This is a genomic window from Paenibacillus sp. FSL W8-0919, from assembly GCF_038003785.1.
Classification (GTDB): Bacteria; Bacillota; Bacilli; order Paenibacillales; family Paenibacillaceae; genus Paenibacillus_AQ; species Paenibacillus_AQ lactis.
Genome location: NZ_JBBOPV010000001.1, coordinates 3,660,191 through 3,775,533, shown reverse-complemented (window position 1 = coordinate 3,775,533; position 115,343 = coordinate 3,660,191). Strand labels below are relative to the sequence as shown.

The window sequence follows — 115,343 nt, the reverse complement described above, 5'->3', positions numbered from 1 at the left end:
CCATTGTCATTCGGGCGGCTTTATCCAGGGAATCAAGCTTATCTAACTGAGCGCAGCGTTGCAGAAACGGGCCCAACCGGCGCCAATCTGGTGTTAAGTGAAATATAAACTCGTCGATATACATGTCGTAGAAATGCCCGTCTTCCAAACCCATACAATGCGTAATCCGATCCAACTGCTGCATAGACATTGGGCGATGACCATTAAGAATACTGCTTAGTGTTCCGCTATTCACTCCTGAAAGCCTTGCAAATTGATTAATAGTTAAACGATGATGATGTAGAAATTTATCGATTTCTCCGCGAATCGTGGCTGTCGTTTTCAAGCAACAACACCCCCAGAGCTTAACCAAATAGAAGTAAGACTATATCTATATTTCAAAATATATTTGGTTTTTAGTGCTCTTGCTAAAAAGGCTACTCCGCATATCAATTGTCTTGATATACGAAGTAGCCTAAATTATTTAATTGAGCATATAATTTTAGGTTTCAGTGCCTTCTCCATGTCTTAAAATATTAATTAGTTCGATACCACTATCGTTAAGAAAATCATTAATCATTGACGATGATACTAACAAGATCATACTACAAATAACCAATAGAACTGCCAATTTTCTTTTCATTTATTTTGTACACCTCACTTACCAATATTTTGTAATGTTCTGTTGCATTAAGTGATGCATTCTGTCGAAACATCTCAAATAACCCCATACATCTTACGATCCCCTTTGTACTATTAATCTTAATACAATTTTCCATACTATCCAATATAAAATCTAATCCCCTTTTGAAGTCTTTCTTATTTAAATAATAGATCCCTAATTCTGTTAGCAAACGTGTATACCGATCAACAGTTACTTGCTCACTAATTTTACCAATCATATTTTTTTGCTCTTTATAGACTAAGTATTCATTAAATCGTTCTAAAATGTGATCCACTTCCAACTTAAAGTGATTTGCAGCTATCATTATTTCACATATGGCAGGGAAGATTTCATCTTTCATATTCGCAATGTAGTCCACATACTCATTTAAAACTTCGACATGACCTGACATTAATCTATACAAGTAACGGTTTGCAATAGACCATTGTCTAAACTGAGAGATGATTTTATTTTCATCTTCCTGTGGTTCCTTAATCCATTCTGTCTCTGAATATAAAGAAACAAATGATAGAGCCCTCTCATAATCCCCACATTCACTACAGACTTTAGCACGAATAAGGTATGAATAGAGGATATAGAAGATCAATGGTTGATTGGAGTTTAACTGATTTCTATATAAGCCGTCCTTCTGTTTATATTGAATTTCGGCTTTTTCGCCCATCTTTTCTGCGAGTTCACCCATCTTTTTCCACCTTTGAAGAAATAAGTTCACATTTATTAACTTCACATAAGCATCCAGCTGATAACCTTCATCCAACCGATCAATATACGGCTCAAAAGACACGGCCGCTTGCAGATTCGCCTCCTGGTCCTCCGACAAGCTGAGCATAAAAAGCCGGTACTGGCAAAGAGCCAGCCGTTCGGAATGCTGGAACTTCTCGCTCTCGGCAACGCATTGATATAAAATGGCGGCTGCCTCATTCTTCCCTTCTTGAAACAATGTCTCCGCCATGTCGAACAGCATCGGGGCATACGCGACGTTATCCATCGTCATCCGGATCGCACGGTCCAGACAATCCAGCTTGTCCAGCTCGGCACAGCGAAGAAGGAAGGGGCCCAGCCGCCGCCAATCGGGCGTGGCATGAAAAATACATTCATCTATGTACAGATCGTAGAAATAACCATCGGGAAGTCCCATCCCGGACGTGATCCGGTCCAGCTGCTGCATCGAAATTGGTCGGTTCCCGTTCAGGATGTTGCTGAGCGTGCCGCTGTTCACCCCCGATAAATCTGCAAACCGGTTTATTGTCATCCCATGCTTGCGCAAATGCTCTTCTAACTGTTCGCGAATCGTGGTTAATTTCTCCAAGCTAACACCACCTCCGGGGTTGCAACCAAATATTAGGATATTGCTGTATATAGCTATCATATTGATTAATATTACACCGGTCAATACTTATTTACGTCATTATTTGACATTTGGTTTCGAAAATAAGAGAAAATATTTAAAGATTCAAGTATTTCCTGGAGGTTCCCCTATCAAAAAAGAGAACAGGCGTTTCCCGGCATGACCGAAAAACGCCTGTATTCTATATTGAAATATCCGGGGACAAGCCCGAACTCTGTAAAACTTGCTTACAATTAACCCAGCACAAGCCGGTCATCCGCCAGCTTGTGGCCGCTGATCTGCTCGAATTCGCCGAGCAGCTGCTCAACGGTCAGCGATTGCTTGCGCTGCTCGTCCACATCGAGAATAATTCGGCCCTTATCCATCATAATGAGGCGATTACCGAGGCGGATCGCTTGCTCCATATTATGCGTCACCATGAGTGTCGTCAGGTTCATATCCCGAACGATTTCGTCGGTAATGCGCGTGATCAGCTCCGCGCGGGCCGGATCCAGCGCCGCCGTATGCTCGTCAAGCAGCAGAATTTGCGGCTCCGTGAACGTCGCCATCAGAAGGCTGAGCGCTTGGCGTTCACCGCCCGAGAGCATGCCTACCTTCGCGCGAAGTCGATTTTCCAGGCCGATGCCCAGCCGCTCCAAATACTGACGGAACGCCGTACGCTTCGATGCAGATACCCCGATGCCAAGTCCGCGGGATTTCCCGCGCTTTAATGCCATCGCCAGGTTCTCTTCAATCGTCATATGCGGTGCCGTGCCTGCCATCGGATCCTGGAACACCCGGCCGATCCAGCGGCTGCGGCGGAACTCGGGCAGGTGGCCGATGTCGTTGCCGTCAATTCGGACCTCCCCCGCGTCCGGCCTCAGCACACCGGAAATGATGTTCATTAATGTGGATTTGCCTGCACCGTTGCTTCCAATGACCGTAACGAAATCGCCGGGCTTTAGATGAAGGTTCACATCCATGAGAGCGACCTTCTCATCCACCGTTCCGGGGTTAAAAAGCTTGGATACATGATTCATCTGCAGCATTAGAAGGCACCTCCTTCCGACTTGCCTTGAGCGGTCAGCAGCTCGGTCGAACGCTTCTTCGCCTGCGTGCGCTGCCTCATCGACCGCTGCACGGTCGGCAGCACAAGCGCGACAATTACGATAACCGCGGTAATCAGCTTCAGGTCAGAAGCTTCAAGCCAAGGGATTTCGTAGGCAGCCGCAACGACGATCCGGTAAATAATCGAACCGCATACCACCGCAAGTGTCGTACGGAATACGGAGCCCTTCCCGAGGATCGCTTCACCAATAATTACTGATGCCAGACCGATTACAATCATCCCGATCCCCGAGCTGATATCCGCAAAGCTGGACTGCTGGGCAACGACGGCCCCCGAAAAGGCAACCAGGCCGTTGGAAATGCTGAGCCCAAGAATCGTGGTTGTATCGGTGTTCGCGCCGAAGCTGCGGATCATGCGTTTGTTGTCCCCCGTTGCCCGCAGGGCAAGACCGAGATCCGTGCGGAAGAACGCATCCAGCAATAGCTTCACGATAATCACAATAACAAGCATGACATAAATCGGATCGATGGAGCCGAACACGATATCCTCCTGGCTGAGGGAGATGTTCGGCTTACCCATAATCCGCATATTAATGGAATAAAGAGCAATCATCATAATAATCCCGGACAGCAATCCGTTAATCTTGCCCTTCGTATGAAGGAGCCCTGTACATACCCCCGCGGCCATCCCGCCGGCAATCGCAACCAACGTTGCGAGCCAAGGGTTGGTGCCGTTTGTAATCAGTACGGCTGCGATCGCGCCCCCCATGGTAAAGCTTCCATCCACCGTAAGATCCGGAAAATCCAAAATGCGGAACGTAATATAAACGCCAAGTGCCATCAGCGCATACAACAGACCTAATTCAATCGGACCATCCAGTCTCATCAGGAATTCCAACATGTCTTGACCTCCTTTATGATTAAGGAAGGCGCGGGCTCAAGACTCCGCGCCTTACAATTACTCAATGATGTTGTTGTCAGGGTCTTTGACTTCCTGCTTCATGGCGTCCGTAACCTCGATGCCGTAGTCCGCCGCAGCCTTCACATTCAGAATCAGATCCAGCTTGTCGGGCTTCGTGATTTCCATGTCAGCCGGCTTCTTGCCGTTCTTCAAAATCTCTACCGCCATCTGACCAACCTGATATCCATGGTCATAATACTTGAAGCCAACGGTAGCAAAAGCCCCCTTCTCCACCGTGTCGCGGTCACTGGAGAAGAACGGAATTTTATTCTGTTGGGCGGTTTGGATAATCGTGTCCACACCGCTTACAACCCGGTTATCGAGCGTAATATAGAATGCATCCACCTTACCGACGAGAGATTCGGCAGCCTGCTTCACTTCCGATGTATTGGTGACGGAAGCCTTCACCAATTCGATTCCATGTTCGGCAAGCACCTCTTCCGCTGTTTTCGCCATTACAACGGCATTCGCTTCCCCTTCATCGATGATCAAACCAATCTTCTTCACATTAGGGAAATGCGTGCTAACAAAATTCATCAGCTGCTTTGTCGCCTCAGGATTCGTGTCCGAAGCTCCGGTAATGTTGCCTCCCGGCTTCTGCAGGTCGCTGACCAGCTTCGCATCCAGCGGGTCGGTAACCGCTGCAAACAGGACCGGCTTCTCCTTCACTTCGTTTGCCACGGCTTGCGCGGATGGCGTAGCAATCGCCACAACCAAATCCGCTTTCGAATCCTTCAGCTTCTGAGCGATGGTATGGTTGTTCGTTGAATCGTTCTGAGCATTGTTATAGTCAAGCTTCAGCGTCTTATCCTCTTCCGAAATTCCGGCATCCTTAAGCGCTGCCAGAATTCCTTCCCGAGTTGCGTCTAAGGACGGATGCTCCACATATTGCGAGATCGCGATGCTGTAAGATTTCTTCTCGGCATCGCCGCCGCTTCCTGTCGCCGTACTTCCGCCTTCCTGCTTGTCCCCGCAGCCGACTGCCGTCACGAGCAGCGCCGACAATGCAAGTGATACCCACATTTTTCTCTTCATCTAATGAATCCCCTCTCTCATGAATGACCCGTTCGTTTTCGTCATCTAAGCTTCGACACAAAGCGACAACGCATCGCCGCTTTTATTGGCAAAAGCATTAAAGTAAAAAAATAGGACGCACCAATTGAACAACGGTCTATTATGAACCATTGTAAAGGTATCCAAACACATTCGTCAATCAGGATTTTCTTTACTCTCGGGGCATCTGCTGTCGAAAGAATGAAACGTCCCCGGAGCGCTATTCTCCGGGGACGTTGTATCATAAACAATGCCTTTATATTCGAAGTGGGTAAACAGCCTTATAACATCGAACGTCCCTGAATCGCAGCGAGCCAGGACTGAGCAATCAGCGCATGACCTGCAGGAGTTGGATGCACGCCGTCTTCGGCCCAATAGGTCATCTCGATTGTGGAGCTTGCTGCAGCGAAAATACCGTCTAACGGCACATACAGCGTCTCAAACTCACGCGACAGCTCACGCACCGCCGCAATCTTCGGATCCAGATCCTCGCGCCACTCCTTCTTATCCTCCGTGACGGGCAGCAGAAACGGTTCCATAAGAATCAATCTGGCGCCGGTATGCTCGCGGGTCTGAAACAGCAGCTCCCTATAGCCTTCATAATAAGCTTCGAGCGAAGTAGGCTCTCCCTGCCTGTATCTCCTGCCCGTCTCGTTGATGCCGACAAGAATCGAAACCCAAGTCGGATCGAGCCGTATACAATCTTCCTCCCATCGTCCCCGAAGATCAACAACCCGGTTTCCGCTGATGCCGCGATTTACAAACCGCAATCGCTTCTGAGGCTGCTCCATGCTCAACCGGGCCGCAGCCATCAGTGCATATCCTTGCCCCAAACTGCTAGGCTCCTCATAATTCCGACCACAATCGGTAATACTGTCGCCTTGAAACAACACGAGCGCATTTTGTTCGATATGTACCATGCTGTTCACGCCTCCAATTAATGAAAGTGTTCGCATTCCTGCCCCTTCATCATAACCGCTTTGCAGCATTCTTGAAACCCTAAAATTCACAATTCATGGCAAACTTTCTATACATTTAAGTTGACTAAGTGGTCTGAATTCAACTACAATTCAATAAGTATGCTTTTGGCTTAAACTATCAACAGAACAGGTGATGAAAATATGTCCGATTCACAGCAATATCAAATTTTGCTTTATTATAAATTCGTGCCGATCCCGGACCCGGAAGCCTTCAAGGATGAGCATCTGCAGTACTGCAAAGAGCTGGGCCTCAAGGGCCGTATCCTGGTAGCAGCCGAAGGCATCAACGGTACCGTGTCCGGTACGATTGAACAGACCGAGCAATATATGCGTGATATGCACGCCAACCCGCTGTTCGCCGATATGGTGTTTAAGGTCGACCCTTCCGAAGGGCACGCGTTCAAAAAAATGTTCGTTCGTCATCGTAAGGAACTCGTGACCTTCCGTGTCGAGGATGAGCTGGATCCGAACGTCATCAGCGGCAAGCGCCTGTCGCCGAAGGAATTCTTCGAGTACCTTCAACGGGAGGATGTCATCGTCATCGACGGCCGCAATGATTACGAGTATGATATCGGTCACTTCCGCAACGCCATTCGTCCGGATGTGCAGTCCTTCCGGGAGTTTCCGGAGTGGATTCGGGAGAATCTGTCCGAGCATAAGGATAAAACCATCCTGACGTACTGCACTGGCGGCATCCGCTGTGAGAAGCTGACAGGCTTCATGCTGAAGGAAGGATTCCAAGACGTTGCCCAGCTGGACGGCGGAATCGTAACGTATGGGAAGGATCCTGAAGTTCAAGGCCGGCTGTTCGACGGAAAATGCTACGTCTTTGATGAGCGCATTTCAGTTCCGATCAACCGCACCGATGAAGATATCGTCGTCGGGAAATGCCATCACTGCGGCAAGCCTGAGGACCGTTACATCAACTGCGACAACGATGCATGCCATTTGCAGCATATTTGCTGCGAGGAGTGCGAAGAGCTCCATAATAGCTGCTGCTCCGCAGAATGCGAAGAGATTGTTGCTGCAAGCCATCACGCTTCCTAAAGTTCCCGCATTTATAAGAAAAGGGCATGTCGCTTGGAATGAGCGACATGCCCTTTTTGAATATATCATATAACGAAGCATCGCTTAGGATGCTTTAAATCTCATTGTAGATGGCCAACTCAGCTTCGATGGCTGCCTTAATCTTCTCGATGCACTCCTCCGTCGTGGCTGCAAATACACGCTTGCCATTGACCAGCGCGTAAGGGCGCAGCTTGCATAGCCCGCACAGATTCATGCAATCTGCACGCAGCACGGCGATCTCGGGATACAGCTCCTCCAGGTGCTCGAGCTCCAAAGCGCTCATCAAGTTGCTGTCGCACACTTCCACGATGACGATTCCCATCGATATCACCACTATTCTATTTGACAATATATCTATTTATTATGCGACAATTGGGGCCATATTGTCAAATTCGTCCGTGGTTCCATCGAGGAAGCTCAATCCTCAACAATTGTTGATGCCGTGTCGAAATGTCAGACATTCATCCCACAAACTTTATGCTCACTCTCCATCCAAAGGACACAGAAGCTCAATCACCAATGCCCTGCTTAAGAAAAGTTGGTCAGTCAATCAGTGGATCAGAGACTCGGCTCCATCAATATAAATTTCGGTTCCGGTAATATGCGAGGCGTCGTCGGATGCCAGAAATGCGACCAGACGTGCGACCTGCTCCGGCTGGCCGGGGCCGTTCGCCAAAGGCTGATCCCCTTCCGGGTATTCGATCGGAATGGTCACTTCCTCAAGCTCCGGCTTGGCAATGGTGCTGGAATCGATATTGGTTGCAATGGCTCCCGGACAAATCGCGTTCACGCGAATTTTATAACGGGCCAGCTCCAGCGCTGCCATCTTCATGAAGGCTACCTGCCCGGCCTTGGTCGTGCTATAAGCGGAAAATCCGAAGCCTGTGAAGACCCGGTTGCCGTTAATCGAGCTCGTAATGATGATGCTTCCGCCCTTCTCCTTCAAATAAGGAATCGAGTATTTCACCGTCGCAAACGTTCCCCTCAGGTTCGTATTGATCGTTGTATCCCACTCGTCCAGCTCCATGGTCTCAATCGGAGCTTTCGTACCGTTAATGCCCGCATTGGCAAAAACGATATCGATGCCGCCCCATTTCTCCGCCGCTTGCTGGAAGCAGTCCTTAAGCGTCTCCGCTTTTGAAATATCGCAATTGCCGGTTATCGCCTCTCCCCCGGCAGTCTCAATCTGCTTACGAACCTTCTCCACCCGTTCATGATCAATATCGATCAGCAGCACGTTCGCTCCCTGCTCCGCCATCAGAAGGGCTGCAGCACGGCCGATTCCAGAGCCTGCACCTGTAACGATTGCCGTTTTCCCTTTTAATTTTTGATTCGTAGACATTGCCACACCCTCCTTAATTACGTGTTCATGTTATTACATAACCAATCGGGGCGAGCTCTGAATCCCGTCAAACGACAACCGAGGAGCCGGTTAAGGTCAGCGTAGCGTTTTGCCTGTACGAAAAAAGCGCCCCTGCAAAGACAACGAACCTTTAAGGTCCTTGCCCTGCAAGAGCGCTTATCTAACAAAATCCCAGGTATTATCCCCCAAGTATTTGAGGTGCAATTCGATCAATTTCTGCTGTTATCGGTTAAAGACCGCCGGTTTCACGCAGACCGGCTTGGATTGGGAAACGGTATAACCGGTGAAGGAAAGCTTCCCGTCCTCCGGATCTACCGTAAAGAGCACGAGGTTATTGCCGTCCCGGTTGGCCGCCACCAGATGCTTACCGCCCGGCAGCAGGCTGAAATGCCGCGGATGGCCGCCCTCGGTAGAAATATACTGAACCGGACTCAGGAGCCCGCTGTCCTGGTGAACGGAGAACACCACGATACTGTCATGCCCGCGGTTCGATCCATACACCGTCCGGCCATCGCTAGACACTGCAATTTCGGCGCAGAAGCTTTCACCTTCGAAATCGGATGGCAGCGTCGAGATCGTCTCAAGCGGCGTCAGACGGCCATCTTCACTCGAATAACGGAGTGTCGTCACGCTGGAGTTCAATTCATTAATGACATATGCGTAGCCACCGCCCGGATGGAAGGCCAAATGGCGCGGCCCGACACCGTCCTCAAGCTGGGTTTCGCCATGGAAACGAAGCTCGCCGTGCTCACTGTCTAAAGTGTAAGACATAATCTTGTCCAATCCTAAATCCTGCACGAATATGTATCGACCGTCCGGACTGTAGAATGCCGAATGCGCTCTCGGCTGCTGATCCTCCCGGACTTGGACGAGCTCGGCGTGCTTTTTCTCATCCAGCAGCTCCCCGGCCGTGCCATCCTCGTTAATCCGATGAACGCCGACCAGCCCCCCGTGATAGCTGGATACGATCAGATACGAACTCCCTTCATCCCGTTGAATATGGCAAGTGGAGCTGCTGACACTCCGAACGCGGCTCAATTCTTTCAGCTTGCCGGTATCGGGTTGAATCTCGAATGTAACGATCTCGGCTGCTTTCTTTCCTTGGTCCGATATTTCTCCGATCGCATACAGCCGCTTGGCTGCCGGATCAACATTTAGAAATGTCGGGTTCTTAATCCCGGAGACTTCATCAAGCAGCCGAAGCTCTCCGGAAGTTTCGTCAACGGCATATACGCATATACCGGTCTGATCGGCTTCGGCATAAGCGCCTGTAAAAAGTAATGTATGCTGTGGTTGTTGTTGCATAGAAGACATCTCCTCTCGATATCGGTTAGTCATGCGATTCGTCTCTGTAACATGTTAACGTCAAGGATGCGGAAAATCAAATCCCTCCGCCAGCGGCTCTTCCCTGTTTGTCTTTTGCCATACAGGGTATGTAATACTATATTCGTTTAAAGGAGGTATTCCCATGAAATCATCAACCGGCGACGAAGTGCGCAATCACCAGCACACGGAGAACGATTCCAAGGAGCAGCGAGACAAGGTGAAGAAGCATCAGGATATCGAGCCTCAGGCTGAGAACTGGAATCCTCGCGACACCACGGACTCCAACGGTCAAGATCAGAAGGATGGTTCCTCATCTTAGAGGACATATCTGCACATCGATCCGCATTACGATTAGCATCATCTGTTTTTAAGGACAATGCCTAACGTGTTGAAAGGCACCGCCATCTATAGGAGTGCAATGGTCATCTGCTGAAGAACAAACCACCGGATAAGCGTAAAATAGGGCCGCATGGACTTTCCCATGCGGCCCTTTATTTCTCAATGATGTCGCTGTCTTGGCATTAACCTTCCAACAGCAGAGATTCCGGATCTTCCAACAGCTCTTTTACGGTTACCAAGAAGCGAACCGCTTCTGCGCCGTCGACAATTCGATGGTCATACGACAATGCGATGTACATCATCGGACGATTCTCCATACGCTCTTCATCGATGGCAACCGGGCGGATCTGGATCTTATGCATGCCCAGGATGCCGACCTGCGGTGTATTCAGGATTGGCGTGGACAGCAGCGATCCGAAGACGCCTCCGTTCGTAATCGTAAAGGTTCCGCCTTGCAGCTCGGACAGCGACAAGGTGTTGCTGCGGGCCTTGTTCGCAAGGTTCACGATTTCCTTCTCGATCTCGGCGAAGCCGAGACGGTCAGCGTCGCGAACGACCGGAACGACAAGTCCTTCCTTCGCGGAAACGGCAATCCCGATATCATAGAACTTCTTCACAACGATATCGTCACCGTCAATTTCAGCATTGAGCAGCGGGAACTTCTTCAATGCGCCGACAACTGCCTTCGTGAAGAAGGACATAAAGCCCAGACCGACGTCATGCTTTTCCTTGAAGGCATCCTTGCGGCGCTTACGAACATCCAGGATGGCCGTCATATCGACTTCATTGAAGGTGGTCAGCATCGCTGCCGTGTGCTGCGCTTCGACCAGACGATTGGCGATCGTCTGACGGCGGCGAGACATCCGGGTACGTTCAACAGGCTTGCCGTATTCCGCAGCCGGCGCTTGCACAGCTGGTGCCGCTGGCGCGGACGGCTTGCTTGCAGGAGCAGCAGGCTTGCTGCCTTCCGTATGGTTCTTCACATCATCGTGATAAATGCGACCGATCGGGTCGCGGCCCTGTACCTGTTCCAGGTCAATCCCGCGCTCACGAGCCAGCTTGCGTGCGGACGGCGATGCAGTCAAATTCGAGCCTTCTCCACCGGCTTCCGGTGCAGGCGCTGGTGCCTTAGGTGCCTCTTGCGCAGGCTGTGCCGCTGCCGGAGCGGCAGCCGGAGCTTCCGCTTGCGGCGCAGGCGCGCTTGGCTTAACGCCTTCCTGTGGAGAGATTTGGCCGATGACTTCACCGATCGTAACATTTTCTCCTTCTTGGCGAAGGATTTTTTCCACAACGCCTTCAGACTCCGCGCTAATTTCCAGATTAACCTTATCCGTTTCTAACTCGAGCAGAACGTCACCGATGTTGACGCGGTCCCCTTCTTTCACGTGCCATTTAAAGATGGTTCCTTCGGTGATGGATTCGCCCATAGCTGGTACAGTAATTTCGCTCACAGCCGCTACCTCCCCAATGAGATCTGTTGATTTATAGTTTTACGATTAAGGGCAAACGTAATGATCGTCTGTTGTTCGTATGCGTGTACATCCTGATATCCGGTGGCCGGGCTGGACCGTTCAGGGCGTCCGTTGTAACGAACCTCTACGCCGCTTGGCGCGATTTCGCGGATTCTTGGTTCCATAAAGCTCCAGGAGCCCATGTTCTGCGGCTCTTCCTGAACCCACAGAATTTCCTTGAGATTAGGGAACTTTTGCATAATGCGCGAAATTTCTTCTTTCGGGAACGGATACAGCTGTTCCACCCGCGCGATATGAATCCAAGAGTGATCTTCGCCCTTCTGCTTGTCAAGTGCTTCGTCCAGATCGATCGCCACTTTCCCCGAGCACAGCACGAGGCGTTCGACCTTCTTCGGCGATTGTCCGAGACCTGGCTGCTCCAGCACCTTCTGGAAGCCGCCTTCGCTAAATGCGCTAACCGGCGATGCAACGCGCGGATTGCGGATCAAGCTCTTCGGAGCCATCAGCACGAGCGGACGGGCATCGTCCGTTTCCGTCAGTGACGCTTGCCTGCGCAGCAGGTGGAAGTATTGCGCTGCCGATGTCAGGTTAGCAACCGTCCAGTTATCTTCCCCGCTCAGCTGCAAGAAGCGCTCAAGTCTTGCGCTGGAATGCTCTGGACCATTTCCTTCATATCCATGCGGCAACAGCATGACAAGGCTGGATTTTTGTCTCCACTTCGAACGGCCGGCCGAGATAAACTGGTCAATGATAACCTGGGCGCAGTTCGTGAAGTCCCCATATTGCGCTTCCCAGATCACCATCGTCTCCGGCGAATACACGTTATACCCGTATTCGAAGCCGACAACCGCTGCTTCAGTAAGCGGGCTGTTGTGGATCGCAAACGATGCTTTTGCCTGCGGCAAACGGTGCAGCGGGCAGAACGTATCTCCGTTCGCGGCATCATGCAGAACCAGGTTCCGGTGCGCAAACGTTGCGCGCTCGGCATCCTGTCCGGTAATCCGGATCGGCTTGCCGTCCGACAGAATCGTCGCGAAGGCCAGCGTCTCTGCATGACCCCAGTCTACCTTCCCGCCTTCGTCAAGCGCGCTGCTGCGGCGCTCCAAAATGCGCTGAAGCTTCGGATATACCGTGAAGCCTTCCGGCCATTGAAGAAGCTCGCGGTTGATCGCACGGAGCTGTTCAGCGGATACATTGGTAGCCGTTGTCTTCTTGGAATTCTCATCGGCCGGGTTGATGCCGAGCAGAACCGAATCGACCGAATCCTTCGATTTTACGGTTTCATAAGCAGCCTTAAGCACCTCGACCACTGCGTTCTTCAGTTCGTCAGCCTGCGATTGGGACAGCACCTGACTTTCAACCAGTTTCTTCATATATAATGTGCTGACCGTAGGGTGATTCTTCACCTTCTGGTAGATCAGCGGCTGAGTCGTTTCAGGATCGTCGGTCTCGTTATGGCCGTACTTGCGGTAGCCGACCAGATCGATCAGAATGCTCTTCTTGAACTTGTTGCGGTATTCGCTCGCGAGACGGGCAGCAGCGATACATGCTTCCGGATCATCGGCATTAACGTGAATGATCGGGATTTCATAGCCTTTCGCCAGATCGCTGGCGTAATGCGTGGATCTCGAATCCTTCCCTTCGGTCGTAAAGCCGATCCGGTTATTGACGATAATATGAATCGTTCCACCGGTACGGAAGCCCGGCAGCTTGTTGAAGTTAAGCGTCTCCGGCACGATTCCCTCGCCTGGGAACGCAGAGTCGCCGTGGATCTGAATGCTGACCGCCTTGTTGACGTCCTGCTTCGGATAGCCGGCTTCGCTGCGGGTTTCTTGAGCCGCGCGCGTGTACCCTTCAACGACCGGATTAACGTATTCCAGGTGGCTCGGGTTGTTGGCCAACGTAATACGAACCTCGCGTGCCTCGTTCTTCTTCATGTAACGGTCTGCGCCCAGGTGATATTTCACGTCGCCCGTCCAGCCGTAATTCATGCCCATGGAGCCTTCGGAAGGCACCAGATGCTTATTCGGCGAATGCATAAACTCGGAGAAGATCTTGGTGTAGTCCTTCCCGAGAATATGCGCAAGCACGTTCAGACGTCCGCGGTGCGCCATGCCGACAAGGATCGAGTTGACATCCACTTCCGCTAATTGCTGGACGATTTCGTCAAGCAGCGGCACCAGCGCTTCGTTCCCTTCGACCGAGAAGCGCTTTGCTCCAACGAAGGTACGGTGCAGGAATTCCTCGAATTGCTCGGCCTCCAGCAGCTTCTTCAGCAGCTCCTTCCGTTCTTCTACGCTCAAGTTAAGCGGGAATCGTCCGGACTCTGCTTGTTGATTGAGCCATTTCCGTTCTTCTTCATCATGAATGTGGCTAAATTCATATGCAATGGTTCCAGTATATAGTTTCAGCAGCCGCTGGATGGCATCCCAACCATTCTTGACATCGCCAGGAGCCTCCTCCCAGACGATCTCGGCAGGCAAGGCCGCCAAATCCGCTTGGCTTAACTGATAGCTTTCAGGCTGAAGCAGTCGTGTATCCGTTTCTCCACCGATGCCGATCGGATCGATATCGGCGGCCAAATGGCCATAGGTTCTAATATTCCATACCAGCTTACCTGCGGCTACGCTCTTCTTAAGTAATTGCGGGTCAAGTCCTACGCCTTGTCCCTGCGAATCCGCTTTCTTTTCATTGTTTTCCAAAGCAGGGGGCGGTCCCCAGCTGGCGAACAGTTCACGGTATCCTGGTTCCACAGACTGCGGGTCTTGCAAAAACTTCTCGTACTGATCTTGAATGTACCCCAGGTTCGGACCGTGATATTTTTGCCATGGTCCCACTGCCTTACTGTCAAGGGTCTTCATCGCTGACTCCCTCCGTCAGATTATTTTGATAGTTCATGGACGGAATTTCACTTTTTACATTCGCAAAACACTTTGTTACGATTTCATTATAATACACTTGACCTCAGAACCGAAAATACCCTTTATATATAATAATGATCTCATAAACAGATGGATTTGCGTCAATTTTATGACGATTTCGGACAGCCGCTTCCAGTTCCCTGTTTCGTTTACATTTAAAGTCATTTATCTGTAAAAATATCCTCTGCCAGCCAATCCATCTGTCTGATCGGCTCCGGTCCGCTGTCCATTCCAAACATGCGAAGGAGCTGCTTCGCATTATCGGATGCATCGCCTCCCGAGTTGTTATTGAAGATAATCCAGCATTGGCTCGTCTCCTCAAGCAGCTTCAGCACGGATTCCCTCCACTGCGCAAGCTCATCTTCATTGTACCTGTACAAATAACGGACTTCCCGCCAATTCGGCTGCCCGCCCGTATGCCACCCTTTCTCGTTGCGGCCATGCATCCGAATCATGACGGCATCCTCGCGGGTTGCGGCAAGAACGGCCGGTACCGATCCGATTCCCGCCTGGGGCTCATCGGCAATGCTGTGAATCCACCCCTCGCTTCGCATGAAATCCAGCGTCTTCTCCCGGAATTCAGGTGCGAACCAGGTCTGGTGGCGAAACTCCAAGGCGACCGGCAGATCCTCCATCCACTCCCGCGTCCGTTTCAAAATGTCCACATGCTTCCGCTCGCAGCCAAACCACGGCGGGTATTGAAACAGCACCGCTCTCAGCTTGCCGGCTGCTTGAAGGACCCGGACCGAAGCCCGAAACTCGTCGAACATGCTTCTCGTGCTGGAATATTTCGATAAGGTGCCGCCCCTGGCATGGCCGGTCATGCCTTGATAGGCTTTGACAATGAACCCGAAATGGCCGGGCACCGTCTGGGCCCATTTGTCCATCTGGTCCGGGGAGGGAATCGCGTAGAACGAGTTGTCCATCTCCACGATCGGAAAATGCCGTGCGTACATGCCCAGCCGATCGGAAGCCTTCGCTCCATCATCGTACAGCTTCTCGTGGTCTCCCCAGCCGGACAGGCCGATCTGGATTCTTCGCTCGATTTGTTCTTCCTTTACCATAGCCATCCTCTCACTTGCATCATCTGCATCCACCAAGGACTCATATTTATTAACCCGATACGTCCGGAATTAAAAGCCTGCAACCGAATCACTCACCATCAGTATATGACTGAATCTTCTTTATGTACGGTCATAGAACACATGTCCCGCATCCAAGCGGCCTTCGGCAACCCGAATGATGCCGTGCGAATATTGAGGCTGTCTTCGCTTATCCGTCGGAGAGCCGGGATTGAAGAGCAACGTGCCCCGAACCGACTCCATATACGGAATATGGGAGTGACCGAATACGATCATATCCACGTTGCTTCCCTCAAATGCCTTCAGCGCGCGTCCTGGCGTCGTCCCGCCTTTTCCGTGTCCATGCACAATTCCGATCCGATGACCAAGAACCTCAACGATCTTCTGGTATCCCAGCTTCGAAATAACTTCCTCCGGATCTGTATTGCCGGCTACGCCTTCGACCGGAGCATAGCGGCTGAGCTGTTCATAGACATTCCAGCTCGACCAATCGCCCGCATGCAAAATAAGCTGCGCTTCCTTCAAGTCCTCCAACAACCGAGAGGGCAGCTGCTTGCTTCGCATGGGTATATGGGTATCCGATACCACGACGATTTTGTAAGGCCTGCTCATGATTTCCCTCCTCTTCACTGCCGGTTCGATCCCTTTACGGTATCGAAGGCATCGCTACCTACTATCCTAGCAAAAACCGCTGCTGAATCAAAATAATCGGCAAAAGTTAAAACGGCCCCCACGTTTTCAGGTCAGCCGTTTGATTCGTTTTTTTCAAATGAATGTTCTTAGATGGGCATTCCCGTGAATAGAATGGTACGAGCCATCTTCTGTACAAGCCATATGAAAATTCAGGTACCGTAATAGGGGAGGAAATCGTTGTCATGAGCATGATATTCAGCTATATCCTATTGGGACTCTCGCTCTCTGCGCCGCTTGGTCCTATTAATGCAGCCCAGCTCGACCAAGGGATCAAAAAAGGGTTCTGGCATGCCTGGATGTTTGGAATCGGTGCCGTGCTGGCGGATATCCTGTACATGATTCTCGTCTATTTGGGCGTCGTTCATTTCCTGAGCACCCCCTTCATGCAGACATTCCTGTGGCTGTTCGGTGCATTCGTGCTCATCTATACAGGCGTAGAAAGCATCATCAATGCAAGGAAGGTAACAATCAGTTCAACGAGCGGCGGAGAATCGGTTATGAAAACGCTGGTCTCCGGCTTCCTGATGTCCGTCTCCAATCCGATGACCATTCTGTTCTGGCTCGGGATCTACGGCTCCATTCTGGCAAAGACGGCGGCCGATAATGGTACAGGCCAGCTGTTCGTCTACAGTATTGCCGTCATTTCAGGAGTCGTCTTGTGGGATTTCTTCATGGCCATGGTGAGCAGCATGTTCCGAAAATATTTAAGCCAAAGAGCAATATCGGTAATTTCCGTGCTCTCTGGCCTCTCATTGGTTGTATTCGGTTTGTATTTCGGGATTCGTGCGGTGTCGCTGCTGTATCCCGTGCTGTTCTAACGGGCAGGCTTCGGACGCAGCTTGGGCTTGCCCGCCTTCTTGGATTCTTGGGCGGATTTCTTCCAAACCCTCTGCATGAACAATACGACGATGCCGATCATGACAATAAAGCCGAAGCTGATCCACAGCCCCGGGCGGCTCGTCGGATGAAATGCGGTGCCGCTTACCCCTGCGGCGATCATCAGCATGCCGGCGAAGCGTTTGATATGCCCCCATACGGTAAGCCGGATGATTTTCCCGGCCGTAACCAGAATGAAGAACCAGTTGTACAGCAGCATTAAGCCGGCGGCAGTCGTAAGATATTCATATATTTTGCCCGGTATCAGGAGCGACAGTATGATCGACACGGCAAGCCCGGCTGCGGTTAGCGCCAGCGCGAACACAGGTGTTTTTCGCCTGGTTTTCTTTTTGGCAAATACCTTCGGAGCGTCTTGGTCCTCCGATAACGTGACCAACATGGTGGTTACGGCATAGAGCGATGCCACCATCGTCGAAAATCCTGCAATAATCAGGACCGCATTAAAGACATGCGGGACGAAAGGAAGATTATACGACCCTAATGCTACAACAAACGGGCTTTTGGCCGGAGAGAAACGGTTCCATGCCACCATCATGACGGCTAGCCCTATCGATATAATATAAACGATGGACAGCAGCAAAATCATGATCTTTCCTGACTTCGGCGCCTCCTTCGGGTTCTTTAACCGTACGGCCATCACCCCCATCACTTCGATTCCCCCAAATGCGTAAAAAGCAAAGATCAGGGATGCCCACAGCCCCCTTCCCCCTGCTGCGAAAAAATCTCCCCAGCTCGCCGGAAGCTGCGGCCTTGCCCCTCCGCGAAGCCATCCGAAGCATGCCGCAGCGGCAATTGCCAGGAACATGACAATCGCCGCAATTTTCAGAACGGCCAGCACATTCTCCAGCCTGTCAAAGCCCTTGTTGCCGATCCATATGACAAACAACCCGAGTACTGCATAGCCGCAAGCGAATATCCACATCGGGATGTCCGGAAACCAGAAGCGCGAGAAGATGGATAGCGCCGTCATCTGACTCCCCATAATCAGCACCTCCGCGCACCAGTACATCCATCCGGTCGAGAATCCCGCCCATCTGCCGTAAGCCTGCTTTGCGTATGTTCTGAAGGAGCCCGGCTGCGGGTCATCCGCCGTCATTCGTGCCAGCATATCGAATACGAGATACGTGGCGCAGGCGGCTATCACGATCGAGATGAGAAACGCCGGCCCGCCAACCCGGATACCAAGCGCCGATCCAAGGAAATAACCTGTCCCGATAGTCGATGCTACGCCTAAGAGGGATAGCTGCCACCATTTCAACGTGCCTTTTCTGTTTCTTGACTTCCTTCCTCTGCTCACACAAGCATCCCCCAATCTTGTAGTCCTACAAAAGCTTACCTTATTATGCAGGGTTGCGAATGGCTTTATGTACCGGGCGCTCGCCCTATTTATGGCTTCCAAGAGGGTCAGCCTATTGACGTTTTTCCCCCTCCATGATTGGATGAGATCGCATATTTTGGGTATTTCCCGAGAACTCTAAGCCGTATAAAAGCCGGTAAGGAGGATGAGCATGTCAGGGGGAAGCGGAATTCCAACGAATCAGGCATTTATGATGATGATGCTAACAGCCGGCTTGACGAACCACGTCATGATCATTCCGGTGCTCATTGAAACATCGGGGCGGGACGCCTGGATCACGATTCTTGTTTCCGCCGTTTTGTTTCTTCCATGGGTGCTTCTGATTTACGGCATTATCCGTAAGCTTGGAGACCGCACCATCCGGCAGGCGATCGATGAGAGCAGCGGCAAGGGTGCACGAATGGTTATCATGGGCATGTCGGCTTTGTACTTCATCTCGTTTGCCTTTTACACGCTCAAGGAAGTGATCGACTGGACGAAATCCACCTATTTGCTGCAGACTCCCGTCATCGCCACGTCCCTGATTCTGGTCTTGCTATGTCTGGTAACCGCGCGACAAGGATTACGGACAGTCGGCATCTCTGCGGGAATTCTGCTGCCCATCGTCGTACTTCTTGGCATATTTGTATCCGTTGCAAATTTTAAAGTGAAGAACTACCACTATCTGATGCCGGTACTTGAGCATGGCTTCACCCCGGTCCTCAAGGGTCTGCCGGTCATGTTCGGGGGGCTGTCGCAGTTTATATTGATCCTGTTTCTTCGGCCGTATCTTCAGAAAAAGCCTCGTTTCCTGACGGTGCTTGCGATTCACGCCGTACTAGTGTTCTTGACATTCGGTCCCACGATAGGCGGCATTGCGGAATTCGGACCTGAAGAGATGAAACTGCAGCGTTATCCGGCCTATGAGCAGTGGCGCCTCGTAAAGCTCGGCAAATTCGTTGAGCATGTCGACTTTCTGTCCATCTTCCAGTGGCTGAGCGGAGCCTATATTTCCATCTCGCTATCGATTTATTTGCTGTGCGAGACGCTGCTGCCGCCTTCGAAGCGAAGCGTCGGTATACTGGCAGTCTCCTTGCTAATGATCATTCTCTGCGCATCGCCCATCAGTAATCTGAAGATGTACTATGTCATGGCCGACTATTTCTTGCCGATCTCCAGCATCTACCTCACCGTACTGAGCGTACTCATGTTCCTCCTGATTCGAAGACAACCGCATCACAGCTCAGCGAAAGGAGAGAATTCTTCATGATAACCTTGGAAAGTCTACAAGAACGATTTGCCGATTGCGACGATATCCTTATTTCAACGTTCCCTGGTATCGACGATGCCAAGCAGCCTTGGGCCATATTGATCTATAACGTCTATATGAGCGACACGGCGTTGATCTCCAAAATCATTCTGCCCGTCATCAACGATAAATGGAAAGCTTGCAGCGATCAGAACAAAGCCTTCGATCCCTCCGAGCTGAAAATGCAGCTTAGCCTGGAACAAGTAACGGATGAGGATGCACTTGTAGATCATATTTTTTCAGGGGATGTAGCGCTGTATTTCCCGAGCAGCGATAAGCTGTATTCATTTAGCGCGGCGAATAATATTTCAAGATCCCCGGAGGAAAGCTCCTCCGAAACCTCGATCAAAGGCCCAAAGGACGGATTCGTCGAGGAATTGGACACCAATGTAGCCCTCATACGCAAGCGCATGAAAACGACAGATCTCGTCTTTACCGCGTTTGAGCTGGGTGACCGGAGTAAAACCTCTATTGGAATCATGTATCTCAAAGATAAAGTCATCCCTGAGACGGTGGATGAAGTTACCAAGAAGCTTCAATCGTTCAATGGGGAATCGCCTACCGGCATCGCAGAGCTGGCTGAGCATATATCTCCGTACCGGTACAGCGTGCTGCCGATGTTCGATTATACCGGCCGGCCGGATCGGGCCTATGATTCCTTGACGCGCGGCAGGTTGATCATCATCATGCAGGGAAGTCCGGTCGTTCTGGTCGCGCCGGCCAGCCTCATGCAGCTTCTATTCGCGACCGAGGATCCCCAAATGCCATACTACTACGTCTTTCCATGGAGACTGCTACGGCTGCTGGGTTTTCTGATTTCCATCATGCTGCCGGGATTCTATATCACGGTTGTGTCCTTTCATCAAGACCAGATCCCGTTCCCGCTCCTAGCTACGATCGCCAATACCCGGCTCGGCCTTCCGATTCCAACCGGATTCGAAATGCTGATCATTCTGTTTCTGCTGACGCTGCTTCGGGAAGCCGGCATACGGATGCCTTCTCCGATCGCTTCAACGATTACGGTCGTTTCCGGCATCATTATCGGGGACGCAGCGATACGGGGCGGATTCTTCTCCCCGACCATGACGGTGATCGGTGCGCTGTCCTTTGTGGCCGGCTCAACCCATACCAACGAGGATTTCGTCGTCACACAGACGATTATGCGGTACTTCATCCTTGGTTTATCTGCCATTCTCGGCCTATTCGGCTTCTTCGTATCGGTATTCTTTATCGTCCAATATATGGCTCACCATCGCCCGTTCGGACAGCCTTTTCTGGCTCCCTTCTCCCCGTTCTCTTTGTCCAAGGTCGTGCGAAACCTGATGAGACTCCCTGATAAACGGAAGAAAGGCGGGGCGATATGAAGAAGCTTCTCTGCCTCTTCATCATCATGTCCGTGCTGCTTGCCGGCTGCTGGGACAACAAAGAGGTCCAGGACATCAATTATATTACCGCGCTCGGAATCGATTACAAGGAAGATCAGTATATCATCTATGTTCAGATGCTTGATTTTGCGACGATTGCCAGACAGGAAGGAACAAAACAGACCGAAACGGCACCGATTTGGGTCGGCAGGGGAACCGGAAGCACGCTCTCGGATGCGCTGATCGATCTTTACACGGCAAACCAGCAGCGGATTTCTTGGGGGCATGTGACGGCGTTGGTGCTTGGCGAGTCTGTACTGGTGCCCGAACGGTTGTCCCAAGTATTCGATATGACGAACCGGTCGCAAGAGATCCGCTATACCAAATGGATCTACGGAACCAAGGACTCGATGGAGGATCTGTTTACCGTGTCGCCTTTTTTCCAATTGTCTCCGCTGCATTCGCTGCTCCATGAGCCGCAGGAGAGCTATCGGCAATTCTCGTTCATCCGCCCGATCCAATTCGTGAACTTTATCCGTCTCTATCGTGAAGATGCGGCTACCGTCGTTCTTCCTTCCCTCCAGATTACCACGGCAAACTGGACGGAAAATTTAAAGCAGCATCCGCTGCTTGAAGTTAACGGCGCATTTTTGATACAGCATCAGACCCTGAAGGGATGGATGCAACGTTCCGATCTCGCCGGTATCCGCTGGCTCTCCACGCCCGAGACACGCGCTTCCCTGGTCGTATTTTCCGGAATCAAAGCGGCTGGCAGCATCTACCTGGAGAATCCGAAATCCGCCATTGAGATCATACGCGAAGGAGAGGAGGTCTATTACCGGATCAAATTGAACGTTGATGGAATGGTCCAAAATATTTATCAGAAGACTCGCATTGGCGAAATGAAGAAGCTAACTGAGGCTTCGCTCCGCGAGGAGATTCGGAATACCTTCCTGAAAACCGCAGCCATTCATGCCGACCCCTATCAATTAGGCCTTCAGCTTCGCCGAGCCGATCCCAAGCTATGGGACGAGCTGAGGAAAGAGAAGCGGGAAATGCATCAGGCATCGCTGCGTGAGATTGACGTTCAAGTAAGCCTTCGCTATTGGGGTCAGCGCAAAAATATAAACCGGTAAAACGGATATATATTATAGAAGCAAAAATTTAAATCTTGTAGCTTTTAACCGCTATAGAAACCCTGCACTTTTTACAAGCACAGGGTTTCTCGCATTTCATATCGGCTCTTCGCTTGAATTTCTCGCGCTTTCCCTCGCTTTCGGGATCAGCCTCAGCTTCTTACCCCAAGACTGTAGAGTGCATCAACACGCGGATTATGCATAAACTGGTGGCTGCAATGGAAATGATATCTATTAATCGTTTTGACGGGGGGAGTGATCTCGGTATGGAACTTAAAGAAAGCCTGGCTGCCTATTTTAAAGAAAACGCCGATTATTTCCATGTTGAAATTCGATTGCTGCAATATGAAGTTCAGATCATCGGTCTGGATTCTTTGGTTGATCTGCCCCAGAGCATCGCGTCCCTTCAAACCCAAACCTCAAACCTGGTCCATGCTTCACTCCAGCCCGCTGCTCTTCTGAAAATATTGGGCAAGCTTATTGAGCCTAAGCTGGAAGCGATTGTACCTGAAATCATAAAGGGCAATCTGATCCTATTCGAACCCAAGTCCGGGACTTGCAGCGCCGTCCTTCCGATATCCAAAAATGTCACCCGTTCCGTTACTTCACCCGAGACCGAAAATACGCTTTACGGAGCAAGCAGCGCTTTTCAGGAGGATATCAATACGAACATCGGCATTTTGCGAAAGCATTGCTCCGGAGGCTCCATGCAAGTGGAGACCTATAAAGTCGGGAAGAATTGCCCTAAGTCATTATTGTTAATTTATCATGAGAATCGGGTCGCCCCCGGTTACTGCATTCCGTTCAAGCGAAAATCAAGGCGGGACGGGACCAGGAGGTTGATCATATTCAGCAGCTCGGGAACATTCTGGGCGTGAACCCATGGTCGTTCGTCCCCAACTTCAACATGACGGAAATGCCGCAAAATGCGGCCCATTCCCTTCAACAGGGCAAAATCGTACTCATGATAGACCGTTATCCTTTCGCGATTATTTTGCCTAGTCTCATTATGGATATGTTCTGTTTGAAGGATGATTATAATTACGCCCTCCCCTTCATGTACCTGATCCGGTTCTTAAGAATCGTTGGCGCCTTGATCGCTACGATCATTCCCGGATTATATGTTGCCCTGGTATCCGTCAATCCCGAGGTTCTAAGACTTCAGCTGGCCTTATCGATTGCAAACAGCAGACAGGATGTCCCTTATCCTGCCTTTGTCGAGACACTCTTGCTTCTCATTGTTCTCGAGCTCATTCTGGAAGCGAGTGTGCGTCTTCCCAAAAGCGTCGGCCCCACCATTACGATGGTTGGCGGTATTATCTTGGGCCAGGCCGCCGTATCCGCCAAACTTGTCAGCAATCTGCTGATTATCGTTCTGGCAGGCACAACCATTGCTTCTTCTACGGTTGTCGGATTTCAGAACTCGGTGACTTTACGCGTGTTCAAATATGTGCTGATTATCCTATCCGCCATCTACGGCATGCTGGGTCTTCTCGCCGGGATCGTTGTCGTATGTGCTTACTTAGGTCAACAAACAAGCATGGGCATTCCTTACTTATCGTTCCCTGCATTCAATAAGAAGGATGAGCGAAATGGATAAGAGCGGTTATCAGGCAACCATATTATACGTCATTTGTCATATGGGACTTATCTTTTTTCTCTATCCGTCCGATCTGTTCACAGCCATGGACATGGGGCACTGGATCGGAATAGGGATAAGCTATGCGCTCCATACCGCTGCACTTTACGTTTATCTGAAGGGGCTCACCTGGACTGCCCAGAAGAACGTCGTGGATATGTTCCGCAGCATCGGAACCTTTTTCGCTTGGCTGTTGTTGATTCCCGTCTTCTTTTATTTTGGCATAGCGATCATCATAACGCTGAGAGCGTATTCGGAGATGCTGACCTTGGTCTTTTTATCGAGCACGCCGTTATGGGCGATCCAGCTGCTATTGATCGGCATTGCTTTTCTTATGGCCTGGCAAGGAATGGCCAGCATGGCACGCACCGGGGTCCTCTTGGTTATCCTGTTTTCGTTCCCCATTTTGTTTGTTCTCTGCCTCAGCTTTCAAAATGTGGACTGGTATTATTTGCTGCCGATCATAGATCGCGAGCAGACCTTCCATTTCTTAATCAAGCCCGATTTTCTGGTCAGTTTATTTGTGTATGCAGGCGGCTTCTTTTTTCTGGGGCTGTTACCTCCGTCCATACATATCAGTCTAAAAAAAATGATGCTGGGCTGCCTCCTCCTGCTTCCCATGTTCCTGTTATCGGTATATTTGCCGCTCCTGACCTTTGGGCAAACAACCGCCGAATTGTACGAGTTCCCCATGCTCATGACCATCGACACCGTGAATATTACATGGCTCTTGTTCGATCGGATCACGATTTTTTTCCTGTTGAGCCTGATGGCGTTTGCCCTGCTGTACTTGGGAGTCACGCTATGGATTCTCTTGACGCTTACGAAGCGTGCAATTCCGGTTATCCCGAATCTCTACCTGTTGATTGTACTGACTGCCGGATTGTTTGCCATCTCCATGGCTATTCCCAACTGGGATTTCCTGAAGAAGCTGCAAGGGTGGATCATACCTCTCAGGATGTATATTTTTCTGATCGTTCCACTGATCACGTTCATCATCGGATGGCGGCACAAGCATAAAGCAAGCCGCACAACGGAGGTTACTTAATATGAATAAGTCGGATATAAACAACCCGCATATGGACAACCCGGCTAAGCCCCGCACGGCGATCAAGCTCATTCTATTACTGGTAGGAGCGGTTCCCCTGCTTGCCGGCTGCTGGGATACCAAGGACATCAACCATCGGTCGCTTCCGGTCATCATGGGCATTTCGTTAACTGAAGAGAATCAATATAAGGTGTTCCTGGACATTCCTGCAACGAATGAAACGAGCTCGGTCAACATCGTTTCGGAAACCGGCGACACGATCAATGACATCATCGATGATATAAGCATGAATATGGAGACCCAGGTGGATCTTCTGCATTTGAAGATCGTTATTGCAGATAAAAACGTTGCCCGCAGAGGGATGGAGGATATTATATCCGCCTTTAACCGCTCCCGGGATATCTCCTCCAAAACGCTGTTAGCCATCAGCGATCAACCCCTGGATCAATTCTTCTCAGATATGGAAGCGAAATCGGAGCAAAACGGCAGTATCATCTATGATTATTTCGAGAAAAATGCCGGCTGGAACCCCCAATTGGCAGACACGCGCGTATGGCAAATGTTTCGAAGCATTCATTCCTATACGCATGATGTGATCGTCCCGATCATTCGTTCCGGCCAATCCACAAGCATCGAATGCCTGGGCGCTGCCATCATCAAAAATGGACGGATGACAGGCCAAATCGGAACCGATGAAACGCTTGTGGCCAACGCCTTTTATGGAAAAAGCGCATTCGGCAAAATCGAGGTCATGGATAGCGCCACCGTTCAAATCACCAGCAACCGGCTATCCCATCATAGCTGGCTTCAGGATGGCAAGCCTTACCTTCGAAGCCATCTCAGGCTGAAGGTTACCATTCTGGACTCCAGGGGACATCCGACAGAAACGCAGATCAAAGAAAAACTCGAAGAGCTCCTCACCCTCAGGCTGAATAAGATGTTTCGGAAAACGCAAAAAGAACAAGCCGATATATTGGCCTTGGGACAATACTTCAGAAAGCACTTGACTCGGGAACAGCTTCAGGATTGGAGATCAGGATACTATCCCAACCTGGATTTCAAGCTGCGCATAACGACCGTGGTCGAAAATCGGGGCAATCTTAAGCATTTGTGAGTTTTAACATCGATGGGGTTAGCACATCCGAGATGAGCTTTTGGAGGACAAGCGGGAAATGAATCGGGCATCCCTGCATAAGATTGATGTTTACGTAAGATTGATGTTAATGAAAGTCTTCGCTCTTGGTGGGAGCGCAGAGAAGTGAATACCGTGGAGCTTTGAATATATAAAAAGAAGCGGGTTAACTCCCCCCGCTTCTTTGGTGCTTCATTCATCAAGTTACTTCCCTGTCATGTTTTTGATCTCATCCTTCAGTTGTTCCGATTTCGGTCCGAACACAACCTGAACCGCACCTTGGCCGAGTCGCATGACTCCGGCTGCGCCGAGCGTTTTCAAAGCGGAGTCGTTCACGGCCTTGTCGTCTTTAACCACAAGACGAAGCCGGGTGATGCAAGCATCGACGCTAACGATATTGTCCTCGCCGCCGATGTTAGCCAGCACCTTGGCAGCCTGGCTGTCATTACCGGCAACCGCACCTCCTGCGCCTTCAGCGCTTTCGGTCTCCTCGCCGTCATCCTCGCGTCCAGGCGTTTTCAAGTTCAGCTTGACGATCAGGATTCTGAACAGCAGATAGTATACCACGCCGAAAGCCAAGCCTACCGGCAGGAGCAGCCATGCGTTGGTAGACAGCTTCAGATTCACCAGGTAGTCGATCAAGCCCGCCGAGAATGAGAAGCCCAGATGGACATCAAGGACGTACATGATCAATCCGGAAAGACCTGTCAAAATCGCATGCACCACATATAATACCGGAGCAACGAACATGAACGCAAATTCAAGCGGTTCGGTGATCCCCGTCAGGAACGATGCTACTGCCGAACCGATAAAGATCGAGCCGACGAGCTTGCGTTTGGACGGCTTGGCTGTATGAATAAAGGCCAGTGCCGCAGCAGGCATCGCAAACATCATGATCGGGAAGAAACCGGACATGAACATCCCGGCCGTCGGATCTCCCGCAAAGAAACGCCACAGGTCGCCGTGAACGACTTCGCCCGCGGCATTGGTGTAATCCCCAATCTGGAACCAGGCGATGGAGTTTAATACGTGGTGCAGACCCAGAGGGATCAGCAAGCGGTTGGCTGTACCGAAAATGAACGATCCAATGCCTTCAAGACCGACAACCCAGTTGCCGAAGGCGGAAATGGCATCCTGGATTGGGCTCCAAATCATGCCGATCAGCACCGCAAGCACCATCGTGGAGGCTGCCGTGATAATCGGAACAAAGCGTTTACCTGCAAAGAAGCCTAGCCAGTCCGGCATTTTAATCTTGTGGAATTTGCCATACAGGTAGGCAGACCACAGACCGACAAAGAATCCGCCAAGCACGCCCATATTCAGCTTCACGTCATCCGGTATAAACGGCATTTGCAGCGGAACTTTTTCCAGCACTCTCGTTAGCACCATGTACCCGATAAGGGCGGAAAGAGCCGCAACAGCGTCCCCGGCGAATCCGATCGCAACCCCGATCGCAAAGATAATCGGCAGATTATCCAAAATCGCAAGGGCCCCGGAAGTCATGAAAGGAGTTACATATTGATTCAGAAAAGCTCCGAGAGCTCCCAAAGGTATATCCTTTTGATAGTCGATCAATCCAAGCCCCTGCAAAATCCCTGCTGCAGGCAATGTGGCCACCGGCAGCATAAGAGACTTACCCAGCTTTTGCAATTTAGCCAGCATGTCAATCATCCTTTCAACTTCAATAATTTAGCATTGTTCTGAAAACGTTTACATAATGCGTCGAATGAACAATTATTTTTCCCCTTCCATCCTGGAAAGAAAAAACTTCGGGTAAATCCTCCTCCTCGCAAGCCTCATGTATTCATCATTTTAAGGCGGTTGTTAGATTCGAATCTGAGCATATTCTCATAAAGTTCACCAACAATGGTGACCTTTTTTAGGAACGTCTTGATTGCGTAATTGAACACCCCTGGGCCACTCTGACCAAGCAGATTCTTTAGCAACAAAAAAAGCCAAGAATAATGACGACTATACAATATAGTCCACATCTTCTTGGCTCATGCCCATGTCTATGGTAACACGCCTTAAAACGTATTCATTTGATGTTGTTATCTTAATTCAGGCTTCCCATATTGTCAATAACAAAAATATTCTTTTTAGGAATTAAGGGTGATGCTGAGTACGGGATCCGTGCCTGCAGTCACATTTCCGGTATGTCCTTCCACGGAAGCTGACAATTCATCAGCGTTCGTAACAATGATTGGAGTCACAGTCGGATAACCCGCCGCTTTGATGGCTTCCATATCGAATTCAATCAGCGTTTGGCCGGCTTTCACCGAATCCCCGACATTCACATGGCTGGTATAGCCCTCACCCTTCAAACCGACGGTGTTAATGCCGATATGAAAGAGATACTGCAAGCCGGTTGCTGAATCTTCCAGCATAACAGCATGCTTCGTTTTAATGACATGCGCCACCGTTCCGTCAAATGGAGCGATCAAACGCCCCTCCGATGGCTCGATTGCAATGCCCTTACCCATATGTCCAGCTGCAAACGCCTCATCCGGCACCTCCGACAACGGAACGGCCTTTCCGGATAATGGAGCTTTCACCTGTATAGCAGTAGCGGTCTTCTTCTTCTTCCAACCAAACATTATGATTCCTCCTTGAGTTGATTCTTCTGCTGCAATCGGCCCGTAAACAGGCGATAAAGATGCATGGCCAAAAAGCAGACCTCCGCTTCCGGCACTTCCTTGCCAAGCTCCCGCTCCATCATGGCAGCAAGCTCTTTGGCCAATTCATATTCATCCGCAAATTTTGCGCGGATCTGCTCCGCAAACGGGTTATCGACATTTACATCCTGATTCAATATACGGTCGACCGAGAAGCGAAGGTGCATAAGCAGCCGCACGTAATCCATGCTTCCCCGGTCGAATCGGATCCGTCGCTTTGTCTCGATTTGCTTCACAAGTGCACCCACCACATTGGAAGCCTTCACGAGATGGCCTACAGGCACATGGCTGACCGCCGAATAAACGTGATAGGTCAAGAAACCAATCTCATCCTCCGGTACGGTGATATGAAAGGCCTGTCCGATAAGCTCTGCCGCTTTGACAGCAATTTCGTATTCCTTAGGGAAGCTGATTCGGGTCTCTTCGAGGAAAGGGTTGATGATATCCATCCCTTTTCGGATCCGATAGACGGTAAATTGGATATGGCTTGGCAAAGCCAAGTAGACCTTGTCGTTTAAAGTACCCGGGAATTCCTGCACAATCATATTCAGAATCTGATCGGTAATGTCCATCACCAACGGATCAAATTCCTCGAGCAAATGATGGGCCTGGCTCCATTGCTCGCGGTCTTCCAGCTTAAAAAGCTTCTCGATCCGGGAATCGCTTGCAGAAATTTCCGCTCCAGCTTTGATCCCGAAACCGATTCCTTTGCCAAGGATCACATATTCGGATTCTTTCTTGCCGCCGGTTGCCATGACGACATTGTTACCGATGACGCGAATAACCGTAAACGATTCGAGCCCGCTCATAGACTTCCCCCTTTCCTTAAAGTTTAACAAAAGAGCCTCGAAAGGATGCATGGGCAGCATATTAAATAAGCCAAGAAAAGACGTCCCCGAAGGATGTCTCTTCTTGGCTCATGCCCTGTTAAGGTAACACGCCGTCTACCGTCTAGTTATGACTCCATCATAAATCAAGCGCAATGCATTCGTCAACATGCGACAAGAACGCACATGTTTTCTGAAGGCCCCGGACACGATTAGAGCCCGGCGCCTTCAGGCTCCTTGGTCCCCGGTTAATTCTTTGATTGCGGCAACGACCTTCTCCATACGTACCGGCTTCATAATATAACCGTTCGCCCCGTATCCCAGATACTGATCCCGGTCCATCGCCCTTGCGGTCATAATAATGATCGGCAGGTCCGCCCAATCGGGATTGCTTCGAATTCGTTTCAATGCCTCCACTCCGTCCATCTCCGGCATGACGATATCGAGCAGAACGAAATCGATCTCCGGATGCTTTTCCAGAAGCTCCAGACATTCATATCCGTTCTGAGCCGTGTATACGGTCATGTGAAGATTCTCAAGCGCATTGGTCAATCCGTACACATTGCGGATATCGTCATCCACGATCAGCACGGTTTTGTGCTCTAGTTCCTTTAGACATTCCGGCTCCTTAACTCCGGTCGTCTGATAGTCCTGCAGAATCTCCTCACTCCGGGCTGCAGCAGCCTCAGGCATAATAAAGAGGCTTTCGACCGTCTCGGAATCCGTTACGAGCGGAAGGTATAAAATAAATGTGCTCCCCTTGCCCTCCTCGCTCTCGACGGTGATATAACCGCCCAGCAGCTTGGCCAGGTGAAGGGAAATCGAGAGTCCGAGACCCGTCCCTCCGAATTTGCGCGCCGTCATCTCTTCCCCTTGGTGAAACGCCTCAAAGATCGAATGAAGCTGATTCGAGGCAATACCGATTCCCGTATCCTCCACCGAGAAGGCAATCGCTTCTCCGGTGATCATGAAATCGGAAGTCACGATGGAGTTCATCTTCGACACGTGCAGTCGTACACGGCCGCTCTCGGTAAACTTGATTGCATTGGACAACAGATTACGAAGAATTTGATGCAGTCTCAGCCCGTCGCTGTAGATGATATCCGGTAAGTCGTCGTCCATTTCGATCACGAAGTCCAAATTTTTCGACTCCGCGCTTTTGGCGAAATATCCCCTCATTTGCTCTGGAAGCTCCGTGAGATTGACCAAATCCATATCAATCTGCATCTTGCCTGCCTCAACCTTAGATAGATCGAGGATATCATTGATCAAGTTCAATAATTCACTGCCTGAGTTATGAATGACTGAAGCATAGTGCTGCTCTTCTTCCGTTAAGTTTCCGTTTTTGTTCTCGGATAAAATCTGCGAGAGGATGAGCATGCTGTTCAGCGGTGTTCGAAGCTCATGCGACATATTCGCCAAAAATTGCGATTTATATTTCGAGCTCTGCTCGAGCTCCTTGGCGTAATTCTCCAGCTCTTGCGCGGCAATGAGCGCCGCTTCCTTCTGGGTTGCGAGCTTCTCGTTTAGCAGCTGCATTTCAACCGTATGGGTTTGCAGTTCTTCCGTTTGGGTCTGCAGCTCTTCGGTCTGGCTCTGCAGCTCCTCATTCAATGTCTGCGATTCATGGTACAGCTGCTGGATTTCCATTTTGCTGCGAATCGAGTTCAGCGAGATGCCCAGCTGATGGGTTAACTGCTCCAGCAGCTGCATCTCCAGCGCATCAAGCGGCCGGAACATGGCCAGCTCAATCACGCCGAGCACCTTATCCTCGAAGAGAACGGGAGCCAGGAGCAGCGTGGAGGGCTCCGCATCGCCAAGCCCGGATTCGATCCGCACATAGTTTGGAGGAATATCATCGAGGATGATCATCCGCTTCTCCAGCATGCACTGCCCTACCAAGCCTTCGCCAGGGAGGAAGCGGTCTCGCACCTTATCCCACGGTTCACCGTCAGGATCAGCGAATGCGGCTGCCTTGACCAGCTCCGGACCTTTGCGAACGATAAATACCGCACCATACGGCAGATTTAGAATAGAAGCCAGCTTATGAATATAAAAACGGGAGGCCGTCTCCACCTTATCCGCAGATTGCAGCAGTGTGGACATGACGTTGACATGGTCCTTCGCCCAATTTTGCCTGCTGACCAACGCCAGCAGCTCATTGGTCGTATCCGCCAGCTTGCGAACCTCATCATGGGAATGAACTTGAACTCGCTGCGCGAGACTGCCTCCCTTGACGATATCCGAAATCATATGCGTCACCTGCAAAATTGGCCTTACAATGCTCTTGGAGACGAACCAGGCGGCCCCGATCGTAATGAAAGCAGCCCCTGCCCATAATGCATACATCGTATACAGCAGATTGGTATTGCTATGTCTCATGTCATCGATGCGGGCGGCGGTCAGCTCACGCTCCGTTTTACGGAAGGATAAGAACATGTCATGGATCGAATCCATCGCTTGCTGTCCGGGATCATTGATGAAGAAGTGGAGGGCTTCCTCATCGTGCCCAAGCTGCTTCAATTGAACGGCCGGTTGGCCTGCTACTTGTATCCATTCCTTGATGTTTTCCTTGATATTCTCGAGATGATTCGCCTGCTCGGCATTGTCGCTAATTAGCTGGTACAGCTTATTGTAGTTGATCTGCCATGCGGTTAACGCATTATTGAACGGTTCGAGATAATCCTCGTCCCCTGTAATGACATACCCCCGCTGGCCGGTTTCCATCTCCAGCATATTCTTCTCGATCTCATGCGTTAGATTGTGGACCTCGATGTCATGCTGCTCGATAAAATCCGCTTCTTGCTGCAAGGAGGAGATGCGATCCGAGACGATCCATAAAAAGGCTCCCAGACACAGTAAGATCAGCAAGTATCCTAAAACGATCTTGATGCGTATGTTGATTTTCAGGTTGTTCGACAAACAGCCAATCTCCCCCATCTTCATCAGAATAAGTCTGTCCCTATCATCATAGTAATTGTTATGAAAATGGTTTACAAGGCAAAACCTGCTTGGAAAACGGCAATGTTACTTTAGTCGTAGGCAGTCAGATTTAGATCGTTCGCAGCCACTGTAAACCATGCTGGCCGTGTTCCAGCCGCTCTTTCGGCTGTTGCGCATAAGGAGGCTTATTCGTGTGACCAACCATCATTCGCCTGAAAGCGACATGATTCCAACCAGGCATGTTTACCATCCGAGACGTATTGCCGAAAGCCCTTCGGGAAGGGGGCGTGCGGACGTATCTTCGGCGCAGCTTCCGCTGCTGCGGGGAATGGCCATGTCCGAAATTCATCTGGATCGCGGCGGCGGCCTTCCTCCCCACTGGCATCCGGATACCGATGAGCTATGCTACGTGATTCAAGGAGAAATCAGCTACCATCTCCACGATCCGGACAGAATGCAGGAGCGTTCATATTTGTTGACGTCCGGACAAGTGGCTCACGCTCCGATCGGATGGCTTCACTGGATTACGGGCTTTGCTTCAGGTACCATTCTTCTGCTTGTTTACCGGACGAGCAACCCGCATCAGGTGGAAGCGGCAAGGATATGGAGCTTGTCTTCACACGACGGGTTGTCCGCCGAGAAGCATCCCGTCAAGGAACACCCGCTGCCATCACCGGTCCCGCTTATGAGCCCGCCTGAAGTCCGGGAGTCGCAAGCCTCATCAGCGCCGGCGCCCCCCGCACTCTTCATCCCGAGATCCAACAAGAAGAACCACAAATAGCCGTTCATCGGCTGTTTGTGGTTCTTTTCATGAAAAGTATTCGTATTATGTAAGGAAAATCTAGACCATGGGCGTCACAGCAGGATCAAGCTGATGCTGACCGCCGGGGGTGGCCCTTAGTCAATATAAAAGCGTTGCTCCGGCCGGATTTGCTTCTTCAGGATGCGTAAGTCCGCCTCCAGTCTGGCCACCGTCTCTTCCAGTTCCACAGGATCCAGCAAGGGCCGCTCGGGCTCGGGCTTTACTCCCGCCTTCAAATCCCTAATAATAATTTGCTGCTCCTGCCATTTATCCATAAGATCCGAGATCGTAGCATAAAAACGTTCGTAATCCTTGATCACTTCGTCCAGGAAGGTATCCACCTCCTGCTGGTCGTATCCACGCAGCTTGGTTGAGAATTCTTTCTCATGGATAGACAAAGCGTCCAGTTGAATGCCAAGCTGCCGGAATAACTTTTTCTGTTTATCCAATCGGCGTTTCATGTGTTCATCCATTGTGATTTACCTCCAAATATTGGTACGGCTACTTAAGCAATCGGTATCTCCCTATCTTTTTTTATATCATATTCGCCGTCGTGATTAAAACTGTCCGGGGCTTTTTTGGAGAAAGTTCCAAAAACGAATGGACATGCCGTGAATCATCCCAAATGATTGTTCAGGCCCGATTTCGGGTATTGTCATACAAGAAGCATTTCATCAGATCGAGAGGAGCGACTATCATGAATGCCAAGACGAAACAACAATATGAGCAATTGAAGCAGCGCATGCTTCAGGACAAAGCGCGTCTGGAGCAACAGCTCTCCGATCCGGATTCCGTATCCGGGGAATCCCTTCGGGATTCTACCGGCGAGCTCAGTGCCGCCGACAATCACCCGGCCGACACCGGAACCGAAGTGTTCGAACGCGGACGCGATCTGGCCATCGAGGAATCGCAGCACATGGAGCTGGAACAAATCAATGCAGCCTTGGCTCGTATGGAACGCGGCGAGTATGGGCATTGCACCGTATGCGGCCAAGAGATCCCGCTTCAACGGCTGGAAGCAGTGCCTTACACGGCCTACTGCATCGACCATGCACCGAATCGGGCATTATCGGATGACCGCCCGGTTGAAGAGGATGTCATGACAGCTCCGCCATCAGGCGCAGGCATCAACCGGCAGCGTATGAGCGGCAGGTTTGATGACGCCGATGCTTGGGACGCCGTGAACGATTACGGCACGTCCACTTCGCCGGCCATGTCCGTAAAACCCGGACAAGACGATTACAAGAACTAGGTTATGCCGATCTTTCCCGCATTAGAAGACAAAGCTGACACCTGCACGGTACAGGTGCCAGCTTTTGTGCTGTGGTATATTACTCAATGGAACGGATATTCGTGGCAAAAAACTCGTATTCTTGATCCGCTTCGCTGCGTTTATTTTTATAAGGCTCCAGCAGCTTATCCAGCTCCTTGAACAGATTTCTGGCCTCATCTTCGGTCATATACAGCGTCGTATTCGTCAGCATCGAAGTTGACTCTTCATCGTTGTTGAGGTATTTAAAGAACCGGTCCCTGTTCTGATTGAACAGCTCCGACAGCAGCTTATTGGTCTCGGAGCGGATCAGCTCCTTGATGACCGGCTCTTCCGTATCGTTGCCGCGCTTGATCCGGATCGCACCAGCAAATGGCTCGTAGTATTTTGCAATGATACCATTAATCTCTTTGGTCGAGACAATCTTGACCAGCTCGATTTTCTCCAGCTTTTTCATATGATAATGAACTTTGGCGGGCACATCCCCCATCCGGTCCGCTACTTCCTTAACGGTGGCCGGACGGCCCATTTTGTTAAGTACGTTCAAAATTTGGAGTCGATATGGATCCGAATATATTTTTATTTCTTCCAGTGTCGTCAAATCCTTGCTCTCCACACCGCACACCTCAGCTTTGCAAATTTCGTTCCTCTCATTATAGGCCTAGAAGCTCGAAATTACAAAGCGTGTCACTCATTTAGATCGTCACCTAGATCCCACGGAAGCTCTTCTTGCGGAGCAGAAACATGACGGGCAGCATCATGACGATCCCCATAATCATAAACAAGATTGGGGGCGGTTGGTGCTCCGCTATGACCCCTGTGATAAAGCTGCCGACAGGAATGGCTGCCGTACACAGTACCGACATCAGCGCACCGACTCTCCCAAGGAGGGCTTTCGGCGTTACTTCCATGATGTAAGTCGAGATGGGAGTATTTAGGATGGTTACGGCAACGCCCGCCAGGAACATACATCCAGCAGCCGCTTCGATCCGAAATGCCGGCAGATTGCCCGGGATGCCTAATGCGAAGTAGCTAATGCCAAGCAGAATGGAGCCTGCTATGATCAATGTGCTCTTTTTGAAAGACTTGCCGTAGCGTCCCATCCAGATGCCGCAGCAGACCATCCCGATCAGAAGAGAACTCCCCAATACGCTCATTCCCCCTGCGCCTACCCCCAGCGTTTCTTTGACGTACACGGGCTGCAGCACGTTCAAGGGTGCAAGACAGAAATTGTTGATCATTGCAAGCACCGTTGTGATGAGAAGCAAAGCGTGCTGTTTGACGAAGGCAAGCGCTTCCCGGATATCACCGATCACTGACCTCTTCGCCGGTTCAGTAACCGCAGGACTTCCGCTTTTCTCTGCTGCTGCCTCAGCGGCTTCCGGATTCGGCATGAATGCGATGATCAACGCCGCGAAGATAAAGGTACAAGCATCGATCAAGATGGTTCCCGAAATTCCGATCAGGGCGATGAGGGCCCCCGCTGCGGATAATCCGATTAACTCGGCGCTGCGGCTGATCGATGTAGAGAAGGAGTTGCCGGTCATCAGCTTATCATGAGGAAGCAGTCTCGGCACGATCGACATTTCCGCGGGTCTTGAAAAGCATTCCAGCGTGGAGTTGATAAACGTAATGAAGAACAAATGCCACACTTCAAGGAGTCCAAAGGCAAATAGAACCGCTGTAATGGACACCATGATACCACGTCCCAGATAAATCACGATGAGTACACGCTTCTTCAGCCATCGATCGACGAATGTTCCGGTAAACAGACTGAACAGCAGCCCGGGCACAAAATTAAAAGCAAACAACGACCCCATTAAGAGCTCCGATCCTGTCAGCATATAGACCATCCAGCTGTATGCGATGGAATCCAACGAATCACCAAATCGCGTAACCGCTTGGGCGGTCAAATACAACAGATACGGCCTATGGCTCAGAAGCTGGCTGAATCCTCTCTTTTCTAACACGGCGGCATTTTGCATACTTTTTCTCCTTTTTCGATTTCGAATTGATAACTTCCCTTTTAAATCAGGCATCGTAAAAATCTTTTACAGGGACAAGAAATTCCTTTTAAAGGCACCAGAAAATCCTTTTAAAACACAAGAAATCTTTTTAAAAGCACAAGAAAATCCTTTTAAAAGCAAAATAATCGCTTTAATGGCAACGTTAAAAATTTTGGATCCGTTAAAATATTTTTATCGTTAAGTTTATTTTATCGATTGTGGAGAAGAATGCAATAGGCAAAAAAAATAAACCGCCAATGCAGCGGTTTAAGAATGTAAATCTATTGATTATGCATGGAATGGCTTGTCTTCTACCGGCGGGATTTCGATACGCGACGACGTTCGCGCGGAACGAAGGCAGGCCTCAATCGCCCGGATGTTCCTTATTGAATCGTCAGGTCCATAAGGCAATGGCCTACCGTCCATAACCGCGGCAGCCATGGCATCCGCCTGCAGCGCAAAATGGTTGTATATGCCGACCTTCTCTTCCCGGCTCCCCTTCGGGGTATGAATGCAGATTTGGGACATATGCTCCATGCGTTCCCATCCGAATGCGCAAGGAAGCTCAATTCTTCCTTCGGTTCCCGAGATCTCAAGCGAACATCTGGAATACGTCCACATCCCGCATTCGAAGGTTAGCCCAAGCCCGCTTCCAAACTCCATCATGCCATGCACCATCATATCCACGCCGTCATGCTCTTCGGAGAAAAATGCGTGGGCCGTCACGGCCCGAGGCTCCTGGCCATAGATCATTCGGGCAGCCGAAATCGGATAGCACCCCACATCGTAAATCGAGCCTCCGCCCATTTCTTGGCTGTAGCGGACATTTCCTTTATCACTCGCATTATTGAAAGTAAACGAGCCGTGGATGCCTCTAAGCTCACCGATTTCACCGCTCTCAATTATTTCGCGTACACGTGCATGCTTCGGGTGATAGCGGTACATGAACGCTTCAGCAAACAGAACATCATGGGCTTTGGCCACCTCCGCCATTTCCCTGACATCCGCTTCAGTCAATGCAGCCGGCTTCTCGCAGAGCACATGCTTTCCTGCCTCAGCAGCTTTAATGCTCCATATCTTATGAAGGTGATTGGGCAGCGGAATGTAAACCGCGTCAATATCGGGGTCATGCAGAAGCTCGTCGTAGGAACCGTAATGTCGATCAATATGATAGCGCTTGGCGAGCTCGGCCGCCTTCTCTTTATTGCGGCTTGCGACCGCTTTCACCTCACAGCGTTCCGATTTCAGGATGCCAGGTATCATGGCATTTCGTGCAATTCGAGCGGTGCTCATAATTCCGAATCGCAATTTCCTGCTCATATGGCCATTCCTCCTTCGGATCATCGTTGATGTTCGTGACTATTGACTATCCAAAATTATCGCTGACCGCTTTATGAAGAATTCCCAGGCATCGATCCAGATCTTGTTTGACCTGCTTTTTATACAGCTTGGCCTTCTCGACTCCTTCGTCGGTGAAATGGTAGAGCACGATTTCTTGAAAATCGACACGCGGATCATTGCCCTTCAGCTGCTTCGTGCGATACAGCACGCCTTCTTGTACAAGCTCATGCAGTGCACGGTAGATTTCGCTCTGCGGCGGCGAATAGCCATGATCCTTAAATTGCTGGCGCAGCTCCTCCAGCATCTGATATCCGTATCCCCGCTGCTGCTCAACCATCGTAATAAGATAAACCTTGATAAAAGCACGCTGCGCGATCATAAAAGCCATTCGAATGCCTCCTTACTGTCCGGTTCTCTTCCCGTTTGTTAAGATATCAGAAAGTATAAGCTTCGAAGGATCTGCTGCCTGATATCTCAAGAAAAACCACCGCTAAACGCGGTCTGTCTACATTGAGAGTACCTCGATAGACGTTTTTCTTATTTTCCATTATAACCCACAGTTTCCCAGTCTGCACAATAGGAGGCATCCCCTTCTTTTAACCAAAATAAGGTGGATTGAAACGTGTTGAGTAGGTATTGGGGAGGGCTGATGCGAGGATGTAATTTGTGCATCTCACTATTGCGAATTTTTCATATGTTGAAATTATTATTGTTCGCATTTAGATCGGTAGTTCGGACCAGGTTGGTTCTCGCGTCACAGACATCGTCTGCTTGCTTGTTTGCATGTTAACTTGGTAGCTGGATAGGTCATGGTTTGTCTTCAATTTGCTTGCTCGGTTGCTTATTATCTTGCTTGGTTGCTTAATTAATGGTTGGTCGAGCAAGCAGGTAGTTCGGTACTTGGTTGGTTGGTGCGCTGGGGGCCGTTGGCCGAGGTAAGCAAGGCCAGGTTTGAGACTTGTGGGAACCGTAGGGGCGTTGGCGCCGTGGGCACCCCGGAACGGCAAACAAGTCCCCAAAAGGGACTTGTAGGAGCCGTGGGCGCCACGAAACGGCAAACAAGTCCCTAAATGCTCTTCTGTCAAGAAAGTAGACACCTCTAAGCTAAGCTATACACTCGTAATAGCACTGCTCAAAACGCACCGGGGACATATACCCAATCGTACTGTTAGAACGTTTTCGGTTGTAAAAAAATTCAAGGTAACGGTACAGCTTCTGCCCGGCTTCCTCTTTTGTTTTAAACTTAGGTTTGCTGTAAATGAATTCTCGCTTTAGGATACTGTGAAACGCTTCAATACAGGCGTTGTCGTAGCAGTTTCCTTTGCGGCTCATACTGGGCTTCATGTTAAATTGCTTCAACTGTTCACGGTACTCTTTAGCGGCATATTGCGAACCGCGGTCGGAATGGTGAATCAATCCCTTCGGAGGCTTCTTAGCAGCATACGCCATCTTTAGGGCATCGAGGGTAAGGTCTGTGGTCATCCGATCGCTTAGCTTCCAACCGACGATTTGTTTGGTGTACAGATCCAGGATGCTCGCAAGGTAGAGTTTCCCTTGGCGGCAGGGGATGTACGTGATGTCAGCGACCCACTTTTCGTTGGGCTTTGTGGCTTTGAAATTTTGTTCCAACACGTTAGGGGCAATCGGGAGATCATGCTTGGAATCGGTCGTAACCACTCGGAACTTACGGGCCATGCATGAACGAAGGCCATGTTCGCGCATAATGAGGCCCACCGTACGTTCCGATACCGTCCATCCTTCCTTCACCAGCTCGTTTCGTATTCGGGGACTGCCGTAGGTTTCATCGGAGTCATAGAAGTGCCATTTCACACGTTCAGCCAGCGTTGCCTTACGTTTTTCCCGTTCAGAAGCTTCAGAGGTACGCCATTTGTAATAACCGCTCCGAGACACGTGAAAGAGAACGCACATCTTCTCCAATCGAAACTCGGAGCGATGATCTTCGATAAACTGGAACCTTAGTTCTTTTCTTTGCTGAAGATGTGCATGGCCTTTTTTAGGATCGCAATTTCTTCTCTCAAATCATCAATTTCGCGTTTCTGATCTTCGATAAGTTGGGTTTGCTGACGTAAGGTTTCCCCATGATTGACAGGCTCGTGCTCGAATGCTCGATACTTTTTGACCCAGTTGCGTAATGTGCCTGGATTAATGTTCAACTCATCGGCGATCTGCTCCAGCGTCTTCGACTGTTCTTGCACGTACTTTACGGTTTCACGCTTAAATGTCTCGTTGTAATGTTGTCTATTGCCACTCATTTTTTTTGACACCCTCTCGTCTGCTTTGTTTCATTATCGTTTTATCACTAAGGGGTGTCCACTTTTTATTCTAGCTGCAAAAAAGGGACTTGTGAGCGCCCTGGGCGCGCCGGAACGGCAAAACAAGTCCCAAAAAAGGGACTTGTAGGGGCCGTTTGCGCCACGAAACGGCAAACAAGTCCCCAAAAGGCACTTGTAGGGGCCGTTTGCGCCACGAAACGGCAAACAAGTCCCCAAAAGGCACTTGTAGGGGCCGTTTGCGCCACGAAACGGCAAACAAGTCCCTAAAAGGGACTTGTGAGCGCCCTGGGCGCCGCGGAACGGCAAACAAGTCCCTTAGAAGGACTTGTGGGCGCCGTGGGCGCCACGGAACGGCAAACAAGTCCCTAAAAGGAACTTGTGAGCGACGTTGGGTTGGGGCAGCGCAGGTGGCGCCCCGCAGGTGCGCTGCCCCCCAGGCAGTTATTTCTCGTTTTATACGTGTGAGGAACTATATACCACGGGATGCGTAACTAAACGCCGGGGGCTTGCCCAGTCTGAGCATTCGGCTTGAGCTGGCGCGGCATATCCGGGGGGTGCGGCTGCGAGCGTCCCTTTCTTCCCGACAATCCGACCAGCCATTTTCCAAAAGGCAGCTTCGACAGCACATAGGTAGCCCCATATGCGGCCGCCGCACTTATGATCCATGAAGCGGCGATTCGAACAGAAGGTGGCGCGTGCAGCAGCAGGCTTTCATCCACGCTGTAGCTGAGACGCAGTGTCAGCAGGTGCATCAGGTACGCCCCGTATGAGTATAAGCCGATGGAGGTCAGCGACTTGTTGAGCATCTCCCCGCCATATTTACAGATCCAGCAAGCCGCATCATACATGACGATGATCGAGCTGATCAAAAACAACGCCATTGACGACCGAAGCAAAGACAGCGAATAGAAGGTAATACCGCCTTGTGCCCCCCGGATTTCAGACACCGCTTGGATGAGCATCTATCCGAACAAAAAGGCAAAAACGAGCCAGTTCAGCTTCCGGTATCGGCGAATCCATCCCTTCCACTCCTGCTGATACAACCCGGCGGCGGCTCCAAGCGTAAAGTAAAAAAAGTAGTATAGCGCATTCCGGTCCGCATAAGTCGTAAACAGCTCGCTCCAAACGGGAATCTGAAGGCTTCCCATCCACTGGCCGATCTCGCTAATCCCGCTGATGAGCCATAAATACAGCCCTCCCGACAGGAGCAGAAGCAAGAGACCGATGGGGCGGCTCTCCTGTGCTTTCACGCGAAGGAAGGCTGGACGAAATAATGGATACAGCAGATACATCTGAAACAGCATGATGATGTACCAAAAATGCGAGCTGGATTTCCCGGTGATCAGAACATAGCCCAGTTGCTTCCAATCCTCCAAAACAAACGGGTTAAATCCCGAATTCATCAAAATTGTAACGACAGTCCACACAGCAAATGGAATATAGATATCGCCAAAGCGTTTTTTAATGAAGCGACCATAATGAAGATGTCCACGATCGTTGTAAAATAGCACTAAACCCGTAATAAACACAAACACAGGGACTGCAAATTTGGTGGCCATGAGCAGAATCGCCATCAAGATGCCGTCATTAGCCGTCATTCCGGGTGCAATCGAATAATGGGCAATCGAGTGTTGAAGCACGACAGCCAAAAAGGCGATGCCCCGCAATCGTTCAACCTCGGGTATTCGTTCTCTAGCCATAGCTGCTCCCCCCAATCCGAATCCGAATTCTTTGCTGACCTCATTTATTCTAAGGGAGCGGGTACGTCCGAAGCCAATCCAATAAGTTCCAGATGACTGCCCATCGCATGCCCGCTGCTCGCAGCCTCCCTTGCATATCCCGAATATCCGCAAACAACAGCCAATTAAGATGAGCTTCAACCCTTAATTAACATAAAAAACTGTCCACCAGCAGAATAATCCACATAGGGGACAGTTCCTTTAACTCACTTCAAGAGATCCTTTCAGTTCACTTCATAGATTCGTTCCGCGCGGGGGTAAGGAAGCATCCACCTCGGGACCGGCCTGTCCATATCGATCCGCATTCATCGCATCCGAATCACGGAAGATATCGTAAATGCCTGTATTCTCTTGATCGGCATCAACAAGCACCAGAATACGCCCCTCCTCAACATAGGACTCGTACTCCCTTGCCTCCTCCTCGGGTATGCCAAGGCCGATAAAGCCGCCGACCAGGCCCCCGGTTCCGGCTCCTACTGCCGCGCCGGTTAACACTGCGGCAATGGGGCCTGCAGCGAGGATCGGTCCGATGCCCGGGATCGCCAAGGCGCCAAGGCCAGCGAGCAAGCCGGCGGTGCCGCCAAGAATTCCTCCGGTTGTCGCACCTGCAGCCACACCTTCAGGTGCCATCGTGCCCGTCTGCTCAGCTAATTGGTCCGCGTCCCGTTGGTCCTTCGTAATGATCGAAATCGCATCGCTCGGAATCCCGTTTCGCTGAAGCCGTTCAATGGCCTGCGCCGCTTCCTGCTCTGACCGAAACACGCCCGCTACTTTTCTCTCCATGCCATTGCCTCCTTCATCAGGTTATTTTCTTATCATTACCCGATGAACCCGGTAGCCAAACGTCTGACATTTCCGGCTGATGCCTTATGATGCATTATGATGGCTTGGGGCGGGTCCGATTCGTCGCGGTAGCTTCAAGCGGATCATCCGGCCAGTAGTGCTTAGGATATCTTCCCTTTAAGTCCTTTTTCACCTCGAAATACCCGCTGGACCAAAAGCTCGCCAAATCCGAGGTCACTTGAACGGGGCGATGAGCCGGCGACAAGAGATGCAGCGTCAGCGCAACCCTGCCTCCGGCAATGCGCGGCGTCTCCTTCATCCCGAACAGCTCCTGCAGCCGGACTGCCAAATAGGGCTTGTCCGGATCGCTGTAATCCACCGGTATTCTGGATCCGCTGGGAACCTGAATATGTGTCGGTGCCTCGCGCTCCAGCTCCTGCTTCATGTCCCAGCTCAGCAAATGGGACAGAAGTCCCGCTAGGCCAAGGCGGCTTAAATCATGGCGGTTTCGAACACCACCCAGGTACGGCAGCAGCCAGGTATCCGCATTGGCAAGCAAGGCTTCGTCCGTTACATCCGGCCACGCTCCGGCAGGGTCATGCCTCTTCATGAAGGCCATCCGCTCGCGCAGCTGGACAGCCGCTTTGGTCCACGTAAGAAGTCCCAGCCCTTCCCGGCGGATCGCATTTAGAACGGCGGCCGACCGGTCTTCCTCGGTTACACCTTCATACGGCTGTTCTCGAATCAGAACTGCGCCCAGCATCAGACGCTGCCTAGCCCGCACGCTGCCGGACGCCGGATCCCAGCTTACTTCCCGGATCAGCTCCATTTCGTCGCGGAAGTGCTCCTCAAGCCACTCTTCCTCCAGCGGAGCCGCAAGTTGAATTAAGCCGTCCGGTCCCTGATCATCAATGACGGCGGCGACGATATAGGACGCCCGGCTTAGCTGCTGGACCGAGGCCAGTCTGATCCCCCGGCCGGTCCGAAGCACATAGCTGCCCGTTCCCCTGCTCTTGGCAATTCGGTCCGGGTAGGCAAATGAGAGCAGCAATCCGCATCGATCGGTCCGCAGGACGCCAGCGTCGGGAATGCCCAGCTCCGAATGGAGCTTCGTAATTTCCTGAAGCATCCGTTTCAGAGCAGCATCATCAACCCCTTCGGGACCGGCATTACCAGAGCCCCTGCGTTCATATTGATCCAGCCGCTCGAGGCGGGACCTAATGTCCTGATCCGCGGCTGATGCTTGCGGACGGAATATGTCCCGCTCCTGAAGCAGCACCGCAAGACGCACAGCCAAAGCAGCTTCGCCGAGCTCCTTTCCCCGAAGGAGCATGTGGGCCAGCCGCGGGTGAATACCTAGGCGAGCCATGCTACGCCCATGATCCGTGATTTGTCCCGACTCGTCCAACGCGCCAAGCTGGCGAAGCAGTTCTTGGCCCTGTGCGAACGCCGCCTTGGGCGGAGGGTCAAGCCATGCAAGCTGCAGCGGGTCCCGAGTCCCCCAGGCTGCCAGCTCCAGCGCGAGCGGCGCCAAATCCGATTCTCGAATCGCCGGCTCGGTATGCTCAGGAAGATGTCGGTGCTCCTCCTCGCTCCACATCCGGTAACAAACGCCGGCGGATATTCGCCCGGCCCGTCCTCTTCGCTGGTCGGCGGAAGCTTTGGAAAGCCGTCTCGTGATCAGCTGCGGAAGACCGGTGCGCGGTGAGAAGACCTCGGTACGGGCATATCCGGAATCGACGACCACCTTGATCCCCTGGATCGTTATACTGCTCTCAGCAATGCTGGTGGACAGCACCACTTTGCGGCTCCCAGCCGGATCCGGCCTTATCGCTTCATCCTGCATCTCTGGCGAAAGCGTACCGTGTAACTGGCGAATGACGATGTCGCCTCCTAGATTGGCCTGCTGCAGCTCGTTTGCTGTACGCCTAATTTCCCTAGCACCCGGAAGAAAGACTAAGATATCGCCCTCCTGCTCCGAAAGCGCCAGCTGAATGGCCCGAGCTGCTCCTTTATGTAATTCCTCCAGGCGTGAAGCGTGCAAATATTTGGTTGCAACCGGATAAGAGCGGCCCTCGCTCACAATAACAGGTGCTCCCCCCAGCAGCTTGGCTACAGGCTCTGCCTCGAGCGTAGCCGACATGATGAGCAGGCGCAGGTCATCGCGCAGAACGGACTGCGATTCCAGCGCAAACGCAAGGCCGGTATCCGCCTGCAGGCTTCGTTCATGATATTCATCGAATATAATCATGCCGGTACCGGACAACTCGGGATCCTCCTGCAGCATTCGGGTCAGGATCCCTTCCGTAACGACCTCGATCACGGTCCGGTCGCTTACCCGGCTATCCATCCGCACCCGGTATCCGACGGTCTCGCCTACCCGCTCCCCGAGCGCTGAAGCCATGTATCGGGCTGCGGACCGGGCGGCAAGTCTTCGCGGCTCAAGCATGATGATCCGCCGGCCCTGCAGCCACGGCGCCTTCAGGAAGGCCAGCGGAACTTGTGTAGTCTTGCCCGCCCCCGGTTCCGCGATCAGAACGGCAGCATTCCGCTCACCGAGAACAGCGGTTAATTGCGGTAATACTTGATGTATGGGAAGTTGGTTCATTTTTAACTCGTCTCCATCATTCGCATAAAATTTGCTCTTTCTATAATTTGCTCTCCCTGTTCTTGTTTCGCAATAGGACGCGAGTCTATCGGTTAGCATGCCTCCTCTGGAAACACAACGCCCATTTGCGCTACAATACATTATATTAAAACATCTCCCTCGGATATTTTAAAGAAGATGCAGTCAAGAAGGTGAAAATGATGCAGCAAGAAACTATATGCCGCGGACGCTTTGCCCCGACGCCGTCGGGAAAGATGCATATCGGCAACGCACTCACCGCGTTATTAGGATGGCTGCAGATGAGAAGTTTGAACGGACGCTATATTCTTCGGATCGAGGATATCGATGAACAGCGCTCGCGCGAAGAGCTCGTTGATGAACTGATGCGGGATTTGATGTGGCTCGGTCTCGACTGGGACGAAGGGCCCGATGTCGGGGGCAGCTTTGGGCCGTATATCCAGACCGAACGAAAGACGCTGTACGAAAGCGCGCTCTCGAAGCTGAAGGAGGCGGGGCTGCTCTATCCGTGCTACTGCAGCCGCGCTGACATTATGGCTGCTGCAAGCGCGCCGCATGGCTTGGCCTCCGAAGGCCGCCGCTATCCAGGCACCTGCAGGCATTTAACGAAGGCAGAAGCGCTGCGCAAAGAGCAGCACAAGAAGCCTTCCCTGCGTATGAAGGTTCCCGAGCAGGCGATTGTCTTCACCGACGATATCGTCGGCCCCCAAGTCTATCCGCTCGAGAAGAGCGGCGATTTTGTTGTCCGCAGAGCGGATGAGATGATCTCTTACCAGCTTGCCGTCGTTGTCGATGACGCATTGATGGGGATCACCCACGTGTTGCGGGGCGCTGATCTGCTTGATTCTACCCCCAGGCAGCTGCTTTTGTACGAAGCTCTCGGTTACACGCCTCCGCGCTTTGCCCACGTTCCCTTGATCGTAGATGCCGAGGGCAAGCGGCTGGCCAAACGGAACCGTGGACTGAGCCTGTCCTTTTTGCGGGGACAAGGGATCCAGCCTCAGCGAATCGTCGGATGGCTCGCCTGGGCTGCCGGGTTGATTCCCTCTCCAGAGCCGGTTTCACCATCCGAGCTGGTCCAAAGCTTTGATATGGCTCAAATTACGCCGGAGCCGATCAAACTGACCCATGATGCTCTGAAGATGCTGTTTGCTCCGATGCCCAACCTGCAATAAAGCAGGCACAACAAGAAGCGCCAGTCGTCATTCGAGGCCGAATGGCAGCTGGCGCATGCTTTATATGAACCGTCTATTGGCTTTTATTGGCTTTTACATCCATCTCTTCGCTGTTTCTATTCATCTACCAGTCGTTCCCTGATACGGGATTCGTACTGCATGAACGCACCGCTCGATCCAAGCCCACGCTGCTCCAGCAGCATCTGCAGCCTCAGCTGCTTCTCGTTCAGCTTGCGTCTCAGCTGCTCCTGCTCTCCATCATGCTGTGCAGCATTGAGCAAATCATACAGGCGGATGCATTCCTTCCTCAAGCTGACTTCCTCCGGAACATACCCCGCATTCTTCATAATTCGGTAGGACATTCTAAGATCCTCCGGGATATGGGATAAATCATCAATCGGGAGCTTTTTGCCGGCCATCGGCAAATTGTCCAGCTCTCCGTTGCGAACCGCTTCCTCGATCTTCTGTTCCGCCAACCTGGAAAAGATCCCCATAATAGCCCCCTCTGTTTTCCATACTCGCTCAAAAACGCCTTAAAAGCATTTAACTCCCATGCTCGCAGCCACATGTTTCAGATATATATTCTATCATAATCCAGCAGGTTTAGGATTCCAAGCCGAAATCATGATTATTCGTTGTCAGAGGAGGGATTCCGCTCCATCGATAAAGATTTGGGCGCCGGTAATATGTCTGGATTGGTCGGAGGCAAGGAAGGCGACCAGATCCGCAACCTCCTCGGGTTGTCCGGGACCGTCCGCCAACGGCTGGCTTCCTTCCGGATACTCGACCGGAATCGTAATCTCGTCCAGGTTGTCCTTCTTCTTCGTGCTTTGGTCGATATTCGTGGCGATCGCTCCCGGACAGATCACATTGACCCTGATTTTGAACTTCGCCAGCTCTAGCGCAGCCATTTTGGCAAACGCCACCTGTCCTGCCTTGGTCGTGCTGTATGCGCTCATCCCGAAATTCGAGAACGTCCGCGTGCCGTTAACCGAACTAGTGATAATAATACTGCCTTGACCGCGTTTTTTCAGATGGGGAAGGGCGTATTTAACCGTCAAAAAAGTACCGTTCAGATTCACTTTCAACGTTTTCTCCCATTCCTCGAGCTTCATTTCGTCAATCGGAGCGAGCACGCCGTTAATCCCTGCATTTGCAAATACGATATCCACTCCTCCGAAAATTTCCACCGTCTCAAGCACAGCCTTCTCGACCCGGTCCGGATCGGTAATATCCACATCGAACGCTCTTGCGGATCCCTCGCGAAGGGCGTTGATTTCCGCCTCCGCCTTGTTCGTCCGCTCATCCAGCAGATCGAACAGGGCAACATTCGCCCCCATGAGCGCAAGCTTGACGGCTGCTGCCTTCCCGATCCCCGATCCTGCTCCCGTAATGATCGCTGTTCTCCCATGCATGCTTCCCTGAACTTCATTCATCTTCATCCACGCTCCTTCATCTCATAACCTCGTAGGTTCGTCTGTCACAAGATTACCCAAAAGAGCGTGTTTTATAATCCGCATTTCGATAATTTTGCCAATACCATGAAATTCACGGCTCCGACCAAAATGAAATGAACAGGAAGAACCATTTAGAGCGAAGAAGATTTGACACGGTTGTAAGTCGCTGGATCAAGTGCTGGCGATTTTTGTTACGCATGTGGCATGTGGTTAGCTAACGCACCGTTCTGTAAAGCCGAGAACCAAGCGCGGTGGGCTTTCCCGGCGAAAAAAGGAGCTGTTCCAAAGTCTGCTTAAATCGACGACTTCGGAAACACCTCCTGCTCTCCAGCTATCATGCTATTATGTTATCCTGCTGATCCCTACCACATAATCTCCAGAAACGAAGCGTCATCCTCCAGCCCGCCTGTATGCAATGCGTTCATAAGCACTTGGACCTGGTCATCCGGTATCGGCTCCTTCATCGGGTCCAGGTCGTTCAGACCATCACTGTACATTTGCAGTCGATAGCCCGAGTCATGCTCCAATCGGCATTGGTACACATGGGGCTTCCCGCCCACCGGTCCGCTTTTGGATGACCAGCGCTCGGCCGTACGAAACCGGTCGCCGAATATAGGCGAAATTTCATGCTGTCCTTGCCACAGCCGCAAGCGGGAATCCCCCTGCCATGCCAGCCATAGCCTGCCTTTTCGCCTGAACCGGCTCGGCAGCTCGATCCGTCCGCACACATACATCGCCTCGCTGCCCATTCGCTGCTTCTCCTCCAGCACCTCACGCAGCAGCTTGGGCGCCTTGGCATCGACGGACAGGCTGCGCATCTCCCGCTCCGCCTCCTGCGTCAGCTCAAACAGCTTGCGTTCCAAGGCTGGCTGCGACAGCTCATCCTGCGAATGAAGCCACCCCATCAGCCCCCGTCCGAGGAGCTGGGAAGCGACATCGCCACGGTAGCTTAAGCCGACTCCGTCGCACAGCACGAACCGGCAGACGTCCCGATCGATCGCGAAAGCCATGAAATCCTGGCCTCTCTCCGACATCATGACCGATTCCGCAGCTCTGCCGTAAGCGTACCGGCAAATGAACTGTTCTTCCACCCGGGTCAAGGGCTCCTCCCCGGTCTGTTTGCTCTCATAATAATAGGTGGTTGACCGCGCCCTTTTCCTTCGTCCGCTCCAAACTTCTGCGTTTGCAAATGACCGCTTCATAGCCGTTACCTTACCGGTGTCGCTGCCGACATCTGGAATCCAATGGACACGAGCTCCGAGCAGGTGCCGGGAAGCATCATTAATGCACCCGGACTAAGCTGATAGTCCGCCTCCACCAGCATTTCCCGATAGCTCTCGGGGAGTGCCGAAGTCATCATCTTCAGCTTGCGGGCGTGCTCGTCCTCAAGCGGCGTGTCCGGCAATATCCCCTTCCAGCGGCGCGGTTCCGTGATCGGCTGGCTCATCAGATGATCGGAAATAAAGATATTCTCCACAAGCACATTGCCGTCCGGAACACTCATGCTCATGATCCGGCGTGCGATCGGCTCCGGATCCTCGCCTGTTGAAACACCGTCGGTCATATGGCACACGAGCGGTGCTGGGCAATCCTGCATATTCGGAATTTCCATCTGCAATATTTTCTCTGCTTGTGAAAAAGCCTTTGCCGAATCGGAGAACCGCTTCGGCGTCAAATCCGGCAGGGAGCCGATGGCCGCAATTTCATCGATGCCTTTGATGCCGCCCAGCAAATCGTATACATCATCGCTGTATGCCAGGATCGCAATCCGGTAACGCGGCGTAAGCCGGTTCCCCTTCGTTGAACGGAATACCATCTGCCGGATGGCTAGAGACAAAGCTTCATAAACGACGTCGATCCGCCTCTTGTCCTCCATGAGCATATTCATCGATGCGCTGATATCGATCAGGTATATAATGAGCGCGGGCGTGCGCTGTGATGCTTGTATGGTATAGTTCATCGCGAAACCTTCACCCCTGCTAATTCTTCAGTTAATGTTTCCTACAGCTTAGGTATCCAGAAGCTGTCGTCCTCTAAGAACTTGTTCAAATTGTTGCGGCGGCTGATCATACTGCCAACCGTCCGGTTATAAGCAGCATCCTTGTTGTACAGGGTCATGAACTGACGGGCGAAGTTTTTGGCGCGGTCCTTATTACCCGCGACCTGCGCATTATACGCTTTGTTGTATAACGCCACCAGCTCCACAATATTTTGGGAGCGCTGCTTCTGCAGCTGTTCCGCCCGAGCAGCTTGCTCTCTTGCTTTTCGTTCCGCCTCAGCCTGGGCAGCCGCTTTGGCAGCGGCCTCCTCCTGCGCGGCTTTTCTCTTCTTCTCTTCCAGCTGAGCAAGATAGGCTTCGTATTTCGCCTGTTTATCGTACTTTTCCTGAAGCTCCTGCTTCTTTTTCTTCTCCTCCAGCGATGTGAGGTAGGCCTCATACTTTGCCTGCCTCTCGTATTTGGCCTGAAGCTCCGCTTTTTCTTTGGCTTTGCGGGCTTCTTCCGCCTTCTTCGCGGCTTCTTCCGCCCTCTTGGCTTCTTCTGCCTTCTTCGCTTCTTCCGCGGCCTTTTTCGCTTCTTCGGCCTTCCGAGCTTCCTCGGCTTTCTTCGCCGCTTCCTCTTCCTGCTGCTTGCGTGCAGCTTCCGCCTGTTCCTTGGCCTGCTGCTCGGCCAGACGCTGAGCCTCAAGCTGCTTGCTCTCCGCCTTCTCCGCCAGGATCTGGTTAACCGTCAAGGCCGACCCGGCCAGGATAACAATCGCCGCAGCCGCGGAGATCATGAACTTGCGGGAGGTCAGCAGCGCCTTTAGCCCTTTTTTACCAGGGTCCTCCGGAGGAAACAGCTCCTTCTCCAGACCTGCGATCGCTGCAGCAAGCTCCACCTCTAGCGGACTGTCCTTCTTAACAAAATGATAGGCCGAACGAAATATTTCGAGCGCCCCGGACAAATTGCCCGCAGCCTCCAAGTCCCGGGCCTGATGAAACAGGCGGGAAACCACATTGTCGTTAACTTCCCGGGTTCCAGGCTGGATGCCCAGCGATTCCATCAATTCAGCAGGCACTTCTGCAGGACTTCCGGAAGGCGATTCGGCTGGCTTTTCTTGCGTATTCGTATCTGCAACCTCAACGGCCGCAGCAGCCGGCGGGGCTTCCTGCACCTCCTCCTCGCTTACGGAGGACAAGGCGATCAGCCACTCGCCGAACGTCGGGCAGCTGCTCAGGTCCTGGCTGTCCCAAGCTCTGCCGAACAGGTCGGCGATCCGGGAGCCCCAGCGTTGACCGAGCGATTTTTTCAACAGGAAATATCGCTCGCACGGCGTCTGCATTTCATGCTGGTCGAAGTAACTTTCGCCCCAGGCACGGTTGACGATCGCCGGATCGCTCCATCCCAGCATCTCCGCGATAATGACAGCGCCTGCGAACCGGTCCGCATACGCGCTCCACAAACCGCTGTGCACCGTCCGGTGAGCGGCATAACCCGGGGACCCTGCAAGCAGGACGTCCGGGCGGTCCATCTTGGGGCTGTACATTTGCTCCACGTCCACAAGCTCTACGGCGGCTGCTCCTTCCGGCAGCTTCACTTCCGAAAAAAACGGAAGCATGACATTAGGCGCAGACAGATCACAATGCGCCAATCCGCGCTGCTCCATGCTTGAGCCGATAGCGGCCAGCGCCTTGGCAAGCATAAGACTTTCAGAACGCCCGATATTCCGCTGATCACTGATCACATCGAACCAGGTGCATCCATGGACCCAGGGCATAATGACCGCATACAGCAAATCAGGGTATTCTGCTATCAAATCTCCGTTTCTTTCGGGAGTGAGCACCTCACGGTTGCATACCCGCAAACCCGGCATTTCTTGATAGCTGCCCAGATGCTCGGATTGATATACCATCGCGGGAATTCTGAATTTAGGAAAAAAGACTTTGAGCGCTTTGGCTTGATAAATCTCACCGTCAACAGGAATCAGCTGGTATACAATTCCCTGCCTTCCTGCTTGGGCATAGGCTACGCCGGGAGCGGCAGGATGCTGTCCTACCGTATAGGCCGTACCATTGATTACGATTCCGTCGCCAGGGTTAGGCTGAAAAGTCACGAACAATCACCCTCTCTTAAACACCATCACCCGCCTTCTGAAGGCGGGTTTCACTATATAAAGATCCTGGATTGCAAGAAAACCGGGCTGTCTGGCACCCGGTTTATCTGCCCTATGAATCTATTATAAAACAAAAGATCCTTGTATGGATTAACGAGATTCGTCAGCCATACGGAATTTCTGAGCGATCGCTCTCAGCTCGTTGCTGATGCTGTCAAGAGTCTGAACAAAGGATTGCATCAGACGGCTTGCTTCCTGGAATTCTTGGAAGAAGCGCTGCTTTGTCATACCGTCCCATTGTCCTTCCATTCCGTTGATGGATTGGGTCAGACTGTTAACGATCTGCTGACTTTGCTCACCGCTCTGCTTAAATTGATTTGCTACTTGTTCTACCTGTTCTGGCGTAATTAAAATACGACCTGCCATGTATGTAACCTCCTTGAAATTCAATTTCTGGTGACACTTGACATCTTAGCCTACAGGCCTAGGTTTATCAAAATGTCCTCAGACCTAATTTCCAGTTACCCTATACGTCCCAAGTTGAAACCTAATCTTTATCCGTTCGTCCTAAGTTTTGGAAATCAATTGGCTATGCTGAGGGAAGAAGGATCGGTAAAAGTCCAGCTTTGACCTGCCAGTGCGGCCTGCTTCACCGAATTCCCCTTCTCTTCGCTCGTCATCCCGACAGCGGCTGCCACCGAGCTCGGATTCGAAATGACCGAGACCGAGCTATGCTCGGGCAGTATGGAGACACGGTCTTCCATACCGGAAGCAGAGAACAGCGCCGTAGGGGATACCGTGATGATCGCATGCTCCAAAATGCTGTGGTACTGGTGATCCGTTTCTTGAAATTGATCCGCTTTGTTTTGAAGATGCTTGCCCAGCTGAACTAGAAGGGCTCCCAGATGCTCCCCCAGCTTCTGGGCAGACTGCCACTCATCGATAACCGCCGCTTTGAGAGAAGTTTCCCATATCAGCGAATTCATCGCCTGACCCAATCTTCTCGTCATCGCAAAGTATTCTTCGCCACTGAGTTGCAGCTGACGGCTTAACGTCCGGAGTGATTCCGGCTCGACAGAAATACGCATTGGTCCTCACCTTTCATACGGGCTCTGTTACTGTTTCAGCCACATGAGAAGCATATGACGAAACTGCTCTTTGGTTGCTGGCGCTGCGGTAAGCCAGTCCTGGTCTCCCTCCAGGCTCATTCGCAGAAGCCAATTCATGGACTCATTCACAATAAACGCTGCATTTTGACTCTCCCAGCTGGTTCCGTTCCAAATCGACAGCTGGAGCTCCCCCGAGGAAATTTTGTTCTTCATGCATTTGGCCAGTGCGATCGATCCTTCCGCATCATCGGTTAACCGGGCCAGCCGATCACCGATTTCTTCCCCGCTGTGCAGGGGTGCCGAGGTATAGATGTCGCCGAACTCCTTCCGGCTTAACAGGAGTGCGGGGATATCTCCCCAGTTGTGATCGCTGAGCGCAAGATCCTCGACCAACTGATCACAAGCCTGTTCAATCGTACCGAGCTCGCTAAGCATATAACACCGGTTGTCTTCGCTGCTTCTGCACACTTGTATTACTCGTTCGTCGGTAACATGCAGATATCCTTCAAATGACTTAACCTGAGTTTCGTATTTCAACCAGCATGCACGCTCCGCAAGTCCCGCAATAGCAACTCTCGAAAACACTTCAGGAGGAATTGACAATTCCCCGCCCTCTTCTTGTATCAAGTATTGCTTGCTTAACAAAGATTGTTTGGCATTTTCCCATTCCTCTGCAATTTCTTCGGTTAAGTACCCGACAAAGGGATCCTCAACGCCAAGCAATCTGTCCGATCCGATAATTCCAGCCAAGAAGAAAAATTCCTTATCGTTCAGAGTGATTGTTTCTTGTTTGGAAGCATGAATTGTCAACATTATGAGCCACCTCCCCTCAAACTACAACATGCCATCGGTCGCGAATTTCTGAGACCCATCTCTGGGCATTCCACTCTTCATGAAACGGAATTGCGCCTTTTATTCTGGAAAATTTGCGTTTTACATAGTACCCTTGTCCCGGAGGAAGAATCTTTAGTCCTCCAGGACTATTCGCAGATTCGGAAAAAGGAATTCTAAAGAAGGATAAATCGTTCGAATCCAGGGTTCCGAATAAAAACCCATTTTGCGCCGCTTTTATATCGGTAAACCAGTCGACGCCGTATGTCGGAAAGTCAGCAGGCACGCCGGCCACGATAACATGGACATTCCGGTCCCGCCCTTGCCTTACAATGGCTGACAACTGATCCTTCAAAGTAAAATCGTTAAGCTGCTTGCTCAGCACGTCGGCATCGTCAATAAGAAGCACGATGGCTGGATCTTCGCTGTCCTTGGACCTGCCCTGAATCCGCTCATGCAGGCCGGAGATCACGGAAGCAAGCTCCTCTTCATTCTCGGCATGACCGCGGACATGCGGCAGATGATTCAACCGGCTCAGGCCGCTGCTCCCGTACCGTGTATCCACGGTATATATTTCGAGAGCCTCCGGCGGCGTATAGTAGGCAAGCGCCAGCATCCAGCTGAGCAGGAATGAAGTTTTGCCGCCCTCCATCGGACTTGCGACGATGAAATGAGGTCCGTCCGATAGGTTGATCGTAAATGGCGACAAGTCGTCCGTTGCAACGCCGACCGGAACCTCATATGGATCCATCCCGCCGCGTTCGAACGGCTCGTCCACCTTCAGCAGCTGATGGAGCGGGATCTGTTCCGGCAGGGATTCAATCGGAGGTGCTTCCTCGCCTTGCCAGGACTTCGCGATGTCACGGATGAGCTGGCGAAGCGCCGAAGAGCGGTCTCCCTCCTCCTGTCCCGGAGCCGGCAGAGCCGTCTGGAATTCCAGCGGCGGAACCTGGCCTTTCACAAGCCCCCTGCCTGGCGGAAGCTGGCTTGGCGCTTTCGCCGGCCGGCCTACGGCATAGTAATAATCAGCCGGATCGGCCAGTTCGTAAGAAACCGCATGGGCAATATTGCTCCGCACCTTTTCGAACATATCCGACACCCGGTTTGCCGTCATAACAAACGTAATGCCAAGACTGCCGCCTTCACGCAGCAAATACTCGAGCATATCGTTCTCTTCCGTGTACGTATTGCGGAAATTCAAATACCCGTCGATGACAACGATCAGCTGAGGCACGGGCTCGGACGACGCTCTGCGGTATGCAGCGACCGTCTTCACCCCGGCTTCCGCGATCATATCCTTGCGCTGACCCGCGATTTTGGCAAGATAACGGAACAGGCGTTTAATCCGGTCCTCTTCCTCCGCCGTCATAACCGCACCGACATGAGGCAGCACGGTGAAGTCCCGCATCATACGGCCCATGTCGACAACGTAGCCATGCCAATCGTCAGGCGTATAGCGCCGAGCCAGCGACATCAGCATCGTCTGAATAAAGGTGGTCTTCCCAAGTCCAGGCATGCCGTATACGGCCCAATGCCCCTGCTCCAAATTGAGGACCAGCGGACGCTGGCATTGATTAGGTAAATCGTCCACCGTTCCTACATAAGACTCAAGCGGTCTGCGGCCAATCGCTGCGCCCAGCATCGGCTCCTCCACGTCAGCCATGACCGTGTCGAGGTCCAGAGTCTCAGGCAGCGGGGGCAGCCATGGGCCCTGCAGCCGTTCAATTCCTTGCCGCTCGGCCACTTGGGCCAAATGGTCGATAAATACTTGGAGCTGCTTCGGCTGCTCCTGTTGAGCTCCCGCGCTGTGTTCGGAAGCAAGCAGCGGTTCGGTTTTTCCGTTCAGGCGCACCTCGCGGATCACGATCGCGCCATCGGAGTCCATCTCCTCTACATAAGGAGCACCGCTCCAAGCGAATTGCATCTCCTCGAATACCTCGTCGCTTCCGACCTGAAAATACCCCCGACCCGGCTTGTTGATCCAGGCTGCGTTCGGTATTTTCAGCATATCCCGGCTGTCCCCCTCGCTTTGAACACGGAGACAGATACGGAAACGGGAGTTGCTCCAGATTTTGTCATCCACGACACCTGCCGGCTTCTGGGTCGCAAGAATCAGATGGACGCCGAGCGTCCGCCCGATCGCAGCGATACTGATAAGCTCGTCCATGAATTCAGGCTGATCCTTCTTTAATTGCGCGAATTCGTCAATAATGATGACCAGATGCGGCAGCGGTTCGCCCGGACGGTTGCGGAGATGCTTATAATATTCGTCGATATGCTGGAGATTGCCCGCATCATTTAATATTTTCTGACGCCGCACCAGCTCGGCCTTAAGAGATACCTTTGCGCGCTCGATCAGATTGTTGTCCAGATTCGTAATGGTACCCACGACATGCGGCAGGTTCACGAACGTATTGGACATGCCCCCGCCCTTGTAGTCGATCAGCATGAACGCAAGATCATGCGGGTGGAATTCAGCGGCCAGCGAAGCCACGATCGATTGAATGACCTCACTCTTCCCCGACCCTGTCGTTCCGGCAATCAATCCGTGGGGCCCATGTCCCTGACGCTCTATTTTATCATGAAGATTCAAATTAATCTTCTTGCCTCCGGCGCGGACGCCCATTGGAACCGGCAGCGTGTCCGGGTAGCGGTTTTGCTGCCAGCGACGGTAAACATCGAAATCCCCGATGCACTGAATGTCCATCATTTCAAACAGAGGCAGGATGCTCGGAATATCCGATGCAGAGGAGCGCTTCAGCCGGATAGGCGCCATATAACGCGCCAAGGCCTCCATCTGTTCACGGCTGATATGATGGGGCTGGAAGGCTTGACGGGACACCGTGCCGTCCGGTTTCTTCACCGTATATTCCGCTTGGTCGCGTCCCACCTCCACGATCAGCTGGCAGTGCATCGGCAGGCTTTCCTTGCGGTCGGACAGGACAATCGTTACCGCATCGATGGCTTCGCCATCCTCCATGAGCAATGGCAAAAGCGGCTCTTCCTCGATAAGGTGAGTGCCGGACAAAATGACGACATAGGCCGGTGTCACGATCGACTTGTTACCGTATTCAGACCGATTGTTCTTGCGGCGATGCAGCTGCGTGAAGATTTCGTCGGCCAGCTGGTGGGCGCTGCTCCGGCGGTCCGCCAAATAGCGGCTTGACCGGTCATCGTCCCATGTATGCGGAAGCCACCGCAGCCATTGCCACTCGGTGGACTCCTTTTCTTCATAAAAGGCTGCAATTTTTACTTCATCAGGTGAGTGCCTTACAGCTGACTGTGCCATAAGAACCCTCAGCATGTTCAAGACCTGGTCTCTTCCTCCTACGATTCCGATCACCTTCGACTCGAATAACGGAAGCGCGATCGAAGCATCCTCGACGGTTTGAAACTCGGAGGCCAAGCCTTCTGCAGCTTCAATCAGCGGGTCTTTGTCATACCCGTCGGCACGGGGCGTCTTGACCCGGATGCGGAACGGCACTTGCCCTTTGCCGGCGCACACTTCAAGAAAATCCGAATCCTCCGGGGAACGCTCCCACAGATTGCTGCTGCGGTTCTTCACAACGTGAAAGCACACGTCGGGATCGCCGTGAATATCGAACAGCGTCTCAACCTGTTCTTTCTGCCGCTCCTTAAGCTCCTCGCGATGAAGCTCGAGCTGGGCCCGATACTTCTGATTGCGCTCCTCAAGCTTCTTCTGATACGACTTCTTGTTGCTCAGGTACATAAAGAACGGAAGGGTATATGAGGTCAGCATCATCATAATGGACAGCACGATATAAGGACTCCCAGCCCCCATTTTCCCACTCATGCTGATATATACATAGAATCCGATCGTCGCAGCCGTCATTATGATCGGAATTATGATCGAGATCAAGGAGAAGGAAGGCTTGCTGGGCTCGGACGGCGGCCTCAAAATCTCCATGTCTTCATCGGGTAAAGCCGGTTTAATACGCGGCGAACGTTGATATAACACGTTCATATGTCACTTTCCTCCTAATCGAGAGCATCTGGTAGGTTCATTAATTATGTATGTTGTTGATCTAGCATGTTTCAACCAAAACCAAGGGGTTATTTACCCAAATTCAGCCTTCTTGAAACAACGATCTTCTGCCATAGACGGGCGCCTCCTCCGTGGTGGTGGAATATGCCCGCTGCAGGCGGATGTAAGAACCTTCTCTCAATCCTGCCTCGACAAGGCTTGAACGGCCTTCAACCTTGAACCACAAGCCTTCAGGAAACTTCGCTTCCAATATATATTGAATTCCGTCCCCCGACGGTCCATGAAACAAACGCAAGCCCAGCAGCTCGACCAGCCGTTCGATGGAGCATTCGTCTGGAACATCGATATCAAACCATTCTTCTTCGTTACGCCCGCTGATTACGGTAAGAATCATCCGGTCAACCCTGCCTTTCAAATTCAACATCATTCCTTGAATATTCCATGCGTAAAGCCGAAACACCTATATCATAAGATATAAAAAATAGTTACATTATTGTAACTATATCATTCTGGGGTTCGCTCTGTCAATTTGTGACATAATCCCCATTTCCTATTTTTGGGTGGTTATGCATGCTCCCTATGAACTAATTGTGTATCAATTATAATGGATTTCCGCCTCCAATGGGGCCAGATCGGACTGTTCACAAAACTGTCAATCTCATAAAATTGATGCTGATTAATTCTATGAATTTAAGGTTATTTTAAGATTGGCAAATTATAATGCAAATATCATGAAATAAGTTTTCGTGAGGTGATTGATATGAGAACACTGATTATGTTCCAAAACAGACCGGTTCCCGTCTATTTTACGACAGATAGCAAGCAGCCGGTACAGAAGGTGCTTAAACTGCTGACTAGCGCCCTTGACAATAAAATCCGCAATGGAAAAAAAGCGCTGAAAAAATGCCTCAACTCCCTCATCAGCATTGAGATCGAAGGATCCGAGGCAATTCTTCACAGCAAAAGTGAAAACGACTCTCTTGCGCTATCCCTCTTTTAAGAGGGGTAGCCCCTTTTTTTCTTCTATTATAACCTCAAATGGCGCTCCTCCGCCATCTGTGCTCTCTGAATTCGAATTTGAAACAGTTTGACAAGGTTCATTCTCGTTGTCTTCTCTTTGCAGCTCGCCAGCTTCATGAGGATAAAACGATCGATTGACATACAACCCATCCCTCCATGATTGATTTGGAACAACGAACGTTTGCAATTATGCCCTGTTAACTTCTATTAACCCCCCATTTTCAAGCTCAAACGGCTTTTTCCGCTTAAAACAAAGCTTCCCAGGGTTCGACCGTTTTTGACTTTGATCATATTCAGCCTATTTTTTGATCAGTATCTTGCATTATTCAGTACCTAATGATATCTTATTGTTGTCAGCTACTGAACAATAATCACTACCGATGGGCATCACAGACATTCATTCAATAGAAAGGAGGCTCTATTCGCATGGATGTGAGCGTCCAATTCAAAAAAGGAGTTCTCGAGCTCTGCGTCCTTGTGCTCATCAACCGCAAGGATCAATACGGCTATGAGCTGGCGCAGGCCGTTTCGCGGCACATCGAGGTGGCCGAAGGCGCCCTCTACCCGCTGCTTCGCCGCCTTGTGAATGAAGGCTATTGCACGACCTATCTTCAGGAATCCAGCGAGGGGCCGCCCCGTAAATATTACAGGCTTACCGACAGCGGAGTGAATTATATGGAGGCTATGGTGAAGGAATGGAAGGCTTTTGTGAGTAATGTGACCAATCTGATCGAGGAAGGAAATTAGTATGACAAGACAACAGTTCATTTCGATTTTGGAATCTCGGCTAGCCGCACTCCCTCCCGATGAACGGCGGGAGCTGATTCAAGACGTGGAATCCCACTTTATATTCGGCTTGCAGAACGGCCGCACCGAAGAGGAGATTGCCCGCGAGCTTGGCGATCCGTTTGAAATTGCGCGGGATGCGCTTAGCGGCGGATATATTGAAGATATCGGGCTGCCTTCGGCAGCAAGGAAGAAACCAACGTCCATTGGAAAAATAGCCGCTTGCACCGGCCTCGTTTTCTGCGGCATGATTGCGTATCCGCTCATTGCCGCCCTGTGGTCTTTTGGGATAGCCGTTGCAACCTTGGTGCTTGCATGCTTGGTCAGCCCGGCGCTTGTGCTTGTGGAATATATCATCAACGGCAGCTTTTATCCGGCTAAATTGTTTCTGTCGGTATCCCTGGTCGGTGTCGGCATCCTGCTTGTGTATGGCGCTCGTTCAATCTTTCGGTGGCTCTCCTGTCTTACCCGGGGCTACTCTAGCTGGAATGTCCGGGTGATGAAAGGAAGTGACATGCGATGATCAAGAAATTACTATTTGCCTTCGCGGCGGTACTGATCCTCATTGGCATCGCCGGGATGGCCGTAAACAAATTCAAATTCGGCGAGGATCTGGTTGCCTACGAGAAACGATGGGAGCTTGAAGACACTGAAGCACTCAAGCAGTTCAGGCTTTCCAGCGGGTTCGCGACGGAGATCGCATTTGAAACAAGCAGCGATAATACCAGTTCCATTTCATTTGAAGGAACGATTAAGCAAGAGCATGCGGATATCCTTAATGCTTTCGATCCGGCAGGCTCCGAAATCGATCTCGATTTGACTACGCCGCAGGCCATCGAGTTTCTGGGCATCAACTTCCGGTTCCCTAAAGGGAAGCTGACGGTCTCTCTCCCCGCTGACAAGGAGCTTGAAGAACTGATGGTATCCTCATTATCGAACAACATCCGCTTGAATGGCGCCTCATCCAAGCGAATCGACATCTCACTGACTTCAGGCGATATCGTTCTGAATCAGGTGAACGCCGAGCAGCTTATGATCGAGAACATATCCGGAGACATCAAGGGCACTGGAATACAGGCAGAAACCTCCATCACGAATCGAACGGGCAACATCCGGTTGAAAGATCTGGAAGGTCCCGCCGACGTCAGCCTGACTTCAGGCGATATCCATTTGGGACTGATTGGAAGCTCTCCCGTCAGCATTATATGCAGATCAGGCGATGTAATCGTTCGGCCGGATGCATCATTCAGGGGCGTCTATGACTGACGACTCGCTCCGGGTCTGTGGATGCCCCGGATTCTCCAGGGGAAACGAACGATACGATTCATGTGGAAACTCATTCCGGAGACATTCGCATTCTCCAGTAGGCGTCATTGACAAACGATATAAAGGTAATATACTATACTTTATAAAGTCAAACTACAACAAGGAGAGTTTTCATACATGTCAAACGTACTATTCATCAAAGCCAACAACAGAGCTATCGATCAATCGGTAAGCGTGAAGATGTACCACGAGTTTTTGGACGCCTACAAGGCGAATCATCCGGAGGACCAAATTACGGAGCTTGACCTTTTCGCCGAGAATCTTCCATACTATGACAGCACCGCCATCAACGGGATGTTCAAGGCTTCCCGCGGAATCGAGGCAACGCCGGAAGAACAAGCTGCTGCTGCCAATGTTACGAAATATATCGATCAATTTCTCGCCGCTGACAAAATCGTGTTTGCCTTCCCGCTGTGGAATATGACCGTGCCTGCCGTGCTGCATACTTATATCGACTACTTGAACCAGGCTGGCAAAACATTTAAATATACGCCGGAAGGTGTCGTAGGACTTGTGACAGGCAAGAAAGTAGTCCTGCTTAACGCACGCGGCGGCAACTATTCCGAAGGGCCGATGGCCGCTGCCGAAATGGCTGTGAACTTCGTGATCCGCAACCTTCGCCAATGGGGCGTGCAGGATATCGAAACCCTCATCATCGAGGGCCATAACCAATTCCCTCAAGAAGCGGAAGCTATCGTGCAATCCGGCTTGGAGCTCGTGAAAAAAGCGGCTGCCGGCTTCTAAACGAACTTATACCCTTTATAACATTCCCTTACTATATAACGGAAACCACCTTCATTAGGCGCGTCTTGCCATGAAGGTGGTTTTTTTCGCAGCATCCCGCCATGCCCAGCCGCTTCACATGAACGGGAAATGCTGTGCATGACCCAGATGCTGTTTGTTATGCTGTTTGGCCACCCTACACCTCTTCCCACTTGGTCCAGCGCTCCCGAGGATTTCGCACATACATTTCCCTGTCCCTGCTCATGTACTCATGAATGATGAATTCGCGGCGGATCGTGGCAAAATCCTCATGATACGTTTGAATATAAGCATTGATTTCCTTCTCGGGATAGACTCTCCCTTCTTCCAGCTGCTCGACAAGATGCTCCAAAATAACCAGCTTCTTCTTGTATTGCGCCGGGATGTGCCGGAGCCTCCCTTCGCGGGTCATGAAGTTGTTGATGACGGAAGCCTTATATGCTTCGTTCGTTGATGATTTCATTTCCTTCCCCTCCTCATTCATTGAGAATGAATTTAACAAATACTAAATTTAATATTCATCTAATTTAATATTAATCTAATTTGTTTTGTTTTTCAACCCTCCATCCGCCCTCGCCACACCTTTCCAACGGGGGCTTGTCCATCCGTCTAAAGCCTTTCTGCCGGGTTCGTTCCCGGCGTCAAATCTGGATTTATCCCTGCATTTGCTGTAGGATTATAATGCTGATGAAAAGCGCAAGGTATATACATAAGGAGGATCACCATGCTAGATGTTCTTGTAATCGGTGCAGGTCCCTGCGGTCTGGCAGCAGCTATCGAATGCGGCCGCCAGGGACTGGACTGCGAAATTATTGATAAGCATAATGTCGTTCATTCCATCTATCTCTACCCGACGCATATGCAATTTTTCAGTACGGCTGAAATGCTCGAAATCGGAGATATTCCGTTTGCCATATCGAATGACAAACCATACCGGCACGAGGCGCTCGCCTATTACCGTCGCGTCGCCAAACATTTTGGTCTGAAAATATCTCCATACGAAGAGGCCCTTACAATTACGAAGCAGCAAGACGGCAGTTTCACTGTCCGCACCCGCCGGCGAAACGGCGAAGAGAACGTGCGGCTGGCCCGTCACGTCGTCATTGCAACCGGATATTTCGATCATCCGAATTATATTGGCATCCCCGGAGAAGACTTGGAGAAAGTCACCCATTATTTCCGCGAGGCCCATCCTTATGCCGGTATGAAGACCGTCATCATCGGCGGCAGCAACTCGGCCGTGGATGCGGCTATGGAGTTGATCCGCGTCGGTGCGGAGGTCACGATGGTTTACCGGGGCGATGCCGTATCCGAAAACATCAAGCCTTGGGTTCGTCCGCTGTTCGACAGCATGGTGCAGAAAGGGCATATCCAGCTCTATCTGCAGTCCCGTGTCGTTGAAATCACGGAGAATTCGGTCCGAATCGAATCCACCAAAGGCGAAGAGCTGCAGCTCGATAACGACTTTGTCCTCGCCTTGACGGGATTCCGACCGGACCGCAAGCTCCTCTCCTCCTCCGGCGTTCAACTGGACCAGGACATGGAGAAGCCGCAGTATAACCCGGAGACGATGGAAACGAACGTGCCCGGATTGTATGTCGCAGGGGTAATCGCTTCCGGACGCAACGCGAACGAGGTCTTTATCGAGACCGGCCGTTATCATGGGCGGTTAATCGCACAGCACTTGAATGCTACAGCACAAAGCTAAGCTAATAAGGAGTGATTCCGTATGGATGTAACCTCACTCATCCTGCTTGCCATGGCTGCGCTCGGGATTATCAGCAGCAACTCGGCCGTAACCATCGCGATGCTCGCCCTTTTGCTGATCCGGGTGACCGGCTTTCACCAAGCCTTCCCATGGCTTGAGAAATACGGCCTCACCATCGGGATCATCATATTGACCGTTGGCGTCATGTCCCCGCTGGCTAGCGGGAAGATGAGTCTTGCGTCGATCGGCCAATCGTTCCTGAACTGGAAGTCGCTTCTCGCCATCGCCGTAGGCATGCTTGTCGCTTACCTTGGGGGCAGGGGAGCTACCCTGATGGGGAGCAACCCGACCGTCGTCGCAGGTTTGCTGATCGGGACCGTGCTCGGTGTCGCGTTATTCCGCGGGGTCCCGGTCGGTCCGCTAATTGCAGCCGGACTATTGTCCCTGTTGATCGGCAAGTCCTGAATGGCATTACCGTTTGATTACAGATCCTTTCATGAAACAAGTTCTGCCTCCTGAACGTCTTACTATACGTAGGGAGGCTTTTTCGATTTTGTATTTATGCAAACCTATCATTTCCATTCAAAGTCAAATTTATGGTATGATAGCTATCGTATTTTATGAAGTCTCTTCTTCTTTGAGCTTATGTACAACGTTAGATCCAGGAGGTAATCCCATTGTCGTCAACTAATACGGAATCGTCCGCTGCTCCTATGAGAAGGCTTCCCCTGCTGCTCTTCAGGCAGCTCCGACCGAAGCAATGGACTAAGAATTTACTCATTTTTGCAGCTCCTTTATTCTCCTTTGAAACGGTACATGCCCGCACGCTGCTCGATACCGTGATCGGCTTTTTTCTGCTATCCTTTGTATCCGGCTGCGTTTATATTGTCAACGACTATGCGGACCGCGAGGCGGATCGGAACCACCCGGTCAAGAAATTCCGCCCTATGGCTTCCGGCGAACTTCCGCCAAATTTGGCGCTTGTTTTTGGCGCCCTGCTGCTCATCGCTTCCCTAGCGGTTTCTTACCTTTTGAACCCGTTGTTCACAGGTCTGCTGCTGCTCTATTTTGCGATGAATGTCGCCTACTCTTTCCGGCTGAAACACGTCGTTATCATTGATATTATGATCATTGCGGCCGGGTTCGTGCTTCGGGCGATTGCGGGCGGCCTTGTCATCCACGTGCCGTTTACGCCGTGGTTTCTCTTGTGCACGATGCTTCTCTCCCTGTTCCTTGCAATCGGGAAACGGCGCCACGAGCTTTATTTGCTGCAAAGCGACGTAGGCTCCCATCGTAAAGTGCTGGATCATTATTCGTTTGACCTGCTGGACCAGATGAGCAGTATCGTGACAACGGCGACGATCATCAGCTACTCGCTGTTCACCTTTACTTCGGGCCGAACCGTCCACCTCATGTGGACGATTCCGTTCGTCATATACGGCATGTTCCGTTATCTGTACCTGATCCACATCGAGAAGAAAGGCGGCGCCCCGGACAAGGTTCTCTTGGAGGATCGCCACATCTTGATCACCGTGATCTTATACGTGGTCAGCGTCGTCGTAATTTTAGTGAACTTTGAATAGCATCTAAACGTCTTATTATAGAAGGAATGAACTATGAAGCAAAAATTCGCGATTTTTGATGTTGATAAAACGGTGATCCGCACGGACTCCATGTTCCAGTTTCTAATCTACGGGTGGAAGAAGCGACCGTCCTCGGCTCCGCACCTATTTAAGGTTGCGCTGCATTCCGCCCTGTATAAAGCGGGGGTGATGCCGGCAGAGCAGGCCAAGAGCGCATATTTTCATGCCATTCGCCATATGGACGATTCGGACCTTGAGCATTTCTATCGGACTAAAATTTTGCCTGCTATGTATCCGGAAGCGGTCAACGTCATGAAGGACAAGAAAAATCAAGGCTTCCATGTCCTGCTCGTGACCGCATCGCCTGATGCTTATATGAGATTTTTTACCGAATTGCCGTATGTCGACCATGTGATCGCCACAAAGCTAACGTCCCGAAACGGACGCTTCACCTCGATGATTGAGGGGAAAAATTGCAAAGGGGAAGAGAAGGTCCTTCGAATCCGGCAATATTTAGAGGATACCGGCCTCGTCATTGATTACGAACAGTCCTGCGCGTATTCCGATTCGCTGTCCGATTTGCCCATGCTGGGCTTGGTCAAGCATAAATACTTGATCAATCACAATTCCGCCCATGGATGCGAGGGATTAATATGGAACAAATAAAAGCGAAGGGAGCGCCGCGTCATCTCGGCAAGGGGCTGATGATCCTGTCGGCCTTTCTGACAGCGACTGGTCAATTGTTCTGGAAGTGGGGGCATACGAATCTGTGGTACATGGCCATCGGATTTATTTGTTACGGGCTTGGCGCCTTGCTCATGATCAAGTCCTTTTCCTTGGAAAAGCTGTCGGTTGCCTACCCGCTGATGTCCATCAGCTACATCGTGGCGCTGTTTTACGGCGAGTTTTTCCTGGATGAGCCCTTAAGCATCAAAAAATTGGCAGCTGTTGCTTTGCTCGGAATCGGGGTGACCTTAACCTCCTATGAAAAATGAATGGATCCTGTATGCGCTGCTGCTTGTTATGACTCTCTTCGGCTCCTTGGGGAGCGTGCTGTTCAAAGCCTTCACGGCGAACAAGCAGCTCAAGCTGCTCCTGGCCGGGTTTATCAGCTATGGCTTGGGTGCGCTGCTTAACATCTATTTGCTTGGTCAGCTGCCTTACACGCTTGTCATGCCGGCCAACGCTCTGACCTTTCTGTGGGCGCTGATCTTTGCCAAGCTTGTGTTCAAAGAGACCGTCGGCATCGGAAAAATAGCGGGCGTAGCTTTTATCATCTCCGGATTATTGCTCCTCGTATGGTGACGGTGAGTACGCTTGTGAGAACAAATCTTAACTATTGATGGATTGGTGGAATGTGAACATGTCTTTTCTAAGCTATTTGTTTCGAAACAAACGCGACAATTACACGGCCATCGGACTGGCTGTCTGCCTTGCGGTGCTGTATTTCTATATGAACATCCCGTTTATTTCATACATAAGGGACAACGCGGCCTTGCTTGCCCCTCATAACCCTTTTTACGGAGCGCCGTTTCAGTTGAATTTGTTCAACTTTGACCCTTCCATGCAATACGGGCCCGAAAATGTCACGATTATTCACCCGCTTATCAATTTCTTAACCAGTACGCTGACCCTTCTGTTCGGCAAATCGAATTTGCCCTTTCTGATCATTCAATCGATCTTGAATGCTTGCAGTGCGGCGATTCTGTATTATCTCATCCGCCGGATCGGTGCCGGCTGGCTGCTAGCCTTCATTATGGCAATCTTCTTTGGCATCAGCTCGTATACGATTTTCACCGCACTGATTCCTGACTCCTATGCTTATGCACAGTTTGTCATCATCCTTTCAGCGGCTTATCTGCACTATTGCCGGGCCCAGGATCGCTTCAGCGTGCCGGCTAACGCTGCCTTTGGACTGCTTAATTTCGGAATTACCTCGACGAATGTGGCAACCTTCTTCGGCGCATTCTTCATCAGCTTGTTTGACCGGCGACGCCATTCGATTTGGGGCCGGCTCCTGTACACCCTGCTCGTATTTGCCGCGTTGGTCGCAGGTGCGACGCTGATTCAGTATTTCGTCTTCTCGGGAAAGACATGGATTGGAAATGTATTCTCGAGCATGCAAAGCGGCGCTTTCAGCTACGTGGCGCCCTTCTCGTTTTCGCACCATTCCCGTGTTTTTCATATGCTGCTGGTGAGCCCGATCCTTTCCCCTGAGATGGCCATGATCGATCCCGGCATCGCCGCTTTCGCGACGGATTTAACCAAGCCTTACCCGGTCTATATCAACATCATCGGATTCGGGCTGCTTGCGCTCGCCATCCTGGCTTTTGTAAGCGGCTTGAGAACGTGGAATGCCTGGGCCTTCATCGTGTACATTATGTTCGGGATTCTGCTGCATGTCGTTGTCGGCTTCGGGCTCGCAACCTACTCCTATGATTTGTATCTGTATGCAGGCCATTACCTGTTTGCTATATTCGTCCTGGCGGCCATGCTGATCTCGAAGCTGCACCAAGGCCTGGTCAAACAGCTGCTGACCGGTGTCATGATCGTATTTATGCTTGTCACCCTCGTCCATAACATCGTCTTGCATCATCAAACGCTGGACTACATCCAGACCACGTATGAGACGGTGCTCCAGACGCCTGAGCCCTGAGGAATTCAAACAGGCAAGCACACCGGCAATAAAGCCAATAGAGTCAACCATAAACATCAAAGACCCGCTTCCAGGCCGCGCAGGCCATGGAAACGGGTCTTATTCAAGTTCTGCTTCTAAGCTTCAAGATGCTGCACATTGTACAGCCGGGCATAGCTGCCGTCCAGGTTCATCAGCTCGGCATGCGTGCCCTGCTCGGTAATCCGGCCGTTCTCCAGCACGACGATCTGATCGGCGTGCGTAATCGTTGACAAACGGTGCGCGACAATGAGCGTGGTCCGATTATGGGTCAGCGATTGCAGCGCCTGCTGAATAAGATGCTCGGATTCCAGATCCAGCGCTGAGGTCGCCTCGTCGAGCACAAGAATGTCCGGATCCTTAAGAAAGACGCGGGCAATGGCAAGCCGCTGCTTCTGTCCGCCGGACAGCTTGACGCCCCTCTCGCCAACCTCCGTCTCATATCCCTGCGGCAGCTGGGTGATAAAATCATGGGCGTTGGCAGCCTTCGCCGCGGCGATGATCTCCTCTTCGCCTGCCTCCGGGTTGCCGAACAGGATATTCTCCCGGACCGTGCCGCTGAACAGGAAATTATCCTGAAGCACCATGCCGATCGATCCGCGCAGGCTGTCCAGCGTTAAGCTGCGAACATCATGTCCGTTGATTTTGACCGCGCCCTGCTGAACGTCGTAGAATCTTGGAATCAAACCGATTAGCGAGGATTTCCCCCCGCCGCTCATCCCGACGAAGGCGATCGTCTGCCCCTGCTTAATCGTCAAATTGATGTCTTTCAGCACCCAACCCGCATTGTCGTTATACTGAAACCACACCCGGTCGAATTCGATCTGCCCCGCCTGCTTCAGCTCCTTGGCATCCGGCCGGTCCACGATATCATAGGGCTCGTCCATTAATTCCTTTACGCGCTCCAGCGATGCAGAGGCTTGTGTCAACACCGTCGACGAGTTAATCAGACGCCGCAGCGGCGCATACAGCCTGTCCAGGTAACCAAAGAAGGCAACAAATGTCCCCAGCGTTAGATCCCCCTGGATAACCCGGTACCCCCCGTAGCCGATCACCAGGATCGGCGCGATGTCGGTCAGCGTGTTGATCACCGAGAAGGTAAGCGCGTTCCAGCGCGTCTGGGCCATCGCCTTTTTCAGGAAATTTCCGTTGATGCCTTCGAATTTCTTCTGATCGTAACGCTCCAGCGTAAAGCTCCGAATAACGGAGATCCCCTGAATGCGCTCATGCAGGTACGCTTGAATGCCGGCCAGCGCCTGGGACCGATCCTTCGTGAGCTTCTTCAGCCGCTTGTACAGCAGGTTGACCGCCAATCCGTACAGTGGAAGCACCGCAATGGATACCAGGGTCAGCACCGGATTCATGACAAACATGATGACCAGAACGAAGAGCAGTGTGAAAATGTCCAGCCAAATGTTCATCATGCCGACTTCCACCAGGTTCTTGGACTGCTCCACATCATTAATAAAGCGGGAGATTGCCTCCCCCACCTTCGTGTTCTGATAATAGCGCAGCGACAGGCGCTGAAGATGAGCGTACAGCCGGTTTCGCATATCGAAGAGAATCCGGCTTGTAATGAACTGCGCGAAATACTGCCGGAAATACTCGACCGGTCCCCGGATGATGACAAACACCACCAGAGTACCGCCGAGAATCCACATGAGCTGCTCGATCTTCTGTGCGACGGACAGCTGTTGGTTGATCAGAAGGTCATCCACGACATACTTCATGATCATCGGGAGCAGCAGCGGGATCCCGAATTTAATCATCCCGATCGCGAGGGTCAGAATGATCCACTTCATATAAGGCTTAACGAATGGATAGTAAATTTTCCATGATTTCAAGTGAGATAACAGCCCCTTTCCTATGCAATCCACCCGGTTGTTCTATAAAGAGCGGTTGACAATTAAACCCTTCAATGATTTATTAGTTCTAAACTCAATTATTGTATCATATCACGCAGGAGGATTTCTTTCATGACCAGGATTTTCGTGACGGAAGCGGTTATGCTGGCCATATATGGCCAATTGTTGGTACCGCCGACGCCCGTCGAATACATTGTTCCGTATACAACCATATTGGAATTGTACGAGCTCCATGCCAGCGAGGAGCAGCTCATGAACAATACCGCAGATGATCAGCACGTCAAGATGAAGATCCGTGAGCTCATCTCCTATTTCGAGGAGCCGCTCAATAAGAAGAAGATCGATCGCGCCCTTCAGGTCCCTTGGGCCAAGAGCCCGATGATTCCTGTGGGGGAATCCACAACCGTAACGGTGATGAATACCTTGGATACCGCAACCTACGGAGAGGCCTTCGATCCGATCGAAACCGAGCTTCTGCTCGCTTCCCAAAAGGCCGAAGCACCGATCCTGACCGACCAATACGAGCTGATTCAGCGTATCGTGGAAAGCGCTCTCCCCGTTCAAGTGTATGATATCGACGACTTCGATTTCGCCCTCGAAATACCGATGTCTTAAACGATCGCTGCGGACGGCGCTTCGCCAACAGATCGTATTCATGATATTCGAAGCGTTAAACGCGGTTTAATCCAATAAATACGCACAGGCAGCCGTTCACCAGCATGAAGCGCCGCCTTATTGGGAGACACGTATTTATAAAACAACCTGTTGGGCATAATTCCGGTAGTGGACCGGACTCATGCCCTTTTTATTTTTTATACGTTTATGAATATGTATATAATACTGCACTTCCATTGTTCGTTGGTTCTAACAATTGGGATGCACCTTCAAACCCGGCTGCTTATTTATGCTATCGGCAGGTTCATAAGAAGGACATTAGGACAAAGCATATTATTTTAAATGATGGATTAGAATGTCTTTAAAATTTTGTGCAGCTTTTGACAAATATCCATGCTCTATCCATATGAGGGCAGTTTCAGAGTTTATGCTTGGTATGATCTCGGCATAAGACAAGGTGTTGCACATTTTTATCTGTAAAGCGATTTTAGGAACAATTGCAATTCCTAGTCCTGAATCGGCTAAAGTCATTAATGTTGTCACATCAGGACTTTCGCATGTAATGTTTGGATTAAATCCAAAACTGTTACATGTTTCAATAAACTTGTGAAAAACATTGTAATCGCCCTGGCCATGTAATACTAAAAGCGGCTGATCCTTCAATTCTTGTATCGGAATCGTTGTTCCCTTAAAAAGAGTGCCATTAGAAGGTTGTAGAGCTACGAGTGGTTCAGATTGTATATGGTGGATTGAAAGATTTCTCATTTCGGTCATTTCTTTAGATTGGAATGGTAACCTTACAATGCCTAATTCAATGTCTTTATTTAGAAGAAGCTCTTCAATTCTTTGTGAATCTTCCTCCCAAAGTTGAAACGAAATAAGTGGATATTTCTCTTTAAATAATTTTAAAAGTGGAGGAAGGTAGGGTACGCATGACATTACTGTCCCTAATGAAAGTTTCCCTCTTATTCCTTCCTGCTGTTCCTTAACTTCTGCAATCATCCCATCAATTGAATTTATAACTTCCTTCGCTCTTTTATAAAAAGTCTCTCCGGCAGGAGTTAATTCAAATATCTTATTATTACGTTTAATAAGCATTACTCCCAGTTCATCTTCTAATGCCTTTAGTTGCATACTTAACGGGGGCTGGCCAATATGTAACCGGTTAGCTGCACGTGTTATCTGCCCTTCTTCTGCAATCGTTATAAAGTAAACCAGTTTCTTTAAATCCATGATCTCCAAAGCGCCCTTTCCATCATATATTTTATATATACTTACTTACTATTATATATATTTTACATATGTATTTACTACATCCTAAAATAAAACAGTAGCCGAAAGACAGCAAGGAATAGTTTATTTGAGGAGAGGACCATAGATATGAAACCACTAAAAAGCTTCCGTGAATATGTGGAAATCCTAAAAGAATATAACGAAATCGTTCCGATCCATCAGGAGATCGATTGGAACTTAGAGATGAGTGCCATCATTCGTCGTGCTTATGAACTGCCGTCACCGGCACCACTTTTTAAAAATATTAAAGACAGTAGACCAGGATTTGAGGTATTAGGTGCACCTGTAGGTATTAGCCCCAATAAGGAGCATCCATTTATTCGAGTAGCGCTTTCCCTTGGGCTTCCGATTAACACGCCTGCCCCTGAGCTGGTTAAAGAGTGGTCTAAACTTCCCGACGTTCACCCCATTCCCCCTCGCTTGGTTACGAATGGTGAATGTAAAGAAAACAAATTATTTAATGACGACATTGATCTGACAAAACTTCCTGTACCGTATATTCATGTTGGTGATGGAGGACGTTACATTAATACTTACGGAATTTTGATTGTCCGCACACCTGATGGATCTTGGGTTAACTGGTCCATATCACGTGTAATGCTGGAGGGTCCCCGTTCAATGGCCGGTGTTGTTATAGCCTCTCAGCACCTCGGAAAAATATATGGAGAATGGAAAAAGGAAGGGAAAGAAATGCCGTTTGCCTTATGCTTGGGTGTCGATCCCGGTATCTCCATGATTGCAGGGTATCCTCTTCCCGACCATGTTAACGAAGGAGAGATGATTGGAGGGTGGTATGGTGAGGCCATTGATGTTGTTAAATGCGAGACCAACGATTTGGAAGTCCCGGCTACAAGTGAAATTGTGATCGAAGGTACCGCATCCTTTGAAGAGATGATTCCAGAAGGCCCAATGGGTGAATATGCCGGTTATACATGGGTCGGGCATGAAAAACAAGCTCCACGCTTTCATGTGACCGCTATGACTTATAGAAATCATCCAATAATGCCGGTAACTGCAGCAGGTATCCCACCTGAAGAAAATCACACCAACTGGGGCATCGCTATTGCTGCAAGCATTCAACATGCGCTGAGAAAACAAGGACTGCCTGTAAAGGAATGCTTTATTCCATTAGAGTCTGCGGTGCATTGGCTTGTTGTCACCGTAGATCGCAGCCGTCAAAGAGAAGATCATGAAGGGCTGGCTTATAGAATCGGCGAAGCCGTTTTTGCAACCAGAGCCGGTTCTTATGTGCCAAAAGTTATTGTCACAGATGACGATATCGATCCAAGTGATATCAAACAAGTGGTGTGGGCTTTGGCAACTCGACATCGTCCAGATCAAAGAATAACCATGACCGACCAAAACGTACTTCCCCTTGTTGCTTACCTGGATGAAAAAGAAAAAAGCACAGGAGTTACTACAAAGGTCATTTACAATTGCTTGATGCCATGGAATGACACCTCGGCAGATAAGCAACCCATCGAAGCATCGTTTAGAAGTTATCCTGAGAAATTACGAAATCATATCGTTAAGAATTGGGAAAACTACGGATTTTAAATGATTTTCATCGAAATTATGAATGACTTCACAGTAATTACAGCAAGCAATTTAATACAAAGGAAGTTACACAAGATGAAGTTAATTGTAGCAATAACGGGAGCAACAGGAGCCATGTTTGGTGTCCGCCTTCTGCAATTTCTTAAATCTACTGACGTTGAAACACATTTGGTATTATCCTCATGGGCGGCTGCAACCATACAAAGTGAAACGCCGTTTACAGCGAAGGAAGTTTCAAAGATGGCAGACTATTCGTATTCCAACAAAGATCTGGGATCCAGGATTTCAAGCGGCTCCTTTCAGGTCGACGGGATGATCGTTATTCCCTGTACAATGAAAACACTGGCTTCCATTCGAATAGGCTTAGGGGATAATCTGATTGCGCGAGCAGCAGATGTCATATTAAAAGAACGTAAAAAGTTGGTATTGGTCACACGTGAAACCCCACTCAATGATATTCATCTTGAAAATATGCTGTTTTTATCTCGTATGGGAACGGTTATTCTCCCTCCAATGCCGGCGTTCTATAACCATCCACAATCATTGGATGATGTAGTGAATCACATTGTATTTCGAACGTTGGATCAATTCGGGATTCATATGCCAGAAGCAGAAGAAAAACGCTGGGGAGGGATGTTGCCTAATTAACATTTGACCTGAATTTATAAGAGCAGCTCTAATTTTACTAAAAGAGGATGTAGCAGTTTATCCTGACTGAAAAAAATTCCCCGTAAGGGGAATTTTTGAATTCGAGCTATCCAAATGTTCGCCTGGTCAATTGCCGCTGACACAGCGGCAATCTTCATATAAACAGACAAGAGGCACGGTCCCCTGCGGGGCCGTCCCCTCTTGCTTTTGCAGAACAACCCGCTTTTTCTTGCTGCAGCCGCTATGGAGCTTCCTTCGCCTTTTGGGCTTTCTCAAGTAAATGGACGGTGATCTTATCCATCTTGGGCAAATCCTCAGGGTTAAAAAACTTCAACGAGATTTCCGCATCCATCGACAGTTGAATCGCGCTGCGCAGACCCGTTGCCTCATAAAGGCCGATGACATAGTATTCCTCGTCTCCGCCAAGATGCTTCTTCATGTACTCCGGACCGGATACCAGCTCCAGCAGCCGCATCTCATCCGCGGTAAGCCCGGTTTCTTCCCACAGCTCTCTGGAAGCGGTATCTTCAAGGGCTTCGCCAGGCTTCAGGTTCCCCATTGGAAGTCCCCATACGTTCCTGTTCTGCCGCTTCAGAAGCAGGAGCTCTCCATGCTCGTTCAGTACGAGCACAGCCGCCTTTACGCGGACCACCGAACGCTTGCCGATATATTGGCGAATATCGCGGTGATATACGTTCATCCCGGGAACCTCCTTTCCCTAGACAGCGCTGCAGTATATTCCTATGCGATCAATTCACTGCGCCCTCTTCTTCATAAATATACGAAATGTCATCCAGTGATTCCTCATAAGTGACGTGCAGTGTATAGCCCTTCAAATACCAGAGGTCCTGCTCCTCCATATAGAACGTGACTTCTTCCGACCGCTCGGTCAGTCCCGGGGATCTTGGCTCCTCGACGGAAATGCCAAGCGAAAATCCGGGATGCAGCCCGCCGCCTGAGCTATACCGTGGGAAGAAGCGCACATACGTGCCTGGTTGAAGGTCCAGTTCCTTTCTGTACCAACGCGCCGCCTCATCGCTGACTTGAATCTGCATTTGTTGTGCCCCCTTCTCAAGAAGTCAATTTCCGACAGCCTCCGGCTAAAGCATCTCTCAATAGAAAGGCCGAAGTTTCTGGTCTTTTGATGTAAATTCCATGTACGTATTAACATAATAACGCAAACATACATTAGGTTACAAATCCATTTTGATAACATATTCATGACGGATTGAGCTTGATCCCTTGTGCGGATTCCTCAAAATTTAGGTTTGACACACTTCAGAATCTGGTGTTACAATTCACTCCATACGAGATCGATTTGAATTTATTGTAAAATTACGAAGAAAGGGTGAGCCTCATGTTGAATCCAATTGGCATGGATGTCTTGTTTGATCTGAAGATCCTACAATTGAATATGATTCGGCTCCCCGTTCGTGCTGCATCGTCATCATGAAGCCATGTTCATACGGATTCCAAGTCCGCTGGGTGAACTGGCATAACCGCGCGCGAAAGGCCTCGATCACCGTGCGTATGATAGGTTAAAGATTGAATAAGCATATCGTCCGTCGCCGGATGATGTGCTTTTTTTGGTTTTCAGAGATGATCGGCTGCAGAAAACCTGCATACGAAAGGAAGGGATACCATGTTTGCCGTACTTCGAAATTTAGGATGGTTTTTCAAGCGAGAACGGAAACGATACTTAATCGGATTATTTTTCCTCATTTTTTGCGGGCTCATCGAGCTCCTGCCGCCGCTGCTGCTCGGAGACGCGATTGACGATATCGTCAGCAGCTCCATTACCTGGGCCTCCCTGGCCAGATATATCCTGATGATTCTCGGGATCGTTGCAATCGTTTACGGCGCGACCTACATATGGATGCACCGCCTGTTCGGAGGCGCAAATCTCGTGGAGCGCCTGCTTCGGACCCGCTATATGAATCACTTGCTGCGAATGCTGCCGCCGTTCTTCGAACGGAACCGGACCGGGGACTTGATGGCCAAGGCAACGAACGATCTGCGATCCGTTGCGGCCACGGCCGGATTCGGCATGCTCGTCATGACCGACTCCACGATCTATTTGATCGTTGTTCTGTTTGCAATGGGCTTTATCGTCAGCTGGAAGCTGACGCTCGCGGCGATTCTCCCGCTTCCCATCATCGCCATCGGCATGGTGATCTATGGAAGAGCGATCCATAAGCGCTATACGCTAGCGCAGGACGCATTCGGAGATATGAACGACCAGGTGCTGGAATCCGTTGCCGGCGTGCGGGTCGTCCGGGCTTATGTACAGGAACGTGCCGACCAGAAGCGGTTTCAGGATATCACGGACGATGTCTACCGCAAAAACCTGGCCGTAGCCAAAGTCGACGCTCTATTCGAGCCGACGATTAATTTTTCCATTGGGCTGAGCTATGTGATCAGCTTGGCCTACGGCGTATATCTGGTCTTTCATAACCAAATCACCCTTGGGGATCTCGTATCGTTCAATATGTACCTGGGGATGATGATTTGGCCGATGTTCGCGATCGGCGAGCTGATCAATATCATGCAGCGGGGCAATGCGTCCTTGGACCGTGTCAATGATACACTCCATACGCCGCCGGACGTCGCAGACCCGGAACAGCCCGTCGACCTGGATCAACCGGATTCGATCCATTTTCGGGACGTCACGTTCCGCTATCCGACCTCATCCGTCGATAATCTGAAAAATGTCAGCTTTACGCTGCAAAAAGGCCAGACGCTCGGCGTTGTCGGACGAACGGGAAGCGGTAAATCCACGCTGCTGAAGCAGCTTCTGCATGAATATCCGACCGGAACCGGAGATATTCTGATCGGAGGCGTTCCGATCGAGAGGCTGGCTGCCGACAAACTGCACAGCTGGATCGGGTATGTTCCCCAAGAGCAAATTCTGTTCTCCAAAACCGTGAGGCAGAACATCCAATTCGGCAAAAAGGACGCCAGTGACGAGCTCATTATGGAAGCGATCACCACTGCTGCATTCGATAAGGACTTGGTCACGCTGTCCGATGGACTTGACACGCTCGTCGGCGAGAAGGGCGTTGCCCTATCCGGCGGCCAGAAACAGCGCGTCTCCCTTGCCCGTGCCTTTATCGGCGACCCTGAAATTCTGATTCTGGATGACTCCCTCTCGGCAGTCGATGCCAGAACCGAGGCGAGAATTATCGAGAATATCCGAAGCAAGCGGGCGGGCAAAACAACACTGATCTCGACCCATCGCTTGTCGGCGGTACAGCACGCGGATTTCATCGTTGTGCTTGAGGACGGCCGGATCATCGAGCAGGGGACCCATGACGAATTGCTGGCGCTTGGCGGTTGGTACCGCGAGCAATATGAACGCCAGCAGGTCGAAAACAATCTGACCTCCGAGGAGGTGTCGTAATTGACTCCAAATGAAACAACGATATCCAATGATTCCGGAATCGCCAAGAGGCTGTTCCGATATGCATTAACGGCCAAAGGCACCTTCATTGCGGCGCTGCTCCTGCTTGCGCTCGGGGTGGCTGCCGAGCTCGCCGGCCCGTTCATCGCCAAAACGATGATTGACGACCATATCCTTGCCATTGAGAAGCCGTATTATGAGAGCAAGGAAGCGGATGGCGCCGCACAATATAAAGGGACCTATTACAAGCGTGAGGACCGATTTGCCTCGGGGGAAGCACGCGGACAGGAGGTGCGGATCCTCCAGGTTGGACGCAGCTTCTATTTTATCCATGAACCGGTGACGCGGGTTGACGGTACGCGCTCTTATGAGAACGGAATGCTGACGATCACCGCTGGGCAGGAGCAGCTCCGGTATCCGGCAGTCCCCTTGTCCACAAGTGAATTATTCGAGTTTTACAAGCCGGAGCTCCCCAGCATCTACAAGCTGGTCGGCCTGTTCCTGATCTGCTTGCTGGTGTCCATGGTTACGGTGTTCGGCAGAACCTACTGGCTGCAATCGGCAGCCAACCGGGTCATCCAGAAGCTGAGAACCGATGTGTACGCGCACATTCAGCGGCTGCCGGTGCACTTCTTCGATAATCTTCCGGCGGGCAAGGTCGTATCCCGGGTTACCAACGATACCGAGGCGGTCAAAGACCTGTTCGTAGCCGTGTTATCCAACTTTAGCTCTGGCGCAGTCTACATTACCGGGATCTATGTCGCCTTGTTCCTTCTGGATGTTCGTCTCGGATTAATCAGCCTGTTTGTTATTCCGATGCTGATCGTATGGACGATTCTATACCGCAAATTCGCGACGAAATACAATACGGTCATCCGGTCACGTCTCAGTGAAATTAACGCCATTATCAACGAATCCATTCAGGGTATGGCCATTATTCGCGTATTCCGCCGCCAGAAAGCGACCCAGGAGGAATTTGAAGCACTGAACGCCGATTACATGGCGCATCAGAACAAGATGCTGAATCTAAACTCCTTCACCACGCATAACCTTGTTAACGTACTGCGTAACGTAAGCTTCGTTGTCGTGCTGTGGTACTTCGGCTCTGCTTCGCTGAATGGGGCCGGCATCGTATCGATCGGGGTTCTCTACGCCTTCGTTGACCTGCTCGGCCGGATGTTCCAGCCGATTACCGGCATGGTGAATCAGCTGGCAGCGCTGGATACCTCCATCGTATCCGCGAAGCGCGTGTTCGAGCTGATGGACGAAACCGGCGAGAACGTAACGGACGGCTCAATGCCTCGATATTTGGGGAATGTGGAATTTAAGGACGTTTCCTTTGCGTACAAGAAGGACTGGGTGCTCAAAAATATATCCTTCGAAGCTAAGCAGGGCCAGACGGTAGCCCTTGTCGGCCACACCGGCTCAGGCAAAAGCTCCATCATCAACCTGTTGTTCCGCTTCTACGATCCGCAGCAAGGCACCATTACGATCGACGGGAAGCCGGTGACCGATATTCCGAAGCAGTGGCTGCGGAAGCATATGGGCATCGTGCTTCAGGATCCGTATTTATTCACCGGAACGATTGCCTCGAACGTAAGCCTTGGCGATCCCGAAATTACGCGGGAGCAGGTCGAGCAGGCGCTTCGTGATGTTGGCGCAGATCGGCTGCTGGCCCATCTCCCTCAAGGATTCGATGAGCCCGTGATCGAGAAAGGCAGCACGCTCTCCGCGGGTCAGCGTCAATTGATCTCGTTCGCGCGCGCACTCGCATTCAATCCGGCTATCCTCATTCTCGATGAGGCTACAGCCAACATCGATACGGAGACCGAAGCGCTGATCCAGGATGCGCTTGAGGTTCTGAAGCGTGGCCGCACGACCTTCATCATCGCGCACCGGCTGTCGACCATTCGCAGCGCAGACCAGATTCTTGTTCTGCACCGGGGCGAAATCGTTGAGCGAGGCTCGCATGATGAATTGATGGCCCTTGAAGGAAGGTACTATAAGATGTATCAGCTGCAGCAAGGAGGCAATTCCGGCCAAACCGAGCATAAAGAGCCGGTAGGAGCTCAGCTAGCTGCCAAACCTGCAGGTAGTCATCTATAAATTATAGGGCCAAAAACTGTGTCCCTGGACCCTAGCGGCAGTGGCGGCGCTTAACGCATTATCCCATTTGCCGCCCGGGTACATCCATTGATTAAAGACAACCATGCAAGAAGGCTGCCCTTTCGCGTATTCAAACGCGTGAGGCAGCCTTCTTGTTTATGCTTGTTTGTACAGCCGAATATGCCGGCCCAGCTGAAGCATTACTTCGACAATTCAAGCTTATCATCGATTTTGACTGTAATTTTCGAATACTTGGCCGGAATGAGCACATCATCCGAAGATGAAGAAATCACTTGCGGATAAAATTTGTCCGGGTCAGGTTGTACGATTCGGTAGTAGATCACCGCTTCCGTGCTGCTTGCGTAATCCACCGAGGTAATCTTGATGGAATACCCCGGATGCGGCAGATCATCCTTCGTTACCGTGACTTTGTTCTGCTTCTCGTCCGCTTTTTCGATACGGGTCGTTACGCTTGGGTCGGATTCGCCTGGCTCGGCAGGAAGGGCATTCTTCTGATGCTCTTCAATAAATTGAACCGCGTTGTACACCAGCTCGGCCGCTTCGATCCGTTTCAGCTTTTGATCCGGATGGAATTTGTCGTTAGCGTCCAGCTTCGCGATTTTCGTCAGCAGCAGAAATTGAACCGCGCTTTTGCTTTCCTGCTTGATTTGGTCCTCATCCGCCACATTCACGTACATCATCACGACCGGGTAATTGCCGGTTTTCCCGATCGCTTCAACCAGCAATGTCGCAAAGTCCTCGCGGGTGATCGGCTTATTCCACTCCATATCCGCCGTTACGGACAGTCCGTTCTGGGCCGCAATATTGACCGCATCCGCGAACCAGGCATCTTTCGGAACGCTCTCGAAGGAACGGCCCGTAAAGTTCGGCATCACCTTCAAATCGACCGCATTGACGATCAACTGCACAGCCTGTGCATACGTTAGAGGCTTGCCAGGAGCGAACCGGTCAGCACTCACGCCTTGAATAACTCCTTTCGCTTGCAGCTCCTTCACCATTTGCAGCTGCTTCTCTCCCTGGATATCGGTAAAAGCCGAAGCAGCGCCAGCGCCTAGGAGTGAGGATGCCACCAGAATCGCAGATAACCATTTTGTTGTTTTCTTCATCATAACACCTCCTATCATTTCTGACGCAGGGGCGTTGGAATATGTTTCATATCTGCGTATTTTTCTATACGCTTTTTTCGCCGTCCAGACCGAGCTTCACATACATTTCCTTCGAGTAGCCTTGCAGCTTCTGTTCGAGGGCCTGCGCCTGGTCTTTAAAGGCGGTCAGCTCGCGGATCATGCGGGAACGTCCGGCCGGGCTAAAGGTTTCATGAATCCGTTCTTTAAAATAGTCATGAACAATATAATTGCGCTGCTTCCACACTTTCTTCAATTGAACCGTCTCTTCTTCGGAGAAAGGAAAGTAATGCTGAATTTCATGCACCAGCTGACCGAGCGAGCTGCTCAGTTTCCGTTGGTACAGCTCCGCAAAATCCTCCTCCGACGGCACATTTCCTTGGGACAGCTTAATCAGCATCAACAAATTCGCCAGCTGCTGCTCAAGCGCCTGTGAATAATATACGGCTAATCCGAAATAGGCAAACAGCTCTTTGGAGTGGTCACTGTCCAGCAGTCGAGTTTGTTTCATCGTTACCTCCTCTGATATAGGCTGTCTTTACCGTTTCGTTAAAAACGATATCCCTATGGTAATGGAAGACCTCACCCACTTCAACCTGATTTTCGCGACAAGCTTGCGGCATCCTTGTTACATGCAATCCGCAAATAGATAGCAAACATGACAAGCGTATAAACAAGCAGGTAGAGCACGGTTCCGGAAATCCGCAGCGTTGACAGCTCCCTGGCATTCATCAGTACATCGACCATCACGGAAACCGGCGGCAGGACATAGGGGATGAAGCTGTAAAAGGCAGGAAGCGAATGAACGAGCGATTTACCCGCCAAAGACAGGATGATCAGAATGATCAAACAGCCGGCCGCCCTCCCCTGGTTCTCGATCCAGCCGGGCTGAAAGAATAACGACAGCGATATTCCGATCAGCGACAAACCGAAATGTCCGGCAAAGCCGAGCGCGAGGATAGGCGCTGACATCGGTTCTCCGAACATCCCGAAGGCAACCGGATAGACCACGGCGAAAATGCACAGCATGAATCCGATGATCGCGGCTGCTCCGTATTGGGCGGCATAATACCGCCTCGCGCTGCCGGCATGAATGATCAGCAGCATGGATTGACGCCCCTGGTCATGGTTCAAAAAATTCATCCCGAGCCAGGTGGAGCCGATAAACAGCAGCGCCGCCGTCACAGCATAGCTGTCCATGATGGGATTCGGCCGATAGGAATAGATTAGCATCACCGAGATGATTGTGAAAGCCAGCGGAGCAAAATACCGGTAGGATCTCGTATAGCTGGCCAGCATGTATGTCATTAAAGCAGCAGATCTCATGCTATGCTCCCCTCTCCGAAACGTCATTATATTCGGATATATCCGTTTCGGACGTATCTTTCCCATGGGGCTCCAATCTGCTGATCGTCCCTCCGCTGCGCAGAATCTCGACCAGCATCTCGTCCGTAAACGGCTGGGCTACGACCATGACAGCAGGGCTGCCTCTTGATATCCAATATAAAAAGCCCTGTCTGCTCTCCAATTGCTGCATGACGTCCGGCCGTACGCGGGAGAATTCCAGCCGCATTCTCGCCGCTTCTTCCCGCTGCCCAAGGATGCCGTCTCGCGTAATGGTTCCACCTTCAACAGACGTCACCCGATCGGCCAGCGAGGCGATCAGAAGCGGCTCATGGACGGACATGGCGATCGATGTCCCCTGCCTCTTAATCTCGCTTAGCATTCCGATCATCTCCAGCTGCGAGGGCTCATCCAATCCGGAGAGAGGCTCGTCCAGGACGAGCAAATCGGGCTGCCGAAGCAGAGCCTGCATCACATTCACCTTCTGGAGCATTCCCTTAGAGCATAAGTTCATCATGGTATCAGGCAGCTGAAATATATTCATCATGGCATCAATTCGTTTGATCGCGCTCTCCTTGTCTATACCCTGTATGCGGGCGATATATCGCAAGTATTCCGAAGGTCGGAACCGAAGCGGCGGGAAACGATCGTGTACGTAACCAATGATTAACGGCTTAATATGTTCCCTTCTGGCACCGCTTGAAGGATTGGCCAGTCCGGCGACAAGACAGAGCAAGGTGCTCTTTCCGGCACCATTTCCTCCCGTAATTGCGACGCATTCCCCGCGTGCGATGCTCCAGGATACGTCGGACAGCACAATTGCCTTTCCAAACCGTTTGCCGACCTCCTGCAAAGAAAGCAGCTTCTGCAAATCTCTCAGCTCCCGTTCCATAAAATGGCTTCTAGTATGTATTGTAGTACCTTTTACATGCCAAAAACAACCTCCGCCTGTACGGTTTAGGCGGAGGTGGGTGCGAACGTTGCCCTATTCGCTTTTTTGCCATTTTTCTGAAATTGGGACTGTATTGCCTTCAGGCACGGCATGCGGCATGCGGCATGGGAAAGGCCCCCGTCCGAGCGTCGAGCCTTACCTCGTGTAAAGGCCATTATACATTCTGCGCCCAGACGGATCATTCATCTGCGGCGAGCTCCCAGTCCAGCCAGCCATTCGCCTCCACCATCTTAATGAAAGCGGCCAGCCGGGGAATCAGCGGTTCGGCCTGCTCCCCAAATTCGGCATGGATCATTTGCGCGATTTCGGATAAGGTATGCTCGCCGTCACATTTTCGGATGACGGCTGCGCCAAGACGATCCAGACGGACCCGGATGACTTCGGGCTGGTTTAGGAAACGGACAGCCTGCCGCTCCAGCCAAGAGGTCCTTGGCACATGCACCCGCGCCCCTTCGTCTCCCGGCTCGAATCGGAGCCCCGGCTTAAGCAGCGGCTTCATCTCTAACAGATTGAGCCGAGTGTGCCGCTTCTTATGACGAAGCTTCATACCGGTATCACCCCTCCTGATCCTCGGTTAACCGTTCCTGCTTCCCACTCAACGAGCCGCCTATCAAAATAAGGGTTACGACCAAAAATACAAGGAGCGGCACCACATTATTCGCAATCAGCACATCGCCCGGTATGTCGACATTCATCCAGATCAATACGGCGATAATGACGCCGATCAGAGATTCACCAGCGATCAAGCCGGAGGCGAGCAGCGTTCCTTTCTCGACCCTGGCGGCCTTTAATTGCTCATTTTTGCGCGAAGCAATCTCGATAAGCCAGCGAACCACGCCTCCGATCATAATCGGCACGCTGACATGAATGGGAAGATAGATCCCGACGGCAACCGTGAGCGAGTTCAAGCCGAGAAGCTCGATGACGACAGCAGCAGCCACGCCGATAAACACGAGATCCCACGGCAAACTGCCGGCCATAATCCCTTCAACAATGATCCGCATCAGAACGGCTTTCGGGGCAGGAAGCTGTTCGGAACCAAGTCCGTAGCTCTCATTCAACACGGAAAGAATGAATCCGATCACAAGTCCCGAAACAAGGACGCCGATCATCATCGCTACCTGCTGCTTCCAAGGGGTTCCCCCTACCAGATATCCGGTTTTCAGATCCTGGGAAATATCGCTGGATACGGCAAGCGCTACGCATACGATTGCTCCGACGGTCAGCGAGGCGATCATGCCGGTCATCCCCGTTAAACCCGTCATTTTGAATATAAACGTGACGAACAATAACGTCGCAATGGTCATGCCCGATACCGGCGAGGAGGAGCTCCCGACGAGCCCGACGATTCGGGAGGCGACGGTCACGAACAAGAAACCGAACACGGCGATCGCTATGGCCCCGATGATGCCCACATCGGTTAACGGGGCGAATGCGATGATGACGATCAAGATTGCGATCATCACAAAGACCCAGAACGCAGGAATGTCCTTGTTGGTACGATCCAGCGTTACCTTCCCATGTTCCCGGCTCCGAAGGCCGCCAAGGGTGGCAAAGAGTGATCCGAACAGCATCGGCAAGGTTTTAACCAGCGTAATTAATCCGCCTGCCGCCACCGCGCCTGCACCGATGTAACGGATATAATCCTCCCACAATCCCCAGGCCGTCAGCTCCCCGATCGGGGCTGCGGACGGGGCAATGACACTTTGTCCACCCGCACCGATATAACCGATGGTCGGAATGAGGACCAGCCAGGCGAGTGCCCCTCCGGCGAGCATCTGGCCGGATATCCTCGGTCCGATAATGTATCCGACGCCGAGCAAAGCCGGATAAATATCCATGCCGATCAGGGCATTTTTAAACCGGTAGATATAGGTCTCAATCTCGGTTCTAAACCATTTAAAGCCGTCACCCATCGCCTTGACGACACCGCCAATCAAAAAGCCGTACACGACGAAAAGGGCGCTGCGGCCCCCCCGGTCGCCGGATTTAAGCACTTCCGCACAAGCCATTCCCTCCGGATAAGGGAGCGTGGCATGTTCATTGACGATCAGAAGCCGCCGCAGCGGTACCATCATCGCCACGCCAAGAAAGCCGCCGACAAGCACAATGAAGCTTACGGTCGCCATGGAAGGAATATGATTCCACATATACAGCGCAGGCAGTGTAAAGATGGTGCCGGCGGCAACAGCTTCGCCGGCTGTGGTCATCGTCTGTACAATGTTGTTCTCCAGTATGGATTGCCTTCGGAATATTCCCCTTAATACCCCTAACGATATAACCGCAGCGGGAATGGAGGCGCTGACCGTCAAGCCGATTTTCAGCCCCAAATATGCATTGGCGGCAGCAAATACAACGGCCAGCACGATGCCCAGGATGATGGCAAATACCGTCAGCTCAGCCATCGACTTGGAAGCGGGTATGTAAGGAACGAATCCGGTCCCCTTGCTCGCTTGCGCTTGTTTTCCATCTTGCATGCGCATGTCTCCTTTCTAAGCTGTATGAAGGTATGGGGTCGAGTCGTAAAGCATCCCTTATATTGCCCTCTTCTGCCAATCCTAAACGTGTGGGCATGTTTCTTCGGAAAGAACGAAAAAGCCCGGAGCATCAAAACAAGTTTGATACTCCGGGCTTCTTGAATGATCAATATGATAACCGCTGCTTTATTTCCCGGAAGTGTCTTGCTTTCCGTTGACCTTGACTTTGACTTCAACATACTTTACATTGCCGGAGTCGCCAACCTCCGACTTCACATGCTTGCCTTTCAATTTCTCGCCATGCTCGCCGTAAGCCTCTTTGACCGTCGGCCACATATCCTCGTCCGGCTTGACCCGGATCATCATATAGAACTCGCCGACATTTTTCGGCTTTGCGATCTGCAGCAAGAAACGGCCATCGGGGCCGACCTGGCTGCGATCGAAGTAACCGGTATGTATTTTGCCCGGAATATCGATATCGAGCTGTACCTCCGTGCCTTCCAGTAGATTGCTCTCCCCGCTGACATAATAATTTCTGTCATCCAGGGTAATCAAAGGCTTGATCCATACCTCGGGATTGCCTTGATCGTCCGGCTTTTCTCCGGCTGGCTCCTCCAGCTGTGCCTGTTCAGCTCCGGGCTTGATACGCGCCGCCGCACGGATTTCACAATAGATTTCATCGTCGCCGGAAACATATTGGTGCACATACGGACCGGTCAGAAGCTCGCCCTTCGTGCCGAGAATCTTCTGAATCGGCTCGGACAGATCCTCCGGCTGAATATTCACCGTGAGATCCAGCGGGTCCTTCGTAATATCCGGCCGCTTGATTTCAAGCCGGTAGCTGCCGTCATTCTCAGTAAGGGCATCATCCTTATAACCGAACATCGTATATCCTCTAGCCGTAATTTCCCCATTAATTTCAATGCCCGCCGGAAGATTGCTGGTTCCTTCAACAATCACCTGACTGTCCTCTACCTGAACATCCCCTTTGATCCATATATTCGGATCCAGTGTAACATCGCCATCTGCGCTTACGCCCTCTACAATTTCTGCATCAGCGACAACCTCCGCATCCGCTGTCTCTGAACCGCCTGCTACCTCGGCATCAGACGGCTCTCCGCCTTCATTTTCTTCGCCGGAAGTCGTCTCCGCCTGTTCGCCCGTTCCAGGCGATACCGCGTCCTCCTGCTTGGTTTCTTCCTTGGGAGCATCGGTTTGCTCCCCTGTCGGCGTTTTGCCACCTCCGCTGCAGCCTGCCAGCACGAGCAGGACAGACAGCAGCAAAGCCAGCCATCCCTTGCGATTCATCTTCCTAACCTCTTCCCTTCGACCTAAATTGTTAACGTCTGCCTGTACCTCCTAAATATTTGAAAATTGGCAGACCTTCATCTTTTATACACTATATTTCGATCCGATGAAACAAAAAAAATCAGCGGGATGAGAAAATGTTGCTGTCTTATCATCCCATGAAATCAAAAAGCCCGATCTTCGATATCAGAAGATTGGGCTTTCGGGAAATTAACATGGTCTTTGACTTAAAGCTGGCCGACCATCTCGCGGCATACGTCCGCACAGCGGCGGCATGCCTCGGCACATTGCCGGCAGTGGTCATGATCATGCTTCTCGCATTCTTCCGCGCATGCCAGACATGCTTGGATGCACAGCTCGCATATTTCCTTAACGAAAGGGCTGTTGCGTGACATTGCCTGTGCGGCAAAGGCGCAAATATCGGCACATTCGCGATCCAGCGCGATACAATCCCGCAGCATCGCGAGCTCGTATTCTTTCAGGCAGGATACATAACAGACGTTGCAAGCGTTCATACATTGGAGACATGCTTCGATGCATTCTTTATACTTGAGTTCATTGATCATGGATATATCCTCCTTGTAATTATAACGCTATGCCCTTGTATTAAACTGCCGAACACCGGTTGAATCACGCGCTGCGTCACGCGAGGCAGGGGCACGATTGATCTGCGCCTGCCGTTCCTAGACGGATGTACGCTTTCCTTCGAGCGCTTCAAGCTGCGCTTGCAGCACGGACTTGTTGAAATGCTCCCCGATAAACACCACGACATCTGGAACACGACCTTGAGGCGTGATCTTCATGAAATCCGATTCGCGAAATGCATACTGGAACAGGAATCGGCTGTTCGTATCGCTGAAGGTCAGTACCCCCTTGGCACGGTACACATCCCGTGGAAGCCCCGCTATGAAGTTCTCGAATTCCTCACTGTTGACAGGGCGGCTGAAGTAATATGTATAAGACATCACATGATCATGGGAATGGTGGGAATGCTCGGTGTGACTCGATTCCGGCTGAATTTGATCCTCGACCCCTTCAGGTACGGCCCTGCCCTGCGGTTCATCCGCTTCTTGCTCGGCTGAATGCCGCGGCATCACCGGATGATTCTCGTGGTCCGGAAGGCTGCCTAGGAGCTCATCCAGATTCACGTCGCAGCGTTCGGTCGGCAAAATCGGCGCGTACGGGTTCCAGCGGTGCACGAATCGCTCCATCGCATCCTTCTCCGCCGCGCTCACCCGATCCGTTTTATTTAACAAGAGCACGGAGGCCGAGCGAATCTGCTCCTGCATCAAGCGGTACGTCTTCCCTTTTTGCTCGACGCTGAGGTGGAGCAGATGAGCGGTATCCACAACGGTTATCAGCTTTTTTACGTCCATTCGCATGTAGAGGGAAGCCTCGGCTACCGCATCCAAAATTTCCATCGGATTGGCGATGCCCGTCGCCTCGATCACGATGACATCCGGCTTCTCGTTCTGGACAAGCATGGCGATCTCCGATGTCAGATCAGCACGGATGGAGCAGCAAATGCAGCCGCTCAGCATTTCGGCTGTCGGTACATTTTCCCCGGCGATCAGACCATCGATATTCACTTCCCCGATCTCATTCATCACGATCGCAGGCCGCAAGCCCTGAGCCTTCCAGTAGGCGATCATACGTGATAGCAAGGTTGTTTTCCCGCTGCCAAGAAAACCTGATAAAATATATATGGGTGTCACATGTTCCACGAATATGTACTCCTTCTTGATCAACTTATCATTATGCTAGCGAGTGTACTACATTTCGGTGATCGATCGCAAGCTTCGCCGCCGCTTACATCAATAAGAGGAGTAGTGATAACATGAACTCAGTTCAAGAGCATAAAGAGCAAGCTCCTGCCATCGTGCAGTGCATGGTTGTCACCGTCTCGGATACCCGGACCACAGACAATGACAAGAGCGGACAGCTGATGATCCGCCTCCTGGAAGAGGCGGGACATCGGATCGCTGCATACACGATCGTCAAGGACGATTATGAGCAGATCCGGGAGACCGTACGTACGGGCGTTAGCCGGCCGGATATCGATATCGTACTCCTAACGGGAGGGACGGGCATTTCCAGCCGGGATACGACCTATGAAGCCGTCTCCTCTATGCTGGAGAAGGAGCTTCCCGGCTTCGGGGAAATTTTCCGTTACCTCAGCTTTGCCGAGGACATCGGAACCGCTGCCATCTTGAGCCGTGCGATTGGCGGGACGATCCAAAATACGGCCGTATTCTCGATGCCTGGTTCCACCGGCGCCGTAAAGCTGGCGATGAATCGCTTGCTGCTGCCGGAGCTGACGCATATTAAGCAGGAATTAATCAAGCACGAGCCCAAACGCTGATACGAGCGGTTTATAGCCCTTTACGCAATGAAAGCTTCCGTCATGCTTTCCTCTAAGATTCTGGGCTAAAGAACAAGCGAAGCACGCGTTAAGGACATAGCAAGGGGCATCCCAGCGTCCAATTTCGGACCTTAAGGATGCCCCTCGCGTTTCAGGACATTTATTAACTGCCTGCACGACCGTCATGCTCGTTAAGCAATTGAGGCGCTATTTTTTTGAACAGGCTGTAGTAGTTATCGGTCTTATCTCCTGTGGACGTGTAAACAATCGATGTCTCCTTGTCGCTGTAGATCAGGTTATGGCCCCCTCCTACGTTGACATCCCCCTCTTGTGCACCGTAGATTTCGTCCATCCCTTTTCGTCTGGCTTCCGGGCTCTGATAAATATATACCGTAATAAACTGACTGGCATCATTGTTGATTCGATATTGATACGTCAGGTTGCCGATGTCATCTTCAGTAAACGTTTCGTTGGTCAGCCGGATATGCTCTTGGCTGAAAGCGGCTTGAAGATCTTCAAGCAATCTGCCGTTTCGGCCGCGCCCCGCATTCCTTGCTTCCCTCGACCCTTCTTCATAGGCCTGCATGCTGTACAAGCGTGCTTCTTCCTTCGCGACCTGCTTGGAGCAGCCAAGTGTCATCGATAAAATCATACAGATGATAAGCGCGGCAACATATCGTTGGACCATCATGTTCACTCACCCTTTCATTAGGTCAAAGGCTTCCTTCCCATAGGATGCCTGCGGATGAGCAACATTATGCGGCCGGCCGCCATTATAATCGAACGACGCTCCTTCCGACCGCTTCTCCTGCCAGTATGGTCTGCAGCAGCCCCGGCAAATCGGTCAAGCCGTATTCCGTAATGCCTTCGGCAAGGACGGTTTCGGGCTTCCACTCGTCCGCAAGCTTTTCCCAAATCGAGGTTCGTACATCCAGCGGACAAAATACCGAATCGATCCCTAGCAGGTTGATCCCGCGCAGGATGAACGGAAAGACGGTCGTTTCAAATGCCCCGCCGCCCGTCATGCCGGACACGGCAATGCTGCCGCCGTACCGGACGCTCTTGAGCAGCGAGCCGAGCTGACTTCCTCCGACCGGATCCACGACAGCCGCCCATTTTTGGCTCGACAACGCTTTTCCGGAATCGGCTGCCGTCTCTTCCCGCGACAGGACGTCCTCTGCGCCAAGCCGCTTTAACCACTCGGCATGGCTGGTCTTACCCGTTGATGCTGTCACGCTGTAGCCAAGCCGGCTAAGGATGGATACGGCGAAGCTTCCTACCCCGCCAGTGGCACCGGTCACCAGCACAGGACCTTGATCATTCGACAAGCCGTTCCGGATCAAGGCAGCAATCGACAACGCCGCGGTAAAGCCGGCCGTCCCGATCGCCATGGCATCCCTCGGAGACAGTCCGTCCGGTAGATGAAGCAGCCAGTCCCCTTTGACCCTGGCATACTGGCTGAAGCCGCCCTCATGCGAAACGCCGAGCTCATACCCCGTGCACAGCACCCCATCCCCCGGCTTGAAGCCGGGATGCGTAGATTCAACGACCGTTCCGGCCAGGTCGATTCCCGGAATAAAGGGATACCTGCGGACGATCGAGCTGTTCGGGATGCTGGCCAGCCCATCCTTATAATTCACGCCGCTGTGGCTCACCTGCACGAGCACATCTCCCTCCGGCAGTTGATCCAGCCTTAAGCTTTCTACAGCACTTTGTACCCCTCCTTGATCGTCCTGACGGAGGACAAAGGCCTGAAACTGCAGAATCGTGTTCATCAGTATATCGCTCCTTCTCCTGATTCTTGCCCGAGAACATGGTACATCCGCTTCCGAGGGTGGACCCGGGCTCTTCCTCTTGCTCCCTAAACATTTAAACGCGTATACCTTTTTTCCCTTCTGCATCGTAATCGAAAAACCTGTCATCGCACCATGATTTATTTCATTCATATCATTAACGTATCCCGGTTTCTTGCCTGCCGCAAGTGAATCCAAATTGTCGAGAACATGTATAAATTCACGGACGATGGCGATTCCTGCGCTTTCCCGAGAAATAGCCTGATAACCGCTTTATCCTGGATGAAAAAAGCCGGTTAACAAATAACCTTTAGTGGATTACCTTTGAAGTTTTTAGAGCGAATGAGCGCTGGGGGCATGAAAAAGACGCTCCCTCAGAAGCAGTGCTTCGAAGGGAGCGTCATTATCATATCCGCAAATGTTATTCATCATGCTCCATAAACTCAGCCATCATCCGCTGCTTGACATCCCAGACCTCTTCACTCAGATTCACCCGATAAATCTCCGGGTTCAGCTTCCGCAAATACTCAGGCCAGAACTGATCAAGCTGTGCATTATGATAGCTGCGGATCTCCTCCAGCTTCGGCAGCTCGTAGACGAGCTCGCCGTCCTTAAAGATCTGCGTAAGCATCGGGATCGCATCAAAATTCCGCACATTTTTGCGCATGTAAGGATGAAGCGGATTGAACAGCTTCAGCTTGCCGCTCTCCGGCGGCATCGGCTCATCCGGAAAGCAAATATAATCGGCGATTGCTTTCCCGCTTCCCCGGGAAATAATCCGGTACACGTCCTTCTTACCAGGGGTCGAAACCTTCTCGGGATTGCCGGAGATTTTGATGGTCGGCACCATCTTGCCGTCAACCTCCCGCTCGACAAGCTTATATACGCCCCCGAGCGCGGGCTGGTCCGCTGCAGTGATAAGCTGGGTTCCTACCCCCCAAGTATCCACCTTGGCTCCCTGCGCTTTCAAATCCATAATCGTCCCTTCATCCAAATCGTTGGATGCGACGATCCCTACATACGACAGCCCGGCTTCATCCAGCATTTTACGGGCCTGAATCGACAGATATGCCAGGTCGCCGCTATCCAGGCGGATCGCATTCATCCGTTTCCCTTGGGCTTCCAGTTTCTTGGCCGTGGCGATCGCATGCGGGATTCCGCTCTTGAGCGTATCGAACGTATCGACCAGCAGCGTGACTTGATCGGGCATCACTTGGGCGAAGATGTCGAAGGCCTCCTGCTCGCTCCGGAAGGTCTGTACCCAGGAATGGGCATGGGTGCCTTTCGTCGGAATGCCGAATTTCTCCCCGGCAAGCATGTTGGACGTTGCATGGAAGCCTGCCAAATACGCTGCGCGTGCGCCCCAAACGGCCGCGTCCAGCTCTTGGGCACGACGTGTGCCGAACTCCAGCAGGATGTCGTTGCCGGCAACCTGACGAATCCGTGAAGCCTTTGTTGCGATCAAGGTCTGGAAGTTCATGAAGTTCAAGATTGCCGTTTCCACAAGCTGCGTTTCGAAGATGGTGCCCTCCACCCGGATCAGCGGCTCATTCGGGAACACAAGCGCACCTTCGGGCATGGAATGAATGCTTCCGCGAAACCGGAAGCTGCGCAGCTCATCCAGAAATTCCGGCTTATAGTTCTCCTCTTGTTTAGCCAGATAAGCGATATCTTCTTCCGAAAAACGCAAGGACTCGATGTAGTTCACGATACGTTCCAATCCGGCAAATACCGCATAGCCGTTCCCGAACGGCAGCTTGCGGAAATACGCTTCAAAGACCGCACGGGTTCGGTGGGAACCGTTGATCCAATGGGCATACATCATGTTAATCTGATATTTGTCCGTGTGAAGAGCCAATCCTGCTGTCTGCATAACCATCATCCTCCAAGTAGTACCCGGCTATCCCGTGACGGGAAAATGTCGCCGTCCATTATTTAGCGTCGCTTCGTACGACTGCCGCTCCGAGACTGCCTTTAAAATGACCTAACGCCCACTCATGCCCCTGCGGATTAAAGCTTGCCACCGCATCCTCATAAACGGTAATCGCGTATCCGAAATTATAAGCATCCACTGCCGTATGCAGTACGCAAATATCAGTGCAAACCCCGATCAAATGCACCTCGGTAATGCCACGCTCCCGCAGCTTCTGATTCAGATTTGTACCGCAAAAGGCGCTGTACCGCGTTTTATCCATCCAGTAAATGCGATCCTTATAATCCTCATAAACCTCCTGCAGCTCCCCATACAGGTCACGCCCGCGGGTGCCGCGGATGTTATGGGGCGGGAACAGCTTTGTCTCCGGATGGTATGGATCCTTCTCTTCATGAAGATCAACAGCCATCACTACAAAGTCACCCCGTTCGCAGTACTGCTTCGTCAGCTTGGCAATCGTTCCTTGAATGTCTATGGCGGGAGCTCCTACCGGCAAGCTGCCGTCCACGAAATCATTCGTGAAATCTATCACGATCAAAGCCTTCATCATGACACACTCCTCTACAGAATGATGACATTGAATAAATACACCTGCACCTGCTTCTTTAATCCTACGTATAAATCGACAACAACGGTACATGATCCGTGAAGCGATACAACTGCGCCGGCCGCTGGGAATACTGGTTGGAGCTTAGCGGCTTGCCGCTATCGTCCCGTACCTCTTCCAAAATCCCCTGCCGGCTGCGGGTTGACGTAATTTTGCGGATGAAATTCGGCTCCTTAAACTCAGGCACAACCGTCTGAATCACCTGGTACAGCTCGCTCAGCGTAAAAAATTCGGGCAGAAACTGCCGGGCGATCGTCGTCTGCAGCATCTGCTGCTGAATCTTCCGGTAAGCATCCATGATGATATCCCGGTGATCAAAGGCAAGCTCGAGCTCCTCCAACGCCTCGTTGATCGTAAACAGTCCGACTTCTTCCGCATCATCGGCTGCTTGCCGGTGCTCCAGCATCCATTCCTCCACCAGCGCATAGAACGCATGGCTGATAATCCAGCCGCGGGGATCGCGCCCCGGTGCGCTGTAGACGCCCAAATACTCCAGATGGCCGCCGTCCACGCCTGTTTCCTCTTTCAGTTCTCTCTTGGCAGCATCGTAAATGGACTCGCTCTCCCGGCAAAATCCTCCGGGCAGCGCCCACATCCCGGCGCACGGCCAGGATCTGCGGCGAATGAGCATGACCTTCAGCTCCCGAATCGGGAGGGTCTTGGTGAAGGTCTTGCGCTCCCGCTTCGTCAACGTAAACATCACGATGTCGGCAGGCACACCGTCCGGCGTTCTGTACTTCTTGGCACTGCTGCTTGGCGCCTGTTCATGATCCGTCATATCCATCACCATAATATTAATTTGATAATTTCATTATGACATATATAAAAATGATGTCAAGGATTTCCTTGCCAGGAATTGCAGATATGGATTACTATGCCCCAATTGCTGCATTTTCGATTCTTTAACGTATAAAAGGTGCGGAGTTCATATCCGCACCCTCAATGGTTTATCCGCAGCTGCTTGGCGGCGTGTCTTTCCCGGTTTCCACATTTACCTTTTCCGATACGGTGTCATGAATGACCGACACGACCAGCTGAAGCAGGTAGTTGATATCGCTTTGGCTTTGCTGGAATTCCGCGACCAGCGGAATGCTGTCTATCTCCTCCTGCAGCTCCTCGATCTCGCGTTCGATTTTAGCAACCATTTCCTTGTTCTGGAAGGTTTCAAATGCTACAATTTCCTTCTGCTTCTTCTTGATTGTCTTGATCAAGCTTTGAACGCGCTCGTGATTGCGGATTTTCTCCTCCGCTTTCTTGAACACCTGGACTTCCTCACTGGTGGAGATCAGCTCGGCCAGTTCACCGGCTTTTGCCAAAATATCGTCTCGTATAATTAACTCTCTTGTATTATAGGTCTTCATTCCATATGTGTTCGTACGACCATGATCGTGTGCCAAGGTTCATCGCTCCAATTCTTTGTCATCTATATAAACCCAATTTTTATATGTCCTTTCAGAAAACCGGGCGATCGACAATTACATGATTACTTATACAGCATCCGAGGCCGGCACCGGATCGGCGATGAGATCGCCTTTAATATACCAGGTCTTCGTATCGGTCACTTTCACCTGAACGAAGCTTCCAATCAGGTCAGGGGAGCCTTCGAAATGGACCAGCTTGTTGCTCCGCGTCCGTCCGGACAGCACGGAATCGTTATTTTTGCTGATTCCTTCCACGAGCACCTCCACGGTGGCTCCAAGCAGCTGGTCATTGCTCTTGCGGCTGAACTCATTAATAACCTCATTTAAGCGCTGCAGCCTTTGGCTCTTAACCTCCATTGGAACGTTATCTTCCATGACGGCTGCCGGCGTGCCTTCACGCGGCGAGTAAATGAAGGTAAATGCCGAGTCATACCCCACCTCGCGTACGAGCGATAAGGTTTCCTCGAACTGCTCATCCGTCTCCCCAGGGAAGCCTACGATGATATCCGTCGTTAGAACGACATCAGGGATAGCCTGTTTAATCTTCCGAACGAGCTCCAAGTAGCTCTCGCGCGTATATTTACGGCTCATCCGCTTCAGCACCTGCGAGCTGCCCGACTGCACAGGCAGATGGATATGCTCCACCAGGTTGCCGCCCTTGGCAAGCACCTCGATCAGATGATCGTCGAAGTCTCTCGGGTGGGACGTCGTAAACCGGACGCGGGGGATATCGATTTTGCGGATATCGTCCATCAAATCGCCGAAGCGGTATTCGATATCGGTGAAATCCTTGCCGTAGGCATTCACGTTTTGACCAAGCAGCGTAATCTCCTTATAGCCTTGGCGGGCGAGCTCACGCACCTCGGCGATCACGTCCTCCGGACGGCGGCTGCGCTCCTTCCCGCGGGTATATGGAACAATGCAGTATGTACAGAATTTGTCACAGCCGTACATAATGTTAACCCAGCCGCGAAGTCCTTCCCGTTTCTTCGGAAGGTTCTCGACGATATCGCCTTCCTTCGACCATACCTCAACGACCATTTCCTTGCTGAACAACGCTTCTTGAATCAAATGCGGCAGACGGTGAATATTGTGCGTGCCGAAGATGAGATCCACGAAGCCATGCTTCTGAAGAATTCGGTTCACCACAGCCTCTTCCTGCGACATGCAGCCGCACACGCCGAGCAGCATATCCGGCTTCTCGGTCTTCAGATGCTTCAAATGGCCGAGCTCGCCGAATACTTTATCCTCCGCATTCTCCCGGATTGCGCAGGTGTTGAGCAGAATGATGTCCGCCTCTTTACGGTCTTCCGTCGACTGATACCCCATTTGCTCGAGCAGTCCCTTGATCGTCTCCGAATCGTGCTCGTTCATTTGGCAGCCGTAAGTATAGACGATGTAATGCTTGCCCGCGCCAAGCTGCTTGAATTCTTCCGGCAGCGCCGTATCGTACAATACCTGCACGCTCTCTTTGCCGCGCTGTTTTTCCTGTCTATGATTAGGCTCCGATAGAATATTGATTTCCCGGCCGTTAATCCGGATTCTCTTGCCATGCTCGTCTTCCGAGAGAATCTTCGCGCCTGAAAAATCAAAATACTTGGAGTAGTCCTTACTTTCCTTGGACATGCTAGGTCACTCCTTAGATCCGCTATATCTCTGGTTTCAAATTTCATCCTGCAGTATCATAGCCTGTTCGCGCAAGCAGCCTTGGCTGCCCGCTCTTTCGAAAATGGCGGAGCGAGCAGCCGCTAATGCGGAATCAATAGGCACTGTTTTAAATTATATCATGATCTTTATAGCGAAGCTACCACCGGAATACCCGTAAATTTGGACGGCGAACGTTAAAAAAGCCCGAATCGACTCCCATCGATTCAGGCTTATTTTTTATCACAGTATGATTTAGTCTATAATCTCGGCCGTATCGCCTGTTTTAGCACCGGCTGCGTTCGCTTCATCCGTGTCGATGTGCATATCCAGCGCATAGTTGTCGGATACGCGGGCGATGACATTTTCCAGAACCAATCCGCGCTCTCCGCCAAGGCGAACCTTCAGCATATCTTTATCCTTGATCCCCCATTTTTCCGCATCGGAGGTATGGAAGTGAATATGACGGGCTGCAACGATAACCCCTTCGTCGACAGTGACTTCTCCGGCAGGGCCCTTAATCGTAATGCCCGGCGTGCCGGCGATGTTGCCGGATTCGCGGACTGGAGCCTTCACGCCGATCGCAAAGGAATCGGTGCGCGAAATTTCAAGCTGGGTCGCAGGACGGGCAGGTCCCAAAATTCTCACTTTATCGAATTGTCCCTTCGTACCAATTACAGCAACCGTTTCATTCGCTGCGAATTGTCCTGGCTGGGACAATGGCTTCATTTCGGTCAATTGATATCCAGGGCCGAACAATGCCTCGATATGCTCCTGGGTTAAATGAATATGGCGGGCGGATACACCCACAGGTACAGTTTTACTCATCTGACTCACTCCTTGTTTTCTCTATATGCTGTACATGCCATTGTCTATTATACTCTCTATTACCCAAAAATAAAAAGGGAGCCGCTCGTTTACGGCCCCCGCTTCGCATGGATTTGCATGGTTGCTACAAGATTGTCAAAGTTTTATCGAATGGACCGGCATTGATGCTGCTTTTTAAATCACGACTTATCTTCCGCTTTCGATGGCAGGTTGCCCTCCAGGAAACGAAGCGCATGGCCCGACATCCATCCCTGTACCTCATCTTCCGGGTAATATTTCAGCAAAAGCTCCTGCAGGTCTGGATAGTGCCCAGGATGCGCCAGTCCTTCAACCCACCGGTCAATCCCGTCGAAATCCGATCCGAACATCAAGTGCTTTGCTCCGCCAAGCTCGCAAATCTTCTCAATATGCGGAAGCAGATCCTCCGGCTTCACTCCCTGCCCATCGCTCCGTATGAACCATGGCACGAACGTTATTCCAATTCGCCCGTCCAAGGCAACAAGCGCTCGTATCTGATCGTCCCGTAAATTACGCGGATGCGGACAGATGGTATAGGCGTTCGAATGGGAAGCGATGACGGGTCGGCTCGTCAGCTCCATCAGCTCCCAGAAGCCGGCCTCGGACAAATGGGACACGTCCAGCACCATTCCGATCTCATTGCACAGCCTTACCAGCTCACGGCCCCGCTCCGTAAAACCGCCGTTTCGGGACTCCATCGCTCCATCCGCCGCCCAATTGGCATAATTCCAGGTTATCCCCATGCAGCGCACGCCCAGTTCATAACACAGCCTCACATAGTGGAGATTCCCTTCCAGCCCGTCAACGCCCTCGAGCGACAGCAGGCCATAGCGGTCCTTCCCGCTCCCTTCCCTAATCGCCTGAACCTGCTCCTTCCAGAGCAGCGGCTTCACGAATCCTGGATCCGCAAGGCGTCTTCGATACACTTCAATCTGCGCAAGCACCCGTTCAAACGACGGCCGGCCGTACTGTTCCGATAAGAATACAGCAAACACCTGCAGATCAACGTGACCCTGAATCATTCGCTCCAGGCTGACATCCAGCTTCGGATCGTTCTTAAAGGAGGCGCTCGAATCCTCCCATAATTTGCTTAAGGCGTCACAGTGAAAATCAACCGTCTGCATAACAGCTCAGGCCTCTCCCTTCAGGGCTTGGTCATAGCAAAAAGCCTGCTTACTCGAAAAAAGGGTAAACAGGCTATACCTCACTTTAAACTCTATCTAGGCTCCACAATTAATTTAATTGCCGTTCGGTCTTCGCCATCAATCACAATATCCGTAAAAGCAGGGATACAGATCAGATCCACCCCGCTCGGTGCTACAAATCCCCGGGCTATCGCAACAGCTTTAATGGCCTGGTTCAGTGCTCCCGCCCCTATCGCCTGCAGCTCTGCTCCCCCACGTTCCCGAAGAACTCCAGCTAGCGCCCCTGCAACCGAATTGGGATTGGATTTTGCTGAAACTTTTAATACTTCCATGGTAAGTACCTCCCCTGGGAATGTTGAGTGATGGTTTGCTTCCGCTTACTAGATGTTATTCGTGAGAGGGGAAAAAATTCCTGCTTTTTGCCATTCGTTCCTATTTTTCATTAAACGGATTTCACCGCTTTTAATCCATTCGCCATTCATCTTCATACATGCGGATTTTTTCAATCCGGCGCGCTTTGCCGCTCGTTTCGTCCAGCTCGGCGAATACGGCATGGAACTGCCATTTCCCTTCATCGACCTGGAAGCGGGCAGGAAGCTGGGTTTTGAATTTATACAGCACCGCCTCGCGCTGCATGCCGAGGATTCCTTCTTTGGAGCCGACCATACCGGTATCGGTGATATAAGCCGTTCCACCAGGCAAAATGGTGTCATCATTGCTCTGTACATGCGTGTGGGTACCGACGACCATAGAAGCACGTCCGTCCATATGCCAGCCCATGGCTATTTTCTCCGAAGTAGCTTCGGCGTGAAAATCGACGAGAATGCACTTCACCTTCTGACGGAGCTCGTCCACGATGTCATCGGCCGCCCGGAAGGGGCAGTCGATCGCCGGCAGAAACGTTCGGCCTTGAAGGTTCACGATCGCCAGCTGCTTGCCGTTGGCTTTGATTACCGTATACCCTTGCCCCGGGGTTCCCGGCGGAAAATTCGCCGGACGAACCATTCGCGGCTCATCGTCAATGAATTCAAAAATGTCCTTGTTGTCCCACGTATGGTTGCCCATCGTAATGCCGTGAATGCCCCAATTGAAAAACTCGTTTGCGATGGCCGAGGTGATCCCCCGCCCTGACGCCGCATTCTCGCCATTGGCAATGATGATATGCGGATTGTATTTCGACTTCAGTTCCGGCAGGGATGCTTTCAACGCTTTTCGCCCCGTGCTGCCAACGATATCTCCGATAAATAAGACGTTGATGTCAATCACTCCTCTAACAGGAAGCTTCTGCAATACTTGAATATAGGCTTCCGATCTCATTACGTTCATTTCTTCTGTAAAGATAAAAAGTGGCCGTTATAGCGGCCACTTTCTAAATTCGATGCATTATTTCGCGTAATCCACCGCTCGGGTTTCCCGGATCACGGTGACCTTGATATGACCTGGGTAATCCAGTTCATTCTCAATCGTCTTGGTGATGTCGCGTGCCAAGCGGAATGCTTCGGCATCGTCGATCTTGTCAGGTTGAACCATGACGCGAACTTCACGGCCCGCTTGAATCGCGTAGGATTTCTCCACGCCTTCAAACGATTCGGAAATTTCTTCGAGCTTCTCAAGGCGTCTAATATACGTCTCCAGCGTCTCTCTGCGTGCTCCCGGTCTGGCCGCGGACAATGCGTCAGCAGCACCTACCAGCATCGCAATCACGGAAGTTGCTTCGCAATCCCCGTGGTGAGAGGCAATACTGTTGATAACCACCGGATGTTCCTTGTACTTCTTCGCCAGCTCCACGCCAATTTCAACGTGTGAACCTTCCACTTCATGATCCAGCGCTTTACCGATGTCATGCAACAGTCCTGCTCGCTTCGCAAGAACGATGTCTTCGCCCAATTCGCCAGCCATCAGACCAGCCAAATAGGCGACTTCCATGGAATGCTTCAGCACGTTTTGCCCATAGCTTGTACGGAATTTCAGTCGTCCCAAAATTTTGATCAAATCCGGGTGCAGACCGTGTACGCCAACCTCAAAGGTTGCTTGTTCTCCGTATTCGCGGATGCGTTCGTCAACTTCCTTACGGGATTTCTCCACCATTTCCTCGATACGAGCCGGATGAATCCGTCCGTCCGCCACCAGCTTCTCGAGCGCTGTTCGCGCAATCTCGCGGCGAATTGGATCAAATCCGGACAATATAACAGCTTCCGGCGTATCATCGATAATAAGGTCAATCCCTGTGAGGGTCTCAAGCGCACGGATATTCCGGCCTTCACGTCCGATGATCCGGCCCTTCATCTCTTCGTTCGGCAGCGTAACTACAGATACCGTCGTTTCAGCCACATGATCAGCCGCACAGCGCTGAATCGCCAGCGTAATGATCTCGCGTGACTTCTTGTCGGCCTCTTCCTTCGCCTGCTGCTCGATTTCTTTGATCATCTGAGCGGTTTCGTGACGAACCTCCTGCTCGACATTGCTGAGAATAATGCTGCGAGCATCCTCCATCGTCAGATTGGAGATGCGCTCCAGTTCCGTTGTTTGCTTCTTGTAAATCGCATCGATTTGCTGCTGGGTCTCTTCAATTCGTTTCTCTTTGTTCGCCACCTGTTCTTCTTTACGTTCCAAAGATTCTATTTTTTTATCCAGCGACTCTTCCTTTTGCAACAATCTGCGCTCCTGCCGTTGTATTTCGTTACGGCGCTCACGAGTGTCTTTTTCAGCTTCGGCTCTGATTCTATGGACTTCGTCCTTAGCCTCAAGAACCGTTTCTTTCTTCAATGCCTCGGCTTCCTTCTTTGCACTTTCAACAATCTGCAAAGCGGCGTGCTCGGCACTGGAAATTTTAGCTTCTGCAAGGGATTTGCGAATAAAATAACCGAACCCAAAGAATATAGCGGCTACAACGAGAACGATTATGATCCACCAAATTGGATGCATCTGATCACCTCCTCGTTGGTTCCTCCAAGGCATTCCTTGGGAAATGTGCAATTGTCAGTTACTCATTCATACATAAAATACCGGCAGCTGCCTGCCGTCCATGCTGCGTGCATCTGGTTGCCCGCATATTCCGCTTGAATCCAGCGGAATTCATTTCACTATGAATTAGCGATAAAATGAATCTTTCACAAAGTAGTCACTTTTTTGGAAGGAAAAAGGATGCTAATTTAAAAAAAGATTCATGTTTATTTTATTATTTATAAAAAGATATTGTCAAGGGAAAGCAATGGGTAAACGTCAGTTTCAGTCACAAGTGCCAATATCTATGCAGAGGTTGGCACCTTTCGTTCATTTCATTCAAACTCTTCCAGTTCCTGGTCGTCCGCTCCATACTCCTGCTCCTCTTCGATTAGACGCCTTAGCGCCTGCCTCGCCTGTTCCCCGCTAAAGCCGCGCCGCATCAAATACGCTCCCGTCTTCCGCTTGCGATCCAGCAGCTCGCCCTTCGTCTGCTGCCATTTCTTTCTTGCAACCACAAGTGCGCTTTCCAGCTCCTCCTCGGCACTTACCTCGCTCAGCGCCTCCGATATCAGCTCGGTCCGGATCCCTTTCTGCCTCAGCTCCTGCTTTACCCACAGGCGGCCCTTCTTATGCCCTGTCATCCGCTGCTCCGCCCACATTCTCGCATATAATGCGTCGTCGATCAGCTTCTCCGCCTCAAGCCGCCGGAGCGTCACCTCTATGCTATCCGGATCCGCTCCCTTCTGCTGCAGGCGCTGCACGATTTCCTGCGATGTCCGGGGCTTCCTTGACAGATAATTCAGTGCCTCAACATAGGCCCGCTGCCTTTCATCCACGACTACGATATCCTGAAGCTCCTCCTTGCGGAAAATGCTCCCCTTCAGCATACGGTATTTCAGCATCACGTCTTCATGAACCGTCATCTCATAAGGACCGAACGATATCTTATAACGTCCTCTAGGCTTGCGCAGCTTCTCCACGGACGTGATCACCAGATCCTCCTGATCCGGAAAATGCTCGATCCCCGAAGAAGCTTCTTCGGTTATTTCACGATTATCACTCATAGCTTCTCCTTATCGCTCTGCAGCTTTTACATACTCCATACCATGGATGACTATTACGCTCCCGCATTACGATAATGCAAAGAAGACCGTCCAGGCGTTCTTCTCAACACCGGACGGTCCTAGCACTATCAGAAATAGCTGGGCATTATTCCACTTTAAATAGATCTTGCTCTTCCAGCTCCTCTTGCTCCTTCTCGCTTGCGCTCGGTTCAGGAACAACCGTGGTCAAGTTGCTTGCTTCCCGGATTTTGTTCTCGATCACATTCGCCACTTCCGGATGCTCCTTCAGGAATTGCTTCGCATTCTCACGTCCCTGGCCAAGACGATCGCCGCCAAAGGAATACCAAGCACCGCTCTTATCCACAATATCAAGCTCAGTACCGATATCGATCAGGCTTCCCTCTCTGGAGATGCCTTCACCGTACATAATGTCAAGCTCGGCTTGTTTAAACGGAGGCGCAACTTTGTTCTTAACCACTTTAATCCGTGTGCGGTTACCTACGACGTCATTCCCCATCTTAATGCTCTCTACACGGCGTACATCCAAACGGACGGTGGAGTAGAACTTCAAGGCACGGCCACCCGGTGTCGTCTCAGGGTTACCGAACATAACGCCGACCTTCTCACGAAGCTGGTTAATAAAGATGGCAATCGTTTTGGACTTGTTGATCGCGCCGGACAGTTTACGCAGAGCCTGGGACATCAGACGAGCCTGCAGACCCACATGGGAGTCACCCATGTCGCCTTCAATCTCGGCCTTCGGCACAAGCGCTGCGACCGAGTCGATAACAATGATATCGACTGCACCGCTGCGCACCAAAGCTTCAGCAATTTCAAGCGCTTGCTCACCCGTATCCGGCTGGGAAAGCAGGAGTTCATCGATGTTAACGCCCAATTTGCTCGCATAGGACGGATCCAGTGCGTGCTCGGCATCGATAAACGCAGCTTGTCCGCCAGTCTTCTGAACCTCAGCAATCGCATGGAGCGCTACAGTCGTTTTACCGGAGGATTCCGGTCCATATACTTCAATAATCCGGCCTCTAGGCAATCCGCCGGTTCCAAGTGCTATATCCAATGCCAGCGATCCGCTAGGCACAATCTCTACCTGCATATGGGTGGACTCACCCAATTTCATGATGGAACCTTTTCCGAACTGTTTCTCTATCTGACGAAGCGCCATTTCAAGCGCAGCACGACGATCTGACAATTGTTCCACAACCCTTCACTGTTGATAGTCTAATCATACCTTGTTTTGACACGTTTGCCAAGCTTTTTTTCGAACATACATTCGTTTTTTTAACCCTCCCCCTTCCCTGCTCATTTCCGGGCAGTCTCCATAAACAAGCAAAACCGCGGCATCATCCTTCGATATGCCACGGTTCTTCCGTACTTCCGATTATACCTGGATCGATTCTCCAGTTCAAGAACAATGTAAAAGATTTACTATTATTATGTCATGCAGCTCCGCATTCATTCACGAAGTTGGGGCTCCTGCTACGCCTGCTCCGATCCCTCCGAGACAAGCCGCCGCCATAAGCGGTACAGCAGCGCCTTCGTCGCGCGCAAACGGATCGTCTCCCGGTTGCCTTGAAGATTAAGCTCGTGCACCTCGGTCTCTCTTCCGCGCTGGGACAATCCGATGTATACAAGCCCCACCGGCTTGCGTTCGGCATAACCGGGGCCGGCTACGCCGGTAACGGACAGTCCGAAATCGCTGTCGGTGATCAGCCGGACATTCTCCGCGAGGGCCTGAGCGACCTCCCTGCTCACTGCGCCGGGCGCATCATCGCCTTCCAGCAACGCTTGCGGGATATGCACAAGCTTTCGCTTCATTTCATTCGTGTAGGAAACGATCCCTCCAAGGAACATCGTCGCGCTGCCAGGTACGGAGGTCAAGCTTTCCGCCACCAGACCGCCCGTGCAGCTCTCCGCCGCGCTCAGCGTCAATCCCCGGTCTGCCATCGTGTCGACAATCACCTTCTCGATCGGCACATCCTCGCTGGCGTACATGAATTCGGGGCCGCGCTCGCGAATCCGCTCTTGCAGCTCATCAAGGCGGACCATCGCTTCGGACTCGCTTGCAGCCTTGGTGGATATGCGGACGGTCACCTCACCGTCCTTCGCATACAGCGCGATCGTCGGGTCGGTCTGCTCGGTGATCAGGTCCGAAAGCCTCTCATCCAAGGCAGATTCCCCGATTCCGGCAAACTTCAGCATCTTGGAGTAGATCGGAAGCTCATCCGTCAGCACATGCTGGAGCAGCCAAGGCTTGGCTTGCTGCTCGAACATCGGGATCAATTCCTTCGGCGGTCCCGGCAATACGATGTAATGCGTCCCGTCCTGCGTGATCGCATTGCCAACGGCCAGCCCGGTTTCGTTCGGCAGCGGCGTTCCCCCTTCGATGGCAATCGCCTGGCGGCGGTTGTTCTCGGTCATAACGACGCCCCGGTCCTGGAAGAAACGCTCAATGCGGTCCATGGCCATCCTGTCGATATGCAGCGACCGGTTCAGCAGCGAAGCCAGCGCATCCTTCGTCAGGTCGTCCTGGGTAGGACCGAGCCCGCCCGATAGGATGACGATGTCCGCTCTGCTGCTCGACAGGCGGAGCGCTTCCTTCAATCGCTCCATGTTGTCCCCGACTACGGTTTGGTAATATACGTCGATGCCCATGGCTGCAAGCTCTCTGGATAAGTACTGGGCATTGGTGTTTACAATCTGCCCCAGCAGCAATTCCGTTCCGACTGCAATGATCTCTGCTTTCATACGATAATAGCCCCTCCTGTACTCTTTTATGTTTGGTCTCGATATGGCTCAAACGGTGATAACAATGGAGTGCGGAAGAAAAAAGCAATAGGATTGCTCCTATTGCTGTTATGCTCCTGCACCGTCAAGCAGATGCCTGTTCTTGACAAAGTATTCGATTCCCGAATAAATCGTAATGGCCGCAGCAGCCCAGATCGCAATGATATCGAATGGGATGCCGAGGAACACAAACGGAAAGTTGTTAATCAGCAGCGCGACAATCGCCACAATCTGAATGACGGTTTTGATCTTGCCGGACTGCCCGGCCGCGACGACCGCGCCGTCAAGAAGCGCAATCTGGCGCAATCCGGTAACCGCAAACTCCCTGCTGATAATGACAACCGCAATCCAAGAATCGCATTTGCCCATCTCCACAAGGGAAATGAGAATAGCCGCCACGAGCAGCTTGTCTGCCAGCGGATCCAGCAGCTTTCCGAGGTTCGTTACCATGTTGTTCTTCCTGGCCAAATACCCGTCAATCCCGTCCGTGCTTGCAGCAAGGATGAAGATCAGCGCCGCGATCAGCTGATTGTACGGGAGCTCGAAACCGTGCCACACAATCGGATCCGGGTAAAAATCAAAATCCACCAGCAAAAATACCATCATGATAGGGATCAAGCATATACGGGCAAGCGTGATTCGGTTGGGTAAATTCATAGGGCAACCTCCCTTGCATCGGGTTGTCTTGAAATTTCAGCAGCCCCACAAACGGCTGAGCGGATCACTCGCGGCAAGGCCGCCCCTCCCAAGGGCCAAAAAGGTCTGAAGCGCTGAACGCTTTCCGTCATATTCATCCCCCAGTAATCTATGTATACGTTAATTCTTATATATCGTTTTTTAGTATAATCTTTCCGATTGCAGCCTGTCAAAAGGACAAACTGCAAGCCGGCAGGAATGCAGATGAAACGTCCATAGATTATTTGAAGTTGGTGAATTGCAAATCGAGCGGCAGATCCGCTTTGCGCAGCAGCTGCATGATCGCTTGAAGATCGTCCTTGCTCTTTCCGGTTACCCGGATTTGGTCTCCTTGAATCTGGCTCTTGACCTTCAGCTTGGAATCCCGGATAAGGATATTGATCTTCTTGGCGTTCTCCTGATCGATCCCCTGCTTCAGCGCCAGCCGCTGTCTCACCGTTCCCATGGAAGCCGGTTCGATTTTGCCGTACTCGACGTTCTTGATCGACAAGCCGCGCTTGATCATCTTCGTTTGCAGAATATCGATGACCGCATTCAGCTTGTACTCATCGTCGGACGTAATGATCAGGGCGTCCTTCTCCAGCTTCAGGCTGCTCTTGCTTCCCTTGAAATCAAAACGGTTCTCGATTTCCCGTTCAGCCTGATTAACCGCGTTGTTCAGTTCCTGCATATCCATCTTGGATACGATATCAAATGAATTTTCCGAAGCCATGGTGAATCCTTCCTCCTTGCATTATGCTGCTTCTATTATAGGTAAAACGAAGGCGCAAGTCTAATCCGTAAATGACATATACAGGCGGCGCGCCCTTCATTTTCGGGAACGAAAAAGACCCCGTTGTCCGCCGGCCCGGCGAACACGAAGCCCATCCATCGTCAATGTCTTGATTTCGGCTCACGCATCGGACGGCGGAACATGCTCAGAATTCCGAGCAGGACAAATGCCAGCCCAAAGCCTAATATGCCGTATCCCCAGTCGCCTGGAATTAAATAATATCCCAAGAGGCTGACAATAACACCCAATCCGAACACGATCCAGTTGACCGTCATACCGCATCACCTCATAAACAGGAAGTGAATAACAGCATGTTTTATCCAAACATGCCGTTAGTATCATTTCCTCGAAGCAAGGCAATTATTCAGTAGCGGCTTCGGCCGGCTCGAGAATGATGCGGGACGTCGTCTTGCCGTCGGTCACCGTCTGCCCGCCTACCTTAATCGTTGTTGCGGTCGAGTTGCCGGATTTTACGTACATGCCCTGACTGTCGAGATCGTAGCTGATCGCTGCGCCGTTCTCCAGCATCCCGAAAAACAGCTTCTCCCCGGACGAATTTTTCCCACGGTATACTTCAACCCAGCTCTGGGCATTGCTGCCTGCCACAAGCTCTACCTTTACATTAGATCCCGTTACCTTAAAGATGGTGTTTTTGCCTTCGGTCCGATCCTGCGTCACCGTCGTTTGACCTGGAACCGCGTCATCCGGACTATCCGTACCCGTTCCATCAGTACCATCGGTGCTGTCCGTATTATCGGTGCCTTCGGTGCCGTCAGCGGTATCCGTGCCGTCAGCGGCATCCGTACCGTCCGTGCCATCCGTCCCTTCGCCGTTCGTGTCACCGCCGGTTTCGCCTGTCGCCGTCCCGCTGCCCTTGGCGCCATCGCCATCACCCGGCGTTTGGGTCGTCTGTTGCTGGCCCTGATCCGTCTGCGTCTGGTCATTCTGGCTGACCGGAGGCGCATCCGATTTATTGGAATGGGTCGCAACCAGGTAGATCACCACGACGATCAGGATGGGAAACGTCCACATCAACAGGGTCGGCAGCCATTTCATATTCCGTTCGCCTGCAGGCCGGCTGGCGCGTTTTTGGATCACCGGCTCCATCGTCGGCTCCGCTTCCGTTTTCGGAACATCCTGTTTATGACCTTCCAGCAGCTCCTCCGGGTTGATGCCCACGGCTTCCGCATAGGTTTTGATGAATGCCCGCACGTAAAAACTGCCGGGAAGTACTTTGTAATCCCCTGCCTCGATGGCTTCCAAGTATCGTTTGCGTATTTTTGTCATTTCCTGCACGTCATCAAGGCTCATTCCTTTTTGCAGACGCGCCTCCCTCAATTGCTGTCCCAGTTCGGACATGCCATCACCTCCTACTTAGAATACTATGTAGTCCGAAGAACATATTATAAATCGTCACTATAAGAACCTGTGAACGTATCATAAACGATTTCCTCGTCCGGATTGTTTCGCAATTCAATAATAATGTCAAAATCATCATAGGAATATTCGGATTCGCGCACGAAAATATCCGGATGCTCGATCACCTTCGTGCTCTCCATGCTCATAATGTCCTGGAGCAGCTGGTAATGACGCTCATTCGAACGGATCGTGCTGACGATTCCGTCGATGATAAACACGTTGTTCGGGTTCATTTCATCCTCGGAGAGCTGACTGCGGATCGTCTGCCGCAGCAGGGTGGACGAAACGAAGGTCCAGCGCTTCATGGCGCAGACGCTGCCCGCAATAATAGACTCCGTTTTGCCGACGCGCGGCATGCCCCGAAGTCCCACCACCTGATTTCCTTCCCTTTTGAACATTTCACCCAAAAAGTCAACAAGTAAACCGAGCTCATCGCGCGTAAAACGAAATGTTTTACGATCGTCCGAGTCCCGGTCAATGTATCGTCCATGCCGGACAGCCAAAATATCCACCAGCTTGGGAGGTCTTAAGGCTGTTACCGTAATATTCGCAACCTTATTTAACATTTTACCCATGAGGATGATTTTTTCTTCATCATCGGTCTCTAGGAGCATACCGCGAGTACGGCCTTCCACGCCGTTGATCGTCAGGATGTTCACTTCCAGCATACCGAGCACGGAGGCGATGTCGCCAAGGAGGCCCGGCCGGTTTTTATGTATTTTATACTCCATGTACCACTGATTCGATTCCACAAAGACACCTCTTTGCACTTCTTTTCCATCTATATTCGACAATTCCCTTGTATTTTCCACAAAAAACGAGTCAAATGATTAATGGGTCACGTTAATGATATATAAAATAAAAATGAAAGGCAAGTATTAACGGTGACATGAAAATTACATTCTTTTATCTTGACAAAAAGCCCCTTGTAAAGGGGGCTTTTTGCAAGCGTATTAGGCGTTGTGTTTGGCCAATTTCACCATCAGACGGGCGATCACGCGGCGCTCTTCTTCACTTCCTACGTCCCACAATTCCTTAATTGCACGGTTGGAAGCATTCTGAGGGTCGATCTTCTCGTCGAGAAAGTCGCCGATTTCGTACGCAAGCTGTGAAATGGTGTCTTCGTTCATACCGGCTTTTTCGGCTTGCACGACACGCTCGCCCAGGAACTTCTTCCAGGAATCAAAGTTCTTGATTACGGATGACATGATGAAATCCTCCTTTTGCTTGTGGCAATTGAGATTGAAGTAACCAATAGTAATATGTCCCCGTAATCAATCCCTTATGAGTGGTGAATTACACCACGATTGCCGCCTACGTCACCCATCCGCCGTTCGGACTGATCACTTGACCGGTAATGTATCCGGATTCGGGCAGCGCCAGAAAATATACAAGCGACGATATTTCATCCGGATGCGCCAACCGGCCCGCCGGAATTTCATCTTCGAGCATCCGAATCTCATCGGAAGCCAAATGCTCCAGCATCGACGTATCCACCGCGCCGGGTGCAACGGCATTAACGGTGACGCCCGAAGGGGCTAGCTCCTTCGCCAGCGCCTTCGTAAACGCATTGACGCCGCCTTTGCTTGTGGAGTACAGCACCTCGCACGAGGCGCCGGACAGTCCCCAGACGGAGGACACATTGATGATTCTCCCGAACCGCTGGGAGATCATCCGATCCATGAAAGCCTGGGTGCATAGGAACATGCCTTTTAAATTAATCGACATGAGGGAATCCCACTCCGCTTCGGTAACGTCGGACAACAGCCCATAGTGGGACACCCCAGCATTGTTGACCAGAATATCAGGCTCCATGCCGTGGCTCTGGAGCTTTTCTTTCATCCGCAAAATCTGCTCCTTGTCGCGCAGGTCGGCCGATACCGTCAGCACCCGCGCGCCATGCTCAAGGCATCGCCTCGCCACTTCATTGGCCGCTTCATGCGAATTCATATAGTGGATGATCACATTCATCCGAACCGACGCGAAGCGCTCGGCAATCGCCGCTCCGATTCCCCTGCTGGCGCCTGTAATAAGCACCGTCATCTCCCCGATCGGCTTCATTTCCTTTCCCATGCCTGTCATCACCTACGGACTCACCACGATCGAAACAGCCAGCTGATTCCAATCGACATGCTCCTGGAGACGGCGGTTTACTTCTTCAAGCGTGATCGATTCATAGACTGGCAGCACTTTAAACAGGTCGGCACCGCGGAACTGATAACGTGTAAATTCATGCGCAATGTTCTCAGGGGAATTGAGCATGCGCAGGTAACCGCCCATTTTTTTCTTGCGGGCCCGCTCGAAATCATCCTCCCGGAATCCGCTGGCCTTCAGCTTATCGACTTCTTCGCGGATGCGGGCAAGCAGGGCGTCCGGATCCTTCGTATCCCCGCCGACCGCGGAGAACGCATACTCCGGCGAGCTGTTGTATTCGTGCCCGAAGCTGTCCGAGATCAGGTCGTCTTCATACAGCTTCTGATACAGCTCGGTGCTCGCCCCGAACAGAAGATCCATCATCAGCTTGGTGGTCAAATCCCGGCGCAGCTGCTCCTCACCAGACAAGCCCGTCTCCTTCTCCTTGAAGCCGAACAGGCACTTCGGCAGCGATACCGCAAGCCGGCTCTCGCGCCGCTTCTCGGCGACCTCCGTCGGCTCAGGATCGAAAATACGCTCAATCTTGCCCTGTTGATCATAAGATTTCCGCGCTTGGTTGGAACGGATCAAATTCATCGTCTCTTCCGGGTCCACCCCGCCGACCACGAACAGCAGCATATTGCTTGGATGATAGAATGCATTGTAACAGGTGTACAGGTCTTCCTTCGTGATCGTTCCGATGGACTCCACCGTGCCGGCAATATCAATATGAACGGGATGCACCTTATACATTGCCTCGATCAGCCCGAAATATACGCGCCAATCCGGGTTATCCTGGTACATATTGATTTCTTGGCCGATAATCCCCTTCTCCTTCTCGACGTTCTGGTCCGTAAAATAAGGGTTCTGAACGAAATCGATCAAGGTTTCCAGGTTTTCATGGATATGATCCGTAGCGGAGAATAGGTACACGGTCTGGTCAAAACTGGTGAAGGCGTTGGCGGAAGCTCCGTTGGAAGCAAATTTCGCAAAGATATCGCCCTCTGGCTCCTCGAACATTTTGTGCTCGAGAAAATGCGCGATCCCGTCGGGCACCCGAACCTCAGCTGCTCCCTCCACCTTGAAGTGATTGTCCACCGAACCGTATTTGGTAGCGAAGGTCGCATAGGTTTTCTGGAATCCGGGCTTTGGCAGCACATAGACGCGCAGCCCGTTATCCATCACCTCGTAATACAGCGTCTCCTGCAGGTTGTCATAATGAATGCGTTCCACGGGCTATTCCTCCTTTTGACCTTTCAGGAAGTAAATCGTGTCCAGTGAAAATGCGGAGGCCGCCTGCTTCACATCATCCGCGGACATGCGATCCACCTGATCGAGAAGCTCATCCGGCGTGCGCTCCTTGCCGGACAGCTGGCGGTTGAAATCATAGGCGATCATCTCGAAGGCCGAATCCTGCATTTCCTTGATCACGTTCCGGATCATGGCCTTCGTCTGGGACATCTCGATATCCGTAATGGCGCCTTGCGCCATATCATCCAGCTGCTTGCGGATGATATCCACCGCTTTGTCAAAATTTTGAACCTCAATGCCGGACTGGATCGTGGCGATGCCTTTATGCCCGTCATAGCGGGAAGAGGCGTAATAAGCGAGGCTTGCCTTCTCGCGCACGTTGACGAACAGCTTCGAATGCGGATATCCGCCAAGAATGCCGTTGTAAAGAAGGGCTGCGGCATACTCGTCGTCCCCGTACGTGATGGTGCTGCGGAGCCCCATGTTCAGCTTGCCCTGGTTAATGTCCAGCTGCTCGATGACCGTTTGGGTATCTCTAGCCGCCGCGCGCGTAACCGAAGGCTTGTAATCCTTGGTCTGCGTCCGGTCCAGCTTGAAGTGCTCCTCCACAAGCTTCTTTACTTCATCAAGGGTGGTATCGCCAACCACGTACAAATCAAGCACCGACTCATCCAGCCATTTCCGGTAAGCCTGATAAAGCCCATCCGGCGTGATTCCTTCGAGATCCTTGCGTTCTCCCAAAGGATGCAAACGGTAAGGCTCATCCTTGCACATTACCTCGATGCAGCGCTCGGCGGCGTAGCGGATTTTATCATTCACGATGGATTCGAGCTTCTTCCTTACGGTATCGCGCTCGGTCTGCACGTATGCTTTGCGGAATGCGCCGTTCTCGAGCACCGGCTCCGTAAACGCCTCGCCTAAAAATGCAAACGAAGAAGAAAGCAGGCTCTCCGGGCTGTTTACGAACGAATCGTTAATCGTGTCCATCCGGAAGTGAACGATCTGATAATCGCCCCGTTTATAAATATCGAAGCCAAAGCCGGCTCCATACAGCTGCTCAAGGCGTTCCCGGAACGCTCTGGTCTCGGGATAGGATACGGTTCCCCGGCGCAGCACGAATGGCGTCAGCGCGGTCGTTGTGACGGTATCTTCAGCTAAAGGGCTTCCGGCGTAAAGCGATATCGCAAATGTCTTGAATCGGCGCGTAGGCAGCACGTGGATCCGCATTCCACCGGCTGTGCCGTGTTCAAATTCGGTTTTCGTCAAGGTCCTTATCCCCTTACTTCGTGGATTGTCATTGCCATAATTTACTCATCATTTATCGTTCATTCTAACCCATTGCAAAGTGAAGAAGCAACCGAAGACAGGTCCCCGGTTGCTTGTAAAACGGCTTACATACAGAAGATATGCTGTCCGATGGTCTTGACCTGAGGCCGTGTCCAGATCCAAGGCGATGTCGCCGTTTTCGGGTTAAAGTAATAGAGACAGCCGCCGGTCGGATCCCAACCGTTGATGGCCTGGATCACCGCTTTTCTGGCATTTTCGTTTGGCTCGAGCCAAATTTGCCCGTCCGCGACGGCCGTGAATGCCCGCGGCTGAAAAATAACCCCGTGCGGCGTATTCGGGAAGCTTGGCGACTTGACCCGGTTTAAAATAACGGCTGCAACGGCAACCTGCCCTTCGAATGGTTCGCCCCGGGCTTCCCCATAAACCGCGTTGGCCATGATCTTAATGTCATTTTCAGATAAACCCATCGTATTCGAAGAGGCCAGGTTGTTGTCTCCCCCGCCGCCTGCATTCCCTGCATTCCCTCCGGCTCCGGCACCGGCATTGCCGCCTCCCCCTTCATGAAGCTTCGGCTCCGTCGGCTTAAAATCCTTCGTTGCATTGTACAGCTTCAGCTTGACCTTCGGTCCGACGATGCCGTCTACCTTCATTCCGAATTCGGATTGGAACCATTTCACCGCTCCCAACGTTTTGGAGCCGAATACGCTGTCGATTTTTCCATAATAAAAGCCCAAATGCTTTAGACGGCCCTGCAGCTCATATACATCCTCGCCATAGGAGCCGAATTTGATCGTTTGCTGGCTGAAAGTGGGTATCGCATCCTGTACTGCCGGATTGTCGTCTGCATGAAGGGTGCCTTGAGCGAATACCGTGCCTGATAACAGAATCGCCGTGCTTATCATAATCAAGATTCTCGAGTTTTTCATGCTGCGCTCTACCTTTCTCTTATGGTTTAACAAGCCTCGCTAACGTATATTATGACAAGCCTGCCATGTTCCTATGCACCTGATGAACCTTGGGCACGGAGCTGTATCGATGGGAGGAACATTTCGTGCAGCAGGATGCTTTTTCACGACAAAAAGGGTGCCCGCGTGATCAAATGATCATTACGAGCACCCATTTTTAACGCAAATTAACACCATATACGCAAATCATGACCATTGCTTCATCCATGAAGCGATTCGCTTTGATCCAGCTCGACGCATGCCATGACAAGAGCGCCTACCCCGTGAAGGTCATTTTCGCAGCGGTCCCTCTGCACGTAATGCCTGTAATCGCCGACGCCTGTCCCGATACAAATATCGGGCATGATCAGCTGACCCCGTTCATTGTAGTATACCGCATCGACCAGTCCCTGGTACCCGCGCCGAGCATGCTCCAGGCACGAAGAATCCAGATGGCCCAGCCGCACGCCCTTTGCCAGTGTATACACAAAGAGGCTTGAGCATGACGTTTCCAGCCAATTATCCGGCTCCCCTCCTTTATCCAGCACCTGATACCATAGTCCGCTCGCCGGGTCCTGGCAGCCAACGAGAGCCTTGCATAAGTCGCGCAGCACCGGTATAAGCGTTGCCCTTCCCGCATGATCCTCAGGGAGCATATCAAGAAATTCGACAAGCGATAGCGCATACCATCCCACGGACCGCCCCCAATATTCGGGCGATTGGCCTGTGGCCGGATCGGCCCACGGCATATGCCTGCTCTCATCCCATGCATGGTAATACAAGCCGCTCGCTTCATTCCGCGTATTTTTTCGCATCAGCTGCTCCTGATACAGCACTTCATCATACAAATGCGGCTGCCCGTATTGCTGTCCGTATTTCATCGTAAACACGCCGCCCATGTACAGCCCGTCAAGCCACATCTGGTAAGGATACCGGTCCTTATGCCAATATCCTCCCTCGGTCGTCCGGTTCAAGGCAGACTGCAGGCGAAGCAGCTTATCCGCCGCTGCCTTGTATTTGCGCTCTGGCTTGATCGCGTCCAGCTCCAGCAGCAGCAGGCCGGCCTGAACGGAATCCAGCTCGCCGCGGTCCAGCAGTACATTCCCGTTTGTATCGACGAGATGATCGACATAACCTTTTATATATTCCAAATATCGCGCTTCTCCGCATCTCCTCCAGAGCTGGAACATTCCCGTCAGAAACACGCCCTGATGGTAATGCCATCTCCCGGCAGGCGGGAGCTCCTCAGGGGAAAATGTCTCCATGATGGAACGGCAGGCCTCGATGCCAAGCCGGAGTGGTGTAATGTCTGCGGGCGCTTTGTGCTGCGTTTGATTGGACATCTCTACTTCCTCCCTTTAGAGGTTGTTCAAAAAGTCATCTTTGATCACGAAGCGAATCAAAGTAACCCGGCATCGAATCTTGAATTCAGCCGGGCCGAAGCATAAGCTTCAGTGTTGAAAAACCGGACTTTTGAACTCGCTCTTTAAATGATCTGCTTGAGCTGAACATCAGAATACCGGTTTACAGAATAACGCCATCCTTGAAGATG

The 115,343-nt window shown here is 51.4% G+C and carries 110 protein-coding genes and 1 pseudogene (2 of these 111 running past the window's edge); 30 read left to right on the top strand and 81 right to left on the bottom strand.

What is annotated here, in order from left to right:
- The 6 genes from NST44_RS17240 to NST44_RS17215 all read right to left on the bottom strand — a co-directional run.
- A protein-coding gene (locus tag NST44_RS17240) for a helix-turn-helix domain-containing protein (RefSeq protein WP_210095084.1) crosses the window boundary here: on the bottom strand, positions 1-325 show its beginning. The gene continues 1,055 nt to the left of window position 1, outside the view; only the first 325 of its 1,380 coding nucleotides appear in the window; it begins with the start codon at positions 323-325; the stop codon falls past the left edge of the window.
- Between the two features lie 259 nt (positions 326-584).
- Positions 585-1,973, bottom strand: coding sequence for a helix-turn-helix domain-containing protein (locus NST44_RS17235; RefSeq protein ID WP_210095085.1), 1,389 nt, complete (start codon positions 1,971-1,973; stop codon positions 585-587).
- A gap of 272 nt (positions 1,974-2,245) precedes the next feature.
- On the bottom strand, positions 2,246-3,040 hold the full coding sequence (locus NST44_RS17230) for an ABC transporter ATP-binding protein (RefSeq protein ID WP_210095086.1): 795 nt from the start codon (positions 3,038-3,040) through the stop codon (positions 2,246-2,248).
- Positions 3,040-3,960, bottom strand: a complete 921-nt coding sequence (locus NST44_RS17225; RefSeq protein ID WP_007128586.1) for an ABC transporter permease — start codon at positions 3,958-3,960, stop codon at positions 3,040-3,042. Before NST44_RS17225 ends, NST44_RS17230 begins: the two co-directional genes overlap by 1 nt.
- A 57-nt stretch (positions 3,961-4,017) precedes the next feature.
- Positions 4,018-5,055 carry an ABC transporter substrate-binding protein gene (locus NST44_RS17220; protein ID WP_210095087.1) on the bottom strand — a complete coding sequence of 346 codons (1,038 nt, stop codon included), beginning with the start codon at positions 5,053-5,055 and terminating at the stop codon, positions 4,018-4,020.
- A gap of 299 nt (positions 5,056-5,354) precedes the next feature.
- Complete coding sequence (locus NST44_RS17215; RefSeq protein ID WP_210095088.1) at positions 5,355-5,993, bottom strand: SGNH/GDSL hydrolase family protein; 639 nt, start codon at positions 5,991-5,993, stop codon at positions 5,355-5,357.
- Between the two features lie 201 nt (positions 5,994-6,194).
- Between NST44_RS17215 and trhO the strand changes: the two genes are divergently transcribed.
- Complete coding sequence (gene trhO, locus NST44_RS17210) at positions 6,195-7,100, top strand: oxygen-dependent tRNA uridine(34) hydroxylase TrhO (RefSeq protein WP_210095089.1); 906 nt, start codon at positions 6,195-6,197, stop codon at positions 7,098-7,100.
- A gap of 94 nt (positions 7,101-7,194) precedes the next feature.
- Here the strand turns inward: trhO and NST44_RS17205 are convergent, their stop codons facing one another.
- The 3 genes from NST44_RS17205 to NST44_RS17195 form a co-directional block, all read right to left on the bottom strand.
- Entirely contained in the window at positions 7,195-7,443 is a 249-nt protein-coding gene (locus NST44_RS17205; protein ID WP_028406770.1) for a DUF1450 domain-containing protein, read from the bottom strand.
- Between the two features lie 228 nt (positions 7,444-7,671).
- Positions 7,672-8,463 carry an SDR family oxidoreductase gene (locus NST44_RS17200; RefSeq protein WP_210095090.1) on the bottom strand — a complete coding sequence of 264 codons (792 nt, stop codon included), beginning with the start codon at positions 8,461-8,463 and terminating at the stop codon, positions 7,672-7,674.
- 243 nt (positions 8,464-8,706) lie between these two features.
- Positions 8,707-9,789, bottom strand: a complete 1,083-nt coding sequence (locus NST44_RS17195; protein WP_210095091.1) for a lactonase family protein — start codon at positions 9,787-9,789, stop codon at positions 8,707-8,709.
- A 163-nt stretch (positions 9,790-9,952) separates the two neighbouring features.
- Here NST44_RS17195 and NST44_RS17190 point away from each other — a divergent pair, with 163 nt between their 5' ends.
- A complete protein-coding gene (locus NST44_RS17190) occupies positions 9,953-10,129 on the top strand; it encodes a hypothetical protein (RefSeq protein WP_213616980.1) in 177 nt (58 codons plus the stop codon).
- Positions 10,130-10,331: 202 nt separating this feature from the next.
- Here NST44_RS17190 and odhB read toward each other — a convergent pair whose 3' ends face one another.
- The 4 genes from odhB to NST44_RS17170 all read right to left on the bottom strand — a co-directional run bounded on the left by odhB (position 10,332) and on the right by NST44_RS17170 (position 16,236).
- A complete protein-coding gene (gene odhB, locus NST44_RS17185; RefSeq protein WP_210095093.1) occupies positions 10,332-11,600 on the bottom strand; it encodes a 2-oxoglutarate dehydrogenase complex dihydrolipoyllysine-residue succinyltransferase in 1,269 nt (422 codons plus the stop codon).
- 5 nt (positions 11,601-11,605) lie between these two features.
- The gene (locus NST44_RS17180) at positions 11,606-14,482 is read right to left on the bottom strand and encodes a 2-oxoglutarate dehydrogenase E1 component (RefSeq protein WP_210095094.1); all 2,877 of its coding nucleotides are present in this window, start codon (positions 14,480-14,482) and stop codon (positions 11,606-11,608) included.
- A 221-nt stretch (positions 14,483-14,703) separates the two neighbouring features.
- Complete coding sequence (locus NST44_RS17175; protein ID WP_210095095.1) at positions 14,704-15,606, bottom strand: DUF72 domain-containing protein; 903 nt, start codon at positions 15,604-15,606, stop codon at positions 14,704-14,706.
- 120 nt (positions 15,607-15,726) lie between these two features.
- Positions 15,727-16,236, bottom strand: a complete 510-nt coding sequence (locus tag NST44_RS17170; RefSeq protein ID WP_210095096.1) for a metallophosphoesterase family protein — start codon at positions 16,234-16,236, stop codon at positions 15,727-15,729.
- A 263-nt stretch (positions 16,237-16,499) separates the two neighbouring features.
- Here NST44_RS17170 and NST44_RS17165 point away from each other — a divergent pair, with 263 nt between their 5' ends.
- The gene (locus NST44_RS17165; RefSeq protein WP_210095097.1) at positions 16,500-17,135 is read left to right on the top strand and encodes a LysE family transporter; all 636 of its coding nucleotides are present in this window, start codon (positions 16,500-16,502) and stop codon (positions 17,133-17,135) included.
- Here NST44_RS17165 and NST44_RS17160 read toward each other — a convergent pair.
- Complete coding sequence (locus NST44_RS17160; RefSeq protein ID WP_210095098.1) at positions 17,132-18,511, bottom strand: amino acid permease; 1,380 nt, start codon at positions 18,509-18,511, stop codon at positions 17,132-17,134. The genes NST44_RS17165 and NST44_RS17160 overlap by 4 nt on opposite strands.
- A gap of 211 nt (positions 18,512-18,722) precedes the next feature.
- Here NST44_RS17160 and NST44_RS17155 point away from each other — a divergent pair, with 211 nt between their 5' ends.
- From NST44_RS17155 to NST44_RS17125, 6 genes and pseudogenes are all read left to right on the top strand, one after another.
- Positions 18,723-19,820, top strand: a complete 1,098-nt coding sequence (locus NST44_RS17155; RefSeq protein WP_210095099.1) for a GerAB/ArcD/ProY family transporter — start codon at positions 18,723-18,725, stop codon at positions 19,818-19,820.
- Entirely contained in the window at positions 19,817-21,223 is a 1,407-nt protein-coding gene (locus tag NST44_RS17150; RefSeq protein WP_213616982.1) for a spore germination protein, read from the top strand. Before NST44_RS17155 ends, NST44_RS17150 begins: the two co-directional genes overlap by 4 nt.
- Positions 21,220-22,359 carry a Ger(x)C family spore germination protein gene (locus NST44_RS17145; protein ID WP_007128603.1) on the top strand — a complete coding sequence of 380 codons (1,140 nt, stop codon included), beginning with the start codon at positions 21,220-21,222 and terminating at the stop codon, positions 22,357-22,359. The genes NST44_RS17150 and NST44_RS17145 overlap by 4 nt, the downstream gene beginning before the upstream one ends.
- A 197-nt stretch (positions 22,360-22,556) precedes the next feature.
- A pseudogene (locus tag NST44_RS31090) lies at positions 22,557-23,959 on the top strand (spore germination protein).
- Positions 23,952-25,046 (top strand): GerAB/ArcD/ProY family transporter, encoded by a 1,095-nt coding sequence (locus NST44_RS17130; protein WP_340900212.1) that lies wholly within the window; start codon positions 23,952-23,954, stop codon positions 25,044-25,046. Before NST44_RS31090 ends, NST44_RS17130 begins: the two are co-directional and overlap by 8 nt.
- Before the next feature lies 1 nt (position 25,047).
- Entirely contained in the window at positions 25,048-26,160 is a 1,113-nt protein-coding gene (locus tag NST44_RS17125; protein ID WP_340900211.1) for a Ger(x)C family spore germination protein, read from the top strand.
- A gap of 222 nt (positions 26,161-26,382) precedes the next feature.
- Here the strand turns inward: NST44_RS17125 and NST44_RS17120 are convergent, their stop codons facing one another.
- From NST44_RS17120 to NST44_RS17105, 4 genes are all read right to left on the bottom strand, one after another.
- Positions 26,383-27,840 (bottom strand): PTS transporter subunit EIIC, encoded by a 1,458-nt coding sequence (locus NST44_RS17120; RefSeq protein WP_007128607.1) that lies wholly within the window; start codon positions 27,838-27,840, stop codon positions 26,383-26,385.
- Positions 27,841-28,277: 437 nt separating this feature from the next.
- Positions 28,278-28,775 (bottom strand): PTS sugar transporter subunit IIA, encoded by a 498-nt coding sequence (locus NST44_RS17115; protein ID WP_340900207.1) that lies wholly within the window; start codon positions 28,773-28,775, stop codon positions 28,278-28,280.
- The gene (locus NST44_RS17110) at positions 28,775-29,662 is read right to left on the bottom strand and encodes a BglG family transcription antiterminator (protein WP_007128609.1); all 888 of its coding nucleotides are present in this window, start codon (positions 29,660-29,662) and stop codon (positions 28,775-28,777) included. The genes NST44_RS17115 and NST44_RS17110 overlap by 1 nt, the downstream gene beginning before the upstream one ends.
- A 246-nt stretch (positions 29,663-29,908) precedes the next feature.
- Entirely contained in the window at positions 29,909-32,602 is a 2,694-nt protein-coding gene (locus NST44_RS17105) for a CHASE3 domain-containing protein (protein WP_040738169.1), read from the bottom strand.
- A gap of 214 nt (positions 32,603-32,816) precedes the next feature.
- Here NST44_RS17105 and NST44_RS17100 point away from each other — a divergent pair, with 214 nt between their 5' ends.
- On the top strand, positions 32,817-33,404 hold the full coding sequence (locus tag NST44_RS17100; protein ID WP_007128611.1) for a cupin domain-containing protein: 588 nt from the start codon (positions 32,817-32,819) through the stop codon (positions 33,402-33,404).
- A gap of 116 nt (positions 33,405-33,520) precedes the next feature.
- Here the strand turns inward: NST44_RS17100 and NST44_RS17095 are convergent, their stop codons facing one another.
- Positions 33,521-33,898 carry a DivIVA domain-containing protein gene (locus NST44_RS17095; protein WP_007128612.1) on the bottom strand — a complete coding sequence of 126 codons (378 nt, stop codon included), beginning with the start codon at positions 33,896-33,898 and terminating at the stop codon, positions 33,521-33,523.
- A gap of 224 nt (positions 33,899-34,122) precedes the next feature.
- Between NST44_RS17095 and NST44_RS17090 the strand changes: the two genes are divergently transcribed.
- Positions 34,123-34,677: a TraR/DksA C4-type zinc finger protein gene (locus tag NST44_RS17090; protein WP_007128613.1), complete on the top strand. Its 555-nt coding sequence runs from the start codon at positions 34,123-34,125 to the stop codon at positions 34,675-34,677.
- Positions 34,678-34,756: 79 nt separating this feature from the next.
- Here the strand turns inward: NST44_RS17090 and NST44_RS17085 are convergent, their stop codons facing one another.
- From NST44_RS17085 to hrpB, 10 genes are all read right to left on the bottom strand, one after another.
- Positions 34,757-35,296, bottom strand: coding sequence for an ArsR/SmtB family transcription factor (locus tag NST44_RS17085; protein WP_340900203.1), 540 nt, complete (start codon positions 35,294-35,296; stop codon positions 34,757-34,759).
- A gap of 106 nt (positions 35,297-35,402) precedes the next feature.
- Positions 35,403-36,680 carry an MFS transporter gene (locus NST44_RS17080; RefSeq protein ID WP_340900201.1) on the bottom strand — a complete coding sequence of 426 codons (1,278 nt, stop codon included), beginning with the start codon at positions 36,678-36,680 and terminating at the stop codon, positions 35,403-35,405.
- 309 nt (positions 36,681-36,989) lie between these two features.
- Positions 36,990-38,021 carry a Gfo/Idh/MocA family protein gene (locus tag NST44_RS17075; RefSeq protein ID WP_213616994.1) on the bottom strand — a complete coding sequence of 344 codons (1,032 nt, stop codon included), beginning with the start codon at positions 38,019-38,021 and terminating at the stop codon, positions 36,990-36,992.
- Positions 38,022-38,067: 46 nt separating this feature from the next.
- A complete protein-coding gene (locus NST44_RS17070) occupies positions 38,068-38,430 on the bottom strand; it encodes a helix-turn-helix transcriptional regulator (RefSeq protein WP_007128617.1) in 363 nt (120 codons plus the stop codon).
- Positions 38,431-39,146: 716 nt separating this feature from the next.
- Positions 39,147-40,007: an IS3 family transposase gene (locus NST44_RS17065; protein WP_244152709.1), complete on the bottom strand. Its 861-nt coding sequence runs from the start codon at positions 40,005-40,007 to the stop codon at positions 39,147-39,149.
- Between the two features lie 11 nt (positions 40,008-40,018).
- The gene (locus tag NST44_RS17060) at positions 40,019-40,315 is read right to left on the bottom strand and encodes a transposase (protein ID WP_007129247.1); all 297 of its coding nucleotides are present in this window, start codon (positions 40,313-40,315) and stop codon (positions 40,019-40,021) included.
- 512 nt (positions 40,316-40,827) lie between these two features.
- On the bottom strand, positions 40,828-41,283 hold the full coding sequence (locus NST44_RS17055; RefSeq protein ID WP_340900198.1) for a hypothetical protein: 456 nt from the start codon (positions 41,281-41,283) through the stop codon (positions 40,828-40,830).
- Between the two features lie 15 nt (positions 41,284-41,298).
- Positions 41,299-42,036 carry an acyltransferase gene (locus NST44_RS17050; RefSeq protein ID WP_340900196.1) on the bottom strand — a complete coding sequence of 246 codons (738 nt, stop codon included), beginning with the start codon at positions 42,034-42,036 and terminating at the stop codon, positions 41,299-41,301.
- Positions 42,037-42,309: 273 nt separating this feature from the next.
- The gene (locus tag NST44_RS17045; RefSeq protein ID WP_210095103.1) at positions 42,310-42,858 is read right to left on the bottom strand and encodes a general stress protein; all 549 of its coding nucleotides are present in this window, start codon (positions 42,856-42,858) and stop codon (positions 42,310-42,312) included.
- 94 nt (positions 42,859-42,952) lie between these two features.
- Entirely contained in the window at positions 42,953-45,466 is a 2,514-nt protein-coding gene (hrpB, locus tag NST44_RS17040; protein WP_340900194.1) for an ATP-dependent helicase HrpB, read from the bottom strand.
- A gap of 200 nt (positions 45,467-45,666) precedes the next feature.
- On the opposite strand from hrpB, the gene gluQRS reads away from it, so the two are divergent.
- Positions 45,667-46,659: a tRNA glutamyl-Q(34) synthetase GluQRS gene (gene gluQRS / locus NST44_RS17035; RefSeq protein WP_213616457.1), complete on the top strand. Its 993-nt coding sequence runs from the start codon at positions 45,667-45,669 to the stop codon at positions 46,657-46,659.
- Between the two features lie 116 nt (positions 46,660-46,775).
- Here the strand turns inward: gluQRS and NST44_RS17030 are convergent, their stop codons facing one another.
- From NST44_RS17030 to NST44_RS16985, 10 genes are all read right to left on the bottom strand, one after another.
- Complete coding sequence (locus NST44_RS17030; protein WP_340900191.1) at positions 46,776-47,153, bottom strand: DnaJ family domain-containing protein; 378 nt, start codon at positions 47,151-47,153, stop codon at positions 46,776-46,778.
- Between the two features lie 144 nt (positions 47,154-47,297).
- Entirely contained in the window at positions 47,298-48,101 is an 804-nt protein-coding gene (locus NST44_RS17025) for an SDR family oxidoreductase (protein ID WP_210095105.1), read from the bottom strand.
- A 377-nt stretch (positions 48,102-48,478) separates the two neighbouring features.
- The gene (locus NST44_RS17020; protein WP_244152662.1) at positions 48,479-49,207 is read right to left on the bottom strand and encodes a hypothetical protein; all 729 of its coding nucleotides are present in this window, start codon (positions 49,205-49,207) and stop codon (positions 48,479-48,481) included.
- Between the two features lie 116 nt (positions 49,208-49,323).
- On the bottom strand, positions 49,324-50,076 hold the full coding sequence (locus tag NST44_RS17015) for a vWA domain-containing protein (RefSeq protein WP_340900189.1): 753 nt from the start codon (positions 50,074-50,076) through the stop codon (positions 49,324-49,326).
- A 41-nt stretch (positions 50,077-50,117) separates the two neighbouring features.
- Positions 50,118-52,211 carry a serine/threonine-protein kinase gene (locus NST44_RS17010; protein ID WP_210095106.1) on the bottom strand — a complete coding sequence of 698 codons (2,094 nt, stop codon included), beginning with the start codon at positions 52,209-52,211 and terminating at the stop codon, positions 50,118-50,120.
- 150 nt (positions 52,212-52,361) lie between these two features.
- Positions 52,362-52,637 (bottom strand): WXG100 family type VII secretion target, encoded by a 276-nt coding sequence (locus NST44_RS17005; protein ID WP_007128627.1) that lies wholly within the window; start codon positions 52,635-52,637, stop codon positions 52,362-52,364.
- A 155-nt stretch (positions 52,638-52,792) separates the two neighbouring features.
- Positions 52,793-53,299, bottom strand: coding sequence for a WXG100 family type VII secretion target (locus tag NST44_RS17000; RefSeq protein ID WP_007128628.1), 507 nt, complete (start codon positions 53,297-53,299; stop codon positions 52,793-52,795).
- A gap of 27 nt (positions 53,300-53,326) precedes the next feature.
- On the bottom strand, positions 53,327-54,133 hold the full coding sequence (locus tag NST44_RS16995; protein WP_007128629.1) for a hypothetical protein: 807 nt from the start codon (positions 54,131-54,133) through the stop codon (positions 53,327-53,329).
- 16 nt (positions 54,134-54,149) lie between these two features.
- A complete protein-coding gene (gene essC, locus NST44_RS16990; protein WP_007128630.1) occupies positions 54,150-58,136 on the bottom strand; it encodes a type VII secretion protein EssC in 3,987 nt (1,328 codons plus the stop codon).
- Positions 58,137-58,239: 103 nt separating this feature from the next.
- Entirely contained in the window at positions 58,240-58,551 is a 312-nt protein-coding gene (locus tag NST44_RS16985) for a hypothetical protein (protein ID WP_007128631.1), read from the bottom strand.
- A gap of 366 nt (positions 58,552-58,917) precedes the next feature.
- Between NST44_RS16985 and NST44_RS16980 the strand changes: the two genes are divergently transcribed.
- Positions 58,918-59,157, top strand: coding sequence for a hypothetical protein (locus tag NST44_RS16980; RefSeq protein WP_007128632.1), 240 nt, complete (start codon positions 58,918-58,920; stop codon positions 59,155-59,157).
- A gap of 26 nt (positions 59,158-59,183) precedes the next feature.
- On the opposite strand, the gene NST44_RS16975 is transcribed toward NST44_RS16980, so the two are convergent.
- Positions 59,184-59,318, bottom strand: a complete 135-nt coding sequence (locus NST44_RS16975) for a hypothetical protein (protein ID WP_007128633.1) — start codon at positions 59,316-59,318, stop codon at positions 59,184-59,186.
- Positions 59,319-59,603: 285 nt separating this feature from the next.
- Here NST44_RS16975 and NST44_RS16970 point away from each other — a divergent pair, with 285 nt between their 5' ends.
- The 4 genes from NST44_RS16970 to NST44_RS16955 all read left to right on the top strand — a co-directional run bounded on the left by NST44_RS16970 (position 59,604) and on the right by NST44_RS16955 (position 62,033).
- Positions 59,604-59,924: a PadR family transcriptional regulator gene (locus NST44_RS16970; RefSeq protein WP_007128634.1), complete on the top strand. Its 321-nt coding sequence runs from the start codon at positions 59,604-59,606 to the stop codon at positions 59,922-59,924.
- A 1-nt stretch (position 59,925) separates the two neighbouring features.
- On the top strand, positions 59,926-60,486 hold the full coding sequence (locus NST44_RS16965; protein ID WP_210095107.1) for an HAAS signaling domain-containing protein: 561 nt from the start codon (positions 59,926-59,928) through the stop codon (positions 60,484-60,486).
- On the top strand, positions 60,483-61,229 hold the full coding sequence (locus NST44_RS16960; protein WP_245256053.1) for a DUF4097 family beta strand repeat-containing protein: 747 nt from the start codon (positions 60,483-60,485) through the stop codon (positions 61,227-61,229). Before NST44_RS16965 ends, NST44_RS16960 begins: the two co-directional genes overlap by 4 nt.
- Before the next feature lie 177 nt (positions 61,230-61,406).
- Positions 61,407-62,033: an FMN-dependent NADH-azoreductase gene (locus tag NST44_RS16955; RefSeq protein ID WP_210095108.1), complete on the top strand. Its 627-nt coding sequence runs from the start codon at positions 61,407-61,409 to the stop codon at positions 62,031-62,033.
- Between the two features lie 175 nt (positions 62,034-62,208).
- Here NST44_RS16955 and NST44_RS16950 read toward each other — a convergent pair whose 3' ends face one another.
- The gene (locus NST44_RS16950; RefSeq protein ID WP_007128638.1) at positions 62,209-62,514 is read right to left on the bottom strand and encodes a DUF2087 domain-containing protein; all 306 of its coding nucleotides are present in this window, start codon (positions 62,512-62,514) and stop codon (positions 62,209-62,211) included.
- A 261-nt stretch (positions 62,515-62,775) separates the two neighbouring features.
- On the opposite strand from NST44_RS16950, the gene NST44_RS16945 reads away from it, so the two are divergent.
- From NST44_RS16945 to NST44_RS16915, 7 genes are all read left to right on the top strand, one after another.
- Complete coding sequence (locus NST44_RS16945; RefSeq protein WP_340900187.1) at positions 62,776-63,759, top strand: YpdA family putative bacillithiol disulfide reductase; 984 nt, start codon at positions 62,776-62,778, stop codon at positions 63,757-63,759.
- Positions 63,760-63,780: 21 nt separating this feature from the next.
- Entirely contained in the window at positions 63,781-64,224 is a 444-nt protein-coding gene (locus tag NST44_RS16940; RefSeq protein WP_007128640.1) for a DUF441 domain-containing protein, read from the top strand.
- Positions 64,225-64,436: 212 nt separating this feature from the next.
- Entirely contained in the window at positions 64,437-65,342 is a 906-nt protein-coding gene (locus NST44_RS16935) for a decaprenyl-phosphate phosphoribosyltransferase (protein WP_007128641.1), read from the top strand.
- Between the two features lie 33 nt (positions 65,343-65,375).
- Positions 65,376-66,008: an HAD family hydrolase gene (locus tag NST44_RS16930; RefSeq protein WP_007128642.1), complete on the top strand. Its 633-nt coding sequence runs from the start codon at positions 65,376-65,378 to the stop codon at positions 66,006-66,008.
- Positions 65,996-66,337, top strand: coding sequence for an EamA family transporter (locus NST44_RS16925; RefSeq protein WP_144866416.1), 342 nt, complete (start codon positions 65,996-65,998; stop codon positions 66,335-66,337). The genes NST44_RS16930 and NST44_RS16925 overlap by 13 nt, the downstream gene beginning before the upstream one ends.
- Positions 66,327-66,647, top strand: coding sequence for an EamA family transporter (locus tag NST44_RS16920; RefSeq protein ID WP_007128644.1), 321 nt, complete (start codon positions 66,327-66,329; stop codon positions 66,645-66,647). Before NST44_RS16925 ends, NST44_RS16920 begins: the two co-directional genes overlap by 11 nt.
- A 58-nt stretch (positions 66,648-66,705) precedes the next feature.
- Positions 66,706-67,998 carry a DUF6080 domain-containing protein gene (locus NST44_RS16915; protein WP_210095109.1) on the top strand — a complete coding sequence of 431 codons (1,293 nt, stop codon included), beginning with the start codon at positions 66,706-66,708 and terminating at the stop codon, positions 67,996-67,998.
- Between the two features lie 116 nt (positions 67,999-68,114).
- Here NST44_RS16915 and NST44_RS16910 read toward each other — a convergent pair whose 3' ends face one another.
- On the bottom strand, positions 68,115-69,860 hold the full coding sequence (locus NST44_RS16910) for an ABC transporter ATP-binding protein (RefSeq protein WP_007128646.1): 1,746 nt from the start codon (positions 69,858-69,860) through the stop codon (positions 68,115-68,117).
- 132 nt (positions 69,861-69,992) lie between these two features.
- Here NST44_RS16910 and NST44_RS16905 point away from each other — a divergent pair, with 132 nt between their 5' ends.
- Positions 69,993-70,496: a hypothetical protein gene (locus NST44_RS16905; RefSeq protein WP_007128647.1), complete on the top strand. Its 504-nt coding sequence runs from the start codon at positions 69,993-69,995 to the stop codon at positions 70,494-70,496.
- A gap of 333 nt (positions 70,497-70,829) precedes the next feature.
- Here the strand turns inward: NST44_RS16905 and NST44_RS16900 are convergent, their stop codons facing one another.
- Positions 70,830-71,729 carry a LysR family transcriptional regulator gene (locus NST44_RS16900; protein WP_210095110.1) on the bottom strand — a complete coding sequence of 300 codons (900 nt, stop codon included), beginning with the start codon at positions 71,727-71,729 and terminating at the stop codon, positions 70,830-70,832.
- A 147-nt stretch (positions 71,730-71,876) separates the two neighbouring features.
- On the opposite strand from NST44_RS16900, the gene NST44_RS16895 reads away from it, so the two are divergent.
- Together NST44_RS16895 and NST44_RS16890 are read left to right on the top strand one after the other, a co-directional pair.
- Positions 71,877-73,346, top strand: coding sequence for a UbiD family decarboxylase (locus NST44_RS16895; RefSeq protein WP_210095111.1), 1,470 nt, complete (start codon positions 71,877-71,879; stop codon positions 73,344-73,346).
- A gap of 75 nt (positions 73,347-73,421) precedes the next feature.
- Positions 73,422-73,994 carry a UbiX family flavin prenyltransferase gene (locus tag NST44_RS16890; RefSeq protein WP_007128650.1) on the top strand — a complete coding sequence of 191 codons (573 nt, stop codon included), beginning with the start codon at positions 73,422-73,424 and terminating at the stop codon, positions 73,992-73,994.
- A 241-nt stretch (positions 73,995-74,235) separates the two neighbouring features.
- Here NST44_RS16890 and NST44_RS16885 read toward each other — a convergent pair whose 3' ends face one another.
- Both NST44_RS16885 and NST44_RS16880 read right to left on the bottom strand, forming a co-directional pair.
- Positions 74,236-74,694 carry an NUDIX domain-containing protein gene (locus NST44_RS16885; RefSeq protein ID WP_210095112.1) on the bottom strand — a complete coding sequence of 153 codons (459 nt, stop codon included), beginning with the start codon at positions 74,692-74,694 and terminating at the stop codon, positions 74,236-74,238.
- A 49-nt stretch (positions 74,695-74,743) separates the two neighbouring features.
- Complete coding sequence (locus NST44_RS16880; RefSeq protein ID WP_007128652.1) at positions 74,744-75,049, bottom strand: HesB/YadR/YfhF family protein; 306 nt, start codon at positions 75,047-75,049, stop codon at positions 74,744-74,746.
- Between the two features lie 587 nt (positions 75,050-75,636).
- Between NST44_RS16880 and NST44_RS16875 the strand changes: the two genes are divergently transcribed.
- Positions 75,637-77,394, top strand: coding sequence for an ABC transporter ATP-binding protein (locus tag NST44_RS16875; protein ID WP_210095113.1), 1,758 nt, complete (start codon positions 75,637-75,639; stop codon positions 77,392-77,394).
- Complete coding sequence (locus tag NST44_RS16870) at positions 77,395-79,500, top strand: ABC transporter ATP-binding protein (protein ID WP_210095114.1); 2,106 nt, start codon at positions 77,395-77,397, stop codon at positions 79,498-79,500. It begins immediately after the preceding gene.
- Positions 79,501-79,700: 200 nt separating this feature from the next.
- Here NST44_RS16870 and NST44_RS16865 read toward each other — a convergent pair whose 3' ends face one another.
- The 9 genes from NST44_RS16865 to NST44_RS16825 form a co-directional block, all read right to left on the bottom strand.
- Complete coding sequence (locus tag NST44_RS16865) at positions 79,701-80,627, bottom strand: S-layer homology domain-containing protein (RefSeq protein ID WP_210095115.1); 927 nt, start codon at positions 80,625-80,627, stop codon at positions 79,701-79,703.
- Positions 80,628-80,691: 64 nt separating this feature from the next.
- Entirely contained in the window at positions 80,692-81,156 is a 465-nt protein-coding gene (locus NST44_RS16860) for a hypothetical protein (protein ID WP_028405569.1), read from the bottom strand.
- 80 nt (positions 81,157-81,236) lie between these two features.
- The gene (locus NST44_RS16855) at positions 81,237-81,971 is read right to left on the bottom strand and encodes a hypothetical protein (protein ID WP_210095116.1); all 735 of its coding nucleotides are present in this window, start codon (positions 81,969-81,971) and stop codon (positions 81,237-81,239) included.
- 1 nt (position 81,972) lies between these two features.
- Positions 81,973-82,860, bottom strand: a complete 888-nt coding sequence (locus NST44_RS16850; protein WP_210095117.1) for an ATP-binding cassette domain-containing protein — start codon at positions 82,858-82,860, stop codon at positions 81,973-81,975.
- Positions 82,861-83,119: 259 nt separating this feature from the next.
- On the bottom strand, positions 83,120-83,488 hold the full coding sequence (locus NST44_RS16845) for a PqqD family protein (RefSeq protein WP_007128659.1): 369 nt from the start codon (positions 83,486-83,488) through the stop codon (positions 83,120-83,122).
- A gap of 7 nt (positions 83,489-83,495) precedes the next feature.
- Positions 83,496-85,418 (bottom strand): OPT family oligopeptide transporter, encoded by a 1,923-nt coding sequence (locus NST44_RS16840; RefSeq protein WP_213616441.1) that lies wholly within the window; start codon positions 85,416-85,418, stop codon positions 83,496-83,498.
- A gap of 186 nt (positions 85,419-85,604) precedes the next feature.
- On the bottom strand, positions 85,605-86,726 hold the full coding sequence (locus tag NST44_RS16835) for a hypothetical protein (protein ID WP_213616440.1): 1,122 nt from the start codon (positions 86,724-86,726) through the stop codon (positions 85,605-85,607).
- Positions 86,727-86,953: 227 nt separating this feature from the next.
- Positions 86,954-87,292, bottom strand: coding sequence for a four-helix bundle copper-binding protein (locus NST44_RS16830; RefSeq protein ID WP_007128662.1), 339 nt, complete (start codon positions 87,290-87,292; stop codon positions 86,954-86,956).
- 117 nt (positions 87,293-87,409) lie between these two features.
- Positions 87,410-88,450, bottom strand: a complete 1,041-nt coding sequence (locus tag NST44_RS16825; RefSeq protein ID WP_213616439.1) for a CobW family GTP-binding protein — start codon at positions 88,448-88,450, stop codon at positions 87,410-87,412.
- 113 nt (positions 88,451-88,563) lie between these two features.
- Here NST44_RS16825 and NST44_RS16820 point away from each other — a divergent pair, with 113 nt between their 5' ends.
- On the top strand, positions 88,564-89,088 hold the full coding sequence (locus tag NST44_RS16820) for a MogA/MoaB family molybdenum cofactor biosynthesis protein (protein ID WP_007128664.1): 525 nt from the start codon (positions 88,564-88,566) through the stop codon (positions 89,086-89,088).
- A 163-nt stretch (positions 89,089-89,251) separates the two neighbouring features.
- On the opposite strand, the gene NST44_RS16815 is transcribed toward NST44_RS16820, so the two are convergent.
- The 27 genes from NST44_RS16815 to NST44_RS16685 all read right to left on the bottom strand — a co-directional run.
- Positions 89,252-89,779, bottom strand: coding sequence for a hypothetical protein (locus NST44_RS16815; protein WP_028405577.1), 528 nt, complete (start codon positions 89,777-89,779; stop codon positions 89,252-89,254).
- A gap of 82 nt (positions 89,780-89,861) precedes the next feature.
- On the bottom strand, positions 89,862-90,863 hold the full coding sequence (locus tag NST44_RS16810; RefSeq protein WP_213616438.1) for an acrylyl-CoA reductase family protein: 1,002 nt from the start codon (positions 90,861-90,863) through the stop codon (positions 89,862-89,864).
- A 439-nt stretch (positions 90,864-91,302) separates the two neighbouring features.
- A complete protein-coding gene (locus NST44_RS16805) occupies positions 91,303-92,754 on the bottom strand; it encodes a nicotinate phosphoribosyltransferase (protein WP_213616437.1) in 1,452 nt (483 codons plus the stop codon).
- 58 nt (positions 92,755-92,812) lie between these two features.
- The gene (locus NST44_RS16800; RefSeq protein ID WP_213616466.1) at positions 92,813-93,361 is read right to left on the bottom strand and encodes a cysteine hydrolase family protein; all 549 of its coding nucleotides are present in this window, start codon (positions 93,359-93,361) and stop codon (positions 92,813-92,815) included.
- A 64-nt stretch (positions 93,362-93,425) separates the two neighbouring features.
- Positions 93,426-94,211 carry an NUDIX domain-containing protein gene (locus tag NST44_RS16795; protein ID WP_007128669.1) on the bottom strand — a complete coding sequence of 262 codons (786 nt, stop codon included), beginning with the start codon at positions 94,209-94,211 and terminating at the stop codon, positions 93,426-93,428.
- A gap of 157 nt (positions 94,212-94,368) precedes the next feature.
- Positions 94,369-94,818: a RicAFT regulatory complex protein RicA family protein gene (locus tag NST44_RS16790; protein ID WP_077567052.1), complete on the bottom strand. Its 450-nt coding sequence runs from the start codon at positions 94,816-94,818 to the stop codon at positions 94,369-94,371.
- 90 nt (positions 94,819-94,908) lie between these two features.
- Positions 94,909-96,468 carry a tRNA (N6-isopentenyl adenosine(37)-C2)-methylthiotransferase MiaB gene (gene miaB / locus NST44_RS16785; protein WP_007128671.1) on the bottom strand — a complete coding sequence of 520 codons (1,560 nt, stop codon included), beginning with the start codon at positions 96,466-96,468 and terminating at the stop codon, positions 94,909-94,911.
- A 273-nt stretch (positions 96,469-96,741) separates the two neighbouring features.
- Positions 96,742-97,314: a phosphate propanoyltransferase gene (gene pduL, locus NST44_RS16780; protein WP_007128672.1), complete on the bottom strand. Its 573-nt coding sequence runs from the start codon at positions 97,312-97,314 to the stop codon at positions 96,742-96,744.
- Between the two features lie 179 nt (positions 97,315-97,493).
- Entirely contained in the window at positions 97,494-98,456 is a 963-nt protein-coding gene (locus NST44_RS16775) for a dipeptidase (RefSeq protein WP_213616436.1), read from the bottom strand.
- A 92-nt stretch (positions 98,457-98,548) separates the two neighbouring features.
- Entirely contained in the window at positions 98,549-98,809 is a 261-nt protein-coding gene (locus tag NST44_RS16770; RefSeq protein ID WP_006211249.1) for a stage V sporulation protein S, read from the bottom strand.
- 130 nt (positions 98,810-98,939) lie between these two features.
- Positions 98,940-99,794: a TIGR00282 family metallophosphoesterase gene (locus NST44_RS16765; protein ID WP_280516365.1), complete on the bottom strand. Its 855-nt coding sequence runs from the start codon at positions 99,792-99,794 to the stop codon at positions 98,940-98,942.
- Positions 99,795-99,860: 66 nt separating this feature from the next.
- Positions 99,861-101,402, bottom strand: a complete 1,542-nt coding sequence (rny, locus tag NST44_RS16760; RefSeq protein WP_213616434.1) for a ribonuclease Y — start codon at positions 101,400-101,402, stop codon at positions 99,861-99,863.
- A gap of 353 nt (positions 101,403-101,755) precedes the next feature.
- Positions 101,756-102,487, bottom strand: a complete 732-nt coding sequence (locus NST44_RS16755; RefSeq protein WP_007128676.1) for a regulatory protein RecX — start codon at positions 102,485-102,487, stop codon at positions 101,756-101,758.
- Positions 102,488-102,632: 145 nt separating this feature from the next.
- Positions 102,633-103,694, bottom strand: a complete 1,062-nt coding sequence (gene recA, locus NST44_RS16750) for a recombinase RecA (RefSeq protein ID WP_007128677.1) — start codon at positions 103,692-103,694, stop codon at positions 102,633-102,635.
- A 287-nt stretch (positions 103,695-103,981) separates the two neighbouring features.
- A complete protein-coding gene (locus NST44_RS16745; RefSeq protein WP_007128678.1) occupies positions 103,982-105,250 on the bottom strand; it encodes a competence/damage-inducible protein A in 1,269 nt (422 codons plus the stop codon).
- Between the two features lie 108 nt (positions 105,251-105,358).
- Positions 105,359-105,946 (bottom strand): CDP-diacylglycerol--glycerol-3-phosphate 3-phosphatidyltransferase, encoded by a 588-nt coding sequence (gene pgsA, locus NST44_RS16740; protein WP_007128679.1) that lies wholly within the window; start codon positions 105,944-105,946, stop codon positions 105,359-105,361.
- A gap of 259 nt (positions 105,947-106,205) precedes the next feature.
- Positions 106,206-106,697, bottom strand: coding sequence for a YajQ family cyclic di-GMP-binding protein (locus NST44_RS16735; RefSeq protein ID WP_007128680.1), 492 nt, complete (start codon positions 106,695-106,697; stop codon positions 106,206-106,208).
- A gap of 161 nt (positions 106,698-106,858) precedes the next feature.
- A complete protein-coding gene (locus NST44_RS16730) occupies positions 106,859-107,032 on the bottom strand; it encodes a hypothetical protein (RefSeq protein WP_007128681.1) in 174 nt (57 codons plus the stop codon).
- An 85-nt stretch (positions 107,033-107,117) separates the two neighbouring features.
- Positions 107,118-108,116, bottom strand: a complete 999-nt coding sequence (locus NST44_RS16725; protein WP_007128682.1) for a RodZ domain-containing protein — start codon at positions 108,114-108,116, stop codon at positions 107,118-107,120.
- A gap of 44 nt (positions 108,117-108,160) precedes the next feature.
- A complete protein-coding gene (locus NST44_RS16720) occupies positions 108,161-108,928 on the bottom strand; it encodes a DUF3388 domain-containing protein (protein WP_007128683.1) in 768 nt (255 codons plus the stop codon).
- 201 nt (positions 108,929-109,129) lie between these two features.
- Entirely contained in the window at positions 109,130-109,384 is a 255-nt protein-coding gene (locus NST44_RS16715) for a DUF3243 domain-containing protein (RefSeq protein ID WP_007128684.1), read from the bottom strand.
- 106 nt (positions 109,385-109,490) lie between these two features.
- Positions 109,491-110,258: an elongation factor P 5-aminopentanone reductase gene (gene ymfI / locus NST44_RS16710; protein ID WP_007128685.1), complete on the bottom strand. Its 768-nt coding sequence runs from the start codon at positions 110,256-110,258 to the stop codon at positions 109,491-109,493.
- A gap of 3 nt (positions 110,259-110,261) precedes the next feature.
- Positions 110,262-111,542, bottom strand: a complete 1,281-nt coding sequence (gene yfmH, locus NST44_RS16705; RefSeq protein WP_007128686.1) for an EF-P 5-aminopentanol modification-associated protein YfmH — start codon at positions 111,540-111,542, stop codon at positions 110,262-110,264.
- 3 nt (positions 111,543-111,545) lie between these two features.
- Positions 111,546-112,826, bottom strand: a complete 1,281-nt coding sequence (yfmF, locus tag NST44_RS16700) for an EF-P 5-aminopentanol modification-associated protein YfmF (protein ID WP_007128687.1) — start codon at positions 112,824-112,826, stop codon at positions 111,546-111,548.
- A 125-nt stretch (positions 112,827-112,951) separates the two neighbouring features.
- Entirely contained in the window at positions 112,952-113,773 is an 822-nt protein-coding gene (gene sleB / locus NST44_RS16695; RefSeq protein WP_007128688.1) for a spore cortex-lytic enzyme, read from the bottom strand.
- 239 nt (positions 113,774-114,012) lie between these two features.
- On the bottom strand, positions 114,013-115,134 hold the full coding sequence (locus tag NST44_RS16690) for a glycoside hydrolase family 88/105 protein (RefSeq protein WP_210095123.1): 1,122 nt from the start codon (positions 115,132-115,134) through the stop codon (positions 114,013-114,015).
- A 181-nt stretch (positions 115,135-115,315) separates the two neighbouring features.
- Positions 115,316-115,343, bottom strand: partial view of a UxaA family hydrolase gene (locus NST44_RS16685; RefSeq protein ID WP_210095124.1) — the end only. It continues 1,496 nt past the right edge of the window; the window shows 28 of its 1,524 coding nt (coding positions 1,497-1,524); the start codon falls outside the window, past its right edge — the gene reads right to left on this strand; its stop codon occupies positions 115,316-115,318.

Excerpts from the sequence above, each read along its gene's own strand:
- NST44_RS17230 (WP_210095086.1), bottom strand. The coding sequence starts at position 3,040 with ATGCTGCAGATGAATCATGTATCCAAGCTTTTTAACCCCGGAACGGTG.
- NST44_RS17225 (WP_007128586.1), bottom strand. The coding sequence starts at position 3,960 with ATGTTGGAATTCCTGATGAGACTGGATGGTCCGATTGAATTAGGTCTG.
- NST44_RS17220 (WP_210095087.1), bottom strand. The coding sequence starts at position 5,055 with ATGAAGAGAAAAATGTGGGTATCACTTGCATTGTCGGCGCTGCTCGTG.
- NST44_RS17215 (WP_210095088.1), bottom strand. The coding sequence starts at position 5,993 with ATGGTACATATCGAACAAAATGCGCTCGTGTTGTTTCAAGGCGACAGT.
- trhO (WP_210095089.1), top strand. The coding sequence starts at position 6,195 with ATGTCCGATTCACAGCAATATCAAATTTTGCTTTATTATAAATTCGTG.
- NST44_RS17205 (WP_028406770.1), bottom strand. The coding sequence starts at position 7,443 with ATGGGAATCGTCATCGTGGAAGTGTGCGACAGCAACTTGATGAGCGCT.
- NST44_RS17200 (WP_210095090.1), bottom strand. The coding sequence starts at position 8,463 with ATGTCTACGAATCAAAAATTAAAAGGGAAAACGGCAATCGTTACAGGT.
- NST44_RS17195 (WP_210095091.1), bottom strand. The coding sequence starts at position 9,789 with ATGCAACAACAACCACAGCATACATTACTTTTTACAGGCGCTTATGCC.
- NST44_RS17190 (WP_213616980.1), top strand. The coding sequence starts at position 9,953 with ATGAAATCATCAACCGGCGACGAAGTGCGCAATCACCAGCACACGGAG.
- NST44_RS17180 (WP_210095094.1), bottom strand. The coding sequence starts at position 14,482 with ATGAAGACCCTTGACAGTAAGGCAGTGGGACCATGGCAAAAATATCAC.
- NST44_RS17175 (WP_210095095.1), bottom strand. The coding sequence starts at position 15,606 with ATGGTAAAGGAAGAACAAATCGAGCGAAGAATCCAGATCGGCCTGTCC.
- NST44_RS17170 (WP_210095096.1), bottom strand. The coding sequence starts at position 16,236 with ATGAGCAGGCCTTACAAAATCGTCGTGGTATCGGATACCCATATACCC.
- NST44_RS17165 (WP_210095097.1), top strand. The coding sequence starts at position 16,500 with ATGAGCATGATATTCAGCTATATCCTATTGGGACTCTCGCTCTCTGCG.
- NST44_RS17155 (WP_210095099.1), top strand. The coding sequence starts at position 18,723 with ATGTCAGGGGGAAGCGGAATTCCAACGAATCAGGCATTTATGATGATG.
- NST44_RS17150 (WP_213616982.1), top strand. The coding sequence starts at position 19,817 with ATGATAACCTTGGAAAGTCTACAAGAACGATTTGCCGATTGCGACGAT.
- NST44_RS17145 (WP_007128603.1), top strand. The coding sequence starts at position 21,220 with ATGAAGAAGCTTCTCTGCCTCTTCATCATCATGTCCGTGCTGCTTGCC.
- NST44_RS17130 (WP_340900212.1), top strand. The coding sequence starts at position 23,952 with ATGGATAAGAGCGGTTATCAGGCAACCATATTATACGTCATTTGTCAT.
- NST44_RS17125 (WP_340900211.1), top strand. The coding sequence starts at position 25,048 with ATGAATAAGTCGGATATAAACAACCCGCATATGGACAACCCGGCTAAG.
- NST44_RS17120 (WP_007128607.1), bottom strand. The coding sequence starts at position 27,840 with ATGCTGGCTAAATTGCAAAAGCTGGGTAAGTCTCTTATGCTGCCGGTG.
- NST44_RS17115 (WP_340900207.1), bottom strand. The coding sequence starts at position 28,775 with ATGTTTGGTTGGAAGAAGAAGAAGACCGCTACTGCTATACAGGTGAAA.
- NST44_RS17110 (WP_007128609.1), bottom strand. The coding sequence starts at position 29,662 with ATGAGCGGGCTCGAATCGTTTACGGTTATTCGCGTCATCGGTAACAAT.
- NST44_RS17095 (WP_007128612.1), bottom strand. The coding sequence starts at position 33,898 with ATGGATGAACACATGAAACGCCGATTGGATAAACAGAAAAAGTTATTC.
- NST44_RS17090 (WP_007128613.1), top strand. The coding sequence starts at position 34,123 with ATGAATGCCAAGACGAAACAACAATATGAGCAATTGAAGCAGCGCATG.
- NST44_RS17080 (WP_340900201.1), bottom strand. The coding sequence starts at position 36,680 with ATGCAAAATGCCGCCGTGTTAGAAAAGAGAGGATTCAGCCAGCTTCTG.
- NST44_RS17075 (WP_213616994.1), bottom strand. The coding sequence starts at position 38,021 with ATGAGCAGGAAATTGCGATTCGGAATTATGAGCACCGCTCGAATTGCA.
- NST44_RS17070 (WP_007128617.1), bottom strand. The coding sequence starts at position 38,430 with ATGGCTTTTATGATCGCGCAGCGTGCTTTTATCAAGGTTTATCTTATT.
- NST44_RS17060 (WP_007129247.1), bottom strand. The coding sequence starts at position 40,315 with ATGAGTGGCAATAGACAACATTACAACGAGACATTTAAGCGTGAAACC.
- NST44_RS17050 (WP_340900196.1), bottom strand. The coding sequence starts at position 42,036 with ATGGCTAGAGAACGAATACCCGAGGTTGAACGATTGCGGGGCATCGCC.
- NST44_RS17045 (WP_210095103.1), bottom strand. The coding sequence starts at position 42,858 with ATGGAGAGAAAAGTAGCGGGCGTGTTTCGGTCAGAGCAGGAAGCGGCG.
- hrpB (WP_340900194.1), bottom strand. The coding sequence starts at position 45,466 with ATGAACCAACTTCCCATACATCAAGTATTACCGCAATTAACCGCTGTT.
- gluQRS (WP_213616457.1), top strand. The coding sequence starts at position 45,667 with ATGCAGCAAGAAACTATATGCCGCGGACGCTTTGCCCCGACGCCGTCG.
- NST44_RS17030 (WP_340900191.1), bottom strand. The coding sequence starts at position 47,153 with ATGGGGATCTTTTCCAGGTTGGCGGAACAGAAGATCGAGGAAGCGGTT.
- NST44_RS17025 (WP_210095105.1), bottom strand. The coding sequence starts at position 48,101 with ATGAAGATGAATGAAGTTCAGGGAAGCATGCATGGGAGAACAGCGATC.
- NST44_RS17015 (WP_340900189.1), bottom strand. The coding sequence starts at position 50,076 with ATGAACTATACCATACAAGCATCACAGCGCACGCCCGCGCTCATTATA.
- NST44_RS17005 (WP_007128627.1), bottom strand. The coding sequence starts at position 52,637 with ATGGCAGGTCGTATTTTAATTACGCCAGAACAGGTAGAACAAGTAGCA.
- NST44_RS17000 (WP_007128628.1), bottom strand. The coding sequence starts at position 53,299 with ATGCGTATTTCTGTCGAGCCGGAATCACTCCGGACGTTAAGCCGTCAG.
- NST44_RS16995 (WP_007128629.1), bottom strand. The coding sequence starts at position 54,133 with ATGTTGACAATTCATGCTTCCAAACAAGAAACAATCACTCTGAACGAT.
- essC (WP_007128630.1), bottom strand. The coding sequence starts at position 58,136 with ATGAACGTGTTATATCAACGTTCGCCGCGTATTAAACCGGCTTTACCC.
- NST44_RS16985 (WP_007128631.1), bottom strand. The coding sequence starts at position 58,551 with ATGATTCTTACCGTAATCAGCGGGCGTAACGAAGAAGAATGGTTTGAT.
- NST44_RS16980 (WP_007128632.1), top strand. The coding sequence starts at position 58,918 with ATGAGAACACTGATTATGTTCCAAAACAGACCGGTTCCCGTCTATTTT.
- NST44_RS16975 (WP_007128633.1), bottom strand. The coding sequence starts at position 59,318 with ATGTCAATCGATCGTTTTATCCTCATGAAGCTGGCGAGCTGCAAAGAG.
- NST44_RS16970 (WP_007128634.1), top strand. The coding sequence starts at position 59,604 with ATGGATGTGAGCGTCCAATTCAAAAAAGGAGTTCTCGAGCTCTGCGTC.
- NST44_RS16965 (WP_210095107.1), top strand. The coding sequence starts at position 59,926 with ATGACAAGACAACAGTTCATTTCGATTTTGGAATCTCGGCTAGCCGCA.
- NST44_RS16960 (WP_245256053.1), top strand. The coding sequence starts at position 60,483 with ATGATCAAGAAATTACTATTTGCCTTCGCGGCGGTACTGATCCTCATT.
- NST44_RS16955 (WP_210095108.1), top strand. The coding sequence starts at position 61,407 with ATGTCAAACGTACTATTCATCAAAGCCAACAACAGAGCTATCGATCAA.
- NST44_RS16950 (WP_007128638.1), bottom strand. The coding sequence starts at position 62,514 with ATGAAATCATCAACGAACGAAGCATATAAGGCTTCCGTCATCAACAAC.
- NST44_RS16945 (WP_340900187.1), top strand. The coding sequence starts at position 62,776 with ATGCTAGATGTTCTTGTAATCGGTGCAGGTCCCTGCGGTCTGGCAGCA.
- NST44_RS16940 (WP_007128640.1), top strand. The coding sequence starts at position 63,781 with ATGGATGTAACCTCACTCATCCTGCTTGCCATGGCTGCGCTCGGGATT.
- NST44_RS16930 (WP_007128642.1), top strand. The coding sequence starts at position 65,376 with ATGAAGCAAAAATTCGCGATTTTTGATGTTGATAAAACGGTGATCCGC.
- NST44_RS16925 (WP_144866416.1), top strand. The coding sequence starts at position 65,996 with ATGGAACAAATAAAAGCGAAGGGAGCGCCGCGTCATCTCGGCAAGGGG.
- NST44_RS16920 (WP_007128644.1), top strand. The coding sequence starts at position 66,327 with ATGAAAAATGAATGGATCCTGTATGCGCTGCTGCTTGTTATGACTCTC.
- NST44_RS16915 (WP_210095109.1), top strand. The coding sequence starts at position 66,706 with ATGTCTTTTCTAAGCTATTTGTTTCGAAACAAACGCGACAATTACACG.
- NST44_RS16905 (WP_007128647.1), top strand. The coding sequence starts at position 69,993 with ATGACCAGGATTTTCGTGACGGAAGCGGTTATGCTGGCCATATATGGC.
- NST44_RS16900 (WP_210095110.1), bottom strand. The coding sequence starts at position 71,729 with ATGGATTTAAAGAAACTGGTTTACTTTATAACGATTGCAGAAGAAGGG.
- NST44_RS16895 (WP_210095111.1), top strand. The coding sequence starts at position 71,877 with ATGAAACCACTAAAAAGCTTCCGTGAATATGTGGAAATCCTAAAAGAA.
- NST44_RS16890 (WP_007128650.1), top strand. The coding sequence starts at position 73,422 with ATGAAGTTAATTGTAGCAATAACGGGAGCAACAGGAGCCATGTTTGGT.
- NST44_RS16885 (WP_210095112.1), bottom strand. The coding sequence starts at position 74,694 with ATGAACGTATATCACCGCGATATTCGCCAATATATCGGCAAGCGTTCG.
- NST44_RS16880 (WP_007128652.1), bottom strand. The coding sequence starts at position 75,049 with ATGCAGATTCAAGTCAGCGATGAGGCGGCGCGTTGGTACAGAAAGGAA.
- NST44_RS16875 (WP_210095113.1), top strand. The coding sequence starts at position 75,637 with ATGTTTGCCGTACTTCGAAATTTAGGATGGTTTTTCAAGCGAGAACGG.
- NST44_RS16865 (WP_210095115.1), bottom strand. The coding sequence starts at position 80,627 with ATGAAGAAAACAACAAAATGGTTATCTGCGATTCTGGTGGCATCCTCA.
- NST44_RS16860 (WP_028405569.1), bottom strand. The coding sequence starts at position 81,156 with ATGAAACAAACTCGACTGCTGGACAGTGACCACTCCAAAGAGCTGTTT.
- NST44_RS16855 (WP_210095116.1), bottom strand. The coding sequence starts at position 81,971 with ATGAGATCTGCTGCTTTAATGACATACATGCTGGCCAGCTATACGAGA.
- NST44_RS16845 (WP_007128659.1), bottom strand. The coding sequence starts at position 83,488 with ATGAAGCTTCGTCATAAGAAGCGGCACACTCGGCTCAATCTGTTAGAG.
- NST44_RS16840 (WP_213616441.1), bottom strand. The coding sequence starts at position 85,418 with ATGCAAGATGGAAAACAAGCGCAAGCGAGCAAGGGGACCGGATTCGTT.
- NST44_RS16835 (WP_213616440.1), bottom strand. The coding sequence starts at position 86,726 with ATGAATCGCAAGGGATGGCTGGCTTTGCTGCTGTCTGTCCTGCTCGTG.
- NST44_RS16830 (WP_007128662.1), bottom strand. The coding sequence starts at position 87,292 with ATGATCAATGAACTCAAGTATAAAGAATGCATCGAAGCATGTCTCCAA.
- NST44_RS16820 (WP_007128664.1), top strand. The coding sequence starts at position 88,564 with ATGAACTCAGTTCAAGAGCATAAAGAGCAAGCTCCTGCCATCGTGCAG.
- NST44_RS16815 (WP_028405577.1), bottom strand. The coding sequence starts at position 89,779 with ATGATGGTCCAACGATATGTTGCCGCGCTTATCATCTGTATGATTTTA.
- NST44_RS16810 (WP_213616438.1), bottom strand. The coding sequence starts at position 90,863 with ATGAACACGATTCTGCAGTTTCAGGCCTTTGTCCTCCGTCAGGACGAT.
- NST44_RS16805 (WP_213616437.1), bottom strand. The coding sequence starts at position 92,754 with ATGCAGACAGCAGGATTGGCTCTTCACACGGACAAATATCAGATTAAC.
- NST44_RS16800 (WP_213616466.1), bottom strand. The coding sequence starts at position 93,361 with ATGAAGGCTTTGATCGTGATAGATTTCACGAATGATTTCGTGGACGGC.
- NST44_RS16795 (WP_007128669.1), bottom strand. The coding sequence starts at position 94,211 with ATGGTGATGGATATGACGGATCATGAACAGGCGCCAAGCAGCAGTGCC.
- miaB (WP_007128671.1), bottom strand. The coding sequence starts at position 96,468 with ATGTCCAAGGAAAGTAAGGACTACTCCAAGTATTTTGATTTTTCAGGC.
- pduL (WP_007128672.1), bottom strand. The coding sequence starts at position 97,314 with ATGAGTAAAACTGTACCTGTGGGTGTATCCGCCCGCCATATTCATTTA.
- NST44_RS16775 (WP_213616436.1), bottom strand. The coding sequence starts at position 98,456 with ATGCAGACGGTTGATTTTCACTGTGACGCCTTAAGCAAATTATGGGAG.
- NST44_RS16770 (WP_006211249.1), bottom strand. The coding sequence starts at position 98,809 with ATGGAAGTATTAAAAGTTTCAGCAAAATCCAATCCCAATTCGGTTGCA.
- NST44_RS16765 (WP_280516365.1), bottom strand. The coding sequence starts at position 99,794 with ATGAGATCGGAAGCCTATATTCAAGTATTGCAGAAGCTTCCTGTTAGA.
- rny (WP_213616434.1), bottom strand. The coding sequence starts at position 101,402 with ATGCATCCAATTTGGTGGATCATAATCGTTCTCGTTGTAGCCGCTATA.
- NST44_RS16755 (WP_007128676.1), bottom strand. The coding sequence starts at position 102,487 with ATGAGTGATAATCGTGAAATAACCGAAGAAGCTTCTTCGGGGATCGAG.
- NST44_RS16745 (WP_007128678.1), bottom strand. The coding sequence starts at position 105,250 with ATGAAAGCAGAGATCATTGCAGTCGGAACGGAATTGCTGCTGGGGCAG.
- pgsA (WP_007128679.1), bottom strand. The coding sequence starts at position 105,946 with ATGAATTTACCCAACCGAATCACGCTTGCCCGTATATGCTTGATCCCT.
- NST44_RS16735 (WP_007128680.1), bottom strand. The coding sequence starts at position 106,697 with ATGGCTTCGGAAAATTCATTTGATATCGTATCCAAGATGGATATGCAG.
- NST44_RS16730 (WP_007128681.1), bottom strand. The coding sequence starts at position 107,032 with ATGACGGTCAACTGGATCGTGTTCGGATTGGGTGTTATTGTCAGCCTC.
- NST44_RS16725 (WP_007128682.1), bottom strand. The coding sequence starts at position 108,116 with ATGTCCGAACTGGGACAGCAATTGAGGGAGGCGCGTCTGCAAAAAGGA.
- NST44_RS16715 (WP_007128684.1), bottom strand. The coding sequence starts at position 109,384 with ATGTCATCCGTAATCAAGAACTTTGATTCCTGGAAGAAGTTCCTGGGC.
- ymfI (WP_007128685.1), bottom strand. The coding sequence starts at position 110,258 with ATGACAGGCATGGGAAAGGAAATGAAGCCGATCGGGGAGATGACGGTG.
- sleB (WP_007128688.1), bottom strand. The coding sequence starts at position 113,773 with ATGAAAAACTCGAGAATCTTGATTATGATAAGCACGGCGATTCTGTTA.
- NST44_RS16690 (WP_210095123.1), bottom strand. The coding sequence starts at position 115,134 with ATGTCCAATCAAACGCAGCACAAAGCGCCCGCAGACATTACACCACTC.